Here is a 112756-nt window from a genome sequence, read left to right as displayed (position 1 = left end):
TGAACCAGATCGCACGGTTCCGCGGCCATTCCTTTGACGATGTGAACCTTCTGACCGACCTGCTTTACGACAAGTATGAGGCCAAGCGGGGCGGGGCCAAGGGCAATGTCAGCTTCACGAGCTACGACGGCAAGGTGAAGGTCGAGATCCGCGTTCAGGACCGGGTGCATTTCGGCGCGGAGTTGCAGGTCGCCAAGGATCTGCTGGGCGAATACCTCGAGGAGGTCAGCGACGGCGTTCCGGACGTCGTGAAAGCCCTGTTGAACCACGCCTTCAAAGTGGACGAGCAGGGCCGCGTGAACCGCGAGCAGATGTACGCGCTGCGCCGCCTGAAGGTCGACCCGCCGCATTCCAAATGGGACAGGGCGATGGACGCGATCGCGGACAGCATGCGGGTGATTGGCAGCAAGGAATATTTCCAGATCTCTGTGGCCGACGAACATGGCCGGTTGCGCGCTTTGCCGATCAACCTGGCGAACGCCTATGAGACGGAGGGCGCGGCGGATGGCTGATCAGACATTCGCTGCAACAGATGAACAGAAGGCGCTGCACGGTCACATCTCGCGCTCTGTCTTGGAGGTCATGAGGCTGCGCGGCAAGCTGCTGGCGCTTTGCCTTCTGGCGGAAATACTCGGGCGTCTTGAGCGCCTATGCGAGGCGGATGGGACGCCACAAGATGTCATCGAAACCTCGATCGAAAAGAACCGTGTGATTGGTCGGGCGTCCGCCCAGTTCGATATCGACGTAGCGCAAGGCAACACCCCCGCCTCGAATGCCAGGGCAATCTGATGGTCGCCTATTCCTTCCAGACGCAATTCGCCCCCGACATCCAGTCCGGTCTTAAAACCCATACGATCCGGGGGCAACGCAAGCGCCATGCCCGCCCAGGCGAGGCGCTCCAGCTTTATTGCAAGATGCGACGTCCGGACTGCTTCAAGATCATACCGGATCCGACCTGCCGTTTCGTCGACCCGATCAACATCCTGTTCAATTCGACAGAGATCATCTCGATCTGGACCGGGCCGGATTTGCAGGACGAGGTGATGCCGCGCGATCTGGACGCCTTTGCGCGGCTGGACGGTTTCCGGGATGCCGATGCGATGCACTGCTTCTGGCAGCGGCAAAAGACAACCGCGGTCGCGGGCTCGAACGCCCGCGAATTCGATGGGGTCATCATCGGCTGGGGCGTGCATCCGTTGGAGGTGCTCTATCCATCCGCAGTCAACAGAAGGGGAAAGAACTGATGCCTTGTGTCATTCAGGTTTTCTTTAAGCCGCATGCGCGGTCGAGCGACAAGTTTGCATTCGAACTGATCGAAACCGACTTTGAGGACCTCGAGCAAGCGATGATCGCCATCGCGGGAGATCGCCTGATTTCTGGCGATGCGCTGCATACGAAGTGGGGCGCTGGAAAGGGCGAACGGCTGGTTGCCGGTCGCCACCCCATCGGTTTTCGCGGCAGTGCCGTCGACCGGGTTTGCCTGCCGACCTGGAAGCTGATCGAGGAGGCTTGATATGCGCGCACTTCAGAGAACCATCTTCGTCGGCTGCGCCCAGCTGGGTCTCGACAATGAGGCGCGCAAGGCATTGCAATTGCAGGTCTGTGGCAAGTCATCCATGACCGACATGACCGATGATGAGATGAAGGCGGTGATCGATCGGTTGCGCGCAGACGGGTTCAATCCCAAGGGCAAACGCAAGCATCCCCCAGCCCCGCGGTCCGATCTGCGGCTTGTGCATGTTCTCTGGAAGGCCCTCCAGGACGCGGGCGAACTGGATCGGCCCAGTCGCGAAGGTTTGAACGCCTTCATCCGGAAGCGCTTTGAGGACGCCTGGGGCACAGTTCCGGCCGATATCGACATGCTGCGCGATGCCGACAAGATCGAAGCGGTCATCGCCGCACTGAAGGCCTGGATGAAGCGCAAGAGCGTCCCGTTCGACTGGGCGCGTATCAGCCGATGAAACTGCCGCGCCACACTGTTTCCGACCACGCCGTGCTGCGCTATCTGGAGCGCGTCAGGGGGCTGGACGTCGAGACGGTGCGGCGTGACATCGGGCGGCGTGTGGACACCGCGACGGAGGGCCACGAGGGCATGTGCTCGGTCAATATCGAAGGGTTCCGATACATCCTGAGCGCGAGCGGTGTGGTCGTGACCGTCATGCCCCAGCATCTGCCGAAACAGGGGCAGGGCGGGCGGAAACGGCGGCAGCGCGAATGAAACAGAATGCCCCCACACCTCACTACCCACCGCACCCCGCCCATATCGATGCCTTCGTGTCTGCCTTGGGGCCAGCCTTGGCGGTCGAATTCCTGATCCAGTTCGCAGGCTGCTCGCTCTATTTTCCCGATGATCCCAAGGGGCGGTCCGAGGCCGAGGCCCTGATCGGGCGCGACCGCCTGATCCGCCTGGGTGAAATGCTGCCCAATCGCCGCCACGAGATCCCGATCCCGCGCACCTGGTTGGTCCATGCGCTGGATGCGGAAGGGCACACAACCGCCGAGATCATCCGCAAATTGCGGTGCTCCAGAACCACCGTTCAAAACGCCCGCAAACTGTTGCCAAATCGTGCGACACCGGCTCCTGAGCCGATCAGCAGGGACGATATCCCCGAAGGCGGACAACTGCCCCTCTTCGACTGATCGGGGAACGTTTCGGACGTTTGCAAGTGCTGCGCCTTGGCATCCTGACCCCGTTGAACGGAGGTCTCGATGAGCAATTCCCCCCAAATGCCCGACCCTGACACGCCCCGCCGCACCAGTGAACACGGTGTCGCCTTCCTTGAGCTGCACGAGGGTGTCGTTCTCAAGGCCTACCGCGATCCGATTGGCATCTGGACCATCGGTGCCGGTCTGACGAAAGCCTCTGGCGTCGTGACACCGCGCGCGGGCATGCGGTTGTCGAAACAGGACGCGTCCCGGCTTCTCACCCTGGCCTTGCAGCGGAACTACGAACCACGCGTTGCCAAGGCGATGCCCGACGCGCGCCAATATGAGTTTGATGCCGGGGTTAGCTTCGATTGGAACACAGGTGCCATTCACCGTGCGAGCTGGGTGCGGGCGTGGTTGAACGGTCATTCCGAGCAAGCGCGCCTGCGGCTGGGGCTTTGGAAAAAAGCGGGTGGTCGCGTGCTGCCGGGTCTTGTGCGTCGTCGCGCCGAAGAGGCGGATCTGCTGTTGCACGGGATCTACCACGGCGTTGCAAAAACGGAACCGGCCAAACGCCGGGGCCAGGCACGTGTCGCGCTGCCGCTATCGGTCACGGACATGGCCGATATCCGCGCGATGTTCGTGACGCTGGGATATGATCCCGGTGACGACGAAACCGGCATTGCCGAGGCGGCGCTCCGCCAGTTCCAGCGCGACAGTGATTTGACAGTCGATGGGATCTTTGGCCGCGCCAGTCTTTCGGCGCTCAAGCGGCATGTCGATGCACGATCGGCCCCTGCCGGTCCCGCTGCCACCGTGGTGGGCGGTGCAGGGACCACCATGGTTGTGCCGGACCAGGCTGCCGAAGGTGTCGCCGGTGTGTCCGTCGATGCACTTGGCTGGATCATCATCCTGATCGGCGCGCTCTGGTTGGCCTGGAAGGCGTACCAGTACCGCGATGCGATCGCCACGGAGGTGCAGGGTCTTGCGCCCCGCCTTGCCAAATTCCTGAGGAGTTTCTGATGCGACGTTTCTTCATTCTTGCAGGTCTTGCCCCGCTGGCCATGGCTGCGTTCCACGGCTCTGCGATCGCCCAGCAAAGCGCCCCGTGTTCGCCCGCCGAAGTGCTCAAGGATCGGCTGACATCGACCTATCAGGAGCACCCCATCTGGCGCGGCATGGCGTCTGAAACTCAGATGGTGACAGTGTTTGCCCATCGCGACGGTGGCAGCTTTTCCATTGTCGTGACCCATGCGAATGGGTTGGCGTGCCTTGTGTCCGCCGGGACTGGCTGGGAGGCATTCACGCTACCCGAGGAAGGGGAGGTGCATTGAGATGAGCGCAGCCCTTCTTTCCCTCGCCACGCAAATCGGCGCACCGATCGTGTCGCGTGTTCTGGCCAACAAGATCGGACCAGCGGGTGCCGCTTTGGCCGGTGAAGTATTGCAGGCCGTCGCGCAGCGGGCCGGGGTCGCGCCGGACGAGCTGGACGCCGTGGCCGATGCAACGCCCGATCTGGTTGTCGGCGCAATCCGCGAGGTCGAGCAGATCGCGCCGGGCATGGTTGCCCTGCATACGCTCCTGGCCGAGGAGCAATTCAAGCTGCAGCACGCGGAACTGAACAAGGAACACTGGATTGCCTGGGCATGGCGTCCCTTGTGGATGATGCTGCTGGGCCTGTTGTGGGTCTGGACGCTCATCGTCGCGCATCTGCTGAATGCGGTCTGGAAGTGGGCCTTGCCCACGGACGCGGCGACGCTGATGGCTCTGACGGGTCTGTTCCTAACGCTCTACATGGGTGGTCACACGGTCAAGGATGCCATTTCCAAGTGGACGGGTGCGCGCTGATGGGGTTGAGCGACAGCGCATACGCAGCGGCCAGCCATGTCCTTTTGCTGCTGATTGCGGTCACGTTGATTTTCCGCCTCGTGCGGTTTCTCGATGGCCGCGTCGTCAAGTTGGCTATTGACCGCTATGATCTGATCCCGGCACTGGCGCTCTGTTGTATCGGTCTGGCGATCGAGCGGGCCTATTACGTTGCCGCACGCATGTTGGTGACGTCCGGGCTGAACCTGTGGCAGTTGCACCCGGCCCCCGAAGTCCTGTCGGCCATCATGGCGGCCAGCATGTACGCGGTGCATGTGTCGCTGACACGCGCGCATGTCGATCACGACAGCCGGAGCTTGCAGTTTTTCCGGCAGCGTATCGGCCTCGAGCTGGTTGGTGCCGTGATGATCTGGTCCCTTGTCGCGTGGTGGCTCTACTGATGGAACTGTTCGAGGCTTTGCGCACCGTCGATCTGGTGATCGGCCTGATGCTGACCGTATTTTCGGTGGGGGCGGGCGGTGTTTACTGGTTGCAGCGCCGGATCAAGGCGATTGCGAGCGCTGGCGATGTCAAGGCGGACGCCAGTCGGCTCGCCCTGTCGGATCGCATGGGAAAGCTCGAGGAGGATCTGCGCAGTCTCGATGACGGGTTTGCGACGATCGAAAGGCGCGTGAGCAATGTCGAGCGGACCCTCGAGACGGTGGCGCGAAGCAGCGATGTAGCGCTGATCCGGTCCGAGATGGCCGAGATGCGCGGCGCGTTTTCGACCCACCTCGCACAACTGACCGGCATGGTCGACACGCTTTACAAAGCGGCGCTGCGGGCAAGCCCCGCAAGCACCCAGGACAAGAAATGAGGAGTTGGCCAGTGGCAGAGATTGAAAAGGAAAAGCGCCGTGGGGCGATCCTGCGGCACCTCGCCGAAACGACCGGGGATCAGCTGTCTCTCGACATGCTCAAGATCGGCTGCGGTGCAATGGGCATCCCGTCCAATATCGACCAGGTGGAAAACGCCGTGGTGTGGCTGTCGGAACAGGGTCTGGCCGAGATGAACAAACTTGGTCACATGAAAACCGCGCGCCTCTTGCCGGATGGCCGGGAGGTGGTCGAAGGGCTGCGCACGATCAGGGGTATCCTTGATCCGATGGCCAAAGGCTGAGCCATGCCGCCGCCCAAGAAACTGGACCTCATCGGTAGCGACTTGCGCGCCTGGTTGGCCGAGGAGCTGGCCAAGCGCGGGTTTGCCGAGATCATCGACGTCACCGAGGCGTTGAATTTCCGGCTTGAAGAGCGCGGCGAGGAGATCCGCATCGGCAAGACTGCCGTTGGCGAGTTCTCCAAGCTGCTCAAGGACCAGCGTGATGCGTTCGCAATGGCCGAGACGTTGCTGGCGGACATGGATGTCCAGTCCGAAAGCGAATTGCACAAGATGCTGTTGCACATGATCGCGACCTCGGCGGCCATGGCCATGAAGGACGCACGCGACAACGATCGCCACCTGGAGCCCAAGGAGCTGATGTCACTGGGTCGGATGCTGAAGGATCTCATGAGCTCCGCCGGGATCCGGGAGAAGCTGCTCGACGATGAGCGGGTGCGCATTGCCGCCGAGGCGCGCGAACAGGCGCTGACCGAGATGACAGACGCCTTGGAGGCCGCCAGCGAAGAAAGTGGCCTCAGCGCAGAGGCTGTGGCGCGGGTCAAGAATGACATCCTGGGGGTGCGGAAATGATGCCCGCAGCACAACGGCCAAAGGTCGTTGAGGATGCGATCCTGTTGGCGGGGGATTACCGCTGGCGGCGTGGGCCGCGTTGGAAAGCGGCCTTGGCGTGGCTCTTTGGAACCCGCGAGGTGTTCCGGACGCATCTCGGTCATGTTGCGGAACTGGCGTGGTTCCGAGGTGAGCCTTATCTGATCGCCCTGGATGGTGAGACGGGATGATCCGCGTGGTGCGCAATCAGCTCTTTCCATATCGGCGCGACGTGCCGCAGGAATTGGTGGGCTATGGCCTCTTCATCGATGTGGACGCGCCGTGGCGTGGACATCTGACCCACCGGCTGGACATCGACGCACCCGAAAGCGCGGATCCCCTGTGCTGTTACCGCCGGACCGTGATTTTCTACGAGCAGCCCTTGCGCGTTGAAGAGGACGGCAACTGGGCGGAATACGGGCGGGTCGAGACCGCCGTGATGCTCGACGATGTGATCGAGACGGAGCACGGGGTCTACCTGGTCCACTCAGGGAAGGTGCGGTGGTGCGGCGATCACTGGGGCATGGTCTGGCGTTTGCGCCGGGTCGAGGAAGCGGTGCCCGCATGACAAACGCGCCGGTCCTGTCCCGCAACCCGGACGAACTGCCCGACGCGCTGCCGCGTGGTGGCACATTGCCGGATGATTTCGACCCGCTGGCCGATGGCATCCTGATGGAACACCAGTCGGAATGGCTGGCGGATGACGGCGATCTCAAGGTTTGCGAAAAAGGCCGGCGGACGGGCATCACCTTTGCCGAAGCCCTGGGCGATACCCTGATCGCGGCGGCCAAGCGCAGCGCGGGCGGACAAAACGTCTTCTACATCGGCGACACCAAGGACAAGGGCCGCGAGTTCATCGGCTATGTCGCCAATTTTGCGAAGGCGCTTGCCCAGGAGGCGCACCCGATCGAGGAGTTCCTGTTCGAAGACGCGCAGGAGGACGGCAGCACAAAGTTCATCACCGCCTATCGGATCAAGTTCGCATCCGGCCACCGTGTCGAGGCGCTGAGTTCCAATCCGGCCAACATCCGCGGTCTGCAAGGCACGGTGGTCATCGACGAGGCGGCCTTCCACAAGGACGTGCGCGAGGTGATCGACGCCGTAAACGCGATGCTCATCTGGGGCGGCAAGGTCCGTATCATCTCGACCCACAACGGGGCGCTCAATGCGTTCAACGAGCTGATCCGCGAGGCACGCGCGGGCAAGAACGGCTACAAGGTCCATTCCTACACCTTTGGCGACGCCGTCAAAAACGGCCTCTACAAGCGCGTGTGCCTGATGTCTGGCAAGACATGGTCACCCGAGGCCGAAGCGGCATGGGAGGCGCAACTGCGCAGCTCCTATGGCCCGCGCATTGCCGCCATGGAACAAGAGCTGGACGCGGTTCCGTCCGAGATGGACGGTGCCGCCCTGACGCGCGTCCAGATCGAGGCCTGCATGCAACAGGGGATCCCGTTCAAACGCTGGACCCAAGGGGATGCGTTCCGCAATCTCGACGATGCGGAAATGGAAAAGGCCGCGATCGCGTGGTGCAAAGAGCACCTTGGACCCGTTGTCAAAAGCCTTGATGAAGATCGCCAGCACTTCATGGGTGAAGACTTTGCCCGCACCGGCGATGCGACCGATATCGTGATCCTCGAGCAGGGCGTTGACCTGGTTCGCCGGACCAAATTGGTGGTCGAGCTGCGAAACATGCCATTCAAGGCCCAGTGGTTCGTCCTGAAATGGCTCCTCGACCGCGTTCCGAACTTCCAGAAGGGCGCGATGGACAAGGGCGGCAACGGGGCGTTCCTGGCCGAAGAGGCGGTCAGGCGCTACGGCAACCGCATCGTCGAGGTGAGCTTCTCGCGGCAATGGTACGAGATGCACATGCCACATTACATCGAGGCGTTCACCGACCGCACGATCCTGTTGCCCAAGCATGAGGACGTGCTGCGCGATCACCAGGCGCTGCAATACGTGGACGGGATCGTGCGCGTTCCGGCCAAGTTCCGGTTCAAGGGCAGCGATGGCCTTGATCGGCACGGCGACAGCGCCATTGCGGGCGCACTGGCCTTCTTCGCCAGCCGATCCGAAGTGACCGAATACGGCTACGAGACCGCCAGAGACCAGCGCAGCGCGTTGGCGGACGGCGACGATCCTTATGACACAGACACCCGCGACTGGTGGCGACCGCCGATGGGCGCTGGCCTCCGGGGAGGGGTGATGTGATGGCTTCTGATCTGGTGATTGCCGGGTGGGGGTCGAACGCATTTGGCGTGCGTTCAACACGGGGCAATTTCAACGAGCCCCCGCCAACCGCACAACGAGAACGGCTGCCCCGCGCGCATCATGTGCTGCAGGGCATTAAGAAAAGGTTCTCTTCCATGCCAACAGACGTTTCTGTCAATCCCATTGCCCCGTGGCTCGGTGGCAAGCGCAACCTGGCGAAGCGCATCTGCGCGATCATCGATCAGGACAAACATGACACCTATGCGGAGCCGTTCGTCGGGATGGGTGGTATCTTCCTGCGGCGCAAATCAGCAGCCAAGTCCGAACTGATCAATGACAAGCATCGCGAGATCTACACGCTGTTCCGCGTTCTTCAGGAGCACTACGTCGCTTTCCTTGATCTGTTGCGGTTTCAGATAACGACACAAGCCAATTTTGCACGGCTGGTGGCGACCGATCCGAACACGTTGACGGATATGCAAAGGGCGGCGCGCTTCCTCTATCTGCAGCGATGTAGTTTTGGCGGCAAAGTGACCGGACAGACCTTTGGCCTGTCTCCTGATCGCTCGGCGCGGTTCAATCTCACGACGCTGGAACGTGATCTGGAGGCTTTGCACACGCGCCTTGCAGGCGTCACCGTGATGAACATCGATTGCGCCGAATTCATATCCCGTGTCGATCGCAAGACCGCCCTGTTTTATCTGGACCCGCCCTATTGGGGCCACGAGAGCGACTATGGCCCGGACGTGTTTGACCGTGATCGTTTTGAGCAACTTGCCCAGCTGTTGTCCGGCATGAACGGACGGTTCCTGCTCTCGATCAATGATGTGCCGGAGATCCGTGCGCTTTTTGCATGGGCCGAGGTTCACGAAGTTCAAACAACCTACACCGCGGGTCTGACCGACCAGTCACGTGGCAAACGCGCCGAACTGTTAATCGGCAATTTCGAGTTCAACGTGCCGCGCTGAGCGGCGCAGACAGGAGACGGGCATGGCACGCACACCTCAACTGGTTGACCAATGGGGCCGTCCGATCAAGCGGGCGGCTCTCACCCAAGAAATCATGGGCGCGACCACCTCTGGTGTACGTTCGCCGCTGACGGGCCATCCTGCTGACGGTCTTGATCCACGCAAGCTGGCGATGATCCTGCGCGAGGCGGACGCAGGCGATCCGCTGCGGTATCTCGAGCTGGCCGAGTTCATGGAAGAGCGGGATCTGCATTACGTGGGCGTGCTGGGCACGCGTCGGCGTTCGGTCAGTCAGCTAGATATCTCGGTCGAGGATGCCAGCGACGACCCAACGGATAAGCAGATCGCCGAGGATCTGCGCGGCTGGCTCAAGCGCGGTGAGCTGCAGACAGAACTGTTCCATGTGCTGGATGCCATCGGCAAAGGCTACAGCACGACCGAGATCGTCTGGGACACGTCCATGGGGCAGTTCTGGCCCAAAACTCTCAAACGGGTCGACCAGCGCTGGTTCCGGTTCGACCGGATCAATCTGACCACGCCGCTCATGGTCGATGACAGCGGAGGTGAACAACCGTTGCCGGGCGGCAAGTTCATCTGGGCGGACTTCCAGGCGAAGTCTGGCATTCCGGCCCGCGCCGGTCTCGCGCGGATCATCTCGTGGGCCTATCTCTTCAAGAAGTTCACCGAGCGTGACTGGGCCGTCTTCAGCCAGACCTACGGTCAACCGCTGCGCCTGGGCAAGTTCGGGCCGGGTGCGTCCGAGCAGGACCGGCGCACGTTGATGCGCGCCGTCAGCGACATCGCAGGCGACTGCGCGGCGATCATCCCCGAAAGCATGATGATCGAGTTCATCCAGACAGGGCAGGTGTCGGCCTCGTCCGATCTCTACGAAAAGCGCGGCGACTGGTACGACAAACAGGTCAGTAAGGCGGTGCTGGGCCAGACCTCGACGACGGACGCCGAAGTGGGCGGCCTGGGATCGGGCAAGGAACACCGGCAAGTCCAGGAGGACATCGAGCGGGCCGATGCCACGGATCTGGCGGCGATCCTGACCCGTGACCTGGTCATTCCATTTGTGCAGCTCAACTATGGGCCGCGCAAGCGGTACCCGCGCCTGATCATCGCGCGCCCCGAGGCCGAGGATCTGAAAGCCTGGACGGAAACGGTGCTGCCCTGGGCCGAGGCGGGCTTGGCTATTGCAGAGGACGATGTCTACGACAAGCTGGCGCTGAAACGCCCCGCTGACGGGGCGAAAATCCTCGAATTCGCGCGCAAACCGAAAAACGCAGGGCCGGGGGGCGACGGAGACGCGCCAACGAGCCAAATTGAAACCCGTTTGAATGCCCATCAGCGCAAATCAGGTACCGATGGCCCCGAACCAACCCAACGGCCACCAGAGGGGCGTTTTTCGGCCCTGTCTGAAAAGTTCAATGCGCTGCGATCTGAACAGGAGCGGGATGTGCTCGACGATCCGACGGATCGGCTGGCGCGTGCGGCGGCCCCTGCGATGGAGCGCATGCTGGAAACCATCGAGGCGATGCTGGAGCAGTCCGACAGTCTGGATGCCTTTCTGGCGGCCCTTCTGGAGGGCTTTCCGGACGTTGATGTGACCGAGCTGGCCGAGGCGATCGGCGCGGGCACGGCGGCGGTGTATCTGGGCGGGATGGCCGCGGTTGACGCCGATGGCTGAGATCGACGGGATCTTCAAACGGCCCTTTAATGCCCAGATCGCCGCGTTCCGGCTGCGGATGGGCACTCAGGTGCCGACCTCCAGTTGGCGGGACGTCTGGAAGGCGCAACATGACCGGGCCTTCATGGTTGCGGGGGCCACGAAGGCGGATGTGCTCGCCGATCTGGCAAAAGCGGTTGAAAAGGCGATTGCAGAGGGCACGACGCTCGAGGAGTTCCGGCGCGATTTCCGCGAGATCGTCGAAAAGCGCGGCTGGCATGGCTGGACGGGCGAGGAAACGGAAGCGGGGCGCGCCTGGCGCACGCGGGTGATCTACCGCACGAACATGCGCACGAGCTATATGGCCGGGCGCTATGCGCAGCTGATGGCCGGTCCGTTTCCGATCTGGATTTACAAACACAGTGGTGCTGCTGAGCCGCGTTTGCACCATCTGGAGATGGACGGGCTGATGCTGCCGCGCGAGCACGCGTTCTGGCGCACCTTTTTCCCGCCCAATGGGTGGGGCTGCTATTGCGATGTCGTCGGCGCGGCGTCGCCAGAGTTGGCCGAGTTGCTGGGAGGCAATCCAAGTGTCCGCTTGCCACCCGACTGGGACAAGATCGATCCGGCCACTGGCGAACCGCACGGGATCGGACGTGGCTGGGGATACGCGCCTGGTGCGACCGCGGTCGACGATATCCAGCGGATCTCCGGGCTGAAACAGGCAACCTTGCCCGACGGTCTGGCGCAGGCGGTCGCCCGCTGGGCCGCAGACCTGGTTGAGGGACGTGGCCCGGAGGTACCAAAAGCACCATGAGCAGTGTCATTCGCACGGATATTCAGAACGACACAGTCAGCACCGCGCTGGCCCGCGCGGACGACGCGCTGGACGATCTGACACCGCTGATGGAACAGCTTGGACAGCTGATGGTGGTGCAGACCAAGAAGAACTTTGACGCAGGCACCGCGCCGGATGGCACGCCGTGGGCTCCGAAGTCCGAAACCACCAAGGAAGCCTATCGCAGGCGGCAGGCCAAGGGGTCGGTTGCCGTGGTGTCGGATAGACCCCTGATCGGACCAAACAAAATGCTGTCCACCCAAATCACCTTCGAAGCGACCTCTGATACGATGGATTGGGGGTCGAACATGGTCTATGCCGCTGTCATGCAGTTGGGTGCAGCCAAGGGCGCATTTGGCACCAAGTCCGGCATCGACAAGAACGGGCGTGCCTTTGCGATGGCCATCCCATGGGGGCATATTCCAGCACGCCCCTATCTGGGCATAGGTCCCGATGACGAAATGGCGATCCTGCGTGCCATTGAGCTTTGGCTGACTGCCACGACGGACGCGCCCTAGCGGGGAACGTTTCGGACGTATCGCGGGGCTGTGTGCTGGCACAACCTCATCATGACATCGCCCACTCTGACCACTGCGCTTGCCGTTCTCGAAGCGCCCAAAGCCACCGACGGTGACGCGCCGGAATGGTTGCGCCTTTTGCCAGTTGGTCAGTCCATGGCCACCGATGGGCGCGGCCCGTTCTTCTACGACGACGCTGATGCGGTGATCTCGACGAGCCTGACTTCCGGTGAGCCGATCTTCATCGATGTGGATCATTCGTCCATCAAGCCGGACGTCGCGGACCGGCGCGCCTATGGCTACATCATCGAATTGACCGAACGCGAGGACGGGATCTGGGGCAAGGTCGATTGGACCACCGCAGGTCGCGCCCTCATGGCGGATCGCGCCTTTTGGGGCGTGTCGCCCATCCTTCGCCACACGAAGGCGGGCAAAGTCACCCGGATTGCATCGGTCGCTCTGACCAACAATCCAGCCCTGCGCCAGCTTTCGGCGCTCACCACACAAGCGGAGTACGGGATGGAATTCCTGCAAAAGCTGGCCGTAGCACTCGGCCTGTCCGACACGGCGTCCGAAGAGGACGTCATGGCGGCAATCATGAAGATGAAGGATGCGCCCTCGGACGGTGAGGCCGCGATGACGGCGTTGACCGATCTGCGCGGTGCACTGGATCTCGGCGACGACGCCAGTGCCACCGAACTGGTCGCCACGGCCAAGGCGCTGAAGGCCGGTGCCGACGGCACCACGGAAACCGTGGTCGCGTTGACCGCCCAGGTCAAAGCACTGGAGGAGGGCAACAAGAAGCGTGATGCCGAGGCCTTTGTCGACGGTGCCATCGCGGACAAGCGTCCCGTCGCTGCGGATCGCGAGACGTGGGTCGCGCTGCACATGGAAAACCCGGAGCGCGCGGAAAGCTTGGTGGCGAAACTGCCCCAGCTTGGCGAAACCGGCCTGACCGCCGCCCCGCCTCAAGCAGGTGAAGGCGTCAGCGCGCTGACGGCAACCGAGATCGCCAATCTGGCGGTCGCACACCAAACCAAACAGGCGGCAGATGGCGTGGTGATCACCACCGCGATGGCTGTCCAGGCTGTCATGGAGGGCAAGACATGATCCCGACATTCATCAAATCCTACACCGCGCTGGCAGCTGTTGCCGGGTATCGCATCGTGGCTTTTGCGGATGCCGCAAACGACACGACCGTGCAGACGGCAGCGGCAAACACCGATCCGGTGCTGGGGGTGTCCGACCGCCTTGGGGCAGATGCCGGGCAAATGCTCGATGTGCATCGCGGCGGTCTGCTGTCTGTCCAGCTTGGCGGTGCGGTGAACGCGGGCGACCCGCTGACATCGGATGCAGACGGCAAGGCGATTGCTGCCGTCGCGGCGGCTGGCACCACGGTGCGCATCGTCGGCTACGCGGACGAGCCCGGTATAGCGGATGACGTCGTCGATTTCTTCTTTGCGCCGGGCATCCTGCACCAGGCCTGATCTGAAAAGGACCATTGAACATGTCTTACAAACGCCCCTTCAACGTGGATGCAACGTTGAGCGCTGTGGCCATCGCCTACAAGAACGGCGCGGCCAACCGCATCGCGGACGAGGTCATGCCGCGCGTGCCTGTCGGGTCCGAGACCTTCAAGTGGCACGAGTATCCCCTGGCCGAGGCCTTTCAGGTGCCCGAGGCCGAGGTTGGCCGTCGTGGCCGCGTGCGGCAGATGGAATTCTCCAGCGAGGAGAAGGAAAGCTCGGTCAAGGATTGGGGCCTCGAAAGCCCGATCCCGCATTCGGATATTTCCGAAGCCGAACGCCAGCGTGCCGCCAAGCTGTCGATGCACAACCCCGAAACCCATGCGGTGGAAATGCTGCAGGAGACGATTGGCAACATCCGCGAAGTGCGCGTGGCCAATATCATCCACAACCCCGACACCTACGACGCCACCCGGCGCGAGGTGCTGGCCGGTGGGGATCAGCTGACCGATTACGTCAACTCCGATCCGATCAATGTGATCGGCGACGCCATGAACGGCACGCTGATCTACCGCCCGAACATGATGGTCATCAGCCGCTACGGCTGGTCCAAGCTGTCCAAGCATCCCAAGCTGGTCAACGCCGTTCGCGGCGGTGGCACGACTGACGGCATCATCACGCCGGAGCAGTTTCTGGATCTGTTCGCGGGTGAAGGTCTGCAAAACATCCAGATCGGGGAGGCCTATTACAACTCGGCCAAACCGGGTCAGGATCCGTCCCTGCAGCGTGCCTGGGGCAACCACATCGCGCTGATCCACCAGAACCGTCAGGCCACAACACAGCCCGGTATGGTGACGTTTGGCTATACCGCCGAGCTGGGCGCGAAAATTGCCGGGCGCATCATCGACGAAGATGTGGGCCTCGAGGGTGGTGTCCGGATCCGGACCGGTGAGCGGGTGCGTGAACTGGTTGTCGCAAAGGACGCCGGATACTTCATCCAGAACGCCTTCGCGGCACAATAAGCGGAGGGCGTCATGGGCGAAACGACCAAAAAATCGGATGCGCGGATCGCGCTGGAGAAGCGCGCGGAGGCTGTGGGCATCAAGCCGGGCAATATGCGCGACGACACGCTCGAGCGCAAAGTGGCCGAGGCCGAGGCATCGACGGTGGGGGGCGATGGCGCGGCTGGCGCGGCGGCGGGAGGTGGCGGTGCCGTCACCTCCCAACCCGTCATCGAGGCCATTGCGCTGGAGACCATCCGCCACAATGGCAAACGCTACAAGGCGGACATGCCAATGCGTTTGACGCGCGATGAATTCCGCGAGCTCGAGCGGATCAAGGCGGTCCGGCTGGCGGGCTGAACAATAATGGCGTCTCCGGTCAGAGCATCGGGGGCGCAATCCCCAGGAGCCTTCCATGAGCTATACCACCCTCTCAGAACTCAGTGAGCGCTACGGCGCCGACTTTCTGGTTGGTCTGACCGACCGGGGGGAGGTGGCCACGGGCCAGATTGACGCAGACGTGGTTGATCGGGCGATCCTTGAGGCACAGGCGACCATCGATGGCTACGTCAAGCGCCGGTATGTTCTGCCGCTGACACCCGTGCCGGCACTCATCGCCACGCTGGCGCGGCAGATCACCATCTACACCCTTCACGTCTACGAGCCGAACCCCAAGATCACGGCGGAATATGAGGCTGCCCTGCGCCAACTGCGCGAGATCGCCTCTGGCGTTATCGCCCTGGACGCAGAAGGGGCAACGCCTGCGCAAACCGACAGCGGGGGCGCGCAGGTTACGGACCGTGAACGCCCGTTTACCGCGCAGAACATGAAGGGGTTCGTGTGATGCTTCAGGCCTGCCGCGACCGTCTGGAGGATCAACTGCCGCAAGCGGACGGGCGCACGGGCCTGCTTGCCGATTTCCAGCGCCTGCGCTCGGGCGTCTCCACGATGTCCGGAGGCGTTGAATTCTTCGTCCTGCCGCAAGGCGTGTCGGGCCAGCCTGCCAACCTCGCCACCGGCTTTTTCCGCCAACCCGTGACCCGTCAGATCGCCGTTGTCACGCTTGTCCGTGCCAATGACGGAACGGGCGAAAAGGCCCTGGAAGGGATCGAAGAGACGCTCGATGCCATTCACGCGGCGTTTTGCGGCTGGGCACCCGATGACGAGCTGGGTGTCTTTGAGTTGGCGCAGGAACGCCCTTTCGACAACGGCACCGGATTTGTCGCGTTCATGACGACATTCCGCATCAACGACCAACTGAGGTTCGCATCATGACCAAAGCACTGCCGCAGACGGGCGGCTCCTACACCGCCACCAGCAGTGGCGCTCTGAAACAAACCAAAGCGCCCACGAAACCGCCCAAGGCAGGGGCCAAGCCTCCCGCCAAGAAGAAGGAAAGTTAAGCCATGCAGCTATACTGGCGAAAGAAGGTTTTGGTTGCGGCCCTGGAGGACACCTATGGTGTCGATGCCGGGCCGGGTGCTGGCAACGCGCTGCACTGCATCAACGTGGGCATCCGGCCCATGGAGGGGCAGGACGTCGATCGGGGCCACGACACGCCCTGGCTGGGCGCGTCTGGCACGATCCCGGCAGATCTGCACATGGTCATGACCTTCACAGTCGAACTGGTCGGGTCGGGTGTTGCCGGTACCGCACCGCAATTTGCGCCGGTGTTGCGGTCGCTGGGGCTGGCCGAAACCATCACCGCGAACACCTCGGTGCAATACAATCCGATCTCGGGTGGGTTCGACAGCGCGACCTACCACCTCAACATCGATGGCATCCTGTTTGCCCTGGTCGGTGCACGCGGTGACGCAAATGTGGTGGTGAACGCGTCCGGCATTCCGATGCTGGAATGCACGGTTACGGGCCTCTGGACCAAGCCGACCGATCAGGTCGCGGTCACGCCAAACCTGTCGGGGCTGCAGAAACCGCAGGTCGCGTCCAAAGCGAACACGCCAACCTTCACGATCAATGGCACGCCGCATGAAATGCGTTCGTTCACGTTGGCCATGGGCAATGAAGTCGAGGGCCGGTTCCTCGTTGGCAAGGACGAGATCGTGATTGTCGACCGGTCTGACAGCGTCACCACGCAGATCGAAGCGGATGCACTGTCCACCTTGGACCCATTCGCCCTGGCACGCGATCAGGAAACTGTTGCGCTGGCGTTGAACCACGGAACCGCAGACGGGCGGCGCGTCGCATTTGCCGTGCCCGCCGCCCAGGTCATGCGCCCCGGTGCACCGACCGAGGCGCAAGGCATCATGGAATGGCCTCTCAACCTGCGGCCATTGCCGGTTACCGGCAACGACCAATGGACCCTCACCTTCACCTGATCCAAGGAGACCCCCCACGTGTTTGTCATGAGCAACAACCGCCAATTCACCACCACCTGCACCGCCGCCGACGGTCAGACGTTTGACGCGACATTCAAGCTGCTGCCGGATGACGAGATCGATGACTTGATGGACACCCCAAATCCCGAGGACGGTGTCAAGGCGCTTTTGGGCGCGGTCCTGGTCGATCTCGGCGACGTGGTGAACGAGATGCAGGAGCCGATCGCCTTTGAGGTGCTGAAGGAGCCGTTCCTCAAGACAGCTGATCTGCGCGCGGCCATGCTGGTCGGGTTCCGTGTGGGCCGGATCCAGGGCGCTTCGGGAAACTGAAATGGGCCGGGCGCGCGTGGGCCAATGGCACACTCTTTGCCGATGCGCGATCGGTCCGGTCCGAATTGCAGGCAGACGCGGAGTTTTGGGGCATTCCGCCAGATCTCCTCACGCCGGACACCGCGATGCCCGAGGATGGTCTGTGGCCGGAACACGTCGCGGCGGTCGAGGCCTTTCTGCGGATCAGCGATCTGTGGCGGATCAATCCGCGCCCCAATGCGCAGACCGTGTTTCTGGGGCTCGACGTGGTCCAGGCCGAGGCGGAATTGCGCATGGCCGGCATCGCGGTCACGCCGCATCTTTGGGATCAGATCCGCATCATCGAACAGGGCGCAAAGCGTGGTTTGAACGAGGATTGAAATGACACTTCAATACCATGCGCGGATCACGGCGGACGGCAGACAGGCACAGGCGGCGATCCGGGAAACAAAGGGGGCCGTGGACGGGCTCTCGGGCGGTCTTGACCGTGTCCAAAGCGAGGGTCGCGCGGCTGGGGCATCCCTTGATGCGCTGGCGACGGACGCCACGCAGGCCCGCGCGGCGCTGAATGCCACCGCTGCGGCGGCGCGGGGTGTCAATCAAACCCATGTGCTGGCCGCGGGGTCGGTTGGCAACCTGACCGCCCAGTTCAACGATGTCGGTGTGATGATGGCCGCAGGCCAGAACCCGCTGCAGTTGGCCCTGCAGCAAGGTACGCAGATCACGCAGGTTCTGGGGCCGATGGGGGCAGGCCAGGCGGTGCGCGCGTTGGGCACGGCGTTCATGAGCCTGTTGTCGCCTATCAACCTGGTGACGATCGGTGGCATTGCCGCAGGTGCGGCGCTGGTCCAATGGCTGACCAGATCCTCGGAGGAAGCTGGCGGCCTGGTCGAAGCGATTGGTGCCGTCGAAGAAAAGCTGGCGAACCTCCAACGCAGCAACGCCGTAATGTTGTCCGGCGCGGGATCCGAGGAACGGTTTGATCTTCTCAGGGCGATCGAGGCGCAGGAAAAGGTTGTAGCGAGCGCGCAGGATGCCATGAGGCGCGTCCAAGGCGCGCGAGATCTGGTACAACGTGGTGTTCAAAACAATCTGCGTGATGCTGAAGCTGAGCTGGCCTCCCTGAAGGAGATGCTGGTTGCGCTTGACGAAGCGGTAGCCCTGAATTCCGACCTTGAGGCCGTCCAGGACCGCGTGACAGACAGCCTCCGGGATGGTTTGTCCGCCCTGATCGAAACCTCCGTCGCGCGCCAGGCCGCGCAGGACGAGGCCCTTGGGTTGCTGGACACACTGCGCGAGGAAAACGCCCTGCGCGAGGTCGCGCTGAGCCATGGCGAAAACAGTATCGAGTATGCCAATGCCCGCGCCGATGCGGAGCGGCGCGCCTTCGAGGAGATGCTGGAGACACTGGATGTGTCGGAGCAGCTCAAGGATGAATTGCGACTTGCCTTCGAGGAAGGTCTGGCCCTGTCGCAGGTCGACGTTGCGTCCTCCATTCGGGCAGGCGCAACCGAAGCGGAACGTCTGGCCAACGCCCTTGGTATCGCCCTGTCCACCGCGCTTGAGCTCGCCAATGCGACGCCGCAGATGCAGGACGAAGATGCGGTCATGGGGCAGGCCGTCTTGCAAAACGCGGCTGGCCGGGCTGGCCAGCGGGCCGCGGTTGACAATTTCCGGCGTCTGACCACGGCAAGGACGCGCCGCGCTGGCCGCAGCGGCAGTGGTGCGCGTGCGGCCCGTGCCGAGCGCGACGAGGTGGCCGAGCTGATCGCGCGGTACAAGGACGAGCTGTCCATCCTGCGCGAAACCGATCCGGTCCAGAAAGAGATGCTGCGCAACCGCGATGCGCTCAAAAACGCCAGTGCTGCCGAACGCGCGGAGATCGAGGAGCTGATCCTGTTGCGGCAGTCCGAAACGCGGGCTGTCGAGGATGCCAAGGACAAGTACGATCTGCTGTCCGACACGCTTCTGGATGTAGTCCCGGACCTGACCAAGGGCGGCGATGCGGCGGCACAGGCCTGGGAACGCCTTGGCGACACGCTGCAGCGTGTCGCCTGGGAGGCGATCCTGCTGGGCGAAGGCCCGCTGGCCTCGCTGATGTGGGGCAACTCCGGCGGCGGCAGCTCCGGGATTGGTGGTTTGGCCGGTGCGCTTTTTGGTGCGATCTTTCCGGGTGCCGCAGCGCGCCTGCCGGGCCGCAAGGACGGGGGCATGATCTTTGGCGACGGCGGGTCGCGCGATGATCGACAGCTGGTCCTGATGTCACCGGGCGAAATGGCGATCAACGCGGCGGCAACCGCGCGTCATCGCGGTTTGCTCGAGGCGATCAACGCGGGCGCACCGCTGCCGGGCCTTGCCAATGGCGGGAGCCTGGGCGGATCATCGACAATGGGGTGGGGGTCGACGACGCTGATCGTCGAGCCGCCCGCTGGCGTGCCGCTGGGGGCGCGCATGCAGGAGGAACGCCAACCGGACGGACAGCGTCTGCAACGCCTTGTCCTGTCCGAAGCCGTGGCCAACGGGATGGCGGCTCGCGATGGCCAGGCGCAACGTTTTCTGTCTGACGGGTATGGGCTGACCCGGAGAGGAGCACTGCGATGACACTGCCTGTGTGGCCGGACAGCTTGCCGCCCCCGGCGAGGGCACAGTTCCAGGCGCAGCGCCAGGACAACCGGCGTCGCCTGAGCAATGATACCGGCTTGCCCGCGTACAGACGGCGCACAAGCCAGGGTGCAACGCAGGAGAATTTGACCGTTGTCCTCGATCGGCACGGCAAGCAGATATTCGATGCGTTTTTCGAAGGCTTGCTGGCGGATGGCACTTTGCCGTTCTGGATGCCGGACACGCTGTCGGATGGCTGGCCACTGGATACACCCCAGGGCGTGTCGATCCTGCGGCCCGACGGCAAACCCTTGTGTGCCGCGGCGCAGATGCTGTGCCTGATCGGAGATGACATGCCCCGCGAGACGTTGCGCGGCCAGACCATCACGGTCACCTTTTCGGTCTGGAAGCTGCCATGAAGGTGCTGTCGCTCAATGCTCGGACCCATGTGGATGCAGAACACTCGGAGGATGTGGAGATCGTTCTGTTCGAGATTTCGCACCCGGACCTCGATGCGCCGGTGCGCATCTCGACGGATCCCACCGAACGGATCTCGGCAGACCCGTTGGCCTATGGCACCCGGTCGGAATGGAATGGTGCGGACACCGTGGCGGAGCCGTTTCTGTTCGTCATCGTGAATGCGGAACTGCCGGGCGAAGAGGACAATACACCGGCGCAGACCCGCCTGATCATCTACAACACGGACAGCCGCCTTGCCGAGGCGCTGGAGGCGATCACCACACCGGCGCAGCTCAACATGGCGGTGGTCATGGCAAGCTCACCGGACGTGCCTGAGATCGAGTATTTCGGGCTGGACTGCACCAGTGTCGAAGCGGATGAGGGCGAGATCTCCATCTCCTTTTCGCGCCACGCGATCGAAGACGAACTGGCACCCTATGAGCGGTTCACGCGAGAGCGCTTTCCGGGGCTGATATCGTGAGCTGGTCAGACGACTATATCGGCATCCCCGAAAAGGCCCACGGGCGAGACCGGCGCGGGCTCGATTGCTGGGGCCTCGTGTGGCTGGTGCACGCCAACGAGCTTGGGATCGATCTGCCCTGCCATTCCGACGATTACCGATCGACCAATGCGCTGGGGGAGTTGGACGCGCTGCTGTCTTCGGACGTGCGTCGTCACGACTGGATCGAAGTGCCGGGGCCAGGGTGGTTCACGGTGCCGCTGTTTCGGACCGGGCGCTATGCCAGCCATGTGGGCGTGACGGTCGACGCGCAGCACTTTCTCCATGTCACCGGCGGGTCTGTGCGTCTGACCCTGTATTCGGATCCGGTATGGCGGTGCCGGTTGCTGGGCCACTACCGCCATGTGGAGGCCCCATGACCCAACTGATCCCCGTGGCGACAGGCCATGCTTTGGCCGCGCCCGATGGGCCTGCGACCCTCGAGGTTGAGGCCGGTCTGACACTTCTGGAGATTGTCCGTCAGGCGCTCCCCGGCATGGCGGCAGAGGAGTACGATCAGGTCCGCGTGATCGTGCGCGGCGCAGGCGGCGAGACGTCCATTCCAGCGGCGCAATGGCGGTTTGTGCGCCCGCGACCAGGGGCGCAGGTGCTGATCCTTATGGTGCCGGGCCGCGACCTTGTACGGGGTGTCTTGCTGGCGTTGGTGGCAGTTGCGGCGGTGGCATGGGCGGGGCCTATCGCTGGTGCGCTTGGTATTGCTGGCCCATTGGGAACGTCCCTCGTTGGCTTCGGGCTGCAGTTGCTCGGCACATCCCTCGTCAATGCGCTGATCCCGCCCGAACGCCCGCCTGTGCGCACCCAGACCGCGGCGCTGCCCGGCTATGCGATCTCGGGATGGCAGAACGAGGCGCGCCCCGGCGAAGCGGTGCCTTATGTTTGCGGGCGGATCCGCATGGCCCCGTACCTGGCGGCGCAAAGCTATGTCGAAACCGTCAGCAATCAGCAGTATTACCGGTCGCTCTTCACCTTTGGCCACGGCCCGTTGAAGGTGTCGGATATCCGGATCGGTGACCGTCCGTTGACGGATTTCGATGAGGTGGATTTTGAGGTGCGCGAAGGCTGGCCCACCGACGATCCCGTGACACTCTATTCCAGCCAGGTGTTGACCAGCGCGCAAGGCGTGGAGATGATCCGGCCTTTTCCCCGCGATGATCTGGGAGCCGTGATCGCCGGGGCCGCCGCTGAAGAGACACCGTCGGTCTTCATCACCGCGCCACGGACCAAATGGGTCCGGATCATCTGGAGCTGGCCCCAAGGGCTTTACCGCGTTCTCGATGACGAAAGCCTGTCGGGGCAGGAAACAGGCATCCGCATCGAGCACCGCCTTGTGGGCGATACCGACTGGACCGTGGTCTTTGAGCGCAACATCCTTGGGCGCAGCCGGGATCCGCAATATCGGGCCTATCTGTGGGAACTGCCGACGCGCGACCGATACGAGGTGCGCGTGACACGGCTCACGCCGGAAAGCCTAACGTTGCGCGTCGCTGATCGCAGCTATATCGCGGCGATCCAGTCGCTGCGTCCCGAATACCCGATCAACCTCGGCAAGCCCCTGACCCTGCTGTCGATCCGCGTGAAGGCCACGGCACAGCTCAACGGCCCTCTGGACGGCGTGAACGCGCTGGTCGAACGCTATGCCGAGGACTGGAACGGAACGGATTGGGCGGTGGGCCTCACACGCAATCCAGCGGCGGCCTTTGTCGACCTGTTGAAGGGTGAATTGAACCCGTACCCGGTGAGCGACAGCGAGATCGACTGGGAGGCGATGCAGGACTGGCACGACTTCTGTGTCGCGCGTGGTTTTGAATACAACAGGGCGCATACCGAACTGGAGAAGTTCGGGAACCTCCTCAGGGCATGCGCGCGCGCCGGGCGGGCCATGCCGCGCCATGACGGTCGCAAGTGGACCGTGTTCATTGATCGCCCACGCGCCGTCGACTTCGAGCTGAGCGCGGTCAACGGGGGCGGTATTGCCTGGTCGCGCAGCTTTGTGCGCAGGCCAGACGCGTTTCGTGTGCCGTTTCTCGATGAGACCAACGAATACCGGCCCGCCGAACGTATCATCCCATGGCCGGGTCACACCGGTGACATCCGGATCACCGAGGAGTTGCTCCTGCCCGGCAAGACGCACCCCGACGAGATCTGGACCGAAGGGCGGCGCGCCCAGTACGAAGAGGACGCGCGCGCGTCCCGGTATTTCGTCAACCAAACCGGCCCGGTCCGCCTCGCCGAACGGGGCGACAAGGCCGCTGTGCCGATCCGGAGCCTGAGCACGGCCACCCACGTCACGCGTGTGGAGGACGTGGTCGGTGACCTCGTTGCGCTGCAGAGCCAGCCCATTTTTGAAGAGGGCGTGACCTATGGAATGCGGTTCCGGGTGTTCGAGAATGAAAGCGACACGGTGGGTCTGTCCGTGGTCGAGGAACTGGTACCGCCGAGCGCCGGAGCCCTTTTGGTCGGGCTGAGCAATCCATCCGCCCGGCCACGCCCAGGTGATCACGTGATCATCGGCGTGCTCGGGTCCGAGACCCGCATGATGCGCGTCTTCGGCATCGAGGCGCTGGAGGACTTTGGCGCGCGATACACGCTGGTTGCCGATGCGCCGGAGATCGACACGCAAACAGACGCGGACGTGCCGCCCGAGTGGATTTACGATGTGGGCGTTCCGATCACCATGGCCGATCAGGCACCGCCAGTTCCGCGCATTGTGAGCGTCTTTTCGAACTGGCTGGACTTCCCCGACAGCGGCACGCCTGGAACCGTCGACACGGTGCTGGTGGAGGTGGCCGAAGGCGGGCCCACCCTGGGTGAGACCATGCTCGGCGTGCGCCACCGTCTCGCCAGTACAACCAGCTTCGTGAACTCGCCGATCGAACCGGCGTCGGGCGGCGGCGAGCTGAGCGGCTACAGCCTCGGCGACGAGATCGAGATCGAGGTTTATGCCATCTCCGAAGGCGGGATCGAGACGACCGGCGCACGCGTGTCGCACATCGTGGGTCTGGGCGACACCGCGCTGGCCGGTGACCTCGACCCGTCGACCATCCTTGTCACCAACCAGCCCGGTGCCGCGGTGGTCACCGTCGCCGTGCCCGCTGACGACAGCATCGACAGCGTGGCACTGTTCCGGGTCGCGGCAGGCGACACGCCTGATCCCGACACGGATCAGACGGGTAGGGACACAACGGTCACACCGGGGCAATCGGTGGTCATCACCGACGGCGATCTGACCCGCACCAATATCCTCGACAACGGTAATTTTGCGGACGGGGCCGGTGGCTGGAGCACGGGCGCTGGTTGGTCGATCGCAAGCGGCGCGGCGAGTGCTACGGCAGGCACCGCCAGCAACCTCGACCATGCCGCACCCCTGACCGCTGGCAAGACCTATCGCATCACCCTGACCGTGTCCGGCCTGACGGCAGGACGCCTGATCCCCAAACTGTTCGGGGGCACCACCATCGCCGGTCAGGATGTGGATGCCAACGGCACGCACAGTCTGACCATCATCGCCCAGACCGGAAACACCGATTTCCGGATCACGAAGACGGCGGATTTCGACGGCAGTGTCGACGACATATTTGTCGTTGAGCAGACCACGCTGAGTGCCCCGTTGGGGATGCAGGATTACTACGTCGCGCCGCGCAACGTTTCGGGCGTTTTGGGCACGCTGGAAGGACCATTTTCGACCCTGATTTACTGAGGGATCGACATGGCAGGAAACATGACCACCGACGGCTTGCCGCAAGCCGCTCTTCTTGACGATGTGATGGGCCATCGGGACGGCAGTCTCGTACGGCAATCCGCGTCAGATCTCATCGCACAGGTGGTCTCCCAATCCGCGCTGCAGGGCTATGTGGCGGGTGCGGGTGCGTTCGACGCCTCCGCAGGTGCGTTTCCGTCCGGCGCGGAGGTCGGGGATGCGTATGTGACGACAACAGGCGGCACGGTGGACGGCGTCCAGTTTGCCGCCGGTGACCTCCTCATCGCCCTGGTGGCCACGCCCGCCACCGACACGTTTGCAGGCAACTGGTCGCAGCTGGTCAGCGCACCTTCTGCCGACGACGTCGCCGAGACGGCAAACCGCAAATGGATGACGCCGGACGACGAGGCGATCCTTGGTGCCGCCGCCACTCAGGCCGGGACCTGGAGCCCTGCGTCCGGTGCCTTTCCGGCAAATGCGCGCTCGGGCGCGATGTACACCGCCACGGATGCCGGTTCAGTGGACGGCGTCGGGTTCCGTGCGGGTGACATTGTGCTGGCGCTTGTCGCAACACCCGCCACAGACACGTTTGAGGCCAACTGGGCGCGCTTGATTGCATCGCCGAACGCGGATGATGTGTCCGAGACAGCGGCGCGCAAATGGATGACGCCGGACGATCAGGCCAAGCTGGCCAGCACACTGATGCAGGCGGGCCAGTGGGATCCGGCATCAGGGGCGTTCCCGGCCAATGCGGCGCAAGGTGCCGTGTTCTATGTGGCGGCGTCGGGGTCGGTGGACGGACAGGCCTTTGCTGCGGGCGATATGCTGGTCGCCATCATCGCGACCCCGGCCACCGACACGTTTGCAGGTAACTGGCAGCGCCTTTCTACAGGTCCGGGATCTGCATCTGAGATTGCCGGGTTTGACGAACAGGTGCACGCGATTGCCGATGAGAATGCGCTTGGCGCGCGGCCCGATCCCGGGCAGCAGCCCACGCGGTTCCGCGATCAGCTGGCACCAGGGGGCACACAATACAGTGCGGCAGACGTGGTTGCGTCTGCGGCAGGCAAGGGCATCGGGATCGTGGGAGAGGCCGTCGTGGCGCTGGACAGCCTGATCCCGATCGGGATCGACGCGGTGGACCAGGTGGCGTTCGAAGTGCAGCGCACCGTCGAGATCAGCGATCCCGCTGGCGACGGCGTCACGTTCGGTGTGGTCTGCTTTGGATCCGACGGCACCCAGCTGGCCGGAGCGGACGGGTTTATCGAGGTGCATAGCTTCGATGACCTGGACGATGTGGGTCGGACGGGCAGCTGGTATGCACAGGTATCACGTGCGGCCTTTCCCTCCGTCAACGTGATCCTGCCGGGCGCTGCGCGGTATTACGCCCCCGCTGTGCGCAGCTTTGGAGCGAACCCCGGCTTGTGTGTCCGGCGGTGCGAAGCGCTGCCAATCGCGCGTGGCGCGTTGAAAGCTGTCGGGCCTGATGCAGGTGGTTTTACGAGCTTTGAAAAGGCCCTTGAATGGATCACCAACAGCAATCCGGATGACGGCCGTCCCTTCGAGGTCATGGGCCTGAAGTTCACGGTCCAGCGTCAGAACACGACCGTGCCGGGACTGCCGGGTGCGGCTCCGATGACGCCGGTCTATGTCGACCACTTTGGCCAGGGCAAAGACCTCACCGACCTTCAACACGGAACAGCAGCGGTGAAGGCTGCGCTGGCGTCCGGTATGGCGCAGGTGATGTTGCGCAGCCGGGAAAGCTACACCTTTGATGAGACCCTGATGCCCGTGTCAGGGTTTGAACTGATTGGTGCGGACAAGTCCGCGGTCCTGAAGCAGGGACCGAATGCGCGGCCCGGTGTGTATTTCCAGCCTGGCGTTCACAATGCGTGGCTGCGCAACATGACCTATCATGGCAACCGGCCCGAGGCGGGTGCCTATAACAGCTTCTTCACCTCTGGCGGTATCAGCTCCGGCAGCACTGCGGGCGACATCACCGCGGCATTGCCCGCGACCGCCCAAACCGTGCCGCTCGAGGGGTTGGGCGAGGGCTTTGTTCTGGCCGGTGACGCGCTGGAATGGCGCGTGGCGGGCGTCCTCTACCGCCGTATCATCCAGCAGGATGTGACCCTGGCCGCAGGGGCTGGTGCCTTTGATCTGGACGCGCCTTTGGGCGTTGCGGTGGAGGCTGAGCAGACGTTCTTTGTCAAGCAGCCGCGCAACCGGATGGTGCTGAAGCAGGCCTATAACGAAGGTGAAAACCGCCTCGTGCTGCGCGCGGCCCAGCTCACCTCCAGCGCCAACACGCTGCTCAAGGGCTATCAGTTCGCCTTCCACACCGACAGCAACTACGTGAAGGCCGTCGACTATTCCGAGATCTACACGCTGGCCGAAGACGCCGTGGCGCAGCAGGTCAACGGTGTCTGGGAGGTCGAGATTGAGCTCACCGAGGGCCTCAAGAGCGACAAAGTGCTCGGCCAGCTGGTCACCTCGTTCCAGGACCATGAGAACAACATCGCGACATCCATCCTCGCGCTTGGCACCACGGACTGCGGTGTCGAGGATCTGATCGGCGCGGATTGCCAGCTCCACTTTGCCCAGGCCAACGCGTGCATCTATTCCCCGACTTTCGGCATCGCACCGGAGGACAATCCCAATGTGAACTTTGCGGTCACCGGTTGCCTCGACTATTCCACAGAGCCGGGCAACTGCTTTGGTGCGGCCCATGCGGATTTCGTGACGTTTTCGGGCAACTGGGGGATGCAAGGCTCCTTGCAGCGGAACTTCATCCAGTTCGAGCAGTGCGAGAAGATCATCGCTTTCAGCAACCAGTGCGCGGGCTATAAATCGGGCATCATGTTCACGGGCGAAAGCCGCGACGCACTGTTCTATCTGAACACCGCCGAGAACTGCACGATCAACTATTGGCACCGCAACATCTCGGCGAACGCCTCCTGGAGCTCGAACGTGTCCATCGCCGGGCCGAACACCGAACGGGGGCTGCGACTTCAAGCCGGGGATCCGGACCTCGATGACGGCGACGTCGCCTTCAAGTCGCGCGTGATCGCGACAGGCAATACGTTCAGTGGTGGCGAGGGCAAGGCCGTGGCCGGTGACTATCCGGCATCGAGCATCGTTGTGCAGCCGACGCGGCTGGGCAGCACGGTCAACGACCTGTTGCGGCCTCAGCTGATCGAGATCGCGCGGAACGTGTTCGATGCGCCCTTGGCGGATGCAGTGATCCTGTCCCAGGCGGCCTATGTCAGCCTGCATGCCAATCTGTTCAACCGGCCCGGTCAGCGGGCGCTGTGGGCCGACAATTGCGAACGGTTGATGCTGGGTTTGAACCGGGTGTTCGATGCTGGCGACAATACCCCGGCGGCGGCCTACCACCTGCGCGACTGCGTCGAGACGATCTGGGACAACAACGAGGCGACCATCCTCACACGTCCCAAGACCGACAGCGGGCAGGAATGGGGGCTGTACCTCGAAGGCGTGAACACGTTCGTGTCGTTCGACGGCACCCAGATGCTGGACGGCGTGAACGGCAAGGTGAACGACAGCGCGCCGCTGTCGCACGTGTTCATGGGGTTCAATGCGGGCCGCGCGCACGGTTTCGCCGCGGACAGCCGGATCACAGGCATCGGCGGTTTCGCACTGGCGGACGCCTTGGACGCGGCGATCCGCACGACCGGCGTCGGCTGGGGGGCAGGGCGCACTGTCACGACCAGCCGGTACAGCACTTTCCTGGGCGCGATGTCTGATGTTTCCGACGGCACTTTGGATGGTGTGTTGTCCATGGGCTACAATGCCCAAGCCCGCCAGGAGGGGGAGCTGGCGATGGGTCCACGGGATGGCATCAACGGGCTACGTGACCAAAGCGACGGGACCAACCTGACGGGGACCGGGTCAATCATCCTGCCAAGTGCGGACCTGCTGGCCGAGCTGCGCTGGAACGGCGTGCTCTACGCGATCCCGTTGTTCAGGATCACCGATCCGAACCCGGTGGTTTGAAGGTCGGTTTTCGTCTTTTGTCAGCTTCAACGATGTGCTTTGTATTCTTCAATGATGGTCTGCTGCGAGATGTCCCGAACGATTTCGCTACATATTGACAGCATTTGGCTCAGTTCCTGTGTGGCTGTAGCATTTGGGCGTGAACTAACGCTGTTATGCAGTACGGTTTCGAACTCGATCTTTGAAGCGAAAACATACGTGGCGTCATTCGGTACGATTGCAATCAAGTGATCATCTGTTCCGACAATGCGTCGGGGCGGAACAGAAGCATAAACCACCTCGCTGAACGTGAATTCCTCAATCGTCATTTCGGTGATTATCGGGCTTGCGGCGAGTAAGTGTCGATGCTTTGCAACATTTGAGGAGTCCAAGAGGTTCTTCAGCATATCGTTGCCGACGACCCGGTTGGGACCTGCTGGCCACACCTTCTCGCCTGGATGGCTGAGCTTTCCGGGCCAAGGTTCAAAGGAACGCAACAGCGGCATCAAAGACTTGGAAAGATCACCACAAGGTCCACGTTTCTCGAAGAGCCCGTCAAAATGATCCTCCGATTTCGCCGAGGGGAAATTTGTTCTTCGAGCATCCCAATCGCTCGGGTGATGTTCAATGATAGATGTAGCAGTCCAAACCGCCTGATCCAAAGCATCTCGCAACCATTTAATGACCGAGGATGCCTTGCCGTTCAGCCGCTCCGGGAATTTCAATGGTCTGAGCAGGACTCTCTTTTGATTGGGCGTGTTGTGCTCCTGTTCAAGGATTTCGAAAGTGCTGTCCGGGTTCCAATCAGACAAAAGGGTGTCAAATTCCTTGAGAGCGTCCTTGGCTTCCATTAGGCACACACGCGGGCTTTCGAAAGCTGCTAAGATTTGATTTTGGCGCTGTGCTTCAGGTGTCATTTGTACTCGATCCGGTAGCTGTCGTGGACAGCCGCACTGTAGCTATTTTTTGAAGCGCCGAAAGAGACGGACATGCGCCTACACCTCGAGATGCTGCTAGGGTTTGTCCACATTGCACGACTGCGCCCAAAATGCAGGAGGCAGTCGAAGGTGAGGTTAAGATTGGTGTCGGAGTGCGGAAAGGTTGGATCGTGCGAGAGCTCTATGACCAACAGTTGCAGCGCGCTTCAGCAAAGAGCAGGGGCTTAAACTTAGATGCAAAGAGCGCATACTGCGTGAGCGGCGGAATAGCAGTTGGACAGGCCTAACTTTCCGCTTAGTAGGGAAGGGAACTCAACTTAGGCTCAGGTTATCTTGCGATGGCAGACAGAAAGAGCAATGGCAGCGAAGGCCGCATGTCCGTTCCAGGTGAAGCTGTCGATCAGGCCGTCGCAGATGTCATCCGCACGATTTTGGGGCGGAGTGGAACTGGGCTCGCAGACTTAGGTTCGTCATTTTTTGGCGGGCTGGTTGGGGATCGGATGCGCCAATGGCGTACCCGGAACTTGATTTCAACATGCGAGAAAACGGCCAAATTTCTCCAGGAAAAAGGCATCGACCTGAAGAGTGCTCGCGCGCTGCCAGATGGTGAAATTTACCTGCTTTTTTCTGGGATGGCTGAGGCGGAAGACACTACTCTTCGACAGATGTGGTCTCAACTATTGGCTAGCCGCATGGATCCAAGCCAATCTGAACAACTGAATCCGGAGATCGTCTCACTCCTAAAAATAATGACCGGAGACGATGCGATGGTTTTTGAAATGACGCTGAAGTCTGCGGCGATCCTTCGTCGTACGCGCCGTTTGATAAGTCAGAACGACGTTGGTTTGCTCGATTGGATAGCTCCAAATAAGCCAGGAATTAATGTGGTGGACGAGATCGAGCTGTTTCGTGCTTTACGGCGGCTCCAAGAGCTGCGCGCCGAGTATCCAGAGTCCCTGGCCCTATCCGGTCCAGTTGAGAAATCGCTTAGACTTGGGCTGATTTCTGAAGATCTAGCGAATGGAACTGAAGTCGATCGCACCGAGCGGGTAGATGAAGTTTCTGGCGAGTTCCGTCCTTCGACGTTCGACCTGAGCAAACACCTCAAGCGCTCCAAGGCCTCCGCTGCCGGTGTTTACGATCTCGATCACACAGCACTAAAATATGCGGTTGTGCAGAACCACATCGGCCCCAACCCTGTGGGCTATCTTTGGTCTACGATGACCTACCCAGTTACGGATTGGGGTTTGGAAGTTGCTGGCGCCTGTTTCGACGTTGATTGGTCTGTCGGCGACTGAACTGCTTCGAAGTTCTATCGACAACGCGCCACGTTCTGCCCGGACACGTCGGGTGGGATCGCAGAGCCGCAAACTTTCAAAGCTTCCTGCTGCAACTTATGATGTTTCTTACTGCAGTTTTTAGCGTCCCGCTACAACGTGGCCTGCCGGAGCGCGTGATGCAAGGGGGCATGGGAAAAAATGGGAACGGGCATGGGAAACCATGGGGCAGAGGCCCGAAAAGCGCATTGATTCGAATCAAATTGGCAGAGTTTTAAAATTCGGCTTGAGAACAAAGCAAAAACATTATAGCCAAATCGTCGATGGTGGCGAGTTTTTTGGGATTTTATGGGCGCTCTACGCTTTGACTTGGTGGCCACTACATATTGTGTCTTGGCGAAATCTTGGGACATGATGCGCTCAAAACTTCTGAAAATTCGCGCGGATTAACTTATTTCGGCGTAACTCTGACTGCTCTGCATTCGCATTAACCCTCAAAAAACCATTGCGTCCCATGTTTTCCCACGTCATACCTAATGACATCGGATGAGAACGAGCACGGGGCAGCAAACGACCCCAAGCAAACAACAAAACTCTAGCAGGTTTCATACAGGCACCTCGCTTTCATCAGACCAGAGATCCGGCGCGCGAGCGAGCAGACATCCCCCCAGGTGGCGCGCGCAGCTGGACATCCCGCAAGGCGGGACGAGGGCGGCGGGTTGATCAGTGGCAGCAGATCAACCCGCCGTTTCCATTTCCGGGGGCAGTGAATTCAAGCGCGGGGGCGCACGCGGACGCAAGGCGCAGGCAGGCGCAAGGACAAAGGGACGGGCCAAGACAGTGGCACGCAGGTTCAGAGGCGAAAGCGACCACAAGGTGGACGCAAAGGGGCGGGTGTCTATCCCGGCCTCGTTTCGTCGTGTGATCGAGGCCTGTGATCCCGACTGGACGGACGGCCTGCCGCCCCGCATCATCATCGTCTACGGCGGTGCCACGCGCGACTACCTCGAAGGTTTCACGATCGAAGCCATGGACGAGGTGGACGAAAAGATCTCCAAACACCCGCGCGGTTCGGCCAAGCGGAAGGCGATGGAGCGGCTCTATAGCGCGCAGTCCATCGAGACGGTTGTGGACGATACGGGCCGTATCGTTTTGCCTGCGAAACTGCGCGAAAAGATCGGCCTTGATGGCATGGCGCGTTTCGTCTCGTCCGGCGACACGTTCGAGATCTGGCAGCCCGAGACTTATGACGCCAGCATTGCCGCCCTCGACGATGACGGGTTTGACCCGGACGTCGATCCATCAGTCTACCTCGACGGGGATATGGGCTGATCATGGGGGCTGGGGGGCCACATATTCCGGTACTGATCGACGCGATCCTGACGCAGTGCGCACCAATTGGCGGCACGTGGCTGGATGGCACATTCGGGGCGGGCGGCTATACCCGCGCGCTGCTCAAGGCAGGGGCCGCGCGTGTGGTTGCGGTGGACCGTGATCCGCTGGCCTTTGACATGGCCGCGCCTTGGGCGGGCGACTACGGCGACCGGTTGGTGATGCAGGCAGGCGTGTTTTCGAAGATGGACAGTTATGCGCAGGACCTCGACGGCGTTGTCCTCGACCTTGGCGTCAGTTCGATGCAGCTGGATCAGGCGGAACGCGGGTTTTCCTTTATGAAGGACGGCCCCCTCGACATGCGGATGAGCCAGGACGGCCCCTCGGCGGCCGATCTGGTCAACACTGCGGACGAGGCCGTGTTGGCAGACATTCTTTATCACTATGGTGAAGAACGGGCGAGCCGGCGCATTGCCCGCGCCATCATCGCCGCGCGCCCCATCACGACCACACTGGAACTGGCCACGATTGTCGAAAAGTGCCTGCCGCGCGCCAAGCCGGGCCAATCGCACCCGGCGACGCGCAGTTTTCAAGCGCTGCGCATCGCGGTCAATGACGAATATGGCGAGCTCTATCAGGGACTTATGGCCGCCGAGCGCGCGTTGAAACCCGGCGGGCATCTGGCTGTTGTGACCTTTCATTCGGTCGAGGACCGGATGGTCAAACGGTTCCTCACCGCGCGTGCGGGCAAACAGGCCAACGCCAACCGTTATGCGCCGGAAACAACGCAGGCCCCGGCGCAGTTCACCGTCAAAAGCCGCAAGGCCATCGGCCCGGATGCGAACGAGCTGGCCACCAACCCGCGCAGCCGGTCCGCCAAGCTGCGCGTGGCCATTCGCACGGATGCGCCCAGCGGCGAGATCGACGCCAAGAGCATTGGGATGCCACAGATCAAGGGGGCCGCATGATGCGTACCGTTTTGTACATTCTGACCACCCTGGCCGTGATCGGCCTCGCTTTCTGGGCCTACCGCGAGAATTACGCGACGCAAGAGTCGCTGGCGCGCACCGATCAACTGCACCGCGACATCCGCACCGCCCACGCCCGCCTGGCCGTGCTCAAGGCGGAATGGGCCTATCTCAACCGTCCAGACAGGCTGCGCGATCTTGCGGATATCAACTTTGACCGGCTGGGCCTCTTGCCCTTCCGTCCCGACCAGTTCGGCCATGTGGACGAGGTGGCCTATCCCGCACCACCCGGTATCGTGATCTTTGACGATGCCATCGAGGTGCGCGGCACGCTGGAGGCAGGCGAATGACCCGGACCCCGCTGCGCCCTCTGGCCCGCATCCTGCCCGCCCGTGCCGCGGGCGAAAACCCCGATGCGATCGAGCGTGAGAACCTGCGCGCCCGTCACGACGAAATGCGGGACCGGATGCGCCAGCGCGCCGAGGGGCGGTTGCTGGTGCTGGGGTTGTTCTTTCTGTGCGCCTTTGTGACCGTGGCCTTGCGCATGGGGGCGTTGGCGACCTCCGATCCGGTGGAGCCGCGCGCCAGCGCCAAGGGCGCCGCGATCTCTGCCGCACGCGCGGACATCGTGGACCGCAACGGGCACCTTCTGGCCACCAATTTCGAAACCCACGCGCTTTATGCCCAGCCGCCGCACATGGTGGATCCGGCCGCCGCGGCCAAGGGTCTCGCCGCCGTCTTCCCGGATCTCAAGGAAGACGAGCTGCTCGAGGATTTCACCGGCAAGCGCAAATTCATCTGGATCAAAAAGACGATCAGCCCCGAACAGATGCAGGCCGTGCACGAGATCGGCGATCCGGGCCTGTTGTTCGGCCCGCGCGACATGCGGCTCTATCCCAATGGTGCGCTCGCGGCCCATGTGATGGGCGGGGCCAGTTTCGGCAAGGAAGGCGTCAGTGCCGCCGAAGTGATCGGCGTCGCGGGCGTCGAGAAACAGTTTGACGACTATCTGCGCGATCCGGCCAACGGCCAGAAACCGCTGCAACTGTCGCTGGACCTGACCGTGCAGGCCGCCGCCGAGCGGGTGCTTTACGGCGGCATGCGGCTGCTCAATGCCAAGGGGGCCACCTCTGTCCTGATGGATGTGCACACGGGCGAGGTGATCTCGGTCGTGTCCCTGCCCAGCTTTGACCCCAACAACCGCCCGCGTCCCGCCACCGAAGGCGATCAAAGCGACAGCCCGCTCTTTAACCGGTCCGTGCAGGGCGTGTACGAGCTTGGCTCGGCCTTCAAGATCTTTACAGCGGCACAGGCGGTGGATCTGGGGCTGGTGTCGCCCTCGACCATTATCGACACGTCCGGGCCCATGAAGGTCGGCGGGTTCAAGATCGGCGAGTTCCAGAACAAGAACTACGGCAAGCTGAGCGTGGCCGATATCATCGTCAAATCCTCGAACCGGGGCACCGGGCGCATGGCCCTGCAAATCGGGGTGGAGCGGCAGCAGGACTTTCTCAAACGGCTGGGCTTTTTCGAGGCAACCCCGTTCGAGATCGTCGAGGCCCGCACCGGCAAGCCGCTCCTGCCCAAACGCTGGACCGACCTGAGCGCGGTCACGGTCAGCTATGGGCACGGGCTGTCATCGTCGCCCATGCACCTTGCGGCGGGCTATGCGGCCATTGCCAATGGCGGGCTGGCCGTGCGGCCGACGATCCTGAAACAGACCGGCACCCAAACGGGCGACCGCGTGATGAGCGAAGGTGCCGCCCGTGCCGCCCGCGCCATGCTGCGCAAGGTCGTGACGTCCGGCACCGCCAGCATGGGCGAAGTGCCGGGATACGCCGTGGGTGGCAAGACCGGCACGGCAGACAAACCCAAGCCGCGCGGCGGGTATTACGATGACAAGGTCATCGCCACGTTCGCCACGATGTTCCCCGCCCATGACCCGAAATACGTGCTGGTCGTGACGCTGGACGAACCGGTCGAGACGTCCGGCGACAAACCCCGCCGCACCGCGGGCTGGACAGCCGTGCCTGTGGCCGCCGAAATGATCGGACGGATCGCACCGCTTTTGGGTCTGCGTCCGACCGTTGAACCCGCCACATTGGCTGATATAACGCTCACCAGCAGCAACTGAGGTGCGGCGCGCACCCGAGCCAAAAGGCCAGACAATGGGTGAGCAGGCACGTTACCTTTCTTCGCTGGGGCTGACCGCCCAGGGCGGGCGCAACCCCGAGATCACAGGCATCGCCGTCGACAGTCGCGAGGTGCGCGACGGGTTTCTCTTTGCCGCCATGCCCGGCAACCGCGTGCACGGGGCCGAGTTCATCCAATACGCCGTCCGCATGGGCGCTGTCGCGGTCCTGACCGATGCCGCAGGGGCGGCACTGGCGGCGGATCATCTGGCCGATGTGGCCGTCGTCATCACCGACGCCCCCCGCGAGGCGCTCAGCCGGACCGCGGCGCTGTGGTTCGGCGCGCAGCCCGACACGGTCGTGGCCGTCACCGGCACCAATGGCAAAACCTCCGTCAGCACCTTTGTCCGGCAGATCTGGATCGAGATGGGCCTTGCCGCTGTCAACCTCGGTACCACCGGGGTCGAAGGCGCCTGGACCGCGCCGCTGGCCCACACCACGCCCGAGCCGATCACCCTGCATCGCACGCTGGCCGCCGCGGCCGGGGCAGGCATCACCCACGCCGCGATGGAGGCATCGTCCCACGGGCTCGACCAGCGACGTCTTGACGGGGTCACCCTGACCGCAGCCGGGTTCACCAATTTCACGCAGGACCACCTCGACTACCACGAAACGTTCGAGGCCTATTTCGACGCCAAGGCCGGCCTATTTGCCCGCGTCCTGCCCGAGGACGGGGTGGCGGTGATCAACATGGACGATGCGCGCGGCGTGGACATGGCCGCCATTGCGCGTGCGCGGGGCAATGATGTGCTTTGCGTCGGGCGGGATGGCGGCGACCTTGTCCTTTCGGCGCAACGCTTTGATGCGACCGGCCAGGACGTGCGCTTCGAATTTGGGGGCAAGGCCTATGCCGCGCGCCTGCCGCTGATTGGCGGGTTTCAGGCCGACAACGTCATGCTGGCCTGTGGGCTGGTCATCGCCAGCGGGGCAGAGCCCGCACGCGTGTTTGAGACGTTGCCGCATCTGGGCACCGTGCGTGGGCGGATGCAACTGGCGGCGACCCGTGCCAATGGGGCCACCGTGTTCGTGGATTATGCCCATACGCCCGACGCGGTGGCGACCGCCCTGCGCGCCATGCGCCCGCATGTGATGGGCAAGCTGGTGGCGATTGTCGGGGCAGGTGGCGACCGGGATGCAGGCAAACGCCCGCTGATGGGAGCGGCGGCGGCGCAACATGCCGATGTGGTCTTTGTCACCGACGACAACCCCCGGTCCGAGGACCCTGCGGCCATCCGCGCCGCCGTGATGGCCGGATGCCCCGACGCAACCGAGGTCGGCGACAGGGCCGAGGCGATCCTGCGCGCCGTCGACACGCTGGAACCCGGCGATGCGCTGTTGATCGCAGGCAAGGGGCACGAAAGCGGCCAGACCGTGGGCGATGACGTTCTGCCTTTTGACGATGTGGAACAGGCCAGCGTGGCGGTGGCCGCATTGGAGGGACGACTGACATGACGCTTTGGACTTCGACCGACGCCGCATCGGCTACGGCAGGCACCGCAACCACGGACTGGACCGCCACGGGCGTGTCGATTGATACGCGCACGCTGCAACCCGGCGATCTGTTTGTCGCCCTCAAGGCCGCGCGCGACGGCCACGAATTCGTGGCCCAAGCGCTGGAAAAGGGGGCCGCCGCCGCGTTGGTGACACATGTGCCCGACGGCGTGGCCAAGGATGCACCGCTACTGATTGTCGAGGACGTTTTGACCGCGCTCGAGGCGCTGGGCACCGCTGCGCGCGCCCGCACAGAGGCCCGCGTCGTTGCCATCACCGGCAGCGTCGGCAAGACCTCGACCAAGGAAATGCTGCGCGCGATATTGGGCGATCAGGGTCGGACCCATGCCAGCGTGGCCAGCTACAACAATCACTGGGGCGTGCCGCTGACTCTGGCGCGGATGCCAAAGGACACCGAATTCGCGGTGATCGAGATCGGCATGAACCACCCCGGAGAGATTGCGCCACTCGCCCGCATGGCGCGCCCTCACGTGGCGATGATCACCACCGTCGCACCTGCGCATCTCGAGGCATTCGAGAACATCGAAGGCATCGCGCTGGAAAAGGCGTCGATCATCGACGGTCTGGAATATGGTGGTACGGCCATTCTCAACAATGACTGCTCCACCGCGGCGATCCTTCAGGCCAAGGCGCATGACGCCAAGCGGCGCGACATCGGCTTTGGCGAACACGGGTTCGATTTCGTCCTGAACGCGGTCGATCTGCAACGCGACACCACCGTGGTGCAGGCCACTGCCCACGAGGCACCACTGCTGTTCAAGATCGGCGCAGTGGGCAAACACTATGCCATGAACGGGCTGGGCGCGCTTGCCGCCGCAGAGGCGCTGGGCGCGGATCTGGCGCTGGCGGCGCAATCGCTTGGCCGCTGGTCCCCCTACGAGGGCCGCGGCGCCCGCGAGGCCATCGTGCTCGATCCGGTCGAAACGCATCTGACGCTCGAATTGATCGACGACAGCTACAACGCCAATCCGACTTCCATGGCCGCCGCGCTCGAGGTTCTGGCCGCGGCACAGGTCACCAACGACATCGGGCGCGTCAGCAAGGGTCGCCGCATCGCCTTTGTCGGCGACATGAAGGAACTGGGCCCCGAAGGCCCGCAGATGCACGCCGACATCGCCGCCCTGGGCGCGGTCGCAGCGATCGACAGAATCCACTGTGTCGGCCCCCTGATGCAGCATCTGCACGAGGCCCTGCCGGCCGAAAAACGTGGCGCATGGACCGAAACCGCAGAAGAGATGGCCGCCACCGTACGGCGCAGTCTGGACAGCGGCGACGTGGTTCTGGCCAAGGGATCGCTCAGCATGCGCCTTGCCCAAATCGTTGACGCCATCCGTAAAATGGGCCATCCGGTGGGATAACGGCCAACATCTACAAAAAGACAGGCCCACAAGATAATGAGTAGGGACAGGCAGCAATGCTCTATTGGTTGACAGAACTTTCGGACGGCGGGGATTTTTTCAACCTCTTTCGCTACATCACCTTTCGGGCGGGCGGGGCGTTTCTGACGGCACTGATCTTTGGCTTTCTCTTTGGTCGTCCGCTCATTGCCGTGCTGCGCCGCAAGCAGGGCAAGGGCCAGCCCATTCGCGACGATGGCCCCGAGGGGCACTTCGCCAAAGCAGGGACACCCACCATGGGCGGCCTCCTGATCGTGGGCGCGCTGGCCACGTCGACCCTGCTCTGGGCGCGCTGGGACAACCCGTTCATGTGGATCGTTCTGGGCGTGACGCTCGCCTTTGCGGCCATCGGATTTGCCGACGACTATGCCAAGGTGTCCAAACAGACGACCGCAGGCGTGCCGGGCAAGGTGCGGTTGCTCCTAGGCTTTCTGATTGCGGGCATCGCCGCCTATTTCGCGACCATAAACCATCCCGAGATGTTGCAGAACCAGTTGGCGGTGCCGGTGCTCAAGGATGTGCTTCTGAACCTTGGCGTCCTGTTCATTCCGTTTTCGATCATCGTGATCGTGGGCTCGGCCAATGCGGTGAACCTCACGGATGGTCTGGACGGTTTGGCGATCATGCCCGTGATGATCGCGGGCGGGACGCTTGGTATCATCGCCTATGCGGTGGGGCGCGTGGATTTTACGGAATACCTCGACGTGCACTACGTGCCGGGCACAGGTGAGTTGCTGATCTTTACCTCCGCTCTTTTTGGCGGCGGGCTTGGGTTCCTGTGGTACAACGCACCACCGGCGGCCGTGTTCATGGGCGACACTGGATCGCTCGCGCTGGGCGGCGCGTTGGGGGCCATCGCGGTTGCGACGAAACACGAATTGGTGCTGGCCATCGTTGGCGGTCTCTTTGTGGTCGAGGCGCTCAGTGTGATCATTCAGGTCCTCTATTTCAAACGGACGGGCAAGCGCGTGTTCCTGATGGCGCCGATCCATCACCACTATGAGAAAAAGGGATGGGCCGAACCGCAAATCGTGATCCGGTTCTGGATCATCTCGCTGATCCTCGCGATGATCGGCCTTGCAACGCTCAAGGTGCGCTGATGACCCGTGCGCTGATCACCGGCGGCAATCGTGGCATCGGCTATGCCACAGCCGAAGGATTGATTGCGCGCGGTGTTGAGGTCGTGATCGGTGTCCGTGACGCGCAGGCGGGTGCGGCGGTGGCCGCGGCGCTGGGCTGCGACTGGGTGCATCTCGACCTCGAACAGCCCGAGACTTTTGTCCCTGCCATCACGGCGGCTGGTGAGATCGACATCCTGATCAACAATGCGGGCATTCTGATCGAGGACAGCATGATCACCCATCCGGACGGCCTGCGCCGGTCGATGCAGGTGATGTTTCACGCGCCGTTCGAGCTGATCGTGCTGTGCCTGCCGCATATGACGCGCGCCGGTGCGGGGCGGATCATCAATGTCAGTTCGGGCTGGGGCGCCTTTGACGAAGGCCTCGAAGGGCCCGGCGGATATGGTGTGGCCAAGGCCGCGCTGAACGCGCTCAGCCATGCGCTGCCCCGCGATTTGCCCCACGGTGTCACTATCAATGCCATGTGTCCCGGCTGGGTTCACACGCGCATGGGCGGCCGGGCCGCCCCCCGCACGCCCGCAGAAGGGGCCGACACCGCGATCTGGCTGGCACTGGATGTCCCCGCGGGGACAACCGGAAAATTCTATCGCGACAGGCAGGAGAAAGCATGGTGAACCGGGCCGTTTCCGAGGTGCAGGCATGATCCCGGTGCGGGGGCTCGAGGGCGCGCGCGTCGCCGTTCTGGGTCTGGGGCGGTCGGGTCTGGTGGCCGCCCGTGCCCTGGATGCAGGCGGTGCCATCCCGGTGTGCTGGGACGACAACCCTGATGCGCGCGCGCGGGCCGAGGCCGAAGGTTTCGCCTGCGCCGATCTGAAACGGGGCGGGGCTTTTGACGATATTGCCCGGCTGATCGTCAGCCCCGGCATCCCGCATCTCTATCCCACACCGAACCCGGTGGTCGCCGCCGCCCTGTCCGCGGGCGTGCCGGTGGACAATGACATCGGTCTCTTTTTTCAGTCCTTTGCCACGGCGGCGTGGAACGATTTTGACACCGCACCCCGCGTGATCGCGGTGACCGGGTCCAATGGGAAATCGACAACCTCCGCCCTGATCCATCACATCATGGACGTGGCGGGGCGCCCCAGTCAGTTGGCGGGCAATATCGGTCGTGGCGTTCTGGACATCGACCCTCCACATGACGGCGAGGTCGTGGTGCTGGAACTGTCGAGCTACCAGACGGACCTCGCGCGCAGCCTGACGCCGGATGTGGCGGTATTTACCAACCTGACGCCGGATCATCTGGACCGGCATGACGGGATGGGAGGGTATTTTGCAGCCAAGCGGCGCCTCTTTGCCGAAGGTGGACCGGACCGGGCGGTGATCGGAGTGGACGAGAAGGAAGGCCGGTTTCTGGCGGGCCAGCTGGTAGAAGCGCCGGGGGATGACCGCGTGATCCGCGTGTCGGTCGAGGCCAAGCTGACAGGCCCCGGCTGGAATGTCTTTGCCCGCAAGGGGTACCTGGCCGAGACGCGCAAGGGACGGCAGGTGGCGTCGATCGATCTGCGGGAGGTGGCGGGCCTGCCGGGCAGTCACAACCATCAGAACGCCTGCGCCGCCTATGCCGCGGCCCGGTCGGTGGGGATTGCGCCCAAGGTGATCGAGCAGGCATTCCACAGCTTTGGCGGGCTGCCGCACCGCAGTCAGCTTATCGCCGAGGCGGGTGGTGTGCGTTATGTGAATGACAGCAAGGCCACCAATGTAGACAGCGCGGCCAAGGCGCTGGCGGCGTTCGAGAACATCCACTGGATCTGTGGCGGGTTGCAAAAGGACGGCGGACTGGACGTGGTCAAGGCGGCGGCGGGGTCGGTCAAGGCAGCCTATGTGATTGGCCGGGAGGCCGCGCAGTTCGCGATGCAACTGGACGGGCCCGCGCATGTCTGCACGACAATGGCGGCCGCGGTGGAGGCCGCGATGGCCGCGGCGGAGCCGGGTGACGTTGTCCTTCTGGCCCCGGCGGCGGCAAGTTTTGATCAATATGACAGCTTTGAGCGGCGCGGCGAGGATTTCGTGGCCGAGGTAACCAAGCGGCTGTGATCCAACGGAGCGCGCTGGCGCGCGCACGCCATTCTTAATTTTGGGAATATCTGCGGGCGGATCGCGTCAGGGTGTTACGTTGCGATGTGGCGCGCGGCGGCCATAGCCGACGACCAGGCCCATTGGAAATTGTAGCCACCGAGCCATCCGGTCACATCCAGTGCCTCGCCGATGAAAAAGAGGCCGGGTGCCATCGTCGATTGCATTGTTTGGGAGCTGATGTGGTCGGTGGCGACCCCGCCACGCGTGACCTCGGCGGTGCGGTAGCCTTCGGTCCCGCCGGGGGTCAGGTGCCACCGCGTCAGCGCCTGGATGACGGTATCGATGCGTGCATCGGACAGATCGCCGAGCCGCCCGGACAGATCCATCTGGGTGCTCAGGTGATCCACGAGTCGCGCGGGCAGGTGGCGGGCCAGTTCGGTGGTCAGCGCCTTTTTCCCGTCGCTTTGGCGTTTGTCGCGCAATGCCGCGCCCAGATCCGTGTCCGGGGCGAGGTGGATGGTGATCGGCTGGCCCGCATCCCAGTAGCTGGAGGCCTGTAGGATCGCGGGGCCGGAGAGACCACGGTGGGTGAAGAGCATCGCCTCGTCAAAGGCGGGGCCGTCGGCGGTGACGCGCGCCGGGCAGGCCACGCCCGAGATGTCGGCAAAGCGCCGGTCGGGAAAGGTGAAGGGGACCAGCGCGGGCTCGGTCGGCGTGATGGCGTGGCCGAACTGGCGCGCGATGTCGTAGGCGAAGCCGGTTGCGCCCATCTTGGGGATCGATTTGCCACCCGTGGCGATGACCACATTGCGAGCGGTGACTGTGCGGGTGCCGTTCAGGGCAAAGGTGAATCCTTTACTACTCTTTGCAAAGTCGAACACTTCGGTTTGCAAATGCAGATCGACGCCCGCGTCTTGCAGCATGCGGCGCAGCATGGCGATGATATCCTTGGCCGAGGTGTCGCAGAAAAGCTGGCCCAGCGTCTTTTCATGCCAGGGGATGCCATGCTGATCGACCAGGGCGATGAAATCCCATTGGGTGTAGCGGGCGAGGGCGGATTTCGCGAAATGTGGATTTTCGGAGATAAACGCATCCGCGTCGCAGTACATGTTCGTGAAATTGCAGCGCCCGCCGCCGGAGATGCGGATCTTTTCCCCCGGTGCCTTGGCGTGGTCCACCAGCAAGACGCGTCCACCCGAATGGGCGGCGCACATCATTCCGGCGGCACCGGCGCCAATAACTGCTGTATCGTATTCCATGACGTCCCCGTGCAGGATTGCACAGAAAGGGTCAAGCCGTTGGGGTTGTGCCGGGGCGCGGCAGGCATAGGTGTCTGGGGAACGACATCACAGGAGATATGTCATGACTGCATTGCCCGCCGGACACCCGTTCCCGAAACTGGACATCGACAAGCTGGGCGGGGGCACGGTCACCCTTGGCGCGCCGCAGGGGCCGCATGACTGGCAGTTGGTGATCATCTATCGCGGTTTGCACTGCCCCTTGTGCAAGAAATACCTGGCCGAGTTGGAGGGAATGCAGGAGAAGTTCCACGCCCAGGGGGTGGATATTGTCGTGGCCTCCGGCGATCCCGAAGACAAGGCACGCGCCATGGCGGAGGAGTTCGCGCCGACGCTGGCGATGGGATACGGGTTGAGCGTTGAACAGATGCAGACGCTGGGGCTCTATGTCTCGGACCCGCGCAGTCCGCAGGAAACTGACCGTCCCTTTGCCGAGCCGGGGCTGTTCGTTGTGAATGCGGATGGCGACATCCAGATGGTGGATGTGTCGAACGCGCCCTTCCTGCGGCCTGACCTTGAGAAGGTGCTGGGCGGGATCACCTACATCCGCGCCAATGACTACCCCATTCGTGGTACGCACAAAGCCGCCTAAAACGCCGCGCGGGCCATGCCCACAAGGGCTAGCCCGCGCGTGATTTTGCCGCTATGGTGGCCGCAGAGTATCCCGGAGCAACCGGGAACCCGAGGCAGTGTTAGGCAGCAAGGCGGCTGATCATGACAGAGATGGTCTATGGTGCCGTTCCCGTACGGGACGGCGAACCGATTCTTCCCAAATGGTGGCGCACCATCGACAAATGGTCGCTCAGCTGTGTGCTGATCCTGTTTGCGATTGGCCTGTTGCTGGGGCTTGCGGCCTCTGTGCCGCTGGCAGAGCAGAACGGGTTCCCGCCCTTTCACTATGTGACGCGGCAGGCGTTTTTCGGCGGACTTGCGCTGGTGGTGATGATCATCACGTCGATGATGTCCCCGGTCGTGGTGCGACGCCTTGCGGTGCTGGGTTTTCTGGTGGCCTTTGTGGCGCTGGCGATGCTGCCGTTTTTCGGTACGGATTTCGGCAAGGGGGCGGTGCGTTGGTACAGCCTTGGGTTTGCCAGTGTGCAGCCGTCGGAGTTTCTCAAGCCGGGTTTCGTGGTGGTTGCGGCATGGATGCTGGCGGCCAGTCAGGACCTGAACGGCCCGCCGGGGCGGGCGTGGTCCTTTGCGCTGTGCATTTCGATTGTCCTGATGCTCGCCCTGCAACCGGATTTCGGGCAGGCGTGCCTGGTACTGTTTGGCTGGGGTGTGATGTATTTCGTGGCCGGTGCGCCCATGGTGCTGCTGGTCGGGATGGCCGGGCTGGTCGTGGTTGCGGGTACGGTCGCTTATTCGAACTCAGAGCATTTCGCGCGCCGCATCGACGGGTTTCTGAGCCCCGATGTCGATCCGCGCACGCAGCTGGGCTATGCCACCAATGCCATTCAGGAAGGCGGGCTGTTCGGTGTCGGCGTGGGCGAGGGACAAGTGAAATGGTCCCTGCCGGATGCGCATACGGATTTCATCATTGCCGTTGCCGCCGAGGAATACGGGCTGGTGCTCGTGCTGTGTATCATCGCGCTTTATACCGGGATCGTGGTGCGGTCGCTGTTGCGGCTGGTGCGCGAACGTGATCCGTTCATCCGGCTGGCGGGTACGGGCCTGGCCTGCATGTTCGGCGTGCAGGCGATGATCAACATGGGTGTGGCGGTGCGGCTTTTGCCGGCCAAGGGGATGACCTTGCCATTTGTCAGCTACGGCGGCAGTTCGGTGATCGCTTCGGGCATTGCGGTCGGCATGTTGCTGGCCTTTACGCGGTCGCGGCCGCAGGGTGAGATTTCGGATCTTTTGGGGCGTGGACGGCGATGACCCAACCGCTTTTGTTGATCGCAGCCGGTGGCACCGGTGGACACATGTTCCCGGCACAGGCGCTGGCCGAGGCGATGCTGGCGCGCGGCTGGCGGGTCAAGCTGAGCACGGATGCACGCGGCGCGCGCTATACCGGCGGCTTCCCGCACACGACGCAGATCGAACAGATATCGAGCGCGACATTTGCGCGGGGTGGGCCAATCGCCAAGGCGGCGGTGCCGTTCCGGATCGGGGCGGGCGTGCTGGGCGCGACGCTCAGGATGATGCGCGACAAGCCGTCGGTTGTTGTAGGCTTTGGCGGCTATCCGACCATTCCGGCGATGGCTGCGGCGACGTTGCTGCGCCTGCCGCGCATGGTGCACGAGCAGAACGGGGTTCTGGGGCGCGTGAACCGGATCCTGGCCAAGCGGGTGGACGCGGTGGCCTGCGGCACCTGGCCCACGGATCTGCCCGAAGGGGTCGAAGGTGTGCATGTCGGCAACCCCGTGCGGGGCGCTGTGCTTGAGCGGGCCGGTGCCGGATACATCGCGCCGGGCGATTACCCGATGGAGTTGCTGGTGATTGGTGGCAGTCAGGGCGCGCGCATCCTGTCGGACGTCATCCCACCCGCCATTGCCAGCCTGCCGATGGAACGGTTGTCCAATATCCGCGTCAGCCATCAGGCGCGCGGCGAGGACGAAGCGCGCGTGCGTGCCTTTTATGACGAACATGGCATCGCCGCGGATGTGCAGCCATTTTTCAATGACGTGCCGCGGCGGATGTCCGAGGCGCAGCTGGTGATCAGCCGGTCTGGTGCGTCCTCGGTGGCCGATATCTCGGTGATCGGGCGGCCGTCGATCCTGATCCCTTACGGTGCCGCCACCGGCGACCATCAGACCGCAAATGCGCGCGGGTTGGTCGAGGCGGGCGCGGCCATCCTTGTCCCGGAGAGCCAATTGTCGGTCGAAGCCGTGTCCGAACAGATCGCCATGGTGCTGGACAATCCGGGCGGGGCGAGCCAGATGGCGCAGGCCGCGCTGGGCGCAGGCAAGCCTGAAGCCACCGAAAGCCTTGTGCATATGGTCGAAACCCTCAGTCAGAAAGGGACCTGAACAATGAACGCCGTCACCAAACTGCCCGGAGATGTGGGCCCCATTCATTTCGTCGGCATCGGCGGGATCGGCATGTCGGGCATTGCCGAGGTGTTGCTTAATCACGGCTACGTTGTGCAGGGGTCCGATCTGAAGGCGTCCAAGATCACCGACAGGTTGGCGGAGCTGGGCGCGCATATCTTTGTGGGCCAACGCGCCGAAAACATTGCCGATGCGGAGGTTGTCGTGATCTCGTCCGCGATCAAGCCGGGCAACGCCGAACTGGACGCGGCGCGGGCGCGGGGCCTGCCCATCGTGCGGCGTGCCGAGATGCTGGCCGAACTGATGCGCCTGCGGTCGAACATCGCGATTGCGGGCACCCACGGCAAGACGACTACGACCACCATGGTTGCGGCACTGCTGGACGAGGGCAAGTTTGACCCCACCGTCGTCAATGGCGGCATCATCCACGCCTATGGGTCGAACGCGCGCAAGGGCGACGGCGAGTGGATGGTGGTGGAGGCGGACGAAAGCGACGGCACTTTCAACCGGCTGCCCGCGACCATTGCCATTGTGACCAATATTGATCCCGAACACATGGAACACTGGGGCACCGAAGAGGCGCTGCATCAAGGGTTCTATGACTTCGTGTCGAACATCCCCTTTTACGGGCTTGCGGTGTGCTGCACGGACGATCCGGATGTGCAGGCGCTGGTCGGGCGCATCACGGACCGGCGCATCACGACCTATGGGTTCAATGCGCAGGCGGATGTGCGGGCGATCAATCTGACCTATGAAAACGGGGTGGCGCATTTCGACATCGCCCTACAGGCCGAAGAGCAGGTGATCGAAGGATGCAGCCTGCCCATGCCGGGCGATCACAATGTTTCAAACGCGCTGTCTGCGGTCGCCGTGGCGCGGCATCTGGGGATGAAGGCGGACGAGATCCGCAAGGCGCTGGCCGAGTTCGGCGGCGTTAACCGTCGCTTTACGCGGGTGGGCGACATTAACGGCGTGACGATCATCGATGACTATGGCCACCACCCGACCGAAATTGCCGCCGTACTCAAGGCTGCGCGACAGGCGACGGAAGGGCGTGTGATCGCGGTGCATCAGCCGCATCGCTTTACTCGCCTGCATCACCATTTCGAAGACTTCTGTTCCTGTTTCAACGACGCGGATGTCGTGGGCATTACCGACATCTTTGCCGCCGGTGAGGATCCCATCGAGGGCGCATCACGCGATGATCTGGTTGCGGGCCTGATCCGCCACGGGCACCGCCACGCGCGCGCGGTGATGGGAGAAGATGATTTGGAACGGCTGGTGCGCGAACAGGCGCGTCCCGGCGACATGGTCGTCTGTCTCGGGGCCGGGACCATCAGCACATGGGCCAATGGCTTGCCGGGACGGTTGCGGAAAGGAGCGGCATGATTGGCGATGTGTTCATCTTTGGCGTCATCGCGTTTTTCCAAGGCTATTTCATGCGCCTTTTTGGTTGGAGACGTATAATGCAACTGTTCTTCTGGATGAGTTGTGCCAGCTTAGTCGCTTCGGCAGCAATGGCCGCTTCGCCGCGCTTCACCCCGATTATTTTGGTGCCATTTACCATGCTGGCAGGTTGGCATCAAAGCTGGCGCTTCTGGAAGCTGCCTTGATGCTCGTCTGGGCTTGCATACTTTGGGTCTTTGCCGCCACTGCTGTTGCGATGCTGCCCATACGGCACCAGTACATCCCTGGTGTTGCCCTGTTGATCGCAGCTCCACTGCTGATCCTGTGGATTGGCCTGTCGGTTGCCTGGTGGGCGGGTGTCCTTGCGCTGGCGGCGTTCGTGTCGATGTTCCGCAATCCGCTGCGATACCTCTGGGCCAAGGCCCGCGGTCAAAACCCTCAATTGCCACCGGAGTTGCGCTCATGAGCCTGTCTCTTATTCTTGCCTGTGCATGGGCCCTGATTGCCAACGTGATGGCGATGTTTCCCAGCAAGGACAATCACTGGACCAATGCCTATGGGCTGATTGCGATCGGCATTCCCATCGTGGGATACGTCACCTGGCAGCACGGGCCTTGGATCGGCCTTCTGGTTCTGGCGGCGGGGATGAGCGTTCTGCGCTGGCCGGTCATCTATCTCAGCCGCTGGATCAAGGGGAGGGTGCTGCGATGACGGCCATTGCGATTGCGACGCTGTTTCTGGGCTCTGTCGCGGGTTATGTGATGGCGCAGCGGTTCATGGTCCGGGCGCTGGCCTTTGCCTTGTGTGCCTGTGTCGGTGTGTTCCTGCTGGTCTTGAACGTACCCGCGGATGCCTTGCCCGGCGACGGGTTCGTGACGAGCATCGTTGCCCTGTTGATGGCGCCGCCCCTCGCTGGCGGCCTGTTGGGAGGCGCGATCCTGGGCTGGTTGATGCAGCGCCACGCCAAGGCCACTTGACCTTGGCGGCGCATCAGGCGATGCCGCGGCCATGAGTTATGATCTGCCTTCTGTGCGTGGCACGCTGACCCCGCAACGCGATTTGTCGACGCTCACGTGGTTGCGTGTGGGCGGTCCTGCGGACTGGCTGTTCCAACCTGCCGACGTCGAAGACCTGAGCGCGTTTCTGTCGGCCGTTGACCCGCAGGTGCCAGTGTTTCCCATGGGTGTGGGCAGCAACCTGATCGTGCGCGATGGCGGCCTGCGCGCCGTGGTGATCCGGCTGGGTCGCGGGTTCAACGGGATCGAGATCAAGGGCGATCGCGTCACCGCAGGGGCCGCCGCGCTGGACGCGCATGTGGCGCGCCGGGCGGCAGAGGCGGGGCTGGATCTGACATTCCTGCGCACCATTCCGGGATCCATCGGAGGAGCCGTGCGCATGAACGCGGGCTGTTACGGAAGCTATACCGCCGACGTTTTCGAGAGCGCGCGCGTGGTGCTGCGCGACGGGACCATCACAACGCTGGAAGCAGGGGCGTTGAACTTTCGCTACCGTCAAAGCGATCTGCCCGAGGGCGCGGTACTGACCCACGTGACGTTGCGCGCGCCTGCGGGCGACGCAGAGGCGCTGGAGGCGCGCATGGTCGACCAATTGGCGAAACGGGACGCGACACAACCGACCAAGGACCGCAGCGCAGGGTCCACCTTTCGCAATCCAGCGGGATTTTCGTCTACCGGGCAGGCCGATGACGTGCATGATCTCAAGGCATGGAAGGTGATTGACGATGCGGGACTGCGCGGCGCGCGGCGCGGCGGCGCCCAGATGAGCGAGAAACACTCCAACTTCCTGATCAACACGGGCGATGCCACGGCGGCGGATCTTGAGGGATTGGGCGAAGACGTGCGAAAAAAGGTTTACGATTCCAGCGGCATCACGCTAGAATGGGAAATCATGCGGGTCGGTGAACCGGACTAGGGCACCACACGCAGGGCAGGCCAGAAAATCAAACAACAACTGGCATCAATTATGAGGGTCCGCAAACGGGCTCCGGGACTTAGAGGCACATGGCGGGTCAGTCGAGCAGGACGTCCCCGAAAGTGGCGGTGTTATTGGGTGGCCCTTCGGCGGAACGCGAAGTGTCGCTGTCGACAGGGCAAGCTTGCGCAACCGCACTACGGGGCAGAGGATTTGAAGTGGTCGAGGTCGATGCTGGCCCGGACCTTGCTTCTGTTCTGACATCCATTCAACCGGACGCGGTTCTCAATTGCCTGCATGGCCGTTGGGGCGAAGACGGCTGTGTGCAGGGTCTGCTGGAGTGGCTGGGGCTGCCCTATTCGCATTCCGGGGTGCTGGCCTCGGCCCTTGCGATGGACAAGCAGCGCAGCAAGGATGTGTTCAGATCCGTGGGGCTGCCTGTCGTCGAGAGTGTGCTTGCCCCTGCGGCCGAGGTGTCGGAGAGCCATGTGATGGCGCCGCCTTACGTGGTCAAACCGAACAACGAAGGTTCGAGCGTTGGCGTATACCTTGTCGCGGAAGGCAGCAATGCGCCCCCCAGGCTGGCCGCTGACATGCCCGAGATCGTGATGGTCGAGGCCTTTGCGCCGGGGCGCGAGTTGACGACAACCGTCATGGGCACCCGCGCGCTGGGTGTGACTGACATCCTGACGGATGGTTGGTACGACTATGATGCCAAGTACAAGCCCGGTGGATCGCGCCACGTGATCCCGGCTGACGTGCCCACTGAAATTGCCGAGATGTGCCTCGACTATGCCGTCCGGGCGCATAACGCGCTGGGGTGTCGCGGTGTCAGCCGGACAGATTTCCGCTGGGACGAGAGCAAGGGGGCCGCGGGGCTGGTCCTGTTGGAGACAAACACGCAGCCCGGCATGACGCCGACCTCGTTGACGCCGGAACAGGCGCAGTGCGCGGGTATCTCCTTTGGGGAGCTGTGCGCGTGGATGGTGGAGGATGCCTCATGCAGCCGCTAGGCCGCCGCACCCCCAAGGCCGATCCCGCACCTTCGCGGTGGTCGTGGCGCATGCAGCGCCTGATGCTGACGCCGCTCTTTCGCCTGACCGTGCGGGCCGGGGTGCCCTTTGCGCTGTCGCTGGGTGTGGCCACGTGGTGGCTGTCGGATCCCAACACGCAGCAGGCCATCCGCGATACTGTCGCCGAAGCGCGTGCGAGCATCGAGCAACGGCCCGAGTTCATGGTCAACCTGATGGCCATCGACGGTGGCGATGCGCCCCTCGCCGACAACATCCGCGCCGCTGTTCCAATCGATTTCCCGATTTCATCCTTTGATCTGGAGCCTGCGGCCATACGGGCGCGCATCATGGAGATGCCCCCGGTCAGGGAGGCCAGCGTACGTATCCGTCCGGGCGGCGTGCTGCAAATTGACATCGTGCCGCGCCTGCCCGTTGCGATCTGGCGGCGGCCCGAAGGGTTGATGTTGATTGACGCAGGCGGTGTCGAGGTTGGCCCGATTGACCGCCGCGACCTGCGGCCCGACTTGCCGGTGATCGCGGGTGAGGGGGCGTCTGGCCACGTGGATGAGGCCCTTGCACTTGTGCGCGCCGGTGCGCCGCTGGGGGATCGGATGCGCGGCCTTGTGCGGCTGGGGGATCGGCGCTGGGACGTTGTTCTGGACCGCGACCAACGCATCATGCTCCCGGCCACGGATGCTGTCAGCGCGCTTGAGCGCGTGATCGCTCTGGACGGGGTCGAAGAGGTCCTGCGCCGCGACATCGCACGTGTGGATTTGCGCCTCGCGCAGCGTCCCACGGTACGCATGAACAGCACTGCCACCGAAGAATGGTGGCGGATCAGACAGTTGAATTCCAGGACCGAGTAACAGTGATGACCGATCTTTATGACAACCAACGCAGCATGCGGAACATGCGCAAGATCGCGATGCAGCGGGGCGTTGTGGCCATTCTGGACGTCGGCAGTTCCAAGATCGCCTGCCTCGTGCTGCGGTTCGATGGCACGAACAAGCTGGGCGATGAGGGCGAGATCGGATCGCTGGCCGGGCAGTCAGGCTTTCGGGTGATCGGTGCCGCGACCACGCGGTCGCGCGGTGTCCGCTTTGGCGAGATCTGCGCGATGCAGGAGACGGAGCGCGCCATTCGCACGGCCCTGCAGGCGGCGCAGAAGATGGCCGGTATTCGGGTCGATCACGTCATTGCCTGTTTCTCCGGCGCTGAGCCGCGCAGCTATGGCCTTGATGCGCAGGTGGATCTGGAAGGGCAGGTGGTGACAGAACAGGACGTCGCACAGGTGCTGTCGCGCTGTGACGTGCCGGATTACGGTGAAAACCGCGAGGTGCTGCACGCGCAGCCGGTGAATTTTGCGCTCGACCATCGGTCGGGCCTGTCCGATCCGCGCGGGCAGTTGGGCAATGAACTGGCCGTTGATCTGCATATGCTGACAGTCGATGCCGCTGCGGTCCAGCATCTGGCGCATTGTGTGAAACGCTGTGATCTGGAACTGGCGGGCATTGCATCCTCGGCCTATGCGTCCGGTATTGCGGCACTGGTCGAGGACGAACAGGAATTGGGGGCGGCCTGTATCGATTTGGGCGGCGGGTCCACCGGCATCTCGATCTTTATCAAGAAACACATGATCTATGCCGATGCTGTGCGCATGGGTGGGGACCACGTGACGTCGGACATTTCCATGGGCCTGCAAGTGCCCACGGCCAATGCCGAGCGGATCAAGACATTCTATGGCGGGGTCCATGCCACGGGCATGGATGATCGCGAGATGATCGAGATCGGCGGAGATACCGGCGATTACGAACATGACCGGCGTACCGCGTCGCGCGCCGAACTGATCGGCATCATGCGCCCGCGTGTCGAGGAAATCCTTGAGGAAGTACGCGCCCGTCTGGATGCGGCGGGCTTTGACCACCTGCCCAGCCAGCAGATTGTTCTGACCGGTGGGGGCAGCCAGATCCCCGGCCTCGACGGGCTGGCGTCCAAAATTCTGGGCCAGCAGGTCCGCCTTGGTCGTCCGCTGCGCGTACATGGCTTGCCTCAGGCGGCAACCGGCCCGGGATTTGCGTCTGCGGTGGGACTCGCCCTGTTTGCGGCGCATCCGCAGGACGAATGGTGGGATTTTGACGTGCCCCACAATCGGTATCCTGCGCGCAGCTTGCGCCGCGCGGTCAAGTGGTTCCGCGACAACTGGTAGCCGCAACATCTGGTCCGATTGCCGACATAGAGTGAACGGTAGCAAGAATTCGCCCATATTTTGCGGTAAATCTGCGTTTTATAGGTGACGGTGGGGCGGTGAAACGCTAGGATTGTGGCGATTTAGGCACAAAAACACCCGCGAATGCGGCAAACCACACAGGCGGACCTGACCCATGACCTTGAACCTCTCCATGCCCGGCCATGATGAGCTGAAACCCCGTATCACCGTGTTCGGTGTCGGTGGCGCGGGTGGCAACGCCGTCAATAATATGATTGAAAAACAGCTGGATGGCGTCGATTTCGTCGTTGCCAATACGGATGCGCAGGCGCTGCAACAGTCGGCCGCAACCAACCGGGTTCAGCTGGGGATCAAGGTCACCGAAGGCCTTGGCGCCGGTGCGCGTGCCAGTGTGGGTGCCGCAGCCGCTGAAGAATCGATTGAGCAGATTGTCGACCACCTGGCCGGCGCGCATATGTGCTTTATCACCGCCGGTATGGGCGGTGGCACGGGCACAGGGGCCGCGCCGATCATCGCGCAGGCCGCGCGTGAACTGGGTGTGCTGACCGTTGGTGTGGTGACCAAACCGTTCCAGTTTGAAGGTGCAAAACGCATGCGTCAGGCCGAGGACGGTGTCGAGGCGCTGCAAAAGATGGTCGACACGCTGATCATCATTCCGAACCAGAACCTGTTCCGTCTGGCCAACGAAAAGACGACCTTTACCGAGGCGTTCTCGATGGCGGACGATGTGCTGTACCAAGGTGTGAAGGGTGTAACCGACCTGATGGTTCGTCCGGGCCTGATCAACCTCGACTTTGCCGATGTGCGTGCCGTGATGGACGAGATGGGCAAGGCAATGATGGGGACGGGCGAGGCCGATGGCGAAGATCGCGCGATCCAAGCCGCCGAAAAGGCGATTGCCAACCCGCTGCTGGACGAGATTTCGCTGCGCGGTGCCAAAGGTGTCCTGATCAACATCACAGGTGCACACGATCTGACTCTGTTCGAACTGGACGAAGCGGCCAACCGCATCCGCGAAGAGGTCGATCCGGACGCGAACATCATCGTGGGCTCGACCCTCGACACGGCGATGGAAGGCATGATGCGCGTCAGTGTTGTTGCCACGGGCATCGATGCAAGCGACGTGCACACGGAGATCCCGGTGCCGCGTCGGTCCATGGCGGCACCGTTGACACCTCATGTCGCAGAAACACCTGCGCCGCAGTCGATGCCTGAACCCGCGCCAGCCCCCGTCGCCGCAGCGGCCGAAGAGCCGTCGCTGTTTCAGGAGATGGATGTGACGCAAGTGGCCGCACAGGATATGGCCGAAGACATCTTTGCCGATGAAGCGCCTGCAGCAGCGGATGATCTGCCGCCGCCTGCCTATCAGCCTCAGGTCGCCGCGTTTGAACCGACGCCAGAGCCCGAAGCCCCCGCGGCAGAGAGCTTTGTCGCCCCGCGCGCGCCCGCGCCGGGTACGCCTTCGCCCGAAGCCTTGGCCCGTCTGCGTGCCGCCACGCAGAAAGCGGCGCCTGCACGGCATCAAGCTGCCCCTGCGCCAGCGCCTCAGGCCGAGGAAAAACCACGTTTCGGGATCAATTCTCTGATCAACCGGATGACTGGCACGGCCGAGGGCACCCCCGCAGAGCGTCCGACACGGCAGCAACCGCCTGTGCAGGCGCGCGCCGCCGCGCCGGCCCCTGCGCCAGCACCTCAGCCGTCGGAAGCGGCTGATCCCGATCAGGAGCGGATTGAAATTCCGGCCTTTTTGCGGCGCCAGGCCAACTGATTTTCAGTCACAAACCAATAACAGGGTCGCCATATGGCGGCCCTTTTTTTGTTTTAATACAATAACTTGATGCGCCATGCGCGCAATATTGCCCATATGTTACAGCCATGTTTCAGTCCGTTACAAAGATTGAGTTGAGACTCCCCGTCTCAGCCAATAGCTGTTGAGGCGTTGAAATCGTGTGATGGGTGGGACCAGTGCAAACGACCGTCAAAGGGCCAGTTACATTTACCGGATGCGGACTGCATTCCGGCAAGCCTGCGCAGTTGACGATTCGTCCGGCAATGGCCGAGCACGGCATTTGGTTCTTGCGTACCGATATTGAAGAGGGCGATGCGCTTATCCCCGCACGCTACGACGCGGTGCATCAATCGCCCCTATGTACTACGCTGGTCAATGCTGCGGGTGCCTCCGTTGGGACAGTGGAGCATGTGATGGCGGCGCTTGCGGGCTGCGGCATTCACAATGCCCTGGTCGAAATCGACGGACCCGAAGTGCCAATTCTTGATGGGTCTGCGGTTCCTTTCGTACGCGCAATCATGCAGCGCGGCCTGCGCCGTCTGCCTGCGCGGGTGCGCGCGATCGAAGTGCTCAAGACCGTATCGGTGATCCAGGGGGACGCCACTGCAAGCCTGTCGCCGTCCGAAGTGATGCGGATCGATTTCCACATTGATTTCGATGATGCAGCCATTGGCCGTCAGTCCAAATCGCTGAACATGTCCAATGGCAGCTTTGCCCGCGAGCTGAGCGACAGCCGCACGTTCTGTCGTCAGGGTGACGTTGAGAAGATGCAGGCCAGTGGCCTCGCATTGGGTGGCACGCCTGGCGTGAACGCCGTTGTCTTTGACGGGGATCGCGTCACCAGCCCCGGTGGCTTGCGCCACGCGGACGAGCCTGTACGCCACAAGATGCTGGACGCTTTGGGCGATCTGGCGCTGGCCGGTGCGCCATTGATCGGACATTATACCGGTACGCGGGCTGGGCACACGCTAACCAATCAGCTGTTGCGCACCCTCTTTGACACACCGGACGCCTATCGCATGGTCACCTGCGACCCGGAAATGACGGCGCGCTTGCCCGGTGCAGGGCTGGTTTGGGACGAGATCCCGGCCGTTGCCTGAGCATCCTGCAAATCGTCATTTAACCCTGACTTCAGTTTGTGCTAGAGAACCATCAAACAGCCCGAAACGGGGCGGTGATGGGCGCGTGTGGGGGTAGCAAATCATGATGAGTGGGAAATCCATCTCGCGGTTGGTCGCTGGCACAATTGTAGCGGCGACGTTGACGGCATGTGGATCAGTAAATGACCGGCCGACGCGCGGCAGCATCTTCAACGCGACCGAAATCCCGCTTGAGGAATTCACCGCCGAACAGATTTTCGAACGCGGTGAGTTCGAGCTGGAAGCAGGCGATCTGACGGATGCCGCTTTCTATTTTTCCGAGATTGAGCGGCTTTACCCCTATTCGGATTGGGCGCGGCGTGCATTGATCATGCAGGCGTTTTCTCATCATCGCGACAAGGACTATCCCAACAGCCGATCCGCCGCGCAGCGATTTATCGATTTCTACCCCGATGATGATGATGCGGCCTATGCGCAGTATCTGCTTGCGCTCAGCTACTATGACCAGATCGACGAAGTGGGCCGAGATCAGGGCCTGACATTCCAGGCGCTGCAATCGCTTCGCGAGGTGATCGAACGCTATCCCGACAGTGAATACGCCAAATCGGCGATCCTGAAATTCGACCTGGCCTTTGACCATCTTGCGGCCAAGGAGATGGAGATCGGGCGGTACTACCTGCGGCGCGACAATTTCTCGGCATCCATCAATCGGTTCCGCGTCGTGGTCGAGGATTTCCAGACCACGTCGCACACGCCAGAGGCACTGCACCGCCTGGTCGAGGCGTACCTGTCGCTGGGCCTGACGGACGAGGCGCAAACCGCAGGTGCGATCCTGGGCCACAACTTCCAGTCGACCGAATGGTACGAGGCCAGCTTCAAGCTGCTGACCGGCCAGGGGCTGGAGCTGCGCGTGCTGGGCAACAACTGGCTGAGCCAGGTCTATCGTCAAATGATCCAGGGCCGTTGGCTCTGAGGCGACGCCGGGGTGACCCGGATGTAGTGGAAACGGGCTGATGCTGCGCGGTCTTGATATATCGGACATGCTGATCATTGACCGGCTGGAACTGGCGTTTCAGCCGGGTTTGAACGTGTTGACGGGCGAGACCGGCGCGGGCAAGTCGATCCTTCTGGATTCGCTTGGCTTTGTCATGGGCTGGCGCGGGCGGGCAGAGCTGGTCCGGCAAGGGGCGGCGCAGGGCGAGGTGACGGCGTGGTTCGATCTTGCGCCCGGGCATCCGGCCTTTGCCGTTCTCGAAGAGGCGGGGCTGCCGTCGGAGGACGAGTTGATCATCCGCCGTGTCAACACTGCCGATGGGCGCAAAACGGCGTGGGTCAATGACCGGCGGTGTTCGGGCGAGGTGCTGCGCGCGCTGAGCGAGACATTGATCGAGTTGCACGGGCAGCACGATGACCGGGGGTTGCTGAACCCGCGGGGGCACCGGGCCATTCTGGATGCGTTTGCCGGTCTGGACGGGGCGCGGGACAACACGCGCGCGGCGTGGCGTGCAGTTGGTGCGGCACGCAAGGCCCTGGATGCGGCACAGCAGGCGATGAATGAGATCCGCGCCGAAGAGGAATTCCTACGCCATGCCGTGGCCGAGCTGGATGCGCTGGATCCCCGTCCGGGCGAAGAGGCGGCGTTGGATACCAAGCGCCGGTTGATGCAGGGCGCGGAACGCGTACGCGAGGATGTACAAAAGGCCCACCAGGTGCTGGGCCACGATGGGGCCGAAGGAGCTTTGGGTGACGCGATGCGCTGGCTGGAAGGCGCGTCCGACAAGGTTGACGGGCAGCTTGATGCGCCTTTGTCGGCGCTGGGTCGGGCCATGGCCGAGCTGGATGAGGCGACGGATGGCATCGTGCGCGCGCTGGAGGCGTTCACCTTTGATGCCACGGAGCTGGAAGACACCGAAGAGCGGCTTTTTGCCATTCGGGCGCTGGCGCGCAAGCATGATGTGGTTGCGGATGACTTGTCCGCCTTTGCCGACACGTTGCGGGCAAAGCTCGCGGCACTGGATGCAAGTGATGCCGACCTGTCGCGCCTGAGCACCGAGCTGGCACGCGCCGAGCAGGCCTATGACGCGGCTGCGGAGAAACTGACGGCAGGCCGGACGCGCGCGGCCAAGGGGTTGGACAAGGCCGTCATGGCCGAGCTTGCCCCGCTCAAGATGGAACGCGCGGTGTTCGCCACGCAGATTACAGCAGAGCCCGCAGGCCCCGAGGGTCGGGATGCGGTGGCGTTTACGGTTGCGACCAATCCCGGTGCGCCTGCCGGCGCTTTGAACAAGATCGCATCCGGGGGCGAGTTGAGCCGGTTCCTTCTGGCGCTCAAGGTCTGTCTGACCCGCGAGCAGAGCGGGCTGACCATGATTTTTGACGAGATTGACCGCGGCGTCGGCGGTGCAACGGCGGATGCGGTGGGTCGGCGCTTGGCGGCGTTGGCGTCGGGCGGTCAGGTTCTGGTTGTCACTCACTCGCCGCAGGTTGCGGCGCTTGGCGCGCATCACTGGCGGGTGGAGAAGAACGTGACCAAAGGCGTGACCACATCCCATGTCGTGCCCTTGCAAGCGCCGGACCGCGTGGACGAGATTGCCCGCATGTTGGCCGGCGATACGGTGACAGATGAGGCACGCGGTGCTGCGCGCGCGCTTTTGGGGGGGTAAGTTTGCACGGTGACGACGCTGTGACGTTGTGTGGGCTTTTGTTCCCCCGGCACGTGGTCTAAGCGTGGATCAACCAGAGCAACCGTGACCCGGTCTAATGCCAGCCCCACAGCGCCCGATCATTGCCCGCCAGCTTGACCTTGCCGTCAATGCCTGCCGCGACGGGTGGTTGGTACTGCGCCACCGCGGGCCAAGCCAGGTGCAGTTCTGGTTCATTGCCTTGGCCATCGGGATCGCTGCCGGCTTTGCTGCGTTGTTTTTCCGCAAGGGGATCGAAGCGTTTCAAGCCTGGATTTATGGCACCGAAGATGTGCAGTACCTGCACAGTTTTGCGTCGTCGCTGCCGTGGTATTTCATCCTTGTCATTCCGATCATTGGCGGCTTGCTGACCGGGTTGATCCTGCACAATTTTACCAAGGACGCGACCGCACGATCCGTCGCGGACGTGATCGAGGGTGCTGCCTTGCGGGATGGGCGGGTGGGCACGCGCGCCGGGGTTGCGTCGGCTTTTGCCAGTTTCATCACCCTGTCGACCGGTGGGTCAACCGGGCGCGAGGGGCCGGTGGTGCATATTGCTGCCGTGATCTCGACCAAGGTGTGTCGTTGGATCAAGGCGGATGGCATCACGGGCCGGGACCTTTTGGGCTGCGCCGTGGCCGCAGCGGTGTCGGCCAGTTTCAACGCGCCGATTGCCGGTGCGCTGTTCGCACTGGAGGTGGTGTTGCGCCATTTCGCGGTCCATGCCTTTGCCCCCATCGTGATCGCCAGCGTGGCGGGCACGGTGATCAACCGGCTGGAGTTCGGCGGGGTAACGGAGTTCATGCTGCCGTCGGAGAACGAGTTGGTGTTCTATCAGGAATTGCCCGCCTTTCTGTTGTTGGGGTTGATCAGTGGCCTTGTAGCGGTGGTGTTGATGCGGGCGATATTCTGGACCGATGACATGGGGTCCGCGCTTCAGGCGCGCACCGGTTTGCCTCGCTGGCTGCGCCCGGCGGTGTCGGGGGCCTTGCTGGGCGCGATGGCGATTTTTTATCCGCATATCATCGGGGTGGGGTACGAGACGACGTCGCTGGCCCTGACCGGGCAGCTGGCGCTGAACGAAGTGGTCGTGTTTGTGGTGCTCAAGACGGCAGCGGTGGCGATCACCATGGCGGGGCGCATGGGGGGCGGAGTGTTTTCGCCGTCCCTGATGATTGGTGCGCTGACCGGGCTTGGATTTGGCTTGGTGGCCACAGGAATTTTTCCGGACGTGTCTGGCTCTGTCACGCTTTATGCGTTGGCGGGGATGGGGGCGGTGGCCGCGGCTGTGCTGGGCGCGCCCATATCGACGACGTTGATCGTGTTTGAGCTGACAGGGGACTGGCAGACGGGTTTGGCGGTGATGGTGGCCGTGTCGATGTCGACGGCCCTGTCGTCGCGGCTTGTGGACCGGAGTTTCTTTCTCACCCAGTTGGAGCGGCGCGGCGTACATCTGGCGGCTGGGCCGCAGGCCTATCTGTTGGCGATGTTCCGGGTTGGGGCGGTGATGCGGGGACCGGACGACGCGCGGTCTGCGGATGCGGCGCGGTGTTGGGAGATGATTGGCGAAGGGATCTATGTGGATGCCAATGCAACGTTGGAGGCCGCACTACCGATCTTTGATCGCACGATGGTGCCCTTTATTCCCGTAGTTACGCTGACCGGCGAGAGTGCAGCGCCTGAGTTGCAAGGCGCGCTGTTCCATGTGGATGCGTTGAAGGCCTACAACCGGGCGCTGGCGGCCACGGCGGCGGAAGAACACAGTTGATATGAGGCGGGTCGCCGGGCGGCTCTGTTTTGGGCCATTGGCCCAAAAGGCGCCCGCCCACCGACCCTTGGGTCTCAGATTTCTTCGACAGCGATGGTGTCACCGGAATAGAAGGCCAGATGGTCTTTGATCCGTGTGACGCCCTCCTTCGGGTCCTCGTAGCTCCAGACCGCGTTTTCGAGAGTTTGGGATTTGGTCACCACGGAAAAATAGCTGGCGTCGCCCTTGTGCGGGCAATGGGAGGACTTTTCGGTCCGGTCGAGAAAAGCCATCGCGATATCCTTGCGCGGGAAGTAGATGACCGGGGGATAGTCGCCTTCGGTCAGTTCCAGCGCCTCGGCGCTTTCACCCAGGACAGCCCCGCCTGCGCGCACCGTCCAGGTGCCGGGGGCTTTTCGGATCGTGATGTGATCGGCCATGGGACGTCTCCTTGCATGTATCGACTGCTGCAGTGATGAAGCGCGGGTGTAACAGATCCTTGACAGCACCACCAGTACTAGAGCGGTGCACAAGCCATGGCGAGCCAGCGTGCTGCCTCTGCTGATACGCGCGGCGCGATTTTGGTCAAAACCTCGGCATGATAGTCATTGAGCCAGTCGCGCGACGGGTCGTCCAGCAAATCGGTCACGATCAGGTGGCGGTCGATGGGCGCAAAGGTCAATGTGCGCCAGCAGAGCATCTCGCGGTGGCTGTCGCCTTGCGGCGGCGGCGTGGCCTGTTCCACGACCAGCAGGTTTTCTATGCGGATGCCAAAGGCGCCTTCGCGGTAGTACCCGGGTTCATTGGAGAGGATCATGCCCGGCTCGAACGGCACCGTGCTCACGCGGCTGAGCCGCTGCGGGCCTTCGTGGACGGAGAGGTAGGCGCCCACCCCGTGGCCAAGGCCGTGGTCGAAATCCTGATGCGCGTACCAGAGGGGTGCGCGGCCAATTGCCTCGATATCGCGACCGGCGAGGCCTTTGGGCCAGATCAGCCGGGACATGGCGATCATGCCCATGAGCACGCGGGTGAAGGCGCGGCAGGCTTCCATCGGCGGGGAACCGATGGGGATGGTGCGTGTGATGTCGGTGGTGCCATCGAGGTATTGGCCCCCGCTGTCGAGCACCAGAAGATGTCCGTCCTGCAAGGTGCTGTCGGTTTCTGTCGTCACGCGGTAGTGCATGATTGCGCCATTGGGGCCGGTGCCTGCTATGGTCTCGAAACTGATGTCCTGAAGCGCGTTGTCGCGGCGTCTGTAGCCTTCGAGTTGGGTCACGACCTGGGTTTCTCGCAGAGATCCGGCGGGCTGAGCATCGAGCCAGGCGAGCAGTTCCACGACCGCAGCACCGTCCCGCAAATGCGCCTCGGCGGTACCGGCGATTTCGGCCGCATTCTTGCAGGCCTTGGGCAGGGCGCAGGGATCGGCGCCCCAGCTGACGCGGTCGCCCACGGTGTCCGCGACGATGACGGGGACAGAGGACTTTTCCAGGCGGACGGGGCCTTCGAGTGTGACGAGATGGGCCAATAGTTCGCCCGGGTCGTGGCAGGTCACATCCGCGCCAAGGTGGTCGCGCACGTCCGCCAACTTGGCGTGATCCATGAACAGATCGACTGTGCCGGAGGCGTGGAGCACGGCAAACCCTTGCGCAATCGGATTGCGCGGGATGTCGGCGCCGCGCAGGTTGAGCAGCCAGCAAAGCGAATCCGGCAGCGTGATGACCGCGCTGGCAATGCCTTTGTCTGCCAGGGCCTTGCCCAGACGGGCGCGTTTTTCCGCGTGGGATTCTCCGGCAAAGGTCAACTCGTGCACTTTGGCGGGCTCTGCTGCGGGGGGCGGTTGATCGTCCCAAATGCGATCGACCAGGTTGCCCGATTGCACAAGCTCGATAGCCGTTCCGTCCAATTCGGCGCGCGCCTGCGCGATCTGCCCGGGGGTGTGCAGCCACGGATCGAACCCGACCTTTCCGCCATCGGGCAATTGGGTGATCAGCCACGCGGCCAGCGATGTTTCGGGCCAGGGGACGGGGGTGAAGTCGTCAGCGACCTGCGCCTTGACCTGCGTGCGGTAGCGGCCGTCGATAAAGACGCCCGCCGTATCGCGCAGCGCGGCACAGAACCCGGCGGACCCGGTAAAGCCTGTCAGCCATGCCAGCCGTTCATCGCGCGCCGAGACATATTCCCCCTGATGCGCATCCGCCCGCGGGATCAGAAACCCGTCGAGCCCTTCAGCCTCGAGACAAGTGCGCAAGGCGGCAAGGCGGGGCGGACCCTGTTCCGGGCGGGCGGTGACATCGAAACTCTGAAACATGGGCGTCCCCTGTCTATGTGTGCGGACTGTTCCGTGGCTGCAATCAACCTGCGCGCTTCATCCCCATGACGCGCGCGCGCGCCCGCGGGTCCGAGTCGAACAGCGCGGCCAGTTGCTCTGTCATGGCGCCCGCCAGTTGTTCGACATCCGTAATCGTCACCGCCCGGTCATAGTAGCGGGTCACGTCATGGCCGATGCCGATTGCCAGCAACTCGACCATGCGCTTGCGCTCGACCATGTCGATGACGTCGCGCAGGTGCTTTTCCAGGTAGTTGGCGGGGTTCACCGACAATGTACTGTCATCTACCGGCGCACCGTCGGAGATGACCATCAGGATCTTGCGCGCCTCTGGGCGGGAGACCATGCGACGGTGCGCCCATTCGAGCGCTTCACCGTCGATGTTCTCCTTGAGCAAGCCTTCTTTCATCATCAGGCCGAGGTTGGGCCGCGCCCGACGCCACGGGGCGTCGGCGGACTTGTAGATGATGTGGCGCAGATCGTTCAATCGGCCCGGCTGTGTTGGGCGGCCTTCGTTAAGCCATGCCTCGCGGGCGAGGCCACCTTTCCACGCGCGTGTGGTAAAACCGAGGATCTCGACCTTGACGTTGCAGCGTTCCAGCGTGCGCGCCAGCACGTCCGCACAGATCGCCGCAATCGAAATCGGGCGCCCGCGCATGGAGCCGGAGTTGTCGAGAAGCAGGGTCACGCATGTATCGCGGAATTCCGTGTCTTTCTCGACCTTGAAGGACAGGGGCGTTGTGGGGTTGGCCACGATCCGCGCCAAGCGACCCGCATCAAGCGTGCCCTCTTCGAGGTCGAATTCCCAGGACCGGTTCTGTTGTGCCTGAAGGCGGCGCTGCAATTTGTTGGCCAGACGGCTCACCGCGCCTTTGAGAGGCTCGAGCTGCTGGTCGAGATAGGCGCGCAGGCGTTCCAACTCGACAGGCTCGGCGAGGTCTTCGGCGGCGATCTCCTCGTCATGTTCGGACAGATAAACCTGATAATCGGGATCGGCCTCGGACACGGGCTGCGGGGCAGGGGGTTCGAGCGGCGCCTCGCCTTCGGGCATCTCCGCTTCCTCGCCCAGTTCCTGATCCGCCATGTCATCCATGGAGACCTGCGCCTGGCTGGCGTCCTGCTGTTCGTCCTGCGACGATTCGGGGCTGGCGTCCTCGTTGTCCTGATCCTGATCGTCCTGACCGGTGCTGTCTGGTTCCTGCTCTTCTTCCTGACCTTCTTCGGCCTGGTCTTCCTGATCGTCGTCCAGTTGATCAGGATCGTCGCCCAGTTGGTCACCATAGCCAAGATCGGTGATCACTTGCCGCGCGAAACGAGCAAAGGCCGCTTGATCATCAAGGATATCGCCCAGATCTTCGAGCGTGCCGCCTGCCTGATCCTCGATAAAACCGCGCCACAGGTCCATTGCGTTCTGCGCACCGCCGGGCAGGTCGCGCCCGGTTGCAAGGTGGCGCACAAGGTATCCAGCGGCGGTGGCCAAGGGCACATCGCTGGCCTGCTTGCACTGGTCATAGCCCTTGCGCATCGCTTCGTTGGCGATCTTTGCGTCGATGTTTCCCGCCGTGCCGGGCATGTCGCGCGCGCCCATTGCCTCGCAGCGTGCGGTTTCCATCGCCTCATAGAGGTCGCGGGCCATCTCGCCTTGCGGAGAGTAACGCGCGTGGGTCTGGCCGTTATGGTAGCGGCGGTGCAGGGCCAGCGCATCGGCGGTGCCGCGTGCGAGAAGCACCTCGTCACGCGTCATTCGGCGGCTGACCTGTGGCAACCGCATCGAGTCGCCCGACACCCCCGCCGGATCGACGGAGTACGAGACGTTCAGCTCGGGATCATTGGCCATGACCTTGGTGGCCTCGGCCAGCGCCTTTTTGAACGGATCGGCGGGGTTGTCGTTTTGGGTGCTCACTGATCTCTTGCCGCTCGTGTTATTAAATCCGCGCATTGCATAAACGCTGTTAACAATTTTTGGCCGTCAGCTGTCGTGTATGGCGTTCCAGCACCGGACATTAGTGGGTAGTAGTATGTGCCAGACAAGGATTCAATTTGCTGAACCCACTTGTCAGCGCTTCTTTGAGCACGTTCATACTCAATTGCGCCTCCCACAAGTTCCACGACATCGTCTGGAACGGGCGCAGGCCGGCTGGCACCCAAATGGTCGATTTTGCGGGCCGCATCATCCATGGCCAGCGCATTGGCTTGACGCACAGTCACGCAAAATGCCGATTGTTGCTGTAAAGTGCCGTCGTGCGGGTAACCAAATCTTTGCTCCGCCGAAGCTGACACTACCGTCATAGCCGTCAGTGAACCGCCGATTAGCGCAGAGTAGATCATATCGCAGAGAGATGGTCTCACCCCAAGCTCACACTCGCCGCACTCTCCGGCAGTTCCTCGTCGAACAGACGCTGGTAGAACTCGGCAACTGTCTGCCGCTCAAGCTCGTCGCATTTGTTCAGGAACGACAACCGGAACGCATAGCCCACATTGCGGAAAATCTCGGCGTTTTGGGCCCAAGCGATGACCGTCCGGGGCGACATCACGGTGCTGAGGTCGCCATTCATAAAGGCCGTACGCGTCAGGTCGGCTACGGTCACCATCTGTTTGACGGTCTTGCGGCCCTCGGCGGTGTTGTAATGCGGGTTCTTGGACAGCACGATGGCTGTCTCGGCATCGATCGACAGATAGTTCAGCGTCGCCACGAGGCTCCAGCGGTCCATCTGGCCTTGGTTGATCTGTTGGGTGCCGTGATAGAGGCCCGTGGTGTCGCCCAAACCGACCGTGTTCGCGGTCGCGAAGATGCGGAAATAAGGGTGCGGTTCGATCACCTGGTTCTGGTCCAGCAGCGTCAGCTTGCCGTCAACTTCCAGCACACGCTGGATCACAAACATCACGTCGGCGCGTCCTGCATCGTATTCGTCGAACACGATGGCCGTGGGGTTGCGCAAGGCCCAGGGCAGGATACCCTCTTGGAAATCAGTGACTTGCTTGCCATCCTTCAGCTTGATCGCGTCCTTGCCGATCAGGTCGATCCGGCTGATGTGGCTGTCGAGGTTGACGCGGACTGCAGGCCAGTTCAGGCGGGCGGCGACCTGTTCGATGTGGGTCGACTTGCCCGTCCCGTGATAGCCCTGGATCATCACGCGGCGGTTGTGGTTGAAGCCCGCCAGAATGGCGAGGGTAGTGTCAGGATCGAACTTGTAGGTGCTGTCGATGTCCGGCACGCGGTCGGCGGTCTCGGCAAACCCTTTGACAACCATATCCGTATCGATGCCAAAGACTTCGCGCACCGAAATCTCTTCGCTGGGTTTTGCGTTGATATCCATCGCGCCGTCGGCCATGTCGCCCGTCCCTTCAAAAGCAGTAAGCGCGCCGAATTGGCGCGCGGATCGTGGTGCAACATAACACGATCAAGGACAAGGGGAAGGGGCGACGCAACGCGTCGGAAATGCAAAATAGCGCGCGGAAAATTCAGCAAAATGCGCAGCTTGGGCGCATGATGCCAAATCAGAAATTCTCCAGTCCAGTTTTCGCAGGCGCCCCGAAGGCCGTGCCGTTTCCGCGGTTCCTATGCGCTAACTATTTGAAGTTGCGACTGTCCTTGATCTGGTCCCAGGCCCAGACGACCTCTTGCAGCTGTTCTTCCTGGCTGCGATCGCCGCCGTTCATGTCGGGGTGCAGCACCTTGATCAACGCCTTGTAGGCCTTGCGCACCTCTGCCTTTGTCGCATCCGCCTTGGCGTCAAGGATTTCGATGGCACGTTTTTCGGTGGGCGGCAGACGGCGCGAGGACGCATTGCCGCCACGGCCCGGATTCTGCGTCGCGTTCTTACCCAGAACTTGGTGCGGGTCTTCGATGCCCAGCCGCGCCCAGGCGCGTGCCTCGGGGTCGGTCATGGGTTTGGTTGCGCGCTCCCACACCTTGTCCTTGGATTGCTGTGCGTTGATCTCCGCTTCGGTTGTGCCGTCGAAGAAATTCCACTTGAGATTGTATTCGCGCACGTGCTGCTGGCAGAACCAGAAGAAATCATCAAGCACGTCGGGCGCTTTGGGTGCGCGGAATTTTCCCGCTTCTTCGCATCCCTCGTGATCACAGACGCGGGTTGACGTCTCGGACGCGCCGGACATGCCCCTGCGGCCGCGCGGATTCTTCTTTTTCGCCGAAGAGACGGACATGTCGAAACCAAAGGGATCAGATTTGCGCATCACGGGGGTCCTTTCCGACTCGAGGCACAGAGTTTAAACTTGTAGGATCAGGATTGAAGGGGTCTCGTGAAAAAAATGTCCGTTCGGCAAGAAATAGAAGAAAAGCTGCGTGCTGCGTTTGCACCGCGCGAATTGGTCGTCGAGGACGATAGCGCCAGCCATGCAGGCCATTCCGGGGCGCCGGCTGGAGGAGAGAGCCACTTTAACGTCCTGTTGCGCAGCTCTGATTTGTCAGGGAAATCCCGGGTCGCGCGACACAGGGCCGTGCATGCGGCCTTGGGGCCGGAGCTGATCGGGCGCATCCATGCGCTGGCACTTGATCTCGACGTCTAGTCGCTGTTTTTTGCGTCCGGCTTGCCGCTGCGCTGGGATGCGAGGCTTTTGAGCGATGTGGTCATGCCTGCCACCTCGCTTGTTTCCTCAACGCCATTGTCGGGCTGCATCTCGGTAGCGCCTTTGCCGGGTACAAATTCAGTGTCCTCTGCCTCAGTTTCACGCGGGCTTTCGTCGGTGGTTTCCGGTGCATCCGGTGCGGTGGTCTCTGGCGGTTCCGGCGCGGCGTCCGGGGCGGGTGCGGGCAGCAATTCCGGTTCGAAATCGTCGATCGGGTCTGACGTTGCACGGCGGAACACCAGAATATTGCGCCATTCCGTGGTGCTGCCGGTCAGGCCGGACCGTTCGACTGACGGCAGTGTTTCCGCGCGCTGATATTCCCATCCGACGCTGCCCATCTCGTTCATCAGCGTTTCGAGCGCGTTTGCGAAACGGGCCTCGGGGCCTTTTACGCCGGGTGCTTTGACCCCTTTGGTGGGTGCGGGTACGACTTTGTATTCCCAGCCTGGCATGCGTCACCTGTTCGTTGAATTGCGCTGGCGTATATCCCGCGGGGTGCAGAGTGAAAAGGGCGTAGAATGCGCAGAGCTGAGCAAGCTGCGCCTTCCCTTGCGCCATCTTCACCTTCTCCGGATCCCGATGCTGGCGCCAACACGGTCCGGGCGCGGCAGGTCCGCGTGTGCGCGTCCCATGGCTTCGACGCGCGCAAACACGTCATCCGGCATAGGCGCCACGCGGGGGCCGGATTGATCGACATGCAGCGTCATCGCCTCGCCGCAGGCGGCGAGCCATCCGTCCTGATGCCGGATCTCCTGATAGGAATGAAAGCGTTTCCGGTCGAAATCGATGAGTTGGAACGTGACGGTGACCGGATCGTTGACGTGCAACTCGCGCACGTAAGTCAGGTGGAATTCAGCCGTATAGGTCGTGTTTCCGGTGGCCGCGTGGTAGTCCGGACCAAAGCCAAGCTGAGGATAGACCTGATCCGCGGCCTCGTCGAAAAGGACATTGTAGTAGGCCATATTCAGATGGCCGTTATAATCGATCCATTCCGGTTTGACGGTCATCACGGACGAGCGGAAAGGGGCAGTCATGGGCAGCTCCGGTTTGCGGTTCGCGTCAAGTTAGGGCAGAGCAGGGATCAAAGGAAGAACCGAAGGAGTGCTGTGCGGGTCATGAGCAATGCGGATGTACGGGCACAATACGAGGCCTATCCCTATCCCGAACGTAAACCGACTGATGAGCGCAAGCGGTTGGTGACCGGCTCTCCGTCTTTGCCGGTTGAAATGGACCACTGGCTGTGGGGTGGCGCGCGGGACTGGTCGCAACCCTTGCGGGTTCTGGTAGCGGGCGGGGGCACGGGGGATGCGTTGATCCAGTTGGCGCAACTGCTGACGGATGCAGGGCGACCTTATGAGATCACCTATCTGGATCTGTCCGAGGCGTCGCGCCGGATCGCGGAGAAGCGGGCACAGGTGCGCAAGCTGGACGGGATCACCTTTGTCACGGGGTCCTTGCTGGATGCGGCGGCGTACGGGAGCTTTGACTACATCGATTGTTGCGGCGTTCTGCACCACCTGCCGGACCCGCAGTCCGGGTTTGACGCATTGGCGGCGGCGTTGGCACCGGCGGGCGGCATCGGGCTGATGGTCTATGCACCCCATGGCAGATCCGGCGTATATCCGTTGCAGGAAGCGTTCGGGACCCTTCTGGAAGGCCTTGCACCGCGGCAACGGTTGAAGCGGGCCAGGGCCATCTTTCGAGCCTTGCCGGAGGCACATCCGTTCAAGCGCAATCTTCGGCTAGTGGATCATGAACAGGGTGATGCCGGGTTTTACGATTTGCTTCTGCACAGTCAGGACCGGCCCTTTACCATGACGGAGCTGTGCATGGCGTTGGAGCGGGCCGGGTTGCAATTGGCAGGCGTACCGGAGCCGATGTTATACGATCCGGAGGCCATGACGGGGCCATGTGACGGGCTGGACGCCTTGGCGCGGATGCAATTGGCCGAGGATCTGCGCGGCACGTTCAAGACGCATGTTGTCTATGCGCGCAAGGCCGGGCGTGTGGTCGCACCGCCGATGGGACGGGCAGAGGCGGTGCCGCATCTGCGGGGGGTGGATGCGGAGGCATTGGCGGATCATGTGGCCAATACCGGGCAGATCACCATCGATACGGCCGGTGCGTCATTTTCTTTTGATGTGCCGACGGCCGCGGCGGCGGCGTTGCGGCGTGTGGACGGCCGGGCGACTCTGGCACAAATCGGGGCCGGGTTGGATGGGTTTGAGTCAGTCTGGGGCGACGTCGAGGCGGCGCTCTGTGAGGCCGGCATGATGCACTATTCGCGTATTCATCTGTGACGTCGGGCGGACGCTCTTTGCCTGCGGCAAAGACGCCCCACCCACCGTCCCGTCCGGATGCACCTAGCCGTTCAGTTTTTGCGCGACGATTTCGTTGACGGCTTTGGGGTTGGCCTTGCCGCCGGTGGCTTTCATCACCTGACCCACGAACCATCCTGCAAGTTTCGGGTTTGCCTTGGCTTTTTCGACCTGCGCGGGGTTGGCGGCGATGATTTCGTCAACCGCTGCTTCGATTGCGCCGGTGTCGGTGACCTGTTTCATCCCACGCGCCTCGACCACCTCGGCCGGATCGCCCCCTTCGGAATAGATGATTTCAAACAGGTCCTTGGCGATCTTGCCCGAGATATCGCCCTTGGCGATCAGATCGACGATACCGCCCAGTTGGGCCGGGGACACCGGGCTTTGGGTGATGTCGGTGTCGTCCTTTTTCAGACGGCCGAAGAGTTCGTTGATCACCCAGTTTGCCGCCTGTTTGCCATCACGCCCCTGCGCCACCGCCTCGAAATAGGCGGCCGTGTCGACATCCGCGGTCAGAACCGACGCGTCATAGTCGGTCAGACTGAAATCCGCGATGAAGCGCGCCTTTTTCGCGTCGGGGAGTTCGGGCAGGGAGGCCGCGATGTCGTCGACCCAGGCCTGTTCGATTTCCAGAGGCAGCAGGTCGGGATCGGGGAAGTAGCGGTAGTCGTGCGCCTCTTCCTTGCTGCGCATGGAGCGGGTTTCGCCCTTGTCCGGATCATAGAGGCGGGTTTCCTGATCCACGGTGCCGCCACCTTCGACGATGGCGATCTGGCGGCGTGCCTCGACGTCGATGGCCTGCTGGATAAAGCGCATCGAGTTCATGTTCTTGATTTCGCAGCGCGTGCCCAGATGGGAGAAATCCTGTGTTTCCTGATAGCGTTCGTAGTCACCTGGCCGACAGATCGACACGTTGACGTCGGCGCGCAGATTGCCGTTTTGCATGTTGCCATCGCACGTGCCGAGATAGCGCAGGATCTGGCGCAATTTTGCGATATAGGCGGCGGCCTCTTCGGGGCCACGGATGTCGGGGCGGGACACGATCTCCATCAGGCAGACGCCTGTGCGGTTGAGATCGACAAAGGACATGTTGGGATCCATGTCGTGGATCGATTTTCCTGCGTCCTGTTCCATGTGGATGCGTTCGATGCGCACAAGTCGCGCAGTGCCGTCGCCGAGCTCGACCAGCACTTCACCTTCGCCGACAATGGGGTGGTAAAGTTGAGAAATCTGGTAGCCTTGCGGCAGGTCGGGATAAAAGTAGTTCTTGCGGTCAAAGGCAGAGCGCAGGTTGATTTCGGCCTTGAGGCCCAAGCCCGTGCGCACGGCCTGTTCCACGCAATATTCATTGATCACCGGCAACATGCCCGGCATCGCCGCGTCCACAAAGGCAACGTTGGCATTGGGTTCATTTCCGAATTGCGTCGAGGCACCGGAAAACAGTTTGGCGTTTGAACTGACCTGGGCGTGAACTTCCATCCCGATTACGAGTTCCCAGTCGTGTTTGGCCCCTGCGATGGTCTTGATCTTGGGGGCGTCGTAGGTCAGGTCCAGCATCGGTCGTGTCCCGCTTGGTTTTTGCGCTTTGGATCGGAATAGATCAGGCCATGGGGCGCTGCAAGAGGGCCGCGACGATTGGTACGTGTGCGACAGCCAGCGGGCTGTGTCACTGTGCAAACATGGACATTCTTGACGCACCACCGCCGCCGGACAGCTTGATCGCGGAATACGCGCAACGGGACGGCTACTATACTGACTGTTTCGAGGCCGAAATTAATACTGCCGTAACCCTCGAACAGCTGATCTGCGCGTTTTACACCCAGCCCTTGTTTCGCGCAGAACGGTTCGTGTTGCGGGTGCTGGCGCGCAGCCCGTCAACGGATGCGGATGTGCGGGCGCTGGCAGCAGGAAGTCAGGCTGAGTTTGCCGTTTGGACCGTAGCCGCCCGCAGGCCGACCGAGATCTTGATGAAGGATCGGAGTGGTCGCACGTTGTCGTGGTTGCAGACCGACGGGCAGCAACTGCGATTTGGGTCGGTTGTCGTGCCTGTAAAGGGGCGGCGTGGCGAATTGACCCTTGGCCCGGTGTTTCACAGTCTGTTGAGCGCTCACAAGTTCTATTCTCGGGCGCTGTTGGTCGGGGCCGTCCGGCGGGTGGAGAAGGTTTAGGCGGCGCGTGTTTCGGCACCGTTCTCGGTGAACACGACGCGTTTGCCCGAGGCCAGTTCGCGGCGGAAAAGATCCGTCAGGTACCGCAGCGCATCCGCATAGCCGGACGCGGCAAACCGGTCCGGGCACCGCACGCGCAGTGCATTGTCGAACCCGCGTGCAGCATGTGCCCAGAGCATCGGATGCAGTTCGGTCAGGTACTCGCGGACGACCCAAGCGGCTGCATCGGCGATCTGAGTGCGAATATAATCGGTTTCGTCGTCGCCCGTCTGTGTGGCGCCCATCGTGTTGGCGCAGTAGGCGGCGATCAAGTTCACGGTGTGCTGGTCCTGTGCGTTGCGGAGGATGTCGGCCAACCCATCGAGGAAGAAATCGAGATCGAGCCGAGCACACGCGTTCGGGTCGCTGGAAATGGCGTCGAACATGACCCACGCATAGGCACCCGCACCCCAGATGTCGTGTGTCCGGCCGGCCGCACGGCGCGCTTCAAGCTCGAGCCGGTCGTAGTCACCATGCCACCGTGGCAACAGCTGCGCGCCAAAAGTCCGGTAGGCGCGCGGATTGCGCGGGTCGAGATCTATCCAGTGCTCGAATTCCCGGACCAACTGCCGCACCGGGCCGCCCCGTCCCGCAGACAGCGCACAGACGGTCGCCGCGAGCAGTGGCGAATGTTCTGTGCCGTCCGCGTGATCCGTAAGGATATCGGCGGCCCGGTCAAAATGCGCGGCGAAAGCTTCGCGGTTGCGTTCTGGTACTTCGATGTCCCATCCAGTCCCGCGCCAGGCCCAGCCGATGTCGATATGAGCCATGGCCACGATCGCGGCAAGGACCGGTGGGTTTCCGTAATCGGCCAGCACCTGTTCCAGCGCTTCGATCCCCGCCAAAAGCGGCGCGTCCTTGTCCGGACGACCTGTCAAAAGGGCGTGTTCCGCCGCGCTGACCACATCGGCCCGCGCACCGTAGGCCAGCAATTCGGCCACCGGCATGCCGCCCGGCGTCTTGGTGCGGGCCAGGTCCGCTTCCTGGATTTCGTCGATAAGGATGTCCCACGCCTCCACGCGGGCCAGTTTGAGACCATGCGCCTGATGTGCATCACGGGCCCGTTCTTCGGCGGTGGGGTCAGGGCAGGGGATGGTCAGCGCATTTTCCAGCGCTGACGCGACCTGCCGTGGTGTAACGCGGGACGGCGGGGCCGTCTGCAGAACGCCATCATGCGCAAGATCCAGTCGATTTGCCTTGAAGGTTTCTCTTAGGGTCGCCAAAGGCGCCAACAAGCGTTCTGCAAAAGCCATCATCAAAATCCGTCACCGTTTACAGGCCCTAATGTGACCGTGAAATGGGTCACAATCAGGGCAAGGGCGGGACATGATCACGCTATTGCAGCGGAGATATTTTGCGATTTCCCGCGCTGGTTACGATAATACACGCAAAGCCCGAATATTGTTTCCCATCGGCGGCAAAACCGGGCGGTGCCTGGCGCGTGGGTGGACAGCGGCAATCGGCCCCGGCCATAGTGCGCCTCATGTTCGAACGCCTGAAAATTCAGGCCTGCGCGATGATTCTGCTGATCGGCTGCGCGGTGCCATCCACTGCGCAAGATGTCAGCGCGCCTTATGGCGGTCTGCGTCCCCCGGCACGCGACGGAAATGTCCCGCATTCGCGTTGGACGCATCAGCCTGAGCACGTTCTGTGGAACCGGACGGCTGTGTCGGCTCTCAAGACCCACGGTGCACCCTTGGTGGATCTGGTGCCTGCGGATATAGCCGATTGGTGCCCGCGCTACGCCGATGCGGACGACGCTGACCGGCGCGCCTTCTGGGTCGGTTTTCTGTCTGCATTGGCCAAGCACGAAAGCACGTATCGCCCGCACGCCGTGGGCGGTGGTGGCAAATGGTACGGATTGTTGCAGATCTTGCCCGCCACGGCGCGTGGCTACAAATGCAATGTTGGCACAGGCGAGGCGCTCAAGAATGGCGCCGCAAATCTCAGCTGCGCTGTGCGGATCATGGCGGTTACGGTGCCGCGGGACGGTGTTATCTATGGCCGGGGCGGCCGCGGCGTGGCCGCAGATTGGGGGCCGATGCGGTCCGCTGCAAAGCGCGCGGATATGGCGGGATGGCTGAAGTCGAGGCCCTATTGCCAACCGCTGGACGCCACGCGCCCTGCGCTCCGGCCCGCATGGAGCTTACCACCGGGGCAATAGCCCATCCTATTCGGCAACATCCGCAAAATAGGCAAAGACGTGATCGAAAAGGCGCGGCTGTGTGATCATCAGCAAATGCCCGTTGTTGTCATAGGAAACCACCGTGGCAGGCTTCGGCAACCCTTCGGCAAAGCGCAGCACGGCACGCAGGGGGAAAACCGGGTCCCGGGCGCCGTGAAAGAGGCCGATGTCAACATCCCCCAACCGGTCCGCGCCCGCGTTGCGCCATCCAAGCAAAGCGGTGCCGTGCCGCCCGGCGATCTCCGCATCCGGCACTTCAATGCGTGGCGCGTTCGCATCGGCGATGGTCTGGGCGCTTTTACGCACCGGTTCGGGTTGATCGCGAGGCCCGCCGAACAACAACGTCTTGTAGTATTCCAGCCAGATATCACGACGGCTGAGCCTGTCCACACGGGTCGCGGCACTTACATTGCCCGCAAACCCGCGGACACCGGCCAGAATAGGCTGTGGCGCGGGCAGGGCGGTCGAGATCCCGGCAACGGCTTGCGTGATGTCCTGGCGCTCTGTCGCGAGGCGTTTGGCCGCCTCGAGGTTGATGGCGTTCCCGGTGGAGAACCCCACATACAACACTGTGTCGAAGTCATAGTGTTGGACAAAACGTACGATGCTGTCGGCGGCGGCATGGATGTTGAACGGATCGCTTTGCGGGCGACCGTCAAGGCCCGGCAGGCGGTAGTAGACAAGGGCGCGGTCCGGCGTTGCAAACCTTTCGAGATCCCGCATGACCGAGATCGAGGTCAGAGCGCCGGGTGTCGCCACGATGATCGTGTCCGCCCGTAACGCTGCCGCGTGATCGAAAAACAGTGGGCTTTCGGCGCTGTGTCGGGGTGTACAGGCGCTTAGCAAAGCGAGCAGGATCAAGTAAACAAAACGCACGGAGCGGGCTATCCCAGCAATGAAAAATGGTGCCGCTTGACCGTGATGCCCCGCTCGGTCAGTGCTGCTTCGAACGTGTCGGGGGGCGGAGTGCTTTCCAGCGGCAGGCGCACCTTGCGCCCCGAAGTGAGCACCGCGCTGGCCCGCACGGAAAAATCAAGCCGTGTGTCGAGCCGCATGTGACTGATCCTCTCCCATGTGATCTCGCCCGTCCGCTTGCCTGCGAACCAGTGCAGTCCAGCGGCGTCGAGCGCCACGCCCGATCGTCGCGCGACCAGCACATCATATACCGCCGGGGCGGTGCATAGTGCAAAGAGCGCCATCAGCCAGAGGGCTGCGTCGAGGAAGACGACGGCGGCTAGGATTGCCGCCCACGCCAAGCCCAAGGCGATGAGCGTGCCGCGATTGCGGCCTGTGGTCTCGAACCGGTAGGGTGCCACCCCGCCTACCGTCCACCTGTCACATCAAGGGTCGACCCGGTCACATAGCTCGCCTCTGGCGAGGCGAGCCACAGGATCGCGCGCGCGACCTCTTCGGCGGAGCCTTCGCGCTTCATCGGGACCATATGCGCCAGCCGCTGTGCCCGCCCCGGCTCGCCACCCTTGGCGTGCAGTTCGGTGTCGATCAGGCCGGGCCGAATGGACATGACGCGGATGTTGTCGCCCGCGACCTCGTCCGACAGCCCCTTGGTAAAGGTGTCGATGGCCGCCTTGGACGCGGCATAGTCAATGTACTGGTTGCCCGATCCAAGCCGGGCCGCAGCGGACGAGATGTTGATGATCGCGCCGCCATTGCCCTGGGCCTGCATCCGCAGCACCGCGTCCTTCGCCACGAGCATCGCGCCGATGACATTGACATTCATCATGCGGGTCAGCCGCGAATGGTCCATCTCGGTCAGCTTGGCGGTCTGATCCACGATGCCCGCGTTGTTGATCAGCACGTCGAGCCTGCCAAAGCTGTCGTCGACGGTCTTGTAGATGCGCGCGATGTCTTCCGGATCGGCCACGTCGGCTCGCACGGTCACTGCGCGGCCGCCTGCGGCCTCGACCGCCGCCTTGGCCGCATCGGCCCCGGCCGCGTCTGAGCGGTAGGTTAGGACGAAATCATAGTCCCCCGCCGCAAGGCGGACGCAGGCCGCGCCGATTCCGGCGGATGCACCGGTGATCAGGCAAACAGGACGAGTGCTCATGTGGTAACCTTTCAGTCTGGGTCAGTTCAGGTGGTGTTTTTGCACGAAATTTGTCTCGGCGGCATAGACGTGGAACCCGTCAAGGTCGCCCTTGCCAAGCCGCGCACCGGCCATGCGCAGGCTGGCATAAGCAAGCGTCAGGTGAAACTGTGCATTTGGCAGGGCATAGAGCAGGGCAAAGTCCTGCGCCGTCTGTGTCAGCTCGGCCTCACCCGCGATATGGCGGACGTGATCCGCGTCAAAGGCTTCCGGGTCCAGCTGGTCGAGCAGATAGGCCATGTCCTGCGACAGCGCGAGGATCGCACCGGGATCGGTGTCAATCGGCATATCCGGTGCCACGTCTCCCATCAGGGGCATCACCGTGCGCACGACAAAGCCGAGCGCGATACACAGATGTTCGCCCGCATTCAGGCAGTCGGGCGCAAGGCGCGCCTCAAGTTGCGCGGGATCGTCCAGCCGGTCCAGCAGCCGCGGCACAGTCTGCGCCAACCGTTTGAACGGGGGCACAACGGCATCGAACAGGGTGAGGTCAGCGGGTGCCATGGGCGCTCAGGCCTCGCGGATGCGGGTGATCATTTCGGTGGTGTCGCGGCTCAGGTCGGGCGTGGAGGCGATACGCTCCAGTTCCTTGCCGATCATCGACTGACGGATCGCGTCATATCTGCGCCAGGTCTGGAACGCCGCACACATGCGCGCTGTTGTCTGAGGATTGACCGGGTCAAGCTTGATCAGCCAGTCCGCGAGCAGGCTGTATCCTGACCCGTCCTTGGCGTGGAAACCGGCGTGGTGGGCTGCAAAGCTGCCCAGTGTCGCCCGGAACCGGTTGGGGTTTTTCCAGTTGAAGGCCGCGTGTCGTGTCAGCGCCTTGGCCGTGTCGGCGGCGTCGTCCGGCTTGGCCTCCATCACTTGAAGGCCAAACCACTTGTCCATCACGAGCCTGTCGTCTTTCCACTGGGCTTCGAACCGTGCCAGTGCCGCGTCCCCGCGCCCCGCACGGATCAGGCAGCCGAGGGCCGCGAGCTGCTGGGTCATGTTGCTGGCACTGTCGAACTGCGCCTGCGCCTGATCGCCGCCATCAAGCCGCGTCAGCATCGCCAGCACCGCGTTGCCAAGGGCGCGGTACCCGGACTGTCCGGCATCGGGTGCATAAGGCCCGTCCACCTGATGGCTTGCGTACAGTGCGGGCAGATCGGCGGCCATGCGGTCTGCCAGCGCCTGCCGGTGCGCCTCGTGCGCGACCCAGATCGCGTCCGGATCCGGCGTTCCGCCCGCGCTGTGCAGATCGGCCGCCAGCTGCGATTGACCCGGCAGCGACAGGCAATAGGCCCGGTAGGCGGGATCCAATGCGGGATCGGTCAGGATGCCCGCGACCCCGTCAAGCCACGCGGCCTCAGGTGTCTTGCCCTGACCGATGGCAGCCAGCAGCGACGCCTTGCCAAGGTTGCGGGCGGCCTCCCAACGGTTGAACGGGTCGGTGTCATGGGCCAGCAGAAACGCGTGATCGGGGGTGTGATCCAGCACCACAGGCGCGGAAAACCCGCGCAGTATCGACGGCACGGGCCGCGCGGACAGGCCGGCAAAGCTGAAGCTCTGGGTGTCCTTGGTCAGTTCAAGCACCTGCGTCGGCATCACCTCCTGCCCGTCGGGGCCCAGCAGGCCCACGGCAATCGGGATCACCTGCGCCTGCGGATCGGGTGTCGCGGTCGACGGCGGCGTGTGCTGTGCAAAGGACAGGGTATAGGTGCCATCCTCGAAACTGTCCGAAACGGCCACGCGGGGGGTGCCCGCCTGACTGTACCACCGCTTGAACTGGGTCAGATCGCGGCCTGTTGCGTCCTCGAACACGGTCAGCCAATCCTCGATCGTGGCCGCATCCCCGTCGTGGCGGTCAAAGTAGAGGTCGAGCGCGGCTTTGTACCCGTCATCGCCCACAAGCGTCTTGAGCATGCGGATCACCTCGGCCCCTTTCTCATAGACGGTCGCGGTATAGAAGTTGTTGATTTCCTGAAAGCTTTCGGGCCGGACGGGATGCGCCAGGGGGCCTTGATCCTCGGGGAACTGGCGCGCGCGCAGGTCGATCACGTCCGAAATCCGCTTGACCGGTGCAGACCGCATGTCGGCGGTAAACTGGCTGTCGCGAAACACCGTCAGCCCTTCCTTGAGACACAGCTGGAACCAGTCGCGGCAGGTGATGCGGTTGCCCGTCCAGTTGTGGAAGTACTCGTGCGCGATGATCGCCTCGATCCGCTCGAAATTGCCGTCAGTCGAGGTTTCGGGCGAGGCGAGCACGGCAGAGGCGTTGAAGATGTTCAGCCCCTTGTTTTCCATCGCTCCCATGTTGAAGTCGTCCACCGCCACGATGTTGAACACATCGAGGTCATAGGCCCGGCCATAGACGTCCTCGTCCCATTTCATGCTGTCCTTGAGCGCTTGCATCCCGAAGGCGCATTTGCCCTCGTCGCCGGGACGGACATAGAGCGCGAGGTCTACGGTGCGTCCCTCCATCGTGGTGAAGCTGTCGCGATGGGCGATCAGCTCGCCTGCCACCAGTGCGAACAGATAGGCCGGTTTCGGCCACGGGTCGTGCCATTCCGCCCAGCCTTGGCCCGAAGATACAGGGTTGCCGTTGCTGAGCAGGGTGGCGTGGGGGCCGTTGATGCGCACGGTAAAGACACTCATCACGTCCGGGCGGTCGGGGTAATAGGTGATCTTGCGAAAACCTTCGGCCTCGCATTGAGTGCAGTACATGCCGTTGGACAGGTACAATCCTTCGAGTGCGGTGTTCGCCGCCGGATCAATCTGCACCTCTGCCTCCCAGGTAAAGGGCACATTCGGCACGTCACAGGTAAGGCCGGTATCGCTCAGGCTGGGCTTGACCGCCTCGCCGTCGATCCTGGTCGAGATCAGGTTCAGGTTCTCTCCATGTAGAAAGAAGGTCGTGTCCTGCGCATCCGCAATCGGCGTGAATTTGATCCGGGACGTGACGCGTGTAGCCGAAGGGGCCAGGTCAAAGGTCAGGTGCACCTCATCGACGCGAAAGCCGAAGGGGGTATAGTCCTTGAGGTGAATGGTCTGGGGGCTCGCGTCGCGCATGGGGTTCTCTTTATGCTTGGGCTCAACGCACAGCCTAGGTCCGGGACCGGGTGACTTCAATGGCGCGCGGGTTAACTTGTGCGCCAGTCCGTGCAAGGCTTGGGCGCGGACCATGACGGAACAAAGAAGGAGAATGCACCATGTCCTATTCAGACGCGATTGCACGTGGCGGCCTTGCCGTTGTCACCGGGGCCGCAAGCGGGGTGGGCAAGGTCGCGGCCCAGCGGTTTGCCAAGGCCGGTCTGGGCGTTGTCCTTGCTGATTTGGCGGGTGACGCACTGGACGCGGCCCGCGCAGAGATCGCGGCATCAGGCACAGGCGCGCCGGTTCTGGCTGTCGCCACGGATGTGTCGGACGCCGCTCAGGTAGCGGCGCTGGCCGATGCGGCCTTTGATGCGGGCGAAGTCGCGGTTCTGATGAACAACGCGGGCATCGCGCGGCCCTCGGGATCGTGGGAGGGCGCAGAAAACTGGCGTGCTATCATGGACGTCAACCTTTTTGGCGTGGTCAACGGGGTGCAGTCCTTTCTGCCGCGCATGGTTGCGGCGGGGCGTCCGGCTGCGGTGATCAACACAGGCTCCAAACAGGGGATCACGACACCGCCGGGCAATCCGGCCTACAATGTCAGCAAGGCGGCGGTCAAAGCGGCGACCGAAATGCTGGCACACGATTTGCGTCAGGCGGGAGCGCCGATCTCGGCCCACCTGTTTGTGCCCGGCTTTACCTATACCGGCATGATTGCAGGCTTCATGCCCGAAAAACCTGCCGCCGCTTGGACCAGCGAAGAAACGGTTGATTACATGCTGGCGCAGGTCGCAAGCGGCGCGTTTTATGTGATGTGTCCTGACAATGACGTGACACCGGAAGTGGATCAGGCGCGCGTGGCCTGGGCAGCCGGCGACATCATCGGCGGCAGGCCTGCGTTGTCGCGTTGGCATCCGGATTTCGCGGACGCCTATGCCGCGCACGAGGCGCAGGCGCGCGGGGATTAAGACGCGGCGACTGGTCTGCGGCGGGGCGCGCATTACCTGACGCTCCATGACAACTGTTGTATGGTTCAAACGGGATTTGCGGGTGGCCGATCATGCCGCGCTTGCGCGGGCGGCGGCGCTGGGCGACGTCGTGCCGCTTTATGTATTCGAGCCGGATTATTGGGCGCAAGAGGACGTGTCCGGGCGACAGTTTGCATTCGTGCACGAGAGTGTGGCCGAATTGGCCGATGCGCTGGCGCAGCTTGGCACGCCGCTGGTGGTGCGGGTCGGAGCGGTGGTCGATGTGCTGGCGGCGCTGCGCAAAGCACAAGGTTTCGACCGGGTGATCAGCCACGAGGAGACCGGCGGCGGCTGGACCTATGCGCGGGACCGGCAGGTTGCGGCATGGTGTGGCGCCAACGGGGTCTGTTGGGAAGAGGTGTCGCAATCCGGCGTCGTGCGGCGGTTGAACGGGCGCGATGGCTGGGCGGCACGGCGCAATGCGTTCCTGCGACAACCGCAGGTCGAGGTGCCCGGCCAGCTGAACGGCCCCGGCTTGCCGTCGGATCCGGTGCCCGCACTGACAGAAACGGATCATTGCCCGCAGCGGCAGAACGGCGGTCGGGAAATGGGGCTCGTGTTGCTCGGGTCGTTTCTGACGGAACGGGGTCGGAACTACCGTCACGAGATGTCGTCGCCTGTCACGGGGGAATGGTCCTGTTCGCGCCTGTCGCCATATCTTGCATTTGGCTGTCTCTCGGGACGCGAGGCGTCACAAGCGGCCGCCGCCCGACAGCACGAGGTCAAAGGGACGCGCGTTGGCTGGGGCGGGTCGCTCAAATCCTTTCAGGCGCGGCTCGCCTGGCGCGATCACTTCATGCAAAAGCTCGAGGACGAACCGGCGCTGGAGCACCGCTGCCTGCACTCCGCCTACCAAGGGCTACGTGGCGACGATGCCAGCCGCCGCGCCGCATGGGAGGCGGGGGAAACCGGATTGCCCTTTGTGGATGCGTGCATGCGATACCTGAATGCGACCGGGTGGCTGAACTTCAGGATGCGGTCCATGGTGATGGCGGTGGCGTCCTATCACCTGTGGCTCGACTGGCGGGCAACCGGTCTGCATCTGGCGCGCCAGTTCACGGATTTCGAGCCGGGCATTCACTGGCCGCAGGTGCAGATGCAATCGGGCACGACGGGCATGAACACGATCCGGATCTACAATCCGGTCAAACAGGGCAAGGATCAGGATCCCGCGGGCGTGTTCACGCGCCGTTGGTGCCCGGAACTGGCCGCTGTGCCCGACACGTTTCTGCAAGAGCCATGGCGCTGGGACGGGGCCGGGCATGTGCTGGGGCGCACCTATCCCGCACCGATTGTCGATGTGGCCGAAGCGGCGCGTGCCGCGCGTGAACGGATCTGGGCGCAGCGCCGCGGCACCGCGTTCCGCGCCGAAGCGGGCCGGGTCATCCAGAAACACGCCAGCCGAAAAGACCCGCAGGGCCATTTCGTAAATGACCGGGAAAAGCGCACCGACAAAGCAAACCGCCAGCTGGGATTTGATTTCTGATGGGTCGTATGCGCCGAAAATCCGACCTGCCGCAAAAAATGTGTCCGGTCTGCGCCCGCCCGTTCACCTGGCGCAAGAAGTGGGCCAAGGTCTGGGACGAGGTCAAATACTGTTCAGAGCGGTGCAGGCGCGCAGGAAAATCTGCTGAGTGAAGTGGCACTGACGAGTTTGGTAAAATTTTTTGACCAATGATGTTTACGATAGGAAACTTTTTCTCTAATCCTCCTGTCATCACGAGAATCCAAGCCGGGAGGGCATCGCATGGCGACTTTTGTGGAACGGGCGGAATTGCAGGTGGCGGACACGCTGGCGCAGTTCATCGAGGCGCAGGCGCTGCCGGGCACCGGTGTGGCAACCGCAGACTTCTGGGCCGGGTTCTCGGCGCTTGTGCATGATCTGGGCCCAAAGAACCGGGCACTGTTGGCAGAACGCGCGGACATTCAGGCCAAGATCGACACCTGGCACATAGAACACCGGGCGGGTGCGCATGATCCCACGGCCTATCGCGCCTTTCTCGAAGAGATCGGGTATCTGGTGCCCGAAGGGCCGGATTTCGAAATCGAAACCGCCAATGTCGACCCCGAGATCGCCTCGACCCCCGGCGCGCAACTGGTGGTGCCGATCATGAACGCGCGCTTTGCGCTCAATGCGGCGAATGCGCGTTGGGGCAACCTGTATGATGCGCTCTATGGTACGGACGCGCTGGGCGACCTGCCGCAGGGCAAAGGGTATGACCCCGAACGCGGCGCGCGGGTGATCGCCTGGGCCAAGGATTTCCTCGACGCGGCAGTGCCGCTGGACGGTGCGAAGTGGGCAGAGATCGACACGCTCGCTGTGGATGGCGATGCGTTGGTTCTGAAGGCAGGCGGCAAGGATGTGGCCTTGGCCGATCCCCGCCAATATGCAGGGCACGCAGAGCCCGAGGAATGGGGCATGTTCCTGTTCCGCCACAATGGCCTCGGCATCGAGGTGCTGGTCAACCGCAACAACGAGATTGGCAGCACCGATCCCGCAGGCATCGCGGCGGTGAACCTGGAGGCCGCCCTGTCCACCATCATGGATTGCGAGGACAGCGTGGCCGCGGTGGATGCCGAGGACAAGCTGCTGGCCTATGGCAACTGGCTGGGCCTGATGAAGGGCGATCTCGAAGAAAGCTTTGACAAGGGCGGCAAGACGATCACCCGGCGGATGTTTGGTGACTTTACCTATACCGGCCCCGATGGCGCTCCCTTTGATGTCAAAACGCGCAGCCTGATGCTGGTGCGGAATGTGGGCCACCTGATGACCAACCCGGCCATCCGAGACCGCGACGGTCTCGAAATTGGTGAGGGGCTGATGGATGCCATGGTCACAACGATGATCGCCATGCACGACCTGCAAAAGACGGGCGGTTTGCGCAATTCGGTCACCGGGTCGGTCTACGTGGTCAAGCCCAAGATGCACGGGCCCGCCGAAGTGGCCTTTGCCGACGAAATCTTTACCCGCGTGGAAAAGGTGCTGGGTCTGCCCGCCAACACGGTCAAGCTGGGCATCATGGACGAGGAACGCCGGACGAGCGCAAACCTCAAGGAATGCATCCGTGCGGCCAAGTCGCGTGTCGCCTTCATCAACACCGGTTTCCTCGACCGTACGGGCGATGAAATCCATACGAGCATGGAAGCGGGCCCGATGATCCCCAAGGGCGAGATGAAGGGCGCGGCCTGGATCTCTGCTTATGAGGATCGCAATGTGGACATCGGTCTGGCCTGCGGCCTCAAGGGGCGCGCGCAGATCGGCAAGGGCATGTGGGCCATGCCGGACCGCATGGCCGAGATGCTGGAGGCCAAGATTGGCCACCCGCAATCCGGCGCCACCTGTGCCTGGGTGCCGTCGCCCACCGCCGCGACACTGCATGCCACCCACTACCATCACGTCGACGTGCTGGCCCGTCAGGATACGCTCAAGGACGGCGGCGCGCGCGGCACGCTCGAAGATCTGCTGACCATTCCGGTCGCGGTGGGGCGGAATTTCTCTGATGCCGAGATCACGCGCGAGCTGGAGAACAACGCGCAAGGCATCCTTGGCTACGTGGTGCGCTGGATCGATGCGGGCGTAGGCTGTTCCAAGGTGCCGGACATCAACGATGTGGGCCTGATGGAAGATCGCGCCACCTGCCGGATCAGCGCGCAGGCGATGGCCAACTGGCTGCACCACGGCGTCGTGTCCGAGGCGCAGGTGACCGCCGCGTTGCAAAAGATGGCCGAAGTGGTGGACCGCCAGAACGAAGGCGACCCGAGCTACCGCCCGATGGCACCCGGCTTTGACGGCGTGGCCTTCAAAGCAGCTTGCGATCTGGTCCTGAAGGGGCGCGAGCAGCCGTCAGGCTATACAGAACCAGTGCTGCATGCGCGGCGCCTGGAATTCAAGGCAGCGTGACGGGGCAGGGGGCTGCCGCCCCCTTTCGCCCGATCAGATCAGAATCCACAAACCAGAAGGCCCGACGACCGGGCAAGGAGACACAGCCATGACCATTTCACTGCGCAAAGCGCGCACGATCATCCGCAAAACCCTCGAAAAGGGCCGCGAGATGGAGCTCAAACCCCTGTCCGTCGTGGTACTCGACGCAGGCGGCCACGTGCAGGCGTTCGAACGTGAGGATGGCGCCGCACCAGGCCGTTTCGCCATCGCACATGGCAAGGCCTACGGATCGGTCATGCTGGGCATGGCAGGCACGGCGCAGATGGCGCGGGCCGAGGCACAGGCCTATTTCATGGAGGCCGTGAACGGTCTCTTTGGTGGTCAGGTCGTGCCGGTGCCGGGCGGTGTCATCATGCGGGACAAGAAAGGTGCCGTGATCGGCGCGGTCGGCGTCACCGGCGACACGTCCGACAATGATGCAGCCGCGGCCGTGGCCGGTATCGAAGCGGCGGCGTTGACGGCTGAAATTTAGGCACCTACGCCTTTTGCGGCTTTGCGCACAGTCGATTGCGCGCTGGCCGCACTATTCTTGAATCGGGCGCGGCGCTATATGGGTCTCACGCGCAAACGAGAGGTCAATATGCCCCGCCCGATCATTGGTATCATTTCCAACCACCACGTCATCAATGACGAATACTGTGTACAGGCTGCGGGCCTGATCAACATCGCCGCCGTTGCGGATGTCGCGGGCGGCCTGCCGTTGCTGGTGCCTGCGGAGCCGGACAAGGTGCATCTGTCGGACCTGCTGGAGCATTGTGCGGGTTTCGTGTTCACCGGCGGGCGCGCGAACGTCCACCCCGAAGAATACGGCGAAGAGGAAACGCCGGCGCACGGCGCGTTCGACCGCAAACGCGATGCCGTGACCTTGCCGTTGATCCGGGCCCTCGTGGAACGCGGGCAGCCATTTCTCGGCATTTGCCGCGGCTTTCAGGAGGTGAATGTCGCCATGGGTGGCTCGCTCTATCCGGAAATCCGCGACTTGCCCGGCCGTGACAACCACCGCATGCCCCCTGACGGCACGTTGGAGGAGAAGTTCGCGCTGCGTCATGATGTGACCTTTACCAAGGACGGTGTGTTTCACCGGCTGATGGGGCGGCAATCGGTGCCGACGAACACGTTGCACGGGCAGGGGATCAAAGCGCCGGGCCCGCGCGTGGTGGTCGATGGCCACGCGCCCGATGGCACGCCCGAGGCGATCTATATCGACGGTGCGCCGGGCTTCAGCCTGTCCGTGCAGTGGCATCCGGAGTGGAATGCACAGGCAGATCCCGTCTCGCGCCCGCTCTTTGACGCGTTTGGGGCGGCCTGCCGCGACTGGGCGGATGGCAAGCGCGCGCGCCCGATGCTCAAGACGGCTTAATCGCGCGTTAACCAAGTGTCGGGCAATGTCGTCGCATGCCCGATAAAACACACGCCCTCCCGACGTTTTTCTTCACCGCCCGCGCGGCCCATCGGGGCAGTCCGGTGTTTCTGGACAACATCCACAGCCTGAGGGCGGCGATGCGGTCGGTTCGAGAACGATATCCGTTCGAGATCGATGAGATTGTCGTGCTTGGAGACACGATTCATACGCTCTGGACCCTGCCGGAGGGTCAGAGCGACTGCGCCAGCCGTTGGCGGATGTTGAAGCGGGCGGTCTCCAGTCTGGTCTCAGCGCAGGCGGGTGGGTCCGTGTCAGGTCCCATCTGGAACCGCGCGCTCTGGGAACACAGGATCCGCGACGCGGGCGATCTTGCCATGCATCGGCACATGATCTGGCACGCTCCCGTCGAAGCGGGACTGGTCCAGCGGCCTCAGGACTGGCCGCACAGCTCGATTCACCGTGCGATCGGCAACGGCACGTATGCGCCCATGCCTCGCATAGCGCGAACGGTAGAGATTGGTGTGCCGGCCTGAACGCAGGCGTCAGACAGTCTGACCGCCGGAAATCTGGATGCACTGCCCGTTGATGCTTTGCGATCCGGGCCCGACCAGCCACAAGGCGGCGGCAGCCACCTCTTCGACATCCAAAAGCCGTTTGTGGCGGTTTGACTTGATCATGACCTCGCGCGCGTCGGCGACGCTCATACCGGTACGGGCGGCGATCGCGTCCTGATTGCGATCCACGATGGGCGTATCGACATAACCGGGGCACAGCGCATTGAACGTGTAAGGCTGGCCCATGTACTCCTCACTCAGCGACCGCATCATTCCGATCAGCCCGTGTTTGGACGCAGAATAGGCCGCAGCCCCCGGCAACCCGCGCAGACCCGCAATCGACGACACGGCAATCACGCGGCCCCAATCGGTGTTGCGCATCCCCGGCAGGCAGGCCCGCACGGTCAGGAACGCGCCGTCGAGATTGATGGCCATCATGTCCCGCCAGAACGCCATGTCCGTTTTGTGCAAGGCGCGCCCCTCGGCGATGCCTGCATTGGGCACACAGATCTGCACCGGCCCGCGCGCTTCCACGGCCTTGGCCACCACCGTCTCGACCGCGTCCTCGTCCCGCACATTCATGGCGGCACCAAAGATCCCGTCGCCAGACACGTCGTCGAGCACTTCCTGTCTCCGCCCGGTGATCGTCACTGCACAGCCCTGCGTCGCCAGCATGCGCGCAATGGCCAGCCCGATCCCCGTCCCGCCGCCTGTAACCAGCGCGTGTTTTCCGGTCAGGTTTGTCATCGCGCATCTCTCCAATCTGGTCAAAACGCAGGCACAGTGCGGCACGATTGGCAGTCAGGCAACGGCAAAGCGGACAATTCGTCCCATAGCCCCGTTATTTCGCCGATTTGGTTGACAGTGACCATGCGTCAAGCCACATTTCGGCCATTGGAATGAGCCCTTGAAAAACGTACTCGATATCCCCCCCGTCTGGTTGGTCATGGCGCTCTTTCTGGCATGGTGTCAGGGGCGTTTTCTGCCGATGGGCATGAGCGTGAACACCCCGGTGACACAGGTGATGGCAGGCTTGCTTATCGGTGCGGGTATCATCCTGATCCTTGCCGCAGTCCTTGAGTTCTACCGCGCCAAAACCACCGTCATTCCGCACCAGACGCCTTCGCATCTGATCACGACTGGCGTCTATTCCCGAACCCGCAATCCGATCTATCTGGGCGATGCATTGATCCTGACAGGGCTCATCGTGCGGTTTGACGCAGTGCCGTCTCTGGTTCTGGTCCCGGCCTTTGTCTGGTGGATCGAACGCCATTTCATCGTGCCCGAAGAAGACCGCATGCGAAGCCAATTCAGGGTGGAATTTGCGCGGTACGAACAAAAAGTGCGCAGGTGGTTGTAATGACTTTCCATTTATTTCGTGGTTGACCCCGGTGCACTGCTTGTAACTCGGTACGTTGAACGCTACTGGACACGCGGGCAACGCGTGCCACTTGTCCATGTGGCCTGGCCACTCAATTCTGCACCAAGCATGGGGGAATGCTCCGCATGAAGATCGGAACACCAAAAGAGACATTTGCCGGGGAGCGCCGCGTCGCGATGACGCCGGACAGCGCAACGGCGCTGCAAAAGCTGGGTCATGACTGCGTGATCGAGACAGGCGCCGGGACCGAGGCCGGTTTCGCGGACGCGGATTATGCGGCTGCGGGCGTCGAGGTCGTGAAAACGGCTGCCGCCCTCTGGAAAGCGGCCGATGTGGTTGCCAAGGTGCGTGTGCCCGATGATGCGGAAATGAAGCGTCTGCGCGACGGCCAGACTCTGATCTCGTTCTTCAGCCCAGTGGCGGACGAGGCCAAGATGGAGGCGGCCGCCAAGAAAGGCGCAACCGTCATCGCGATGGAGATGATCCCCCGGATCAGCCGTGCCCAGAAGATGGACGCGCTGTCGTCCATGGCAAACATCGCGGGCTACCGTGCCGTGATAGAGGCAGGCAACAACTTTGGCCGTTTCTTTACCGGCCAGATCACCGCCGCGGGCAAGGTGCCGCCAGCCAAGGTGCTGGTTGTGGGCGCGGGCGTGGCCGGTCTGGCCGCGATCGGGACATCCACGTCCTTGGGCGCGATCACCTACGCTTTTGACGTTCGGCCCGAAGTGGCAGAGCAGGTGGAATCGATGGGGGCCGAATTCGTCTACCTCGATTTTGAAGAAGAACAGACAGATGGCGCGGCCACCGGCGGATACGCTTCCGTCTCGTCGCCCGAGTTCCGCGAGGCCCAGCTGGCCAAGTTCCGCGAACTGGCCCCCGAGGTTGATATCGTCATCACCACGGCCCTGATCCCCAACCGCGAAGCGCCTGAGCTGTGGACCGAGGACATGGTCGCCGCGATGAAGCCCGGCTCCGTCGTTGTAGACCTCGCCGCCGAAAAGGGTGGCAACTGCAAGCTGACGGTCATGGACGAAAAAATCGTGACGGAAAACGGTGTGACCATCATTGGCTACACCGACTTCCCCAGCCGGATGGCGACACAGGCCTCGAGCCTCTATGCCACCAACATCCGCCATCTGATGACGGATCTGACGCCGGAAAAAGACGGTGCCATCAACCACGACATGGAAGATGACGTCATTCGCGGCGCGACTATCACCCATGAAAAGGCAGTGACCTTCCCGCCGCCACCCCCGAAGGTTGCGGCCATTGCCGCCGCACCCAAGAAAGAAGCGCCCAAAGAGCTGACGCCGGAAGAAAAGCGCGCAAAGGAAACAGCCGAATTCAAGGCCCAGACCCGCAACCAAGTTACCCTGCTTGGGATTGGTGGTGCATTGGTTCTCGGCATCGGGCTGATCCCGGGGATGCCGGCCAGCTTCATGCAGCATTTCATCGTTTTTGTGCTCAGCGTCTTTATCGGGTTCCAGGTGATCTGGAACGTGGCGCATTCGCTGCACACGCCGCTCATGGCGGTGACCAACGCGATCTCTTCGATCATCATCCTCGGCGCGCTGATCCAGGTCGGATCGTCGAGCCTGCTGATCACGCTCTTGGGCGCATTGGGTATTTTCATGGCCTCCGTCAACATCTTCGGCGGCTTCCTCGTGACACGGCGCATGCTCGCCATGTTCCAGAAATCTTAAGAGGGCGGGGACAATGGAGAACGCATTCACCATCGCGGCCTATGTGGTCGCAGGCATCCTTTTCATCCTGAGCCTCGGCGGGTTGTCCGGCCAGGAAAGCGCCAAGCGCGCCGTTTGGTACGGGATCGTCGGCATGGGCATCGCCGTCTTGGCGACCCTCGTGGGGCCCGGCTCCGGCCTGTGGTTTGCTTCGCTCGTTCTGATCGCGGGCGGCGCAGCTGTCGGGTATCAATTGGCCACGAAGGTCGAGATGACCCAGATGCCCGAACTTGTGGCGATCATGCACAGCCTCGTGGGTCTGGCGGCCGTCTTCGTGGGGTTCAACGCCGACCTGATGATCAACTACATCGGTGACATCTATGCGGCCGAAGGCCTTGTGATGGGCGCGGTGGGTGACGACGGTGTCAAGGCGATTGGTCTGCCCAAGGAAATCTATGACGGTCTGTCGGCTTTTGGTCAGTTGATTGCCAAGAAATCGAGCGTGGAGATCGGAATCCTGCGGGTTGAACTGGTGCTGGGTATCTGGATCGGAGCCGTGACCTTTACCGGCTCTGTCATCGCCTATGCCAAACTGGCGGGCGGGTCTTCGAAACTGCCGTTCGAGATTGACACCGGGGCCAAGAAACTGCCCGGCGGGCACTTCCTGAATGCCGGTGCGGCGGCGTTGTCGGTGATCCTGCTGATCATGTATCTGGGCGGTTCCGGGTCTTGGGCGCTGGTTCTGCTGACGCTGGCGGGTCTGTTCATCGGCTATCACCTGATCATGGGCATTGGCGGCGCAGACATGCCCGTCGTCGTGTCCATGCTGAACAGCTATTCTGGCTGGGCGGCTGCGGCCATTGGCTTCTCCCTTGGCAATGACCTGCTGATCGTTGTGGGTGCGTTGGTCGGTTCGTCCGGTGCCATCCTGTCCTACATCATGTGCAAGGCGATGAACCGGTCCTTCGTGTCCGTGATCCTTGGCGGCTTTGGCGGCCCTGCGGGCGAACAAATGGCGGTTGAAGGCGAGCAGGTCGCCATTGAGGCGGACGGCGTGGCACAGGCCCTGAACGAGGCCGATAGTGTCATCATCATCCCCGGCTACGGCATGGCGGTCGCACAAGCGCAGCAAGGCGTGGCCGAATTGACCCGTAAGTTGCGGGCGGCAGGCAAAGAGGTGCGCTTTGCGATCCACCCCGTTGCAGGCCGTTTGCCCGGGCACATGAACGTACTCTTGGCCGAGGCCAAGGTGCCCTATGACATCGTGATGGAGATGGACGAGATCAACGACGACTTTCCCGACACAGACGTCGCCATCGTGATCGGCTCCAACGACATCGTGAACCCGGCTGCGCAAGATGATCCGAACAGCCCCATCGCCGGCATGCCCGTTCTGGAATGCTGGAAGGCCAAGCAGGTGTTCGTGTCCAAGCGTGGACAGGGCACAGGGTACTCGGGCATCGAGAACCCGCTGTTCTTCAAGGACAACACGCGCATGTTCTATGGCGATGCCAAGGCGTCTATCGACAAGCTGCTGCCGATGATCGACTGACCCGGTCAGACGACACGACATCCCGAGGGGGCGTGGCGGTTTGCTGCGCCCCTTTTTTGTGATGACCGGATGACTGACAAGAGCCTCGAAAGTGGGTTAGGATATTCAGGTGCAGGTTTAATAGTGGCGGTCGCATGACCTTGTTGAAATCCATATTGGAGGCTTCGGCCAAGTCCGGGCGGCAGGGATTCATCCGCAACATGCCGCGCCACTGCGCGGTGTTCATGCCGCGCTCGTCCAAGCTCATGGTTACCTTCGATCACTTCGGTTCGGTCAACTCCGAACCGCCGCGGATGCCGTGGGGACATCAACTGGCCCAAGAGATGGGCTGGTCCCACTTGGGCAATATGACCAAGCAAAACGACTGGTTCCGGCACAGGGACATGTTCGCGCTCTATCGCGAGCTGCGCCAGACGGGTTTCTTTGCGGATTTCGAAGAGGTCGTATTTTACGGCGCGTCCATGGGCGGTTACGCGGCCTGCGCCTTTTCCATCGTGCATCCCGGTGCGCGCGTTGTCGCGATTTCGCCACAGACGACCTTGCGCCAATCACTGGTCCCGTTCGAGACGCGGTTTCCCGGTGGGCGCAAACTGGGCCAGTGGTCGGGCCCGTGGGTCGATGCGGCCCAGACCATTCGGCGCGCGGCAAGCGTCAAGCTGATCTATGACCCGTGGTGGGGTGCGGATGCCGCACATGCCGCACGTATCACGGGCCGCAGGGTCACGCACTACCACACACCCTTCATGCGCCACCGCGTTCCGCAGCATTTCAAGTCCATGGGATTGATGTCGACCGTGGCCAGCCGCGCGATCAAGGGCGGGTTGCACCCGGTCAAGTTCCGCAGGCTCTTGCGCAAACGGCACAGTGATCCGGGCTATGTGCGCAGCTTGCTGGAAATGGCGCAAGCCAAGGGGCATAAGGCACTTGTTGCCCGTGTGTTGGACCGTGCAGACTTGCCTCTCACGGCGCAGGTACGGGCTGCCTTGGCCAAGTGAGCGCGGATTGCATACCATTGCATCCCGTTAACGCATTGAAAATTATCAAAAAAGAGTTTTGATTTGCGCGGGTTTCGGATTATCTCGCCGTAAAGAGCTTTCGGAGCAGTCATGGCACCCATCGAAGACCACCCCCTGCGCTATCAACTGGCGAACGAGCTGCATGCGCGCCCGTTTCCGTCAATGCAGGCTCCGTGCTCGGCCGCTTATGTGGCGTTCAAAAAGGCCGAGATGGCGGCGAACCGGGACCGGAATGCGGATGTTGCCCACCTTATGGCGCTGCTGGACCGGCACGGTGTGCCGCATCCGCAGCCTGGTGCCACGCATTACTATGGGCAGATCGGGCGGCATTGGCTCAAGTGGGAGCAGCACACCGAGTTTGTCACCTACACGATCTTTTCCGAAGGGGTCGAGGATCGGCCCTTTGATCCGCGCGCCTTTGATCCTTTCCCGCAGGACTGGCTCGAGGCGGCACCGGGGCAGCGCGTGACGTCGATCCTGATCCGGGTGGAGGCGCGCAAGGATGACGCAAGGATGCGCGACTGTCTGCAGGACTGGTTCGTCCCCGAAAGCCTTGCCGTCAGTTCCGTGCTGGAAGACGCCGCCATCATGGCAGGAGATTTTCGCATCGATCAAAACGGTCACATGCGGTTTGCCGTGTTTGCGTCCGAAGGCACCGGGCAGCGCCGCATGGGGCGCATCGTACAACGCCTGTGCGAGATCGAGACCTACAAATCCATGTCCATGCTGGGCTTTGCGCGGGTCCGGTCCATGGGTGCACAGCTGGGCGCGCTGGATACGCGGCTGACCGAACTGGTCGAGGTCATGTCCGAAGAGGGATCTAAGGCCGAGGAGACGCTTCAGGCCTTGCTGGCGATTTCGGCCGAGCTGGAGACGCTGTCGGCGCAATCGTCGTTTCGCTTTGGCGCCACATGGGCCTATGAGGCGATCGTGAACGAGCGTATTGCGGCCCTGCGCGAGGATCGGCATGCGGGCGGACAGACGTTTCGCGAGTTCATGGTGCGCCGGTATCAACCCGCAATGCGGACCGTGCGGTCGGCGCAGGACCGGCTGGATGCGATGTCGGCGCGGGGCGTGCGCGCGGCGAACCTGTTGCGCACGCGGGTCGACGTGGAACGGTCGGCGCAGAACCAGGCGCTGCTGGAAAGCATGGACAAAAGGTCAGATCTGCAATTGCGGTTGCAGCGCACGGTAGAAGGGCTGTCCGTGGTGGCCATCAGCTATTATGCGGTGTCGCTGGCGTCCTATCTTCTTTACCCGCTGGAGGCACCTACGGGGCTGTCCAAGGGGGCTCTGACGGCCCTTGTGACGGTGCCGGTTGTCCTGTTGGTCTGGGGCATGATCCGCCGTCTGCGCGCTGAAGTCGAGAAGTAGGGGTGCCGGGTCGGACGCGCTTTGGCTGTGCCAAAGACGCCCCGCCCGCCATCCCGCATTTTTTAGCGGCCGCGGATTCGCGGATCCAGCGCGTCCCTCAAGCCGTCGCCCAGGTAATTCACGCCCAGCACTGTCAGCGAAATCAGGATACCCGGCAGGATCACCCGTTCGGGGTACTGCTCCATTCGCTGCACGCTGTCGGCCAAGAGCTTGCCCCATGTCGGGAAGTCCGACGGAAAGCCCACGCCCAAGAAGCTGAGCGCGCTTTCGGTGATGATCGCTGTGGCCAGGCCGAGAGTGGCCGACACCATGATCGGGGACACGACATTGGGCAGCAAATGACGGCGAATGATCTTGCCCGACGTGGTGCCGATAGAGCGCGCCGCGAGGATAAATTCGCGTTCCTTGAGGGCCAGGATATCGCCGCGCACGATCCGAGCGGTCTGCATCCATGAGGTGAGGCCCACCACCGACACAATCAGGATGAACATGCCGCCTTCGGGGCCGAAATTGGCGCGCAGTGGTTCACGGAACAGGGTCACGGCGACCAGAAGCAGCGGCAGGATTGGCAGTGACAGCACCAGGTCTGTAAAGCGCATGAGCCAGAAATCCGCCTTTTTGAAGTAGCCGGAGACCACCCCCACGGATGTGCCGATCAACAGGGCCAGCACCATTGCGGCCCACCCCACCGCCATGGAGGCACGCCCCCCTGCGATCAGGTTGGCGAGGATGTCCCGCCCAAGGTTGTCGGTGCCTAGTGGCCGGAACCAGCCTGTTTTGGCCGTGCCGTCCCAGAGCGCCACGTAGATCGGGCGCATGTCCTTGTTGCGGATGTCCAGCTTTTGCGGATCGACCTGCCAGATGTAGGGCCCAAGGATCACCGCCAGCGTGATAAAGACCAGGAACCCGCCACCGAACAGGGCCCCCTTGTGGTGCTTGAACTGGTCCCAGACGTCTTTCCACTGGCTGCGTGGCGCCTTTGGCGGTTCCTTGTCCTGCAAGGCGGCATAGGGGTCTGCTGCGGTTTGATCAGTCATAGCGGATCCTCGGGTCGAGCACGCCGTAGAGTACGTCGGCAATGAGGTTGAAGAGCACGATCAGGATCGCGAAGATAAAGGTGAGCGTCATCACCATGGGGATGTCATTGGCAAAAAGCGCGGTGAGCAGCAATTGCCCGATCCCGTTCACCTTGAAGACGTTCTCGGTGATGATCGCACCGCCAAAGATCGACGGCACACCCAGCGCAATAACCGTGATCACCGGGATCATCGAGTTGCGCAGCACGTGGACCATGACCACAACGCCTTCACGCAGGCCCTTGGCGCGCGCGGTGCGCACGTAATCCTGCCCAAGGTTGTCGAGCATGGAAGACCGCATATAGCGGCTGAGCTGTGCGGTGGTCTGCAGGGCCAGAACCATGACCGGCATGATCATCTGCATGAACTGCACTTTGAAGCTCGCCCAGTCGGTGACCACATGGGTGGTGTCGTAGATTGACGGAAACCACCCCAGTTGCACCGAAAAGATCACGATCAGCAGCGGCCCGGTGAAAAACGGCGGGATGGAGAACCCGATCATCGTGATGAAAGTGCCGGTCTGGTCGAACACCGAATACTGCTTGTAGGCGGAGTAAATCCCGATGGGCAGGGCGATCAGAATGCCCACCACATAGGACAGGCCGACCACCCACAGCGTCTGGGGAATACGCTGAACCACGATGTCCATAACGGGACTGCGCGTCTGCCAGGAAATCACGCGCTGCTTGCCTTCGGCAAAAGAGGTGCCGAACCAGTGATCGATCAGCACCTGAGGTTCGATCCAGAAGAACTGCACAATCCATTTCCAGTACTGCACATGGATCGGTTGGCCGAGGCCAAGCGCCTCGCGCATCTTCTCTTTGACTTCGGGCGGAACGGTCAGCGGGACCTGTGCCATGGGATCGCCGGGGGCGAGTTGCAGCAACAGGAAAATAACAAGGCTGATGAACAAAAGCGTCGGGATCGACAGGATCAACCGGCGTATTGTGAAGGTCAGCATAAGGGGCCAGTCCTTTTGCGGAGGTCTTTTTATATCTTGGTCTGAAACCGGGGTAGGGTGGGCAATGCTGCCCACCCCATGGTCAGGATTACTTCACGCGGTACCAGTCGGCCACGTTCCACAATTCACTGTCCCAGACGTTCAGGATGACGCCGCCCAGCGAGTTGGCATGGGCCGACACACGACCACGGTGCACAAGCGGCACGATGGTAAAGCTGTCTTTGGTCAGCATGTTGTTCATCTTGATCGCGATTTCGGCGCGCTTTTCGATTTCGCCGGTCCGGGCCAGCTCGTCGATCAGCTCGTCATAGGCGGGATCGCAGAAACGGTTGATGTTCTCACCCTGCCACTGGCTCGATGGCTTGGGCTCGCCGCCGCAACGGTAGGCCGCCAGATATTGCTGGGGGTCGGTGCCGTTGAAGGTGTTGGCATACATTTCCACGTCCGCATAGAACTTCTGGAACGTGTCGGGCGAACCGGGATCACCGCCAAAGAAGACGGACGCATCGAGGTTGCGCAGCTCGGTTTCAACACCGATTTCGCTCCACCACTGCTTGATCAGCGCCTGGAAGTCCTGACGGACGGCGTTGGTCGAGGTCTGGTACAGGATGCTCAGCTTGACGCCGTCCTTGTCGCGCACACCGTCACCGTCGCTGTCGGTCCAACCGGCTTCGTCCAGCAGGGCCTTGGCGCCGTCGATGTCCTGCGTGGCGCAGTGCTGATCGCCAGAGGCGAACATGGCGGGCGCAGGCACGAGGTCACAGGTGACTTTACCAGCCTTGCCATAGCCGACTTCAACCAGAAGCGGGCGGTCGATGGCCATGGACAGCGCCTTGCGCACGTTGATGTCCGACAGGAACGGGTGCGGCTCGGCCACGGTCGACCGTGTCTCTGGCGGCAGGTCCGCAGACGGATTCGTCAGGTTCATTTCCAGACGTTCCACCAGCGGGCCAAAGCCTGCGATGGCCTTGCCTTTGCCGCCTTCTTCCATGCGCGCAATCACGTCGGGTGCGAGTTGCAGGTTCCAGGCATAGTCAAATTCGCCGGTTTCCAGAACCGCACGGCCCGCAGCCGTCGCATCACCGCCGCCCTTGAAAGTCACCTTGGCAAAGGCAGGCTTGGCCGGGTCACGGTAGTTGGGGTTCGCGGAATACTGGATCACGTCGTTGGGGCGGAAATCGTCCACCACAAACGGGCCGGTGCCGATGGGGTTAAAGTTCGCTTCGGTGCACTCGGGTGCCTTGGCACCAAGGCAGTCGGCAAACTGGGCCGCCTGAATGATGGGCGATTGGCCGCCCACGAACGGGCCATAGGGGTTGGGCTTGGGCTGGTTGAACGTGACCTTGACGGTGCTGTCGTCCAGCGCTTCGACGTTTTCAACGCCGTCAAAGAATGCCGCCTGTGCACAACCGCCTTCGGGGTGCATGCAGTATTCCGCAGTGAATTTCACGTCTGCCGATGTCACCGGGGTGCCATCGGACCACAGCATGCCGTCGGCAATTTTCCATGTGATGGTTGTCAGGTCTTCGCTGACGCCGCCGTTTTCAACAGTGGGGATTTCCGCCGCAAGGAAGGGCACCATGACGCCGACTTCGTTGTAGCGGGCGAGAGGTTCCACCACGAGGCTGGCCGATTCCACATCCTTGGTTCCGCCGGAAAGATACGGGTTCAGGATGGACGGCGCTTGCCAATAAATGATGCTGACCTCGCCGTCGGCTCCACGCTCGGCAAAGGCCGCCGGCGCAAGCGCGGCCGTAGCCACAGCACCCATAAGTAGGGTTTTCATTGTCATGTCATACTCCTTGTTGGACGGCGGGCGCGCCCGCACGTCAGGTAGATGCCGCATTTGCAGCAGCACAATTCAGCGTTGGGAGGTTTGCACTGTTCAAGGTAACCCACGGTTTCCCCGCGATTTTTACACTTGGCCCCCCAAGCACACGCCGATATCGAAACAGACTTTGGCGAAATTGCAAGCGTTGCGTGCGGTCAATCGCGAATTTCGTGCGCTTGGGTTTGACAGTGCCTCGACCTTCGCCCAGTCTTTGACAGGAACGGGTCAAAATGGCTCAAAACCGGGGATGCGCATGCTTGATCACACAGACAGTTCGCCGATTGCCAGCATTCAGGGGCTGAGGGTCGAATTCCAGACCAAGGACGGCCCTGTCGTCGGTGTCGAAGATGTCTCTTTCGAGATTAATGCGGGCGAGACCGTCTGCGTCGTGGGCGAATCCGGATCCGGCAAGTCCGTGTCGTCACTGTCGCTGATGCGGTTGGTCGAATTTGGTGGTGGCCAGATTGCGGGTGGGCGGCTGGTGTTTGATCGCAAGGATGCGGATGCTGTTGATCTCGCGGAAACCGAACAGGACCTGATGCGCACCATTCGCGGCAACGAGATCGGAATGATCTTTCAGGAGCCGATGACGGCGCTTAACCCCGTGTTCACGGTGGGTCGGCAACTGACCGAGGGGCTGCGCCTGCACAAAGGCCTCAGCAAGGGGCAGGCCGAGGAACGCGCGCTCGCCCTATTGCAACAAGTCCGTATCCCCGAGCCTGAACGGCGTCTGCGGCAATACCCGCACGAATTGTCCGGTGGCATGCGGCAACGTGTGGTGATCGCAATGGCCCTCGCGTGCGAGCCGCGCCTGCTGATCGCGGACGAGCCGACGACGGCGCTTGATGTCACGATCCAGGCCGAGATCCTCGCGCTGATGGACCGCCTGAAACGCGAGACCGGCACGGCGGTCATGTTCATCACCCACGACATGGCTGTCGTGGCACAGATGGCGGACCGCGTCGTCGTGATGTTCCGCGGCAACAAGGTCGAAGAGGGGCCCGTCGAACAGATTTTCGAGAACCCCCAGCACCCCTACACCAAGGCGCTGCTGGCCGCGGTGCCCAAACTGGGCGAAATGCGCGGCAAGGCACATCCCGAACCGATGAAGCTGATGGGGCGCAATCAGGACGAAATCAAACCGATCCCGGGCACCGATACACCGCTGCTCAAGGTCAAGGGGCTGACCACGCGATTTCCCGTGCGCGGCGGATTTTTCCGGCGACTCGTGGCCAATGTGCATGCGGTCGAGGACGTGTCGTTCACCATCAACAAGGGCCAGACGCTGAGCCTCGTGGGCGAGAGCGGCTGTGGCAAGTCGTCCGCGGGCCGGTCGATCCTGCGCCTCGTTGAACCGCAGGCGGGCGAGATCCGGCTGGGCGATACCGACATCATGGCGCTTAATGATCGTGATCTGCGCCGGGCGCGGGTCGACATGCAGATGATCTTTCAGGATCCGTTTGCCTCGCTGAACCCGCAGATGCAGCTGGCCGATCAGGTGGCCGAACCGATGCACAACTTTGGCATGTTCAAGGGCGAGGAAGGGCGCAAACGGGTCGAGATGCTGTTTGACCGGGTGGAGCTGCCGCGCAGCTTCATGCGCCGGTACCCACACGAGCTGTCGGGCGGGCAGCGTCAGCGGGTCGCGATTGCACGCGCGCTGGCCCTGAACCCCAAGCTGATCATCGCGGACGAGGCCGTGTCCGCCCTTGACGTGTCGGTACAGGCGCAGGTGTTGAACCTGATGATGGAATTGCAGGCGGAAATGGATCTGTCATTCCTGTTCATCAGCCACGACATGGCCGTCGTCGAACGGGTCAGCCACCATGTTGGCGTCATGTATCTGGGCCGCATTGTCGAAATGGGCCCGCGGGCGCGGCTGTTCGAGAATCCGCAGCATCCCTATACTCAGGCTCTGATGAAAGCCGTGCCGATCGCGGACCCACGCCAGCGCAAGGCCGAGAAGGATTTGAACTTCAAACCGATCCCGTCGCCGATCCACCCGGTCGAATACGAGCCTGCGCCGTCTGAATACGACGAGGTGGAGCCGGGCCATTTTGTCCTGACAACCGACAGCGGGTACTGACATGGCACGCAAGGCCGTTCTGGTCACCGGCGGGGCGCGCGGGATTGGGGCGGCTATTGTCGTTGACCTCGCGGCCGATTGCGATGTGCTGGTGCACTACAACACAACCCGACCGGAACCGCCCGCAGGCGTGGCGACGGTGCAGGGGGATCTGACGGACGCGCATGTGCCTTGCCAGATCGTGTCGGCCTGTTTGGATCGCTATGGTCGGATCGATGCCATCGTGCACAATGCCGGCGACATTTCGACTTCACCGCTCGACGCCTATACGCCTGCGGATTACCGCGCGATGTTCGACGTCAACCTCTTTGCCGCACAGGGGTTGCTGGCCGCGGCACAGCCGCATTTGCAGCGCGGAGCGGCCATGGTCAGCATCTCCTCCGTGAACGCTGTCCTGCCGCCTATGGGGGCCGCGATGTATGGTGCAAGCAAGGCTGCGCTGGATCTGTGGACGCGTGGCGCCGCAAAGGAGCTGGGGCCGCGGGGCATTCGCATCAACGCAGTCGCTCCGGGCGCCATCGATGTGCCGGATGCGGGCCGCGATGAGGTGTTGAAACAGGCCTTCGTCGATATGACCGCACTCGGCCGTATGGGCCAGCCCGAAGACATTGCGCAGGCCGTGCGATTTTTGCTGAGCGATGCTGCGTCCTTTGTGACCGGCGAGGTTTTGACCGTTTCCGGAGGATACCGATTGTGACTGTGCGCCTGACGCCGCTCGAGCTTATGACCAAGCTGATCAGCTTTCCGACCGTGAGCCGGGACAGCAACCTGCCGCTTGTTGATTGGGTCGAGGACTATCTCGCCGGGCACGGGATCACGTCGCACAGGTATTATCATCCCGAACAGCCCAAGGCTGCGCTCTTTGCCCATGTGGGACCCGAGGTCGAGGGCGCGGTGGTTTTGTCGGGACACACGGACGTGGTGCCGGTGGATGGTCAACCGTGGGATACGGACCCGTTTGTGGTGACCGAACGGGAGGCCAAGTATTTCGGCCGCGGCACCTGTGACATGAAGGGTTTTGATGCGCTTGCCATCTGGGCGCTGGTCGAGGCGCATCACGCCGGGGTCAGCACGCCCATGCAACTGGCGCTGAGCTTTGACGAGGAGATCGGCTGTCTTGGCGCACCGCCGATGATTGAGGCGATGCAAGGTGTGGTGCCCAAGGGTGGTCCGGTGATCGTGGGCGAGCCTTCGATGATGAAGGCCGTCACGGGCCACAAGGGCGGGCAGGGGTTCGACACCCATGTGGTCGGGTTCGAGGTGCATTCGTCGCTCTTGCCGCAAGGGGTGAGCGCGATCCTCGAAGGGGCGAAGGTCATCGATTTTGCCAATCACCGCAATGCCGAGAATGCGGCGGCCATGCCCTCGGCCCTCGCGGCGATGTTCGATCCGCCCTATACCACGTGGCATGTGGGGCAGGTCCAGGGCGGCACGGCGCACAATATCACGGCGAAGTCCTGCAAATTCTCGATGGATTTCCGGGCCGTGCCGGGGGACGATGTCGTGGCGCTGAAAGAAGCGTATCTGGCCCATGTGGCAGAGGTGGAGCGCGGCATGCAAGCCATCCATCCCGACACCCGCATCGCGATCGACACGCGGTTCAACGTGCCCCCGTTGCAGCCGGAGCCGGACGGTGCGGCAGAGGCGCTGGCGCGGGCCATCACCGGGGACAATGGCACGCATGTGGTCAGTTACGGCACGGAGGCCGGGCAGTTTCAGGCGGCGGGGTACTCTGCCGTGGTATGCGGTCCGGGGGATATCGCGCAGGCGCATCAGCCCAATGAGTTTATTACCGTGGCCCAGTTCGAGGCAGGCCATGCGTTCATGCGTGATCTTGTGGCACGTCTGGTTTAGGTCGGTGGCTGGTCTGTTTTGGCCTGCGGCCAAAAGGCGCCCACCCGCCGACCCTCGCACCCGGTGGGCAACGGTTTCGGAGATGTGATGTGACTTTTCCTATTTCTGACGCGTCGCCGGTGACGTGGCCCGGGCCCCATCCCGTAAGGGCGGACGTGGTTGTGATTGGTGGCGGGGTGATCGGGGTGTGCACCGCGCTCTATCTGGCGCAGGGTGGGCAGCATGTTGTGCTGCTGGAGAAGGGGCGCATTGCGGGCGAGCAGTCGTCGCGCAATTGGGGTTGGATCCGGCAACAGGGGCGCGATCCGGATGAACTGCCCATCATGGCAGAGGCCAACCGGCTTTGGCGGGTGCTTGCCAGTCAGACAAATGTGGATATCGGGCTGACCACGGGTGGTGTGACCTATCTGGCGGTGAAGGCGGCGGAGATGGAGGAGTACGCGGCCTGGTTGCCCCATGCAAAGGCCGCCGGGGTGGATAGTCGGTTGCTGTCGGGGGCGGAAACGGCGGCACTCATTCCCGGCATGTCCCGCAGCTATGCCGGTGCGTTGCACACCCCGAGCGACATGCGCGCCGAGCCCTGGGTGGCGGTGCCTGCGCTGGCCGGGATCGCCGCGCGGGCGGGGGCGGTGATTGTCGAGAATTGTGCTGTGCGGGCGCTGGACATTGCGGCGGGGCGCGTCGCCGGTGTCATCACCGAACAGGGCCGGATTGCTGCACCGGACGTGGTGGTGGCGGGCGGGGCGTGGTCCGGTCTGTTCCTGCGGCGGCACGGCGTTGCCATTCCGCAGCTTTCGGTGCGAGCCACCGTGGCTGCGACCGCGCCTTTGCCTGTGGTGCATCCCGGTGCGGCGACCGATGACCGGATTGCGTTTCGCCCGCGTGCCGATGGCGGGTATTCGCTGGCCGCGGGCGGGTTTCACGAGCTGTTCGTGGGGCCGGATGCGTTTCGGGCCTTGCCGAAATACCTGGCGCAGCTGCGTGCTGACCCGTTCGGCACCCGGTTGCTGCCTGCCGCACCGCGTGGATTTCCCGACGCCTGGGGCACGGCGCGGCGCTGGGGTGCAGAGGAGCAGAGCCCGTTCGAGCGCATGCGGATTTTGAACCCTGCGCCGAACAGGGCCAAGGTCAAGGCGCTGACCCGCGACTTTGCAGCGCTTTTCCCGGAGATCGGCCCGGTTCGTATTGCCTCTGCCTGGGCGGGGATGATTGACACGATGCCGGATGTGGTGCCCGTGGTGGACCGTGTGGCAGACATTCCCGGCCTGACCATCGGCACCGGGATGAGCGGTCACGGATTCGGGATCGGGCCGGGCATGGGAAAGATCCTCGCGGCTCTGGTCACGGGCGACAAAGCGGGCCATGATCTGACCAGGTTCCGATTGAGCCGCTTCAACGATGGCAGCGCGATGCAGATAGGACCCTCTGTGTAACCCGTACCCCCGATGCAGCCCCTCGAAAGGACGCCCGAGATGCCGATCAAGAACCGACTGGCCGAAACCCATGCCGAAATCACCGGCTGGCGGCATCATCTTCATGCCAATCCCGAACTTGGGTTTGAAGAGCACGAGACCGCCGCCTTTGTCGCGACCAAGCTGCGCGAGATCGGCGTGGACGAGATCGAGACCGGGGTGGCACAGACCGGCATTGTCGCGGTCATCCGCGGGCGCACGGACACCAAGGGACGTGTAGTGGGCCTGCGGGCGGATATGGATGCCTTGCCCATTCTCGAGGCGTCGGGTGTTGCATTCACCTCCACATCACCCGGCGTCATGCACGCCTGCGGCCATGACGGGCACACGTCGATCCTGCTGGGAGCCGCGCAATACCTGGCGGAGACGCGCAATTTTGACGGCACGGTCGTGCTGCTGTTCCAGCCGGCCGAAGAAGGCGGTGGCGGCGGCCGCGAGATGGTCAATGAAGGCGTGATGGACAAATGGGGCGTGCAGGAGGTCTACGGGTTGCATAACATGCCCGGCCTGCCCACGGGACAGTTCGCGATCCGCACCGGGCCTCTCTTGGCCTCGGCGGATGAGTTCGAGGTGCACGTGACGGGCAAGGGCGGCCATGCCGCAGCCCCGCACGAGGCGCTCGATCCCAACGTGACGGCGGCGCATATCATCCTCGGCTTGCAAAGCATCACCAGCCGCAATGTCGATCCGCTGCACGCTGCGGTGGTCTCGGTCTGTGCTCTGCATTCGGACGTGGACACACATAATGTCATCCCGCAGGTGACACGCATGACGGGCACGGTGCGGGCACTGGACGGGGCGGTCCGCGACATGATGGAGGCGCGGGTCAAGAAGATCGCCCAAGCCACTGCCGATGCCTATGGATGCGTGGCCGAGGTAACCTATACCCGCGGCTATCCCGTGACGGTAAACCACCCGGATGAAACCGAATATGCCGCCGCCGCCGCGCGCGCCGTCGCGGGCGACGTGATCACCGACACGCCGCCCATCATGGCGGCCGAGGATTTCTCCTATATGCTCGAGGCGCGGCCCGGCGCCTACATCATGCTGGGCAATGGCGACAATGGCATGCTGCACCACCCGGCTTACCGGTTTGACGATGACGCGATCCCCGCCGGGTGCAGCTGGTTCGTCGAACTGGTCGAACAACGCATGCCCGCGCAATAAACACCCCAAGAAGGACCTCGACAGATGCCGATAAAGAACCGTTTCGCAGACCTGCATGCTGATATCACCGCATGGCGTCGCGACATCCACCAACACCCCGAAATTCTGTTCGAAACCCATCGTACCAGTGCGCTGGTGGCGGAAAAACTGCGCGATTTCGGCTGCGAGGAAGTGGTCGAGGGCATCGGGCGCACGGGCGTCGTCGGGGTGATCAAAGGCAAGAGCGACACAAGCGGCAAGGTCATCGGGCTACGCGCGGACATGGACGCGCTGCCGATCCATGAACAGACGGGCGTGGACTATGCCTCGCAAACCCCCAACGCCATGCACGCCTGCGGCCATGACGGCCACACCGCGATGTTGCTGGGGGCCGCGCAATACCTGGCAGAGACACGCAATTTCGACGGAACGGTCGTGGTGATCTTTCAACCCGCCGAAGAGGGCGGCGGCGGTGGGCGCGAGATGTGCAATGACGGCATGATGGACCGCTGGGGCATTCAGGAAGTTTATGGCATGCATAACTGGCCCGGCCGGCCCGTCGGTGAATTCGCAATCCGGCCGGGGCCGTTCTTTGCCGCGACTGACCTGCTGGAGATCGAATTCGAGGGGCTGGGCGGGCACGCGGCCAAACCTCAGGAGACGATCGACACCACCCTGATGGCGTCCCATGCCGTGACTGCACTGCAATCCATCGTCAGCCGGAATGCTGATCCCATCGACCGCATCGTGGTGTCGATCACCTCCTTTGAAACCTCCTCCAAGGCGTTCAACGTGATCCCGCAAAAGGTGCAGATCATGGGCACCGTCCGCACCATGACCGCAGAGATGCGCGATCTGGCGGAAAAACGCGTGGTCGAGATCTGCGAAGGCATTGCCACGACCTTTGGCGGGGTGGCGCGGGTCGATTACCAGCGCAACTATCCGGTCATGGTCAACCACGACGAACAGACAGCCTTTGCCGCCGATGTTGCGCGGTCTGTGTCGGGCCAGTGTGACGAGGCACCGCTGGTCATGGGGGGCGAGGATTTCGCATTCATGCTCGAAGAACGGCCCGGCGCATACATCCTCGTGGGCAATGGCGACACCGCAATGGTGCACCACCCCGAATACAACTTCAACGACGACGCGATTCCCGCGGGATGCTCGTGGTGGGCCGAGATCGTGGAACAGCGGATGCCTGCGGCGTCCTGAGCGGCGCGCGCGTCAGCCCTTGGCCAGCAGGTTGCGGTAGATCGCCATGATCGCCTCGGCCTCCTGCGACAGCTGGAACCGGTCGACCATGTGGCGGCGGGCATTTGCCGACCATGCGGCCAATTGTGCCGGGTCGGACAGCAACGCATTCGCCGCCGCCACCATCTGGTCCACATCGCCCGCGTCGATCAGTGTGCCGGTTTCACCATCCACGATCAGTTCTTCAAAGGCACCGACGCGTGTTGCAATGGCTGGCGCGCCGCAGGCCATCGCCTCCAACGGCGTCAGGCCGAACCCTTCCCAGCGTTGCGGCGCGATATAGATGTCGAGCGCCTGATAGAATTCCGGCGTCTTCCACACCGGCACTTCGGGCAGAAACAGGATACGGTCGGCCATACCGGCGGCGGTGACGCGGGCGCGCAGATCCTCCAGAAACGCCTGATCCTTGTCTACCGCGCGGCCCATCACGATGCCCGCCGCATCGCCGTGGGATTGCAGCACCGAGATCATCGCGTCGACAAAGACGTCCGTGCCCTTTTGTGCCCGGATGCGCCCGAAACACCCCAAGAGCGGACCGGGCGGCAGGCCCAAGGCGCGCTTGAGTGCGGCCTTGTCCGGGGTCGGGGCGAAGGTGTCCGTGTCGATACCGTGGTGGATGACCGTGGCGGGCCGCTCCAGATAGGCGGCCGTCTTGGCCGAGGTGGCAATCACCGCGTCCATGCGGGCAATCAACGCCTTGGTCAGGCCCGTGTGCGCCCGCTGGCTGGCGGAGGTAAACAGCAGCTTGAGCCGCTTGCCCAAGAGCCGTTTCAGTGCCAGCCCCGCGATCATCTCGACATTGCGGCGCGCGTGCCAGACGCGCGCGCCCCTTGGCCCCGCCCGCGACATGCGCAACAGGGCGGGCCACGCCACATTGGGCACATGCTCGGGCATCTCCGGCGCGCAGGCGGTGATGGCCATTTGCTCCGCTTGCAACGGCACCAGCCGGATCACGGTCGAGGTCACCCCCGACAGGCGGCGTTTGAAATTCGGCGCAATCACGTCGATATCCGCCAGATCAACCATGCCGGTTCTCCGCGTGCTCTTGCGCCAAATCCGCGATGTCGGCGACCAGACGGTCAAGGGCCGCATCGCCCTTGTCGACCAGTGGGCGCGCATTGGCCGCCAGCTGCGCGGCCCGGCTTGGATGGGTCAGGAGCATATCCAAAGTCTGTGACATAGCAGCGGCATCCTCGATCTGAACACTCGCATCCGCCGCCTGAAAAGCGGCATAGCTTTCGGCAAAATTGGCATAGTGCGGCCCGTGCAGGATCGCACAATGCGCCGCCGCAGGTTCAAACGGCGTATGCCCGCCCACATCCGACAACGATCCGCCCAGAAAGACCACCGGGCTCAGCGCATACCACAGATCCGTCTCGCCCATCGTATCGGCCAGATAGACCTGCGACCCGTCCGCCAGACTGTTCCCGGTGCTGCGCCGGGACACCGACAGACCCGCGGCCTTGATCAGCGACAGGATACCGGGCGCGCGGTCCGGATGGCGCGGCACAAGCACAAGGCACAGACCGGGATGTTGCGCCAGCACCGCCTTGTGCGCGGCCAGAACGACCTCTTCCTCGCCCGGATGGGTCGAGGCCGCGACCCAAATCGGCCGGTTCGACAAACCGGAACGCGCCGCCTCTAGCTCGGTCCGCGGAACAGACACAGGCCCGATGATGGATTTGAGGTTCACCCCGCGCGTCGCCGCACCCACGCCCATGTCGCGCAGGTGATCGCGGCTGCGCTGGTCCTGACAATGTGCCATGCGGATCCCCCGCAGCACATAGGCCGCCGTGCCCGGAAACCGTTTCCAACCTTGCGCGCTCTTGTCCGACAGGCGCGCATTGAGCAGCGCCACGGGGATCTCGCGCCGTGCGCATTGGTCGAGCAGGTTCGGCCACAGCTCGGATTCCACCAGCACGCAGGCATCGGGCCGCCAGTGTTTCAGGAACCGATCCAGCGGGCCGCGCCCGTCCAGCGGCCCGAACTGGTGCACCGCACCGGTAGGCAAACGCGGGCCCACGGCCTCGGCGGATGTTGCCGTGCCCGAGGTCAGCAGCAGCTGGATGTCGGGATAATCCCGTGCCATCCGCGCCATCACGGGCAGGACGGACTTGGCCTCGCCCACACTTGCGCCATGGCACCAGACCAACGGGCCATAGGACCGCCGCGCAGTGGCATGGCCCAGCCGCTCATGCGCCCGGTCAATGCTGACGCCTGCCCGGCGCAACTTGTTCACGACTTGGCGCGCGGCAAAGGGCAGGGCAAGTGCTGCCAACGCGCGGTAAAGGTGGAACAGCGCCGTGGGCCGCACCGGCTCAACCGCCTGTATGGCTCATGTGGCGCGGCATCTGACCGTCCAGCCGCTGGCGGGAATAGTCGAAATCATGGCCTTTGGGTTTGAGCGTGATGGCCGCACGTATCGCATCTTCGAGCGGTTGGTTGTCCGTGGGATGCGCCCGCAACGGCGCGCGCAGATCCGCCATGTCCTCTTGGCCCAGACACATATAGATCTCACCGGTGCACGTGATCCGCACCCTGTTGCAGCTCTCGCAGAAATTATGGCTGAGCGGCGTGATGAAGCCGATCTTCTGCCCGGTCTCCTCCAGCCGGACATAGCGCGCAGGCCCGCCCGTGCGTTCGGCCAGATCGGTGACTGTATAGCTTTCGGCATAGCGGGCGCGGACATCCTTGAGCGACCAGTATTGACCCAGTCGGTCTTCGTTGCCGATATCGCCCATGGGCATCACTTCGATCCAGGTCAGGTCCATGTCCCGTTCGGCGCACCACGCGGTGATGGTCTCCAGCTCGTCCTCGTTGAACCCCTTGAGCGCCACAGCATTGATCTTGACCCGCAGCCCGGCAGCCAGTGCGGCATCCACACCGCGCAGCACCTGGGGCAGGCGGCCCCAGCGGGTAATATCCGCGAACTTGGTCTCATCCAAAGTGTCCAGCGACACATTCACTCGCCGCACCCCAGCGGCATAGAGGTCGGTGGCAAAGCGTTCGAGCTGGCTGCCATTGGTGGTCAGCGTCAGCTCCTTCAGCGTGCCCGCCTCCAGATGCCGACCCATGCTGTTGAAAAATGTCATGATGTCCCGCCGCACCAGCGGTTCACCGCCCGTGATCCGCAGCTTTTCCACGCCCAGACCCACAAAGGTCGAACACATGCGGTCCAGTTCCTCGAGGGTCAGCAATTCCTTCTTCGGCAGGAACGTCATGTTCTCGGACATGCAATACACGCAGCGAAAATCGCAGCGGTCGGTCACCGACACGCGAAGATAGGTGATGGCACGTTGAAACGGATCAATCAGGGGCGCTGTCATAGCCCAAAGTGGTAGGGTGGCTGGCCGGTGGCCGCAAGGGGCATTGCGCGCCAAATTGCCCCCGCTATGCTGTGCGGCATGAGACTGCTTTTGATCTGTGTACTGAGTGTGGCCGGGTGTGGCCTGATGGAACCGCGCGCAACCGCGCCAGAGACCGCAGCGGCGCCGCCCGATTTCTCGACAGGCACGCCCACCCGTCCGCAGGCCCGCCCGGCGGATGCAGCCCCCGGCATCGCCGATCCGACCCCGCCACCGGACGAGGTGTCTGTGGGCACGCTGGGCCGCACCATCGCCTCTCTTGGCAATGCCGCCGAGCCGGGCCTGTGGCTTAAAACGCCGCTGGTGACGTCCGAACGGGCAGGGCAGGTATACTATCCCGACACGGGCAAGACGGTCGCGGTGACCCTGATCCCCATCGATGCGCCGCGCACCGCAGGCAGCCGCCTGTCGTTGGCGGCGATGCAGGCCCTTGGCGCGCCCCTGACCGGTCTGCCCGAGGTTGACGTGCTCGCAGGTTAATCGGCGAGGTACTTTGCCGCCTCGCGCGCGGCAAAGGGTTTCATGCCCGCGCCATGCGCGTCCAGAAACGCCCGCGCGCGCGGCACATCGTGCTTGCCCAGCTCGCGCACCCACCACGCGACAGCTTTCTGTATGAACCACTGGTGATCCGACACATATCCCGCGGCCCAGCCCAGCACCCGTTCGCGCGCGGCGATCTCGTGGTCCTTTGGGAAATTCTGTTTGGTCCAGGGCAGGGTGATGACGAGGGCCGCGCGCCGGGTCCACAGATGGTCCGACCGGGTCCACGCCTCGACCTCGTCCAGACGTGCGGGATCAGCCACCAGCCGTTTCTGCCCGGCCATGCAGGCGTGATCGGCGATGGCCCAACTGTCGAAATCGGGCACCCAACCGGCGATCAGGCGCCAGGCCGCATCGTCGGGACGGATGCGCGCCTGCGTCAGCAGCTTGGCAGCCGCCAGCCGCGCCTCGTACACATCCGTGCGCCACAGCCCGTCCGCCATTGCCACGCGCTCGGGCACATCCAGCGTCTGCCGCCAACCCTTGGTCAAGTCGTTCAGAACAGGATTGGGCACACCCAGATGGGTGCGCTTGGACTTGTGATAGGCCCGCGCCCCGGCAGCGCGCTCCGCATCGCCGTGTGCCGCAATCTCGGCAAGGGCGGCTTCGGGCGTCACTCGACCGTGACCGACTTGGCGAGGTTACGCGGCTGGTCCACATCCGTGCCCTTGGCCACCGCGGTGTGATAGGCCAGCAGCTGCGCAGGTACCGCATAGAGAATGGGGGCCACCAGATCGGAACAGCTGGGCATCTTGATCTGCGACCACACCTCCTCTCCGGCCGCTTCCAGACCGGCCGCATCCGAGATCAGCACCACCTTGCCCTTGCGCGCCATCACTTCCTGCATGTTTGACACGGTCTTGTCGAACAGCGGGTCGCGCGGGGCCATCACGACCACAGGCACATGTTTGTCGATGAGGGCGATGGGGCCATGCTTGAGTTCACCTGACGCATAAGCTTCGGCGTGTATATAGCTGATTTCTTTCAGTTTTAGAGCGCCTTCTAGTGCCAAGGGATACATCACCCCGCGGCCCAGGAACAGGATGTCGCGGGCCTCTGCCAGCTTGCGTGCAGTCGACTGCATCTTATCGCTTTGCTCAATCCCGAGGTTGATCAGCGCAGGCAATCCACGCACCGCAGAGATGTGATCCGCATAGGCCTCATCTGTCAGCGTGCCGCGCGCATGGGCGGCCTGCAACACCAGCAGCAAGAGCACCGTCAACTGGCAAGTAAACGCCTTGGTCGACGCCACGCCGACCTCGACACCGGCATGGATCGGCAGCGCCAGATCGCTCTCGCGGGCAATCGAGCTTTCGGGGACATTGATCACCGACACGATCTTGTCCGCCTTGCCCTCGCAATAGCGCAGCGCGGCCAGCGTGTCGGCCGTTTCACCCGATTGGCTGACGAACAGGGCCAGCGTCCCGGGCGACACAGGTGGTTCGCGGTACCGGAATTCAGACGCCACATCGACTTCGACGGGCAGGCGGGCGATCTGTTCGAACCAGTATTTCGCGGTCAGGCAAGCATAATAGGCCGTGCCACAAGCCACCATTGTCAGCCGGTCGATCTTGGAGAAGTCAATCCCTGCACCGGGCAGGGAGATGGACCCGTCCGCGCCCAGGTAATTGGCCAGCGTATTACCCAGCACGACGGGCTGTTCGGCAATCTCCTTGGCCATGAAGTGTTTGTGCCCGGCCTTGTCGACGCGCGCGGCGTCGATCTGGATCTGGCGCATGGCGCGGTTGGCAAGGGTGCCGTTTGCATCGCGGATCTCGACGCCCGCGCGTGTGACAATCGCGCGGTCGCCTTCCTCCAGGTATGTGATCCGATCGGTGAGCGGCGCCAGCGCGATCGCATCCGACCCGACAAACATCTCGCCATCCCCATGGCCGATGGCCAGCGGTGATCCTTTGCGCGCAGCAACGATCAGGTCATCCTCACCATCGAACAGGAACGCCAGTGCGAACGCGCCGTCCAACCGGTCGAGCGTCTTGAACGCCGCCTCGGCGGGCGCCAGCCCCTGATCCATGTAAAGTTGCGTCAACAGCGCGACGGTCTCCGTGTCCGTCTCGGTCTGAAACGCGAGCCCTGCGGCCTTCACCTCGGCCCGCAATTCGCGAAAATTCTCGATGATGCCGTTGTGCACAACCGCCACGGGCCCGGCGCGGTGGGGATGGGCGTTGCCCTCGGTCGGCGCGCCATGGGTGGCCCAGCGGGTGTGCCCGATGCCTGCCTTTCCCGCCAGCGGCTCATGTACCAGACGGTCGCTCAAATTGGCCAGCTTGCCGACCGCACGCCGCCTGCCCAATGTGCCGCCGTTTACCGTTGCGATGCCCGCACTGTCATAGCCGCGATATTCCAGCCGTTTCAGGGCTTCGACAAGGATGGGCGCAACTTCATGGTTGCCCAAGACCCCAACAATTCCACACATTTTAGCTGCCTCTGCTCTGTCTGGCCTTTTTGGCCTTTAACATTTCGAACAATTTGCGGGCCATGCCCGGTTTCTCGACCTGCGGCGCGCGCGCAATGGCCAGCGCGCCGTCCTCGACGTCGGATGTGATCACCGAACCCGATCCCGTCATCGCTTCGTCCCCTATGGACACAGGGGCCACCAGCATCGTGTTCGACCCGATAAACGCGCGTGCGCCGATCTCGGTCCGGTGCTTCATCACGCCGTCATAGTTGCAGGTGATGGTGCCCGCGCCGATATTACTGGCCTCGCCGATACTGGCATCGCCCACATAGCTCAGGTGGTTGACCTTGGCCCCCGGCGCCAGCGTCGCGTTCTTGAGTTCGACGAAATTCCCGATCCGCACGTCCTCGGCCAGTTCCGTGCCGGGGCGCAAGCGGGCGTAAGGGCCGACGATGGCCCCGCGCGAAACGTGACAGCCTTCCAGATGCGAAAACGCCCGGATCGTGGCCCCCGATTCGACCGTGACACCGGGGCCAAAGACCACATGCGGCTCGATCAACGCATCGCGCCCGACCACCGTATCCAGCGACAGATAGACCGTGTCCGGCGCCACCAGCGTCACACCGCTCTCCATCAGATCCGCACGGGCCGTCGCTTGAAACTGCGCATCCGCCGCCGCCAATTCCGCCCGGCTGTTGATGCCCAGCGTTTCCGCCTCGGCACAGCGTTCCACGGCCACAGACAGCCCGCGCGCCCGCGCAAGGCGGGGCAGGTCGGTGAGGTAGTATTCGTTTTGTGCATTGTCATTGCCCACCGCGTCGATCAGGTCGAACAGCAGCGGCGCAGGCGCAGCCAATACGCCCGAATTGCACAACGTTATCGCGCGCTCCGCTTCTGTAGCGTCCTTGAATTCGACGATGCGCTCCAACTGATCGCCATTCATCACCAACCGGCCATAGCGCGCGGGATCCGCGGCTTCGAATCCCAGCACGGTGACGTCTGCCGCCGATCCGGCCAGCGCCTCCAGCGTCGAGGGCGAGACAAAGGGCGTGTCTCCGAACAGCACAATGGCCAGCCCGTCGAACCCCGCGAGGGCCTCGCGCGCCTGTGCGGCGGCATGGGCGGTGCCCAACTGTTCATTCTGAATGACTACCTGTGCCGTGGGATCGACGCCGCGTACCGATGCCGCGACCGCCTCGGCTCCGTATCCGGCAACGACAACCGTGTGCGCAGGGTCCAGCACCGCGCCCGCGCGCATCGCGTGGTGCAGCATCGGCGCGCCGGCAATGGGGTGCAGAACCTTGGGCAGGTCCGAATTCATCCGTGTGCCCTTGCCCGCGGCCAGGATGATCAATGCGGTTTTCATACCAATTCTCTTTGTCTTTTTGTTGCGCCCTGTTTATCCGCTGGGGGCGTGCGCGCAAGCGGGCGGCACATCAAACTAGATTGCGGCTTGCAACAGGCATAGGCGGGCTTTTGCCAAAAGGGGCAAAGATGAAAGCAGTGATTTTCGACCTCGACGGTACTTTGGCCGATACCAGCGGTGATTTGCTGGCGGCGGCCAATGTGTGTTTTCGCGACATGGGGCTGGGCGATGTGCTGGGCCCGCAGGATGCAGGCGTCGCCTTGCGCGGCGGGCGGATGATGCTGCGCACCGGGCTTGCGCGGGTGGGGGATCTGGATGATGCGGTTGTGGACCGGTACTATCCCATGCTGCTCGACGCTTATGGGGCCGCGATCTGTGTGCACACGACCCTCTATCCCGGCGCGATGGACGCGATTGCGGCGCTGAAATCCAATGGCTATGCCGTGGGCATCTGCACCAACAAGCCCGAGGGTCTGGCCGAACAGCTGATGCGTGACCTGGGCGTGCGGTCGGAATTCGGCAGCCTCGTGGGCGCCGACACGCTGCCCGTGCGCAAGCCTGACCCCGCGCCCCTTTTCGAGGCGGCCATGCGGTTGGGATGCGTGCGCGATGCCTGCCTGCTGGTGGGCGACAGCGATACCGACCGCAACACCGCCAAAGCGGCGGGCGTGCCTTCTATTCTTGTGACCTTCGGGCCATCAGGCGAAGACATGGCGGCGCTTGAGCCTGAGGCGCTGCTCGATGACTACGCGGTGCTGCCACAGGTCGTGGCCGCTCTTTTGCCGCACTGAAATCTGACAACTGCGATTTCAGGACATCAAATTCCGCGCGCCACGCTTGACCACGCTGCACCCGCGCCCCAGAACTTTACCCATGACAGAGCGTTTCAACGGCAGTTTCACCCAGCAAGACCCCATTC

The 112756-nt window shown here is 62.8% G+C and carries 115 protein-coding genes (2 of these 115 only partly in view); 89 read left to right on the top strand and 26 right to left on the bottom strand.

The genetic code is table 11. The annotated features are described in order from the left end of the window. The 37 genes from Q0949_RS08390 to Q0949_RS08210 all read left to right on the top strand — a co-directional run. On the top strand, positions 1-512 hold the 3' portion of the coding sequence (locus Q0949_RS08390; protein ID WP_299370478.1) for a DUF3164 family protein. 127 nt of this gene lie to the left of the window's left edge; the window shows 512 of its 639 coding nt (coding positions 128-639); the start codon falls outside the window, past its left edge; its stop codon occupies positions 510-512. Then, positions 505-789, top strand: a complete 285-nt coding sequence (locus Q0949_RS08385; RefSeq protein WP_299370476.1) for a hypothetical protein — start codon at positions 505-507, stop codon at positions 787-789. Before Q0949_RS08390 ends, Q0949_RS08385 begins: the two co-directional genes overlap by 8 nt. Continuing rightward, positions 789-1244: an ASCH domain-containing protein gene (locus Q0949_RS08380; protein ID WP_299370474.1), complete on the top strand. Its 456-nt coding sequence runs from the start codon at positions 789-791 to the stop codon at positions 1242-1244. The genes Q0949_RS08385 and Q0949_RS08380 overlap by 1 nt, the downstream gene beginning before the upstream one ends. After that, entirely contained in the window at positions 1244-1513 is a 270-nt protein-coding gene (locus Q0949_RS08375) for a hypothetical protein (protein WP_299370472.1), read from the top strand. Before Q0949_RS08380 ends, Q0949_RS08375 begins: the two co-directional genes overlap by 1 nt. 1 nt (position 1514) lies before the next feature. Then, on the top strand, positions 1515-1961 hold the full coding sequence (locus tag Q0949_RS08370) for a regulatory protein GemA (RefSeq protein ID WP_299370470.1): 447 nt from the start codon (positions 1515-1517) through the stop codon (positions 1959-1961). Next, a complete protein-coding gene (locus tag Q0949_RS08365; protein ID WP_299370468.1) occupies positions 1958-2218 on the top strand; it encodes a hypothetical protein in 261 nt (86 codons plus the stop codon). Before Q0949_RS08370 ends, Q0949_RS08365 begins: the two co-directional genes overlap by 4 nt. Continuing rightward, on the top strand, positions 2215-2640 hold the full coding sequence (locus Q0949_RS08360; protein WP_299370466.1) for a helix-turn-helix domain-containing protein: 426 nt from the start codon (positions 2215-2217) through the stop codon (positions 2638-2640). Before Q0949_RS08365 ends, Q0949_RS08360 begins: the two co-directional genes overlap by 4 nt. A gap of 69 nt (positions 2641-2709) precedes the next feature. Then, positions 2710-3669: a glycoside hydrolase family protein gene (locus Q0949_RS08355; protein ID WP_299370464.1), complete on the top strand. Its 960-nt coding sequence runs from the start codon at positions 2710-2712 to the stop codon at positions 3667-3669. Further along, a complete protein-coding gene (locus tag Q0949_RS08350; protein ID WP_299370462.1) occupies positions 3669-3980 on the top strand; it encodes a hypothetical protein in 312 nt (103 codons plus the stop codon). Before Q0949_RS08355 ends, Q0949_RS08350 begins: the two co-directional genes overlap by 1 nt. Position 3981: 1 nt before the next feature. Beyond that, complete coding sequence (locus Q0949_RS08345; RefSeq protein ID WP_299370460.1) at positions 3982-4494, top strand: hypothetical protein; 513 nt, start codon at positions 3982-3984, stop codon at positions 4492-4494. Further along, complete coding sequence (locus tag Q0949_RS08340; protein ID WP_299370458.1) at positions 4494-4913, top strand: hypothetical protein; 420 nt, start codon at positions 4494-4496, stop codon at positions 4911-4913. Before Q0949_RS08345 ends, Q0949_RS08340 begins: the two co-directional genes overlap by 1 nt. Continuing rightward, on the top strand, positions 4913-5329 hold the full coding sequence (locus Q0949_RS08335) for a hypothetical protein (RefSeq protein ID WP_299370456.1): 417 nt from the start codon (positions 4913-4915) through the stop codon (positions 5327-5329). Before Q0949_RS08340 ends, Q0949_RS08335 begins: the two co-directional genes overlap by 1 nt. 11 nt (positions 5330-5340) lie before the next feature. Beyond that, positions 5341-5631 carry a hypothetical protein gene (locus Q0949_RS08330; RefSeq protein WP_299370454.1) on the top strand — a complete coding sequence of 97 codons (291 nt, stop codon included), beginning with the start codon at positions 5341-5343 and terminating at the stop codon, positions 5629-5631. Positions 5632-5634: 3 nt separating this feature from the next. Then, positions 5635-6201, top strand: coding sequence for a phage protein Gp27 family protein (locus Q0949_RS08325; protein WP_299370452.1), 567 nt, complete (start codon positions 5635-5637; stop codon positions 6199-6201). Further along, a complete protein-coding gene (locus Q0949_RS08320) occupies positions 6198-6410 on the top strand; it encodes a hypothetical protein (protein WP_299370450.1) in 213 nt (70 codons plus the stop codon). The genes Q0949_RS08325 and Q0949_RS08320 overlap by 4 nt, the downstream gene beginning before the upstream one ends. Further along, entirely contained in the window at positions 6407-6787 is a 381-nt protein-coding gene (locus Q0949_RS08315) for a hypothetical protein (protein WP_299370448.1), read from the top strand. Before Q0949_RS08320 ends, Q0949_RS08315 begins: the two co-directional genes overlap by 4 nt. After that, entirely contained in the window at positions 6784-8430 is a 1647-nt protein-coding gene (locus tag Q0949_RS08310; protein ID WP_299370446.1) for a hypothetical protein, read from the top strand. The genes Q0949_RS08315 and Q0949_RS08310 overlap by 4 nt, the downstream gene beginning before the upstream one ends. Then, complete coding sequence (locus Q0949_RS08305; protein ID WP_366524021.1) at positions 8430-9398, top strand: DNA adenine methylase; 969 nt, start codon at positions 8430-8432, stop codon at positions 9396-9398. The genes Q0949_RS08310 and Q0949_RS08305 overlap by 1 nt, the downstream gene beginning before the upstream one ends. A gap of 22 nt (positions 9399-9420) precedes the next feature. After that, complete coding sequence (locus Q0949_RS08300) at positions 9421-11088, top strand: DUF935 domain-containing protein (protein WP_299370444.1); 1668 nt, start codon at positions 9421-9423, stop codon at positions 11086-11088. Next, a complete protein-coding gene (locus Q0949_RS08295) occupies positions 11081-11884 on the top strand; it encodes a phage minor head protein (RefSeq protein ID WP_299370442.1) in 804 nt (267 codons plus the stop codon). The genes Q0949_RS08300 and Q0949_RS08295 overlap by 8 nt, the downstream gene beginning before the upstream one ends. Then, the gene (locus tag Q0949_RS08290) at positions 11881-12423 is read left to right on the top strand and encodes a phage virion morphogenesis protein (RefSeq protein WP_299370440.1); all 543 of its coding nucleotides are present in this window, start codon (positions 11881-11883) and stop codon (positions 12421-12423) included. Before Q0949_RS08295 ends, Q0949_RS08290 begins: the two co-directional genes overlap by 4 nt. Before the next feature lie 51 nt (positions 12424-12474). Then, a complete protein-coding gene (locus tag Q0949_RS08285; protein WP_299370438.1) occupies positions 12475-13533 on the top strand; it encodes a phage protease in 1059 nt (352 codons plus the stop codon). Then, a complete protein-coding gene (locus Q0949_RS08280; RefSeq protein ID WP_299370436.1) occupies positions 13530-13910 on the top strand; it encodes a capsid cement protein in 381 nt (126 codons plus the stop codon). The genes Q0949_RS08285 and Q0949_RS08280 overlap by 4 nt, the downstream gene beginning before the upstream one ends. A 20-nt stretch (positions 13911-13930) precedes the next feature. After that, positions 13931-14911 (top strand): capsid protein, encoded by a 981-nt coding sequence (locus Q0949_RS08275; protein WP_299370434.1) that lies wholly within the window; start codon positions 13931-13933, stop codon positions 14909-14911. A 12-nt stretch (positions 14912-14923) separates the two neighbouring features. After that, on the top strand, positions 14924-15250 hold the full coding sequence (locus tag Q0949_RS08270) for a hypothetical protein (protein WP_299370432.1): 327 nt from the start codon (positions 14924-14926) through the stop codon (positions 15248-15250). Positions 15251-15305: 55 nt separating this feature from the next. Beyond that, entirely contained in the window at positions 15306-15734 is a 429-nt protein-coding gene (locus Q0949_RS08265; protein ID WP_299370430.1) for a DUF1320 domain-containing protein, read from the top strand. Beyond that, positions 15734-16165, top strand: a complete 432-nt coding sequence (locus tag Q0949_RS08260) for a hypothetical protein (protein WP_299370428.1) — start codon at positions 15734-15736, stop codon at positions 16163-16165. Before Q0949_RS08265 ends, Q0949_RS08260 begins: the two co-directional genes overlap by 1 nt. Beyond that, complete coding sequence (locus Q0949_RS08255) at positions 16162-16293, top strand: hypothetical protein (RefSeq protein WP_299370426.1); 132 nt, start codon at positions 16162-16164, stop codon at positions 16291-16293. Before Q0949_RS08260 ends, Q0949_RS08255 begins: the two co-directional genes overlap by 4 nt. 3 nt (positions 16294-16296) lie before the next feature. Further along, positions 16297-17226, top strand: a complete 930-nt coding sequence (locus Q0949_RS08250) for a phage tail tube protein (protein WP_299370424.1) — start codon at positions 16297-16299, stop codon at positions 17224-17226. Between the two features lie 18 nt (positions 17227-17244). Next, entirely contained in the window at positions 17245-17556 is a 312-nt protein-coding gene (locus Q0949_RS08245) for a hypothetical protein (protein ID WP_299370422.1), read from the top strand. A gap of 125 nt (positions 17557-17681) precedes the next feature. Continuing rightward, positions 17682-17915 (top strand): DUF1799 domain-containing protein, encoded by a 234-nt coding sequence (locus tag Q0949_RS08240; RefSeq protein WP_299370420.1) that lies wholly within the window; start codon positions 17682-17684, stop codon positions 17913-17915. A 1-nt stretch (position 17916) separates the two neighbouring features. Continuing rightward, a complete protein-coding gene (locus Q0949_RS08235) occupies positions 17917-20136 on the top strand; it encodes a phage tail length tape measure family protein (protein ID WP_299370418.1) in 2220 nt (739 codons plus the stop codon). Continuing rightward, positions 20133-20555, top strand: coding sequence for a hypothetical protein (locus tag Q0949_RS08230; RefSeq protein ID WP_299370416.1), 423 nt, complete (start codon positions 20133-20135; stop codon positions 20553-20555). Before Q0949_RS08235 ends, Q0949_RS08230 begins: the two co-directional genes overlap by 4 nt. Then, positions 20552-21076, top strand: a complete 525-nt coding sequence (locus Q0949_RS08225; RefSeq protein ID WP_299370414.1) for a hypothetical protein — start codon at positions 20552-20554, stop codon at positions 21074-21076. Before Q0949_RS08230 ends, Q0949_RS08225 begins: the two co-directional genes overlap by 4 nt. Continuing rightward, positions 21073-21474, top strand: a complete 402-nt coding sequence (locus Q0949_RS08220; protein ID WP_299370412.1) for an NlpC/P60 family protein — start codon at positions 21073-21075, stop codon at positions 21472-21474. Before Q0949_RS08225 ends, Q0949_RS08220 begins: the two co-directional genes overlap by 4 nt. Further along, on the top strand, positions 21471-24812 hold the full coding sequence (locus Q0949_RS08215) for a hypothetical protein (RefSeq protein ID WP_299370410.1): 3342 nt from the start codon (positions 21471-21473) through the stop codon (positions 24810-24812). The genes Q0949_RS08220 and Q0949_RS08215 overlap by 4 nt, the downstream gene beginning before the upstream one ends. Positions 24813-24821: 9 nt before the next feature. Then, complete coding sequence (locus tag Q0949_RS08210) at positions 24822-28829, top strand: hypothetical protein (RefSeq protein WP_299370408.1); 4008 nt, start codon at positions 24822-24824, stop codon at positions 28827-28829. Between the two features lie 26 nt (positions 28830-28855). Here Q0949_RS08210 and Q0949_RS08205 read toward each other — a convergent pair whose 3' ends face one another. Then, positions 28856-29725 carry a hypothetical protein gene (locus Q0949_RS08205; RefSeq protein WP_299370406.1) on the bottom strand — a complete coding sequence of 290 codons (870 nt, stop codon included), beginning with the start codon at positions 29723-29725 and terminating at the stop codon, positions 28856-28858. Positions 29726-30084: 359 nt separating this feature from the next. Between Q0949_RS08205 and Q0949_RS08200 the strand changes: the two genes are divergently transcribed. From Q0949_RS08200 to murD, 10 genes are all read left to right on the top strand, one after another. Continuing rightward, positions 30085-31044 carry an Abi-alpha family protein gene (locus Q0949_RS08200; RefSeq protein WP_299370404.1) on the top strand — a complete coding sequence of 320 codons (960 nt, stop codon included), beginning with the start codon at positions 30085-30087 and terminating at the stop codon, positions 31042-31044. An 819-nt stretch (positions 31045-31863) separates the two neighbouring features. Further along, positions 31864-32355, top strand: a complete 492-nt coding sequence (mraZ, locus tag Q0949_RS08195) for a division/cell wall cluster transcriptional repressor MraZ (RefSeq protein WP_299370402.1) — start codon at positions 31864-31866, stop codon at positions 32353-32355. Between the two features lie 2 nt (positions 32356-32357). Further along, complete coding sequence (gene rsmH, locus Q0949_RS08190; protein ID WP_299370400.1) at positions 32358-33323, top strand: 16S rRNA (cytosine(1402)-N(4))-methyltransferase RsmH; 966 nt, start codon at positions 32358-32360, stop codon at positions 33321-33323. After that, positions 33323-33673 (top strand): cell division protein FtsL, encoded by a 351-nt coding sequence (locus tag Q0949_RS08185; RefSeq protein WP_299370854.1) that lies wholly within the window; start codon positions 33323-33325, stop codon positions 33671-33673. The genes rsmH and Q0949_RS08185 overlap by 1 nt, the downstream gene beginning before the upstream one ends. Next, a complete protein-coding gene (locus Q0949_RS08180; RefSeq protein WP_299370398.1) occupies positions 33670-35457 on the top strand; it encodes a penicillin-binding protein 2 in 1788 nt (595 codons plus the stop codon). The genes Q0949_RS08185 and Q0949_RS08180 overlap by 4 nt, the downstream gene beginning before the upstream one ends. A gap of 34 nt (positions 35458-35491) precedes the next feature. Next, the gene (locus Q0949_RS08175) at positions 35492-36967 is read left to right on the top strand and encodes a UDP-N-acetylmuramoyl-L-alanyl-D-glutamate--2,6-diaminopimelate ligase (RefSeq protein WP_299370396.1); all 1476 of its coding nucleotides are present in this window, start codon (positions 35492-35494) and stop codon (positions 36965-36967) included. Further along, positions 36964-38385 (top strand): UDP-N-acetylmuramoyl-tripeptide--D-alanyl-D-alanine ligase, encoded by a 1422-nt coding sequence (gene murF / locus Q0949_RS08170; RefSeq protein ID WP_299370394.1) that lies wholly within the window; start codon positions 36964-36966, stop codon positions 38383-38385. The genes Q0949_RS08175 and murF overlap by 4 nt, the downstream gene beginning before the upstream one ends. Positions 38386-38441: 56 nt before the next feature. Next, the gene (mraY, locus tag Q0949_RS08165) at positions 38442-39524 is read left to right on the top strand and encodes a phospho-N-acetylmuramoyl-pentapeptide-transferase (protein WP_299370392.1); all 1083 of its coding nucleotides are present in this window, start codon (positions 38442-38444) and stop codon (positions 39522-39524) included. Next, entirely contained in the window at positions 39524-40180 is a 657-nt protein-coding gene (locus tag Q0949_RS08160) for an SDR family NAD(P)-dependent oxidoreductase (RefSeq protein WP_299370391.1), read from the top strand. Before mraY ends, Q0949_RS08160 begins: the two co-directional genes overlap by 1 nt. 25 nt (positions 40181-40205) lie before the next feature. Then, the gene (murD, locus tag Q0949_RS08155) at positions 40206-41600 is read left to right on the top strand and encodes a UDP-N-acetylmuramoyl-L-alanine--D-glutamate ligase (RefSeq protein WP_299370389.1); all 1395 of its coding nucleotides are present in this window, start codon (positions 40206-40208) and stop codon (positions 41598-41600) included. Between the two features lie 74 nt (positions 41601-41674). On the opposite strand, the gene Q0949_RS08150 is transcribed toward murD, so the two are convergent. Further along, complete coding sequence (locus tag Q0949_RS08150) at positions 41675-42841, bottom strand: NAD(P)/FAD-dependent oxidoreductase (protein WP_299370387.1); 1167 nt, start codon at positions 42839-42841, stop codon at positions 41675-41677. 103 nt (positions 42842-42944) lie between these two features. On the opposite strand from Q0949_RS08150, the gene Q0949_RS08145 reads away from it, so the two are divergent. From Q0949_RS08145 to Q0949_RS08065, 17 genes are all read left to right on the top strand, one after another. Beyond that, the gene (locus Q0949_RS08145; RefSeq protein ID WP_299370385.1) at positions 42945-43472 is read left to right on the top strand and encodes a redoxin domain-containing protein; all 528 of its coding nucleotides are present in this window, start codon (positions 42945-42947) and stop codon (positions 43470-43472) included. A 122-nt stretch (positions 43473-43594) separates the two neighbouring features. Further along, positions 43595-44761 carry a putative lipid II flippase FtsW gene (gene ftsW, locus Q0949_RS08140; protein ID WP_299370383.1) on the top strand — a complete coding sequence of 389 codons (1167 nt, stop codon included), beginning with the start codon at positions 43595-43597 and terminating at the stop codon, positions 44759-44761. Beyond that, positions 44758-45852 (top strand): UDP-N-acetylglucosamine--N-acetylmuramyl-(pentapeptide) pyrophosphoryl-undecaprenol N-acetylglucosamine transferase, encoded by a 1095-nt coding sequence (locus Q0949_RS08135; protein WP_299370381.1) that lies wholly within the window; start codon positions 44758-44760, stop codon positions 45850-45852. Before ftsW ends, Q0949_RS08135 begins: the two co-directional genes overlap by 4 nt. 3 nt (positions 45853-45855) lie before the next feature. Further along, positions 45856-47262: a UDP-N-acetylmuramate--L-alanine ligase gene (gene murC, locus Q0949_RS08130; protein WP_299370379.1), complete on the top strand. Its 1407-nt coding sequence runs from the start codon at positions 45856-45858 to the stop codon at positions 47260-47262. After that, positions 47259-47486 carry a hypothetical protein gene (locus Q0949_RS08125; protein ID WP_299370377.1) on the top strand — a complete coding sequence of 76 codons (228 nt, stop codon included), beginning with the start codon at positions 47259-47261 and terminating at the stop codon, positions 47484-47486. The genes murC and Q0949_RS08125 overlap by 4 nt, the downstream gene beginning before the upstream one ends. Next, on the top strand, positions 47486-47746 hold the full coding sequence (locus Q0949_RS08120; RefSeq protein ID WP_299370375.1) for a DUF2484 family protein: 261 nt from the start codon (positions 47486-47488) through the stop codon (positions 47744-47746). The genes Q0949_RS08125 and Q0949_RS08120 overlap by 1 nt, the downstream gene beginning before the upstream one ends. After that, complete coding sequence (locus Q0949_RS08115; RefSeq protein WP_299370373.1) at positions 47743-47991, top strand: DUF2484 family protein; 249 nt, start codon at positions 47743-47745, stop codon at positions 47989-47991. The genes Q0949_RS08120 and Q0949_RS08115 overlap by 4 nt, the downstream gene beginning before the upstream one ends. Next, positions 47988-48257, top strand: a complete 270-nt coding sequence (locus Q0949_RS08110; RefSeq protein ID WP_299370371.1) for a hypothetical protein — start codon at positions 47988-47990, stop codon at positions 48255-48257. Before Q0949_RS08115 ends, Q0949_RS08110 begins: the two co-directional genes overlap by 4 nt. Positions 48258-48288: 31 nt before the next feature. After that, positions 48289-49212, top strand: a complete 924-nt coding sequence (gene murB / locus Q0949_RS08105; RefSeq protein ID WP_299370369.1) for a UDP-N-acetylmuramate dehydrogenase — start codon at positions 48289-48291, stop codon at positions 49210-49212. 89 nt (positions 49213-49301) lie between these two features. After that, positions 49302-50225, top strand: a complete 924-nt coding sequence (locus tag Q0949_RS08100; RefSeq protein ID WP_299370367.1) for a D-alanine--D-alanine ligase — start codon at positions 49302-49304, stop codon at positions 50223-50225. Then, positions 50213-51091 (top strand): cell division protein FtsQ/DivIB, encoded by an 879-nt coding sequence (locus Q0949_RS08095; protein ID WP_299370365.1) that lies wholly within the window; start codon positions 50213-50215, stop codon positions 51089-51091. The genes Q0949_RS08100 and Q0949_RS08095 overlap by 13 nt, the downstream gene beginning before the upstream one ends. A 5-nt stretch (positions 51092-51096) precedes the next feature. Next, on the top strand, positions 51097-52431 hold the full coding sequence (gene ftsA, locus Q0949_RS08090) for a cell division protein FtsA (RefSeq protein WP_299370363.1): 1335 nt from the start codon (positions 51097-51099) through the stop codon (positions 52429-52431). A 175-nt stretch (positions 52432-52606) separates the two neighbouring features. Continuing rightward, positions 52607-54220, top strand: coding sequence for a cell division protein FtsZ (gene ftsZ, locus Q0949_RS08085; protein ID WP_299370361.1), 1614 nt, complete (start codon positions 52607-52609; stop codon positions 54218-54220). Between the two features lie 197 nt (positions 54221-54417). Continuing rightward, positions 54418-55341, top strand: a complete 924-nt coding sequence (gene lpxC, locus Q0949_RS08080) for a UDP-3-O-acyl-N-acetylglucosamine deacetylase (RefSeq protein WP_299370359.1) — start codon at positions 54418-54420, stop codon at positions 55339-55341. A 103-nt stretch (positions 55342-55444) separates the two neighbouring features. Beyond that, on the top strand, positions 55445-56314 hold the full coding sequence (locus Q0949_RS08075; protein WP_299370357.1) for an outer membrane protein assembly factor BamD: 870 nt from the start codon (positions 55445-55447) through the stop codon (positions 56312-56314). A 40-nt stretch (positions 56315-56354) separates the two neighbouring features. Next, positions 56355-58004, top strand: a complete 1650-nt coding sequence (gene recN, locus Q0949_RS08070; RefSeq protein WP_299370355.1) for a DNA repair protein RecN — start codon at positions 56355-56357, stop codon at positions 58002-58004. Positions 58005-58101: 97 nt separating this feature from the next. Continuing rightward, entirely contained in the window at positions 58102-59790 is a 1689-nt protein-coding gene (locus Q0949_RS08065; protein ID WP_299370353.1) for a chloride channel protein, read from the top strand. Between the two features lie 74 nt (positions 59791-59864). Here the strand turns inward: Q0949_RS08065 and Q0949_RS08060 are convergent, their stop codons facing one another. The 5 genes from Q0949_RS08060 to Q0949_RS08040 form a co-directional block, all read right to left on the bottom strand. Beyond that, complete coding sequence (locus Q0949_RS08060; RefSeq protein ID WP_299370351.1) at positions 59865-60209, bottom strand: DUF427 domain-containing protein; 345 nt, start codon at positions 60207-60209, stop codon at positions 59865-59867. Positions 60210-60286: 77 nt separating this feature from the next. Then, on the bottom strand, positions 60287-62077 hold the full coding sequence (locus tag Q0949_RS08055; protein ID WP_299370349.1) for an aminopeptidase P family protein: 1791 nt from the start codon (positions 62075-62077) through the stop codon (positions 60287-60289). Positions 62078-62120: 43 nt separating this feature from the next. Continuing rightward, a complete protein-coding gene (gene cobT, locus Q0949_RS08050; RefSeq protein ID WP_299370347.1) occupies positions 62121-63998 on the bottom strand; it encodes a cobaltochelatase subunit CobT in 1878 nt (625 codons plus the stop codon). Between the two features lie 442 nt (positions 63999-64440). Then, complete coding sequence (gene cobS, locus Q0949_RS08045; RefSeq protein WP_299370345.1) at positions 64441-65427, bottom strand: cobaltochelatase subunit CobS; 987 nt, start codon at positions 65425-65427, stop codon at positions 64441-64443. Between the two features lie 238 nt (positions 65428-65665). Then, entirely contained in the window at positions 65666-66292 is a 627-nt protein-coding gene (locus Q0949_RS08040; RefSeq protein WP_299370343.1) for a J domain-containing protein, read from the bottom strand. Between the two features lie 75 nt (positions 66293-66367). Between Q0949_RS08040 and Q0949_RS08035 the strand changes: the two genes are divergently transcribed. Continuing rightward, a complete protein-coding gene (locus Q0949_RS08035) occupies positions 66368-66625 on the top strand; it encodes a BolA family protein (protein WP_299370341.1) in 258 nt (85 codons plus the stop codon). On the opposite strand, the gene Q0949_RS08030 is transcribed toward Q0949_RS08035, so the two are convergent. Further along, a complete protein-coding gene (locus Q0949_RS08030) occupies positions 66622-67137 on the bottom strand; it encodes a DUF4177 domain-containing protein (protein ID WP_299370339.1) in 516 nt (171 codons plus the stop codon). The genes Q0949_RS08035 and Q0949_RS08030 overlap by 4 nt on opposite strands. Positions 67138-67245: 108 nt before the next feature. Then, positions 67246-67719 carry a thioesterase family protein gene (locus Q0949_RS08025; protein ID WP_299370337.1) on the bottom strand — a complete coding sequence of 158 codons (474 nt, stop codon included), beginning with the start codon at positions 67717-67719 and terminating at the stop codon, positions 67246-67248. Between the two features lie 81 nt (positions 67720-67800). On the opposite strand from Q0949_RS08025, the gene Q0949_RS08020 reads away from it, so the two are divergent. Further along, the gene (locus Q0949_RS08020; RefSeq protein ID WP_299370335.1) at positions 67801-68985 is read left to right on the top strand and encodes a class I SAM-dependent methyltransferase; all 1185 of its coding nucleotides are present in this window, start codon (positions 67801-67803) and stop codon (positions 68983-68985) included. Between the two features lie 63 nt (positions 68986-69048). On the opposite strand, the gene gatB is transcribed toward Q0949_RS08020, so the two are convergent. Further along, positions 69049-70560, bottom strand: coding sequence for an Asp-tRNA(Asn)/Glu-tRNA(Gln) amidotransferase subunit GatB (gene gatB, locus Q0949_RS08015; protein WP_299370333.1), 1512 nt, complete (start codon positions 70558-70560; stop codon positions 69049-69051). 122 nt (positions 70561-70682) lie between these two features. On the opposite strand from gatB, the gene Q0949_RS08010 reads away from it, so the two are divergent. Continuing rightward, the gene (locus Q0949_RS08010; RefSeq protein WP_299370331.1) at positions 70683-71171 is read left to right on the top strand and encodes a hypothetical protein; all 489 of its coding nucleotides are present in this window, start codon (positions 70683-70685) and stop codon (positions 71169-71171) included. Here Q0949_RS08010 and Q0949_RS08005 read toward each other — a convergent pair. Continuing rightward, on the bottom strand, positions 71168-72463 hold the full coding sequence (locus Q0949_RS08005) for a hypothetical protein (protein WP_299370329.1): 1296 nt from the start codon (positions 72461-72463) through the stop codon (positions 71168-71170). The genes Q0949_RS08010 and Q0949_RS08005 overlap by 4 nt on opposite strands. 230 nt (positions 72464-72693) lie before the next feature. Here Q0949_RS08005 and Q0949_RS08000 point away from each other — a divergent pair, with 230 nt between their 5' ends. Further along, positions 72694-73374, top strand: a complete 681-nt coding sequence (locus tag Q0949_RS08000) for a transglycosylase SLT domain-containing protein (RefSeq protein ID WP_299370327.1) — start codon at positions 72694-72696, stop codon at positions 73372-73374. A gap of 6 nt (positions 73375-73380) precedes the next feature. Here Q0949_RS08000 and Q0949_RS07995 read toward each other — a convergent pair whose 3' ends face one another. From Q0949_RS07995 to pepN, 5 genes are read right to left on the bottom strand one after another with little or no spacing between them, the layout of a single operon-like run. After that, a complete protein-coding gene (locus Q0949_RS07995; RefSeq protein ID WP_299370325.1) occupies positions 73381-74271 on the bottom strand; it encodes an alpha/beta hydrolase in 891 nt (296 codons plus the stop codon). Between the two features lie 8 nt (positions 74272-74279). Beyond that, the gene (locus Q0949_RS07990) at positions 74280-74711 is read right to left on the bottom strand and encodes a hypothetical protein (RefSeq protein WP_299370323.1); all 432 of its coding nucleotides are present in this window, start codon (positions 74709-74711) and stop codon (positions 74280-74282) included. Positions 74712-74716: 5 nt separating this feature from the next. Next, positions 74717-75460 (bottom strand): SDR family oxidoreductase, encoded by a 744-nt coding sequence (locus tag Q0949_RS07985; RefSeq protein WP_299370322.1) that lies wholly within the window; start codon positions 75458-75460, stop codon positions 74717-74719. A gap of 21 nt (positions 75461-75481) precedes the next feature. Continuing rightward, positions 75482-76003 (bottom strand): DUF1993 family protein, encoded by a 522-nt coding sequence (locus Q0949_RS07980; protein WP_299370320.1) that lies wholly within the window; start codon positions 76001-76003, stop codon positions 75482-75484. Positions 76004-76009: 6 nt separating this feature from the next. Next, positions 76010-78553: an aminopeptidase N gene (pepN, locus tag Q0949_RS07975; protein WP_299370318.1), complete on the bottom strand. Its 2544-nt coding sequence runs from the start codon at positions 78551-78553 to the stop codon at positions 76010-76012. A gap of 140 nt (positions 78554-78693) precedes the next feature. Here pepN and Q0949_RS07970 point away from each other — a divergent pair, with 140 nt between their 5' ends. The 7 genes from Q0949_RS07970 (at position 78694) to Q0949_RS07940 (ending at position 85444) form a co-directional block, all read left to right on the top strand. Further along, entirely contained in the window at positions 78694-79545 is an 852-nt protein-coding gene (locus Q0949_RS07970; protein WP_299370317.1) for an SDR family NAD(P)-dependent oxidoreductase, read from the top strand. Positions 79546-79591: 46 nt separating this feature from the next. Then, complete coding sequence (locus Q0949_RS07965) at positions 79592-81091, top strand: FAD-binding domain-containing protein (protein WP_299370315.1); 1500 nt, start codon at positions 79592-79594, stop codon at positions 81089-81091. Continuing rightward, positions 81091-81243 carry a DUF2256 domain-containing protein gene (locus Q0949_RS07960; RefSeq protein ID WP_299370313.1) on the top strand — a complete coding sequence of 51 codons (153 nt, stop codon included), beginning with the start codon at positions 81091-81093 and terminating at the stop codon, positions 81241-81243. The genes Q0949_RS07965 and Q0949_RS07960 overlap by 1 nt, the downstream gene beginning before the upstream one ends. Positions 81244-81352: 109 nt before the next feature. Further along, complete coding sequence (locus Q0949_RS07955) at positions 81353-83506, top strand: malate synthase G (protein ID WP_299370311.1); 2154 nt, start codon at positions 81353-81355, stop codon at positions 83504-83506. 88 nt (positions 83507-83594) lie between these two features. Beyond that, a complete protein-coding gene (locus Q0949_RS07950; RefSeq protein ID WP_299370309.1) occupies positions 83595-84020 on the top strand; it encodes a heme-binding protein in 426 nt (141 codons plus the stop codon). 108 nt (positions 84021-84128) lie between these two features. Next, on the top strand, positions 84129-84908 hold the full coding sequence (locus tag Q0949_RS07945) for a gamma-glutamyl-gamma-aminobutyrate hydrolase family protein (RefSeq protein WP_299370307.1): 780 nt from the start codon (positions 84129-84131) through the stop codon (positions 84906-84908). Between the two features lie 35 nt (positions 84909-84943). Continuing rightward, entirely contained in the window at positions 84944-85444 is a 501-nt protein-coding gene (locus tag Q0949_RS07940) for a transposase (protein WP_299370305.1), read from the top strand. Between the two features lie 9 nt (positions 85445-85453). Here Q0949_RS07940 and Q0949_RS07935 read toward each other — a convergent pair whose 3' ends face one another. Next, complete coding sequence (locus tag Q0949_RS07935) at positions 85454-86212, bottom strand: SDR family NAD(P)-dependent oxidoreductase (RefSeq protein WP_299370303.1); 759 nt, start codon at positions 86210-86212, stop codon at positions 85454-85456. A 199-nt stretch (positions 86213-86411) separates the two neighbouring features. On the opposite strand from Q0949_RS07935, the gene Q0949_RS07930 reads away from it, so the two are divergent. The 5 genes from Q0949_RS07930 (at position 86412) to Q0949_RS07910 (ending at position 92473) form a co-directional block, all read left to right on the top strand. Further along, positions 86412-86825 carry an isoprenylcysteine carboxylmethyltransferase family protein gene (locus Q0949_RS07930; RefSeq protein WP_299370852.1) on the top strand — a complete coding sequence of 138 codons (414 nt, stop codon included), beginning with the start codon at positions 86412-86414 and terminating at the stop codon, positions 86823-86825. Between the two features lie 146 nt (positions 86826-86971). Next, a complete protein-coding gene (locus tag Q0949_RS07925) occupies positions 86972-88552 on the top strand; it encodes a Re/Si-specific NAD(P)(+) transhydrogenase subunit alpha (RefSeq protein WP_299370850.1) in 1581 nt (526 codons plus the stop codon). Between the two features lie 13 nt (positions 88553-88565). Beyond that, positions 88566-90083 carry an NAD(P)(+) transhydrogenase (Re/Si-specific) subunit beta gene (locus tag Q0949_RS07920; protein ID WP_299370301.1) on the top strand — a complete coding sequence of 506 codons (1518 nt, stop codon included), beginning with the start codon at positions 88566-88568 and terminating at the stop codon, positions 90081-90083. 134 nt (positions 90084-90217) lie between these two features. Further along, positions 90218-91078 (top strand): hypothetical protein, encoded by an 861-nt coding sequence (locus tag Q0949_RS07915; RefSeq protein ID WP_299370299.1) that lies wholly within the window; start codon positions 90218-90220, stop codon positions 91076-91078. Positions 91079-91189: 111 nt separating this feature from the next. Continuing rightward, positions 91190-92473: a DUF3422 domain-containing protein gene (locus Q0949_RS07910; protein WP_299370297.1), complete on the top strand. Its 1284-nt coding sequence runs from the start codon at positions 91190-91192 to the stop codon at positions 92471-92473. Between the two features lie 62 nt (positions 92474-92535). Here Q0949_RS07910 and Q0949_RS07905 read toward each other — a convergent pair whose 3' ends face one another. The 3 genes from Q0949_RS07905 to Q0949_RS07895 form a co-directional block, all read right to left on the bottom strand. After that, positions 92536-93510, bottom strand: a complete 975-nt coding sequence (locus tag Q0949_RS07905; RefSeq protein ID WP_299370295.1) for an ABC transporter permease — start codon at positions 93508-93510, stop codon at positions 92536-92538. Further along, on the bottom strand, positions 93503-94510 hold the full coding sequence (locus tag Q0949_RS07900; RefSeq protein ID WP_299370293.1) for an ABC transporter permease: 1008 nt from the start codon (positions 94508-94510) through the stop codon (positions 93503-93505). Before Q0949_RS07900 ends, Q0949_RS07905 begins: the two co-directional genes overlap by 8 nt. Positions 94511-94598: 88 nt before the next feature. Continuing rightward, positions 94599-96302 (bottom strand): peptide ABC transporter substrate-binding protein, encoded by a 1704-nt coding sequence (locus Q0949_RS07895; protein WP_299370291.1) that lies wholly within the window; start codon positions 96300-96302, stop codon positions 94599-94601. Between the two features lie 292 nt (positions 96303-96594). Between Q0949_RS07895 and Q0949_RS07890 the strand changes: the two genes are divergently transcribed. The 6 genes from Q0949_RS07890 to Q0949_RS07865 all read left to right on the top strand — a co-directional run bounded on the left by Q0949_RS07890 (position 96595) and on the right by Q0949_RS07865 (position 104111). After that, positions 96595-98427, top strand: coding sequence for an ABC transporter ATP-binding protein (locus tag Q0949_RS07890; RefSeq protein ID WP_299370289.1), 1833 nt, complete (start codon positions 96595-96597; stop codon positions 98425-98427). Between the two features lies 1 nt (position 98428). Continuing rightward, a complete protein-coding gene (locus tag Q0949_RS07885; protein ID WP_299370287.1) occupies positions 98429-99124 on the top strand; it encodes an SDR family NAD(P)-dependent oxidoreductase in 696 nt (231 codons plus the stop codon). After that, complete coding sequence (argE, locus tag Q0949_RS07880) at positions 99121-100281, top strand: acetylornithine deacetylase (protein ID WP_299370285.1); 1161 nt, start codon at positions 99121-99123, stop codon at positions 100279-100281. The genes Q0949_RS07885 and argE overlap by 4 nt, the downstream gene beginning before the upstream one ends. A gap of 89 nt (positions 100282-100370) precedes the next feature. After that, entirely contained in the window at positions 100371-101714 is a 1344-nt protein-coding gene (locus Q0949_RS07875; protein WP_299370283.1) for an FAD-binding oxidoreductase, read from the top strand. Between the two features lie 39 nt (positions 101715-101753). Beyond that, positions 101754-102920 (top strand): M20 aminoacylase family protein, encoded by a 1167-nt coding sequence (locus Q0949_RS07870; RefSeq protein WP_299370281.1) that lies wholly within the window; start codon positions 101754-101756, stop codon positions 102918-102920. Between the two features lie 24 nt (positions 102921-102944). Next, positions 102945-104111 carry a M20 aminoacylase family protein gene (locus Q0949_RS07865; protein WP_299370279.1) on the top strand — a complete coding sequence of 389 codons (1167 nt, stop codon included), beginning with the start codon at positions 102945-102947 and terminating at the stop codon, positions 104109-104111. A gap of 12 nt (positions 104112-104123) precedes the next feature. On the opposite strand, the gene Q0949_RS07860 is transcribed toward Q0949_RS07865, so the two are convergent. Genes Q0949_RS07860 through moaA form a run of 3 tightly spaced genes read right to left on the bottom strand, consistent with a single transcriptional unit; the run spans position 104124 to position 107476 of the window. Further along, positions 104124-105176, bottom strand: a complete 1053-nt coding sequence (locus Q0949_RS07860; protein ID WP_299370277.1) for a glycosyltransferase family 4 protein — start codon at positions 105174-105176, stop codon at positions 104124-104126. Further along, entirely contained in the window at positions 105169-106464 is a 1296-nt protein-coding gene (locus Q0949_RS07855; RefSeq protein ID WP_299370275.1) for a 3-deoxy-D-manno-octulosonic acid transferase, read from the bottom strand. The genes Q0949_RS07860 and Q0949_RS07855 overlap by 8 nt, the downstream gene beginning before the upstream one ends. Before the next feature lie 4 nt (positions 106465-106468). Next, on the bottom strand, positions 106469-107476 hold the full coding sequence (gene moaA / locus Q0949_RS07850; protein WP_299370273.1) for a GTP 3',8-cyclase MoaA: 1008 nt from the start codon (positions 107474-107476) through the stop codon (positions 106469-106471). A 78-nt stretch (positions 107477-107554) separates the two neighbouring features. Here moaA and Q0949_RS07845 point away from each other — a divergent pair, with 78 nt between their 5' ends. Continuing rightward, a complete protein-coding gene (locus Q0949_RS07845; RefSeq protein ID WP_299370271.1) occupies positions 107555-107995 on the top strand; it encodes a hypothetical protein in 441 nt (146 codons plus the stop codon). Here Q0949_RS07845 and Q0949_RS07840 read toward each other — a convergent pair. Genes Q0949_RS07840 through glmU form a run of 3 tightly spaced genes read right to left on the bottom strand, consistent with a single transcriptional unit; the run spans position 107992 to position 111837 of the window. Continuing rightward, positions 107992-108672 (bottom strand): DNA alkylation repair protein, encoded by a 681-nt coding sequence (locus Q0949_RS07840; protein ID WP_299370269.1) that lies wholly within the window; start codon positions 108670-108672, stop codon positions 107992-107994. The genes Q0949_RS07845 and Q0949_RS07840 overlap by 4 nt on opposite strands. Beyond that, on the bottom strand, positions 108669-110489 hold the full coding sequence (gene glmS / locus Q0949_RS07835; RefSeq protein WP_299370267.1) for a glutamine--fructose-6-phosphate transaminase (isomerizing): 1821 nt from the start codon (positions 110487-110489) through the stop codon (positions 108669-108671). The genes Q0949_RS07840 and glmS overlap by 4 nt, the downstream gene beginning before the upstream one ends. Position 110490: 1 nt before the next feature. Further along, a complete protein-coding gene (gene glmU, locus Q0949_RS07830) occupies positions 110491-111837 on the bottom strand; it encodes a bifunctional UDP-N-acetylglucosamine diphosphorylase/glucosamine-1-phosphate N-acetyltransferase GlmU (RefSeq protein ID WP_299370265.1) in 1347 nt (448 codons plus the stop codon). 128 nt (positions 111838-111965) lie between these two features. Here glmU and Q0949_RS07825 point away from each other — a divergent pair, with 128 nt between their 5' ends. Together Q0949_RS07825 and Q0949_RS07820 are read left to right on the top strand one after the other, a co-directional pair. After that, positions 111966-112628 carry an HAD-IA family hydrolase gene (locus Q0949_RS07825; protein WP_299370263.1) on the top strand — a complete coding sequence of 221 codons (663 nt, stop codon included), beginning with the start codon at positions 111966-111968 and terminating at the stop codon, positions 112626-112628. Positions 112629-112710: 82 nt separating this feature from the next. Further along, positions 112711-112756 carry the beginning of an aminotransferase class I/II-fold pyridoxal phosphate-dependent enzyme gene (locus Q0949_RS07820; RefSeq protein ID WP_299370261.1) on the top strand. Its footprint extends 1151 nt past the window's final position, so only the first 46 of its 1197 coding nucleotides appear in the window; the start codon lies at positions 112711-112713; the stop codon falls past the right edge of the window.

Source organism: uncultured Tateyamaria sp., assembly GCF_947487805.1.
Taxonomy (GTDB): domain Bacteria; phylum Pseudomonadota; class Alphaproteobacteria; order Rhodobacterales; family Rhodobacteraceae; genus Tateyamaria.
The sequence above is the reverse complement of the archived record's forward strand: the minus strand, read 5'-3'. Positions and strand labels throughout refer to the sequence as shown.

Coding starts and splice junctions, on each gene's coding strand:
- Q0949_RS08385 (WP_299370476.1), top strand. CDS start 505: ATGGCTGATCAGACATTCGCTGCAACAGATGAACAGAAGGCGCTGCAC.
- Q0949_RS08380 (WP_299370474.1), top strand. CDS start 789: ATGGTCGCCTATTCCTTCCAGACGCAATTCGCCCCCGACATCCAGTCC.
- Q0949_RS08375 (WP_299370472.1), top strand. CDS start 1,244: ATGCCTTGTGTCATTCAGGTTTTCTTTAAGCCGCATGCGCGGTCGAGC.
- Q0949_RS08370 (WP_299370470.1), top strand. CDS start 1,515: ATGCGCGCACTTCAGAGAACCATCTTCGTCGGCTGCGCCCAGCTGGGT.
- Q0949_RS08365 (WP_299370468.1), top strand. CDS start 1,958: ATGAAACTGCCGCGCCACACTGTTTCCGACCACGCCGTGCTGCGCTAT.
- Q0949_RS08360 (WP_299370466.1), top strand. CDS start 2,215: ATGAAACAGAATGCCCCCACACCTCACTACCCACCGCACCCCGCCCAT.
- Q0949_RS08355 (WP_299370464.1), top strand. CDS start 2,710: ATGAGCAATTCCCCCCAAATGCCCGACCCTGACACGCCCCGCCGCACC.
- Q0949_RS08350 (WP_299370462.1), top strand. CDS start 3,669: ATGCGACGTTTCTTCATTCTTGCAGGTCTTGCCCCGCTGGCCATGGCT.
- Q0949_RS08345 (WP_299370460.1), top strand. CDS start 3,982: ATGAGCGCAGCCCTTCTTTCCCTCGCCACGCAAATCGGCGCACCGATC.
- Q0949_RS08340 (WP_299370458.1), top strand. CDS start 4,494: ATGGGGTTGAGCGACAGCGCATACGCAGCGGCCAGCCATGTCCTTTTG.
- Q0949_RS08335 (WP_299370456.1), top strand. CDS start 4,913: ATGGAACTGTTCGAGGCTTTGCGCACCGTCGATCTGGTGATCGGCCTG.
- Q0949_RS08325 (WP_299370452.1), top strand. CDS start 5,635: ATGCCGCCGCCCAAGAAACTGGACCTCATCGGTAGCGACTTGCGCGCC.
- Q0949_RS08320 (WP_299370450.1), top strand. CDS start 6,198: ATGATGCCCGCAGCACAACGGCCAAAGGTCGTTGAGGATGCGATCCTG.
- Q0949_RS08315 (WP_299370448.1), top strand. CDS start 6,407: ATGATCCGCGTGGTGCGCAATCAGCTCTTTCCATATCGGCGCGACGTG.
- Q0949_RS08310 (WP_299370446.1), top strand. CDS start 6,784: ATGACAAACGCGCCGGTCCTGTCCCGCAACCCGGACGAACTGCCCGAC.
- Q0949_RS08305 (WP_366524021.1), top strand. CDS start 8,430: ATGGCTTCTGATCTGGTGATTGCCGGGTGGGGGTCGAACGCATTTGGC.
- Q0949_RS08300 (WP_299370444.1), top strand. CDS start 9,421: ATGGCACGCACACCTCAACTGGTTGACCAATGGGGCCGTCCGATCAAG.
- Q0949_RS08295 (WP_299370442.1), top strand. CDS start 11,081: ATGGCTGAGATCGACGGGATCTTCAAACGGCCCTTTAATGCCCAGATC.
- Q0949_RS08290 (WP_299370440.1), top strand. CDS start 11,881: ATGAGCAGTGTCATTCGCACGGATATTCAGAACGACACAGTCAGCACC.
- Q0949_RS08285 (WP_299370438.1), top strand. CDS start 12,475: ATGACATCGCCCACTCTGACCACTGCGCTTGCCGTTCTCGAAGCGCCC.
- Q0949_RS08280 (WP_299370436.1), top strand. CDS start 13,530: ATGATCCCGACATTCATCAAATCCTACACCGCGCTGGCAGCTGTTGCC.
- Q0949_RS08275 (WP_299370434.1), top strand. CDS start 13,931: ATGTCTTACAAACGCCCCTTCAACGTGGATGCAACGTTGAGCGCTGTG.
- Q0949_RS08270 (WP_299370432.1), top strand. CDS start 14,924: ATGGGCGAAACGACCAAAAAATCGGATGCGCGGATCGCGCTGGAGAAG.
- Q0949_RS08265 (WP_299370430.1), top strand. CDS start 15,306: ATGAGCTATACCACCCTCTCAGAACTCAGTGAGCGCTACGGCGCCGAC.
- Q0949_RS08260 (WP_299370428.1), top strand. CDS start 15,734: ATGCTTCAGGCCTGCCGCGACCGTCTGGAGGATCAACTGCCGCAAGCG.
- Q0949_RS08255 (WP_299370426.1), top strand. CDS start 16,162: ATGACCAAAGCACTGCCGCAGACGGGCGGCTCCTACACCGCCACCAGC.
- Q0949_RS08250 (WP_299370424.1), top strand. CDS start 16,297: ATGCAGCTATACTGGCGAAAGAAGGTTTTGGTTGCGGCCCTGGAGGAC.
- Q0949_RS08240 (WP_299370420.1), top strand. CDS start 17,682: ATGCCCGAGGATGGTCTGTGGCCGGAACACGTCGCGGCGGTCGAGGCC.
- Q0949_RS08235 (WP_299370418.1), top strand. CDS start 17,917: ATGACACTTCAATACCATGCGCGGATCACGGCGGACGGCAGACAGGCA.
- Q0949_RS08230 (WP_299370416.1), top strand. CDS start 20,133: ATGACACTGCCTGTGTGGCCGGACAGCTTGCCGCCCCCGGCGAGGGCA.
- Q0949_RS08225 (WP_299370414.1), top strand. CDS start 20,552: ATGAAGGTGCTGTCGCTCAATGCTCGGACCCATGTGGATGCAGAACAC.
- Q0949_RS08215 (WP_299370410.1), top strand. CDS start 21,471: ATGACCCAACTGATCCCCGTGGCGACAGGCCATGCTTTGGCCGCGCCC.
- Q0949_RS08210 (WP_299370408.1), top strand. CDS start 24,822: ATGGCAGGAAACATGACCACCGACGGCTTGCCGCAAGCCGCTCTTCTT.
- Q0949_RS08205 (WP_299370406.1), bottom strand. CDS start 29,725: ATGACACCTGAAGCACAGCGCCAAAATCAAATCTTAGCAGCTTTCGAA.
- Q0949_RS08200 (WP_299370404.1), top strand. CDS start 30,085: ATGGCAGACAGAAAGAGCAATGGCAGCGAAGGCCGCATGTCCGTTCCA.
- rsmH (WP_299370400.1), top strand. CDS start 32,358: ATGGGGGCTGGGGGGCCACATATTCCGGTACTGATCGACGCGATCCTG.
- Q0949_RS08185 (WP_299370854.1), top strand. CDS start 33,323: ATGCGTACCGTTTTGTACATTCTGACCACCCTGGCCGTGATCGGCCTC.
- Q0949_RS08180 (WP_299370398.1), top strand. CDS start 33,670: ATGACCCGGACCCCGCTGCGCCCTCTGGCCCGCATCCTGCCCGCCCGT.
- Q0949_RS08175 (WP_299370396.1), top strand. CDS start 35,492: ATGGGTGAGCAGGCACGTTACCTTTCTTCGCTGGGGCTGACCGCCCAG.
- murF (WP_299370394.1), top strand. CDS start 36,964: ATGACGCTTTGGACTTCGACCGACGCCGCATCGGCTACGGCAGGCACC.
- mraY (WP_299370392.1), top strand. CDS start 38,442: ATGCTCTATTGGTTGACAGAACTTTCGGACGGCGGGGATTTTTTCAAC.
- Q0949_RS08160 (WP_299370391.1), top strand. CDS start 39,524: ATGACCCGTGCGCTGATCACCGGCGGCAATCGTGGCATCGGCTATGCC.
- murD (WP_299370389.1), top strand. CDS start 40,206: ATGATCCCGGTGCGGGGGCTCGAGGGCGCGCGCGTCGCCGTTCTGGGT.
- Q0949_RS08150 (WP_299370387.1), bottom strand. CDS start 42,841: ATGGAATACGATACAGCAGTTATTGGCGCCGGTGCCGCCGGAATGATG.
- Q0949_RS08145 (WP_299370385.1), top strand. CDS start 42,945: ATGACTGCATTGCCCGCCGGACACCCGTTCCCGAAACTGGACATCGAC.
- ftsW (WP_299370383.1), top strand. CDS start 43,595: ATGACAGAGATGGTCTATGGTGCCGTTCCCGTACGGGACGGCGAACCG.
- Q0949_RS08135 (WP_299370381.1), top strand. CDS start 44,758: ATGACCCAACCGCTTTTGTTGATCGCAGCCGGTGGCACCGGTGGACAC.
- murC (WP_299370379.1), top strand. CDS start 45,856: ATGAACGCCGTCACCAAACTGCCCGGAGATGTGGGCCCCATTCATTTC.
- Q0949_RS08125 (WP_299370377.1), top strand. CDS start 47,259: ATGATTGGCGATGTGTTCATCTTTGGCGTCATCGCGTTTTTCCAAGGC.
- Q0949_RS08120 (WP_299370375.1), top strand. CDS start 47,486: ATGCTCGTCTGGGCTTGCATACTTTGGGTCTTTGCCGCCACTGCTGTT.
- Q0949_RS08115 (WP_299370373.1), top strand. CDS start 47,743: ATGAGCCTGTCTCTTATTCTTGCCTGTGCATGGGCCCTGATTGCCAAC.
- Q0949_RS08110 (WP_299370371.1), top strand. CDS start 47,988: ATGACGGCCATTGCGATTGCGACGCTGTTTCTGGGCTCTGTCGCGGGT.
- murB (WP_299370369.1), top strand. CDS start 48,289: ATGAGTTATGATCTGCCTTCTGTGCGTGGCACGCTGACCCCGCAACGC.
- Q0949_RS08100 (WP_299370367.1), top strand. CDS start 49,302: ATGGCGGGTCAGTCGAGCAGGACGTCCCCGAAAGTGGCGGTGTTATTG.
- Q0949_RS08095 (WP_299370365.1), top strand. CDS start 50,213: ATGCAGCCGCTAGGCCGCCGCACCCCCAAGGCCGATCCCGCACCTTCG.
- ftsA (WP_299370363.1), top strand. CDS start 51,097: ATGACCGATCTTTATGACAACCAACGCAGCATGCGGAACATGCGCAAG.
- ftsZ (WP_299370361.1), top strand. CDS start 52,607: ATGACCTTGAACCTCTCCATGCCCGGCCATGATGAGCTGAAACCCCGT.
- Q0949_RS08075 (WP_299370357.1), top strand. CDS start 55,445: ATGATGAGTGGGAAATCCATCTCGCGGTTGGTCGCTGGCACAATTGTA.
- recN (WP_299370355.1), top strand. CDS start 56,355: ATGCTGCGCGGTCTTGATATATCGGACATGCTGATCATTGACCGGCTG.
- Q0949_RS08065 (WP_299370353.1), top strand. CDS start 58,102: ATGCCAGCCCCACAGCGCCCGATCATTGCCCGCCAGCTTGACCTTGCC.
- Q0949_RS08060 (WP_299370351.1), bottom strand. CDS start 60,209: ATGGCCGATCACATCACGATCCGAAAAGCCCCCGGCACCTGGACGGTG.
- Q0949_RS08055 (WP_299370349.1), bottom strand. CDS start 62,077: ATGTTTCAGAGTTTCGATGTCACCGCCCGCCCGGAACAGGGTCCGCCC.
- cobS (WP_299370345.1), bottom strand. CDS start 65,427: ATGGCCGACGGCGCGATGGATATCAACGCAAAACCCAGCGAAGAGATT.
- Q0949_RS08040 (WP_299370343.1), bottom strand. CDS start 66,292: ATGCGCAAATCTGATCCCTTTGGTTTCGACATGTCCGTCTCTTCGGCG.
- Q0949_RS08035 (WP_299370341.1), top strand. CDS start 66,368: ATGTCCGTTCGGCAAGAAATAGAAGAAAAGCTGCGTGCTGCGTTTGCA.
- Q0949_RS08030 (WP_299370339.1), bottom strand. CDS start 67,137: ATGCCAGGCTGGGAATACAAAGTCGTACCCGCACCCACCAAAGGGGTC.
- Q0949_RS08025 (WP_299370337.1), bottom strand. CDS start 67,719: ATGACTGCCCCTTTCCGCTCGTCCGTGATGACCGTCAAACCGGAATGG.
- Q0949_RS08020 (WP_299370335.1), top strand. CDS start 67,801: ATGAGCAATGCGGATGTACGGGCACAATACGAGGCCTATCCCTATCCC.
- gatB (WP_299370333.1), bottom strand. CDS start 70,560: ATGCTGGACCTGACCTACGACGCCCCCAAGATCAAGACCATCGCAGGG.
- Q0949_RS08010 (WP_299370331.1), top strand. CDS start 70,683: ATGGACATTCTTGACGCACCACCGCCGCCGGACAGCTTGATCGCGGAA.
- Q0949_RS08005 (WP_299370329.1), bottom strand. CDS start 72,463: ATGGCTTTTGCAGAACGCTTGTTGGCGCCTTTGGCGACCCTAAGAGAA.
- Q0949_RS08000 (WP_299370327.1), top strand. CDS start 72,694: ATGTTCGAACGCCTGAAAATTCAGGCCTGCGCGATGATTCTGCTGATC.
- Q0949_RS07985 (WP_299370322.1), bottom strand. CDS start 75,460: ATGAGCACTCGTCCTGTTTGCCTGATCACCGGTGCATCCGCCGGAATC.
- Q0949_RS07980 (WP_299370320.1), bottom strand. CDS start 76,003: ATGGCACCCGCTGACCTCACCCTGTTCGATGCCGTTGTGCCCCCGTTC.
- pepN (WP_299370318.1), bottom strand. CDS start 78,553: ATGCGCGACGCGAGCCCCCAGACCATTCACCTCAAGGACTATACCCCC.
- Q0949_RS07970 (WP_299370317.1), top strand. CDS start 78,694: ATGTCCTATTCAGACGCGATTGCACGTGGCGGCCTTGCCGTTGTCACC.
- Q0949_RS07965 (WP_299370315.1), top strand. CDS start 79,592: ATGACAACTGTTGTATGGTTCAAACGGGATTTGCGGGTGGCCGATCAT.
- Q0949_RS07960 (WP_299370313.1), top strand. CDS start 81,091: ATGGGTCGTATGCGCCGAAAATCCGACCTGCCGCAAAAAATGTGTCCG.
- Q0949_RS07955 (WP_299370311.1), top strand. CDS start 81,353: ATGGCGACTTTTGTGGAACGGGCGGAATTGCAGGTGGCGGACACGCTG.
- Q0949_RS07950 (WP_299370309.1), top strand. CDS start 83,595: ATGACCATTTCACTGCGCAAAGCGCGCACGATCATCCGCAAAACCCTC.
- Q0949_RS07945 (WP_299370307.1), top strand. CDS start 84,129: ATGCCCCGCCCGATCATTGGTATCATTTCCAACCACCACGTCATCAAT.
- Q0949_RS07940 (WP_299370305.1), top strand. CDS start 84,944: ATGCCCGATAAAACACACGCCCTCCCGACGTTTTTCTTCACCGCCCGC.
- Q0949_RS07935 (WP_299370303.1), bottom strand. CDS start 86,212: ATGACAAACCTGACCGGAAAACACGCGCTGGTTACAGGCGGCGGGACG.
- Q0949_RS07930 (WP_299370852.1), top strand. CDS start 86,412: ATGGCGCTCTTTCTGGCATGGTGTCAGGGGCGTTTTCTGCCGATGGGC.
- Q0949_RS07925 (WP_299370850.1), top strand. CDS start 86,972: ATGAAGATCGGAACACCAAAAGAGACATTTGCCGGGGAGCGCCGCGTC.
- Q0949_RS07920 (WP_299370301.1), top strand. CDS start 88,566: ATGGAGAACGCATTCACCATCGCGGCCTATGTGGTCGCAGGCATCCTT.
- Q0949_RS07915 (WP_299370299.1), top strand. CDS start 90,218: ATGACCTTGTTGAAATCCATATTGGAGGCTTCGGCCAAGTCCGGGCGG.
- Q0949_RS07910 (WP_299370297.1), top strand. CDS start 91,190: ATGGCACCCATCGAAGACCACCCCCTGCGCTATCAACTGGCGAACGAG.
- Q0949_RS07905 (WP_299370295.1), bottom strand. CDS start 93,510: ATGACTGATCAAACCGCAGCAGACCCCTATGCCGCCTTGCAGGACAAG.
- Q0949_RS07900 (WP_299370293.1), bottom strand. CDS start 94,510: ATGCTGACCTTCACAATACGCCGGTTGATCCTGTCGATCCCGACGCTT.
- Q0949_RS07895 (WP_299370291.1), bottom strand. CDS start 96,302: ATGACAATGAAAACCCTACTTATGGGTGCTGTGGCTACGGCCGCGCTT.
- Q0949_RS07890 (WP_299370289.1), top strand. CDS start 96,595: ATGCTTGATCACACAGACAGTTCGCCGATTGCCAGCATTCAGGGGCTG.
- Q0949_RS07885 (WP_299370287.1), top strand. CDS start 98,429: ATGGCACGCAAGGCCGTTCTGGTCACCGGCGGGGCGCGCGGGATTGGG.
- Q0949_RS07870 (WP_299370281.1), top strand. CDS start 101,754: ATGCCGATCAAGAACCGACTGGCCGAAACCCATGCCGAAATCACCGGC.
- Q0949_RS07865 (WP_299370279.1), top strand. CDS start 102,945: ATGCCGATAAAGAACCGTTTCGCAGACCTGCATGCTGATATCACCGCA.
- Q0949_RS07860 (WP_299370277.1), bottom strand. CDS start 105,176: ATGGTTGATCTGGCGGATATCGACGTGATTGCGCCGAATTTCAAACGC.
- moaA (WP_299370273.1), bottom strand. CDS start 107,476: ATGACAGCGCCCCTGATTGATCCGTTTCAACGTGCCATCACCTATCTT.
- Q0949_RS07845 (WP_299370271.1), top strand. CDS start 107,555: ATGAGACTGCTTTTGATCTGTGTACTGAGTGTGGCCGGGTGTGGCCTG.
- glmS (WP_299370267.1), bottom strand. CDS start 110,489: ATGTGTGGAATTGTTGGGGTCTTGGGCAACCATGAAGTTGCGCCCATC.
- glmU (WP_299370265.1), bottom strand. CDS start 111,837: ATGAAAACCGCATTGATCATCCTGGCCGCGGGCAAGGGCACACGGATG.
- Q0949_RS07825 (WP_299370263.1), top strand. CDS start 111,966: ATGAAAGCAGTGATTTTCGACCTCGACGGTACTTTGGCCGATACCAGC.